The sequence below is a fragment of the Halioglobus sp. D3-4 genome, assembly GCF_055809315.1.
In genome coordinates, this window is record NZ_CM147907.1 from 4204969 (window position 1) to 4319999 (window position 115031).

General features: G+C 56.2%; 105 protein-coding genes, 1 other RNA gene and 1 pseudogene (2 of these 107 only partly in view). 54 read left to right on the forward strand and 53 right to left on the reverse strand.

All coding sequences use genetic code 11. The features are described 5' to 3' along the window. From AC0L6S_RS18565 to AC0L6S_RS18595, 7 genes are all read left to right on the forward strand, one after another. A protein-coding gene (locus AC0L6S_RS18565; protein ID WP_473425604.1) for an NAD-dependent epimerase/dehydratase family protein crosses the window boundary here: on the forward strand, window positions 1-151 show its 3' portion. It extends 911 nt beyond the left edge of the window; 151 of the gene's 1062 nt are visible here — the last part of the coding sequence; the start codon falls outside the window, past its left edge; its stop codon occupies window positions 149-151. A gap of 102 nt (window positions 152-253) precedes the next feature. Further along, complete coding sequence (locus AC0L6S_RS18570) at window positions 254-3061, forward strand: hypothetical protein (protein WP_473425605.1); 2808 nt, start codon at window positions 254-256, stop codon at window positions 3059-3061. Between the two features lie 79 nt (window positions 3062-3140). Then, window positions 3141-4871, forward strand: a complete 1731-nt coding sequence (locus AC0L6S_RS18575) for a PQQ-dependent sugar dehydrogenase (protein WP_473425606.1) — start codon at window positions 3141-3143, stop codon at window positions 4869-4871. Between the two features lie 63 nt (window positions 4872-4934). Then, window positions 4935-6263 (forward strand): serine hydrolase domain-containing protein, encoded by a 1329-nt coding sequence (locus tag AC0L6S_RS18580; protein WP_473425607.1) that lies wholly within the window; start codon window positions 4935-4937, stop codon window positions 6261-6263. A 14-nt stretch (window positions 6264-6277) separates the two neighbouring features. Continuing rightward, window positions 6278-6682: a YchJ family protein gene (locus AC0L6S_RS18585; RefSeq protein ID WP_473425608.1), complete on the forward strand. Its 405-nt coding sequence runs from the start codon at window positions 6278-6280 to the stop codon at window positions 6680-6682. Between the two features lie 14 nt (window positions 6683-6696). Then, window positions 6697-7761: a CE1 family esterase gene (locus tag AC0L6S_RS18590; RefSeq protein ID WP_473425609.1), complete on the forward strand. Its 1065-nt coding sequence runs from the start codon at window positions 6697-6699 to the stop codon at window positions 7759-7761. Window positions 7762-7932: 171 nt separating this feature from the next. Continuing rightward, window positions 7933-8997 carry a hypothetical protein gene (locus AC0L6S_RS18595; protein ID WP_473425610.1) on the forward strand — a complete coding sequence of 355 codons (1065 nt, stop codon included), beginning with the start codon at window positions 7933-7935 and terminating at the stop codon, window positions 8995-8997. A 34-nt stretch (window positions 8998-9031) separates the two neighbouring features. Here AC0L6S_RS18595 and AC0L6S_RS18600 read toward each other — a convergent pair whose 3' ends face one another. Further along, window positions 9032-10675, reverse strand: coding sequence for a sulfatase-like hydrolase/transferase (locus AC0L6S_RS18600; RefSeq protein ID WP_473425611.1), 1644 nt, complete (start codon window positions 10673-10675; stop codon window positions 9032-9034). 203 nt (window positions 10676-10878) lie between these two features. On the opposite strand from AC0L6S_RS18600, the gene AC0L6S_RS18605 reads away from it, so the two are divergent. The 6 genes from AC0L6S_RS18605 (at window position 10879) to AC0L6S_RS18630 (ending at window position 15744) form a co-directional block, all read left to right on the forward strand. Beyond that, complete coding sequence (locus AC0L6S_RS18605) at window positions 10879-11898, forward strand: YHYH protein (protein ID WP_473425612.1); 1020 nt, start codon at window positions 10879-10881, stop codon at window positions 11896-11898. A gap of 60 nt (window positions 11899-11958) precedes the next feature. Next, window positions 11959-12501, forward strand: coding sequence for a hypothetical protein (locus AC0L6S_RS18610; RefSeq protein WP_473425613.1), 543 nt, complete (start codon window positions 11959-11961; stop codon window positions 12499-12501). 60 nt (window positions 12502-12561) lie between these two features. Further along, entirely contained in the window at window positions 12562-14034 is a 1473-nt protein-coding gene (locus tag AC0L6S_RS18615; protein WP_473425614.1) for an ATP-binding protein, read from the forward strand. Further along, entirely contained in the window at window positions 14031-14717 is a 687-nt protein-coding gene (locus AC0L6S_RS18620) for a response regulator (RefSeq protein ID WP_473425615.1), read from the forward strand. The genes AC0L6S_RS18615 and AC0L6S_RS18620 overlap by 4 nt, the downstream gene beginning before the upstream one ends. A 111-nt stretch (window positions 14718-14828) precedes the next feature. Next, entirely contained in the window at window positions 14829-15113 is a 285-nt protein-coding gene (locus AC0L6S_RS18625) for a hypothetical protein (protein ID WP_473425616.1), read from the forward strand. Next, the gene (locus AC0L6S_RS18630) at window positions 15103-15744 is read left to right on the forward strand and encodes a DUF6515 family protein (protein WP_473425617.1); all 642 of its coding nucleotides are present in this window, start codon (window positions 15103-15105) and stop codon (window positions 15742-15744) included. The genes AC0L6S_RS18625 and AC0L6S_RS18630 overlap by 11 nt, the downstream gene beginning before the upstream one ends. Window positions 15745-15762: 18 nt before the next feature. On the opposite strand, the gene AC0L6S_RS18635 is transcribed toward AC0L6S_RS18630, so the two are convergent. Continuing rightward, on the reverse strand, window positions 15763-17424 hold the full coding sequence (locus AC0L6S_RS18635) for a L,D-transpeptidase family protein (RefSeq protein WP_473425618.1): 1662 nt from the start codon (window positions 17422-17424) through the stop codon (window positions 15763-15765). Window positions 17425-17652: 228 nt separating this feature from the next. Between AC0L6S_RS18635 and AC0L6S_RS18640 the strand changes: the two genes are divergently transcribed. Continuing rightward, on the forward strand, window positions 17653-19260 hold the full coding sequence (locus AC0L6S_RS18640) for a Na/Pi cotransporter family protein (RefSeq protein ID WP_473425619.1): 1608 nt from the start codon (window positions 17653-17655) through the stop codon (window positions 19258-19260). 8 nt (window positions 19261-19268) lie between these two features. Here the strand turns inward: AC0L6S_RS18640 and AC0L6S_RS18645 are convergent, their stop codons facing one another. The 5 genes from AC0L6S_RS18645 to AC0L6S_RS18665 all read right to left on the reverse strand — a co-directional run bounded on the left by AC0L6S_RS18645 (window position 19269) and on the right by AC0L6S_RS18665 (window position 24415). Next, window positions 19269-20747, reverse strand: a complete 1479-nt coding sequence (locus tag AC0L6S_RS18645) for a carotenoid oxygenase family protein (RefSeq protein ID WP_473425620.1) — start codon at window positions 20745-20747, stop codon at window positions 19269-19271. Between the two features lie 115 nt (window positions 20748-20862). Beyond that, window positions 20863-21219 carry a DUF3127 domain-containing protein gene (locus AC0L6S_RS18650; protein ID WP_473425621.1) on the reverse strand — a complete coding sequence of 119 codons (357 nt, stop codon included), beginning with the start codon at window positions 21217-21219 and terminating at the stop codon, window positions 20863-20865. 126 nt (window positions 21220-21345) lie between these two features. After that, window positions 21346-21873: a hypothetical protein gene (locus AC0L6S_RS18655; RefSeq protein WP_473425622.1), complete on the reverse strand. Its 528-nt coding sequence runs from the start codon at window positions 21871-21873 to the stop codon at window positions 21346-21348. Between the two features lie 36 nt (window positions 21874-21909). Then, window positions 21910-22878: a DUF2950 domain-containing protein gene (locus AC0L6S_RS18660; protein ID WP_473425623.1), complete on the reverse strand. Its 969-nt coding sequence runs from the start codon at window positions 22876-22878 to the stop codon at window positions 21910-21912. Window positions 22879-22897: 19 nt separating this feature from the next. Continuing rightward, complete coding sequence (locus tag AC0L6S_RS18665; RefSeq protein WP_473425624.1) at window positions 22898-24415, reverse strand: DUF3300 domain-containing protein; 1518 nt, start codon at window positions 24413-24415, stop codon at window positions 22898-22900. 255 nt (window positions 24416-24670) lie between these two features. Here AC0L6S_RS18665 and AC0L6S_RS18670 point away from each other — a divergent pair, with 255 nt between their 5' ends. Then, complete coding sequence (locus AC0L6S_RS18670; protein ID WP_473425625.1) at window positions 24671-25099, forward strand: DUF6491 family protein; 429 nt, start codon at window positions 24671-24673, stop codon at window positions 25097-25099. Between the two features lie 364 nt (window positions 25100-25463). Here the strand turns inward: AC0L6S_RS18670 and AC0L6S_RS18675 are convergent, their stop codons facing one another. Together AC0L6S_RS18675 and AC0L6S_RS18680 are read right to left on the reverse strand one after the other, a co-directional pair. Beyond that, window positions 25464-25826, reverse strand: coding sequence for a hypothetical protein (locus AC0L6S_RS18675; RefSeq protein ID WP_473425626.1), 363 nt, complete (start codon window positions 25824-25826; stop codon window positions 25464-25466). A gap of 48 nt (window positions 25827-25874) precedes the next feature. Next, on the reverse strand, window positions 25875-26840 hold the full coding sequence (locus AC0L6S_RS18680; RefSeq protein WP_473425627.1) for a CE1 family esterase: 966 nt from the start codon (window positions 26838-26840) through the stop codon (window positions 25875-25877). Between the two features lie 188 nt (window positions 26841-27028). Here AC0L6S_RS18680 and AC0L6S_RS18685 point away from each other — a divergent pair, with 188 nt between their 5' ends. Further along, window positions 27029-28390 carry an oxygenase MpaB family protein gene (locus tag AC0L6S_RS18685; protein ID WP_473425628.1) on the forward strand — a complete coding sequence of 454 codons (1362 nt, stop codon included), beginning with the start codon at window positions 27029-27031 and terminating at the stop codon, window positions 28388-28390. 74 nt (window positions 28391-28464) lie between these two features. After that, window positions 28465-29466, forward strand: a complete 1002-nt coding sequence (locus AC0L6S_RS18690; RefSeq protein ID WP_473425629.1) for an LLM class flavin-dependent oxidoreductase — start codon at window positions 28465-28467, stop codon at window positions 29464-29466. Window positions 29467-29478: 12 nt separating this feature from the next. Here the strand turns inward: AC0L6S_RS18690 and AC0L6S_RS18695 are convergent, their stop codons facing one another. Next, a complete protein-coding gene (locus AC0L6S_RS18695; protein WP_473425630.1) occupies window positions 29479-30957 on the reverse strand; it encodes a cellulase family glycosylhydrolase in 1479 nt (492 codons plus the stop codon). A 250-nt stretch (window positions 30958-31207) separates the two neighbouring features. On the opposite strand from AC0L6S_RS18695, the gene AC0L6S_RS18700 reads away from it, so the two are divergent. Next, the gene (locus AC0L6S_RS18700) at window positions 31208-31849 is read left to right on the forward strand and encodes a hypothetical protein (RefSeq protein ID WP_473425631.1); all 642 of its coding nucleotides are present in this window, start codon (window positions 31208-31210) and stop codon (window positions 31847-31849) included. Between the two features lie 8 nt (window positions 31850-31857). Here AC0L6S_RS18700 and AC0L6S_RS18705 read toward each other — a convergent pair whose 3' ends face one another. The 4 genes from AC0L6S_RS18705 to araC form a co-directional block, all read right to left on the reverse strand. After that, window positions 31858-32796 (reverse strand): cation diffusion facilitator family transporter, encoded by a 939-nt coding sequence (locus tag AC0L6S_RS18705; RefSeq protein WP_473425632.1) that lies wholly within the window; start codon window positions 32794-32796, stop codon window positions 31858-31860. Window positions 32797-32856: 60 nt separating this feature from the next. Next, window positions 32857-33363 (reverse strand): ferritin, encoded by a 507-nt coding sequence (locus AC0L6S_RS18710; RefSeq protein WP_473425633.1) that lies wholly within the window; start codon window positions 33361-33363, stop codon window positions 32857-32859. Window positions 33364-33473: 110 nt separating this feature from the next. After that, window positions 33474-35774 carry a TonB-dependent receptor gene (locus AC0L6S_RS18715; protein ID WP_473425634.1) on the reverse strand — a complete coding sequence of 767 codons (2301 nt, stop codon included), beginning with the start codon at window positions 35772-35774 and terminating at the stop codon, window positions 33474-33476. 173 nt (window positions 35775-35947) lie between these two features. After that, window positions 35948-37039 carry an arabinose operon transcriptional regulator AraC gene (gene araC / locus AC0L6S_RS18720; protein ID WP_473425635.1) on the reverse strand — a complete coding sequence of 364 codons (1092 nt, stop codon included), beginning with the start codon at window positions 37037-37039 and terminating at the stop codon, window positions 35948-35950. Window positions 37040-37146: 107 nt separating this feature from the next. Here araC and AC0L6S_RS18725 point away from each other — a divergent pair, with 107 nt between their 5' ends. Then, entirely contained in the window at window positions 37147-38856 is a 1710-nt protein-coding gene (locus AC0L6S_RS18725; RefSeq protein WP_473425636.1) for an N-acyl-D-amino-acid deacylase family protein, read from the forward strand. 78 nt (window positions 38857-38934) lie between these two features. Here AC0L6S_RS18725 and AC0L6S_RS18730 read toward each other — a convergent pair whose 3' ends face one another. Continuing rightward, window positions 38935-39441, reverse strand: a complete 507-nt coding sequence (locus AC0L6S_RS18730; RefSeq protein WP_473425637.1) for a hypothetical protein — start codon at window positions 39439-39441, stop codon at window positions 38935-38937. Between the two features lie 320 nt (window positions 39442-39761). Between AC0L6S_RS18730 and AC0L6S_RS18735 the strand changes: the two genes are divergently transcribed. Further along, window positions 39762-40907, forward strand: a complete 1146-nt coding sequence (locus AC0L6S_RS18735; protein WP_473425638.1) for an alpha/beta hydrolase family protein — start codon at window positions 39762-39764, stop codon at window positions 40905-40907. Between the two features lie 99 nt (window positions 40908-41006). Further along, window positions 41007-41363 (forward strand): phage holin family protein, encoded by a 357-nt coding sequence (locus AC0L6S_RS18740; RefSeq protein ID WP_473428642.1) that lies wholly within the window; start codon window positions 41007-41009, stop codon window positions 41361-41363. Between the two features lie 15 nt (window positions 41364-41378). Here AC0L6S_RS18740 and AC0L6S_RS18745 read toward each other — a convergent pair whose 3' ends face one another. Together AC0L6S_RS18745 and AC0L6S_RS18750 are read right to left on the reverse strand one after the other, a co-directional pair. Continuing rightward, window positions 41379-42002 carry a DsbA family protein gene (locus AC0L6S_RS18745; RefSeq protein ID WP_473425639.1) on the reverse strand — a complete coding sequence of 208 codons (624 nt, stop codon included), beginning with the start codon at window positions 42000-42002 and terminating at the stop codon, window positions 41379-41381. 144 nt (window positions 42003-42146) lie between these two features. After that, entirely contained in the window at window positions 42147-44726 is a 2580-nt protein-coding gene (locus AC0L6S_RS18750) for a TonB-dependent receptor (RefSeq protein ID WP_473425640.1), read from the reverse strand. Window positions 44727-44913: 187 nt separating this feature from the next. Between AC0L6S_RS18750 and AC0L6S_RS18755 the strand changes: the two genes are divergently transcribed. After that, entirely contained in the window at window positions 44914-46077 is a 1164-nt protein-coding gene (locus tag AC0L6S_RS18755; protein WP_473425641.1) for an aromatic ring-hydroxylating dioxygenase subunit alpha, read from the forward strand. On the opposite strand, the gene AC0L6S_RS18760 is transcribed toward AC0L6S_RS18755, so the two are convergent. Next, the gene (locus AC0L6S_RS18760; protein ID WP_473425642.1) at window positions 46078-47490 is read right to left on the reverse strand and encodes a sodium/proline symporter; all 1413 of its coding nucleotides are present in this window, start codon (window positions 47488-47490) and stop codon (window positions 46078-46080) included. A gap of 115 nt (window positions 47491-47605) precedes the next feature. Here AC0L6S_RS18760 and AC0L6S_RS18765 point away from each other — a divergent pair, with 115 nt between their 5' ends. The 3 genes from AC0L6S_RS18765 (at window position 47606) to AC0L6S_RS18775 (ending at window position 50124) form a co-directional block, all read left to right on the forward strand. Then, a complete protein-coding gene (locus AC0L6S_RS18765; RefSeq protein WP_473425643.1) occupies window positions 47606-48031 on the forward strand; it encodes a hypothetical protein in 426 nt (141 codons plus the stop codon). Window positions 48032-48173: 142 nt separating this feature from the next. Then, window positions 48174-49100: an IS1595 family transposase gene (locus AC0L6S_RS18770; RefSeq protein WP_473425644.1), complete on the forward strand. Its 927-nt coding sequence runs from the start codon at window positions 48174-48176 to the stop codon at window positions 49098-49100. Then, window positions 49093-50124, forward strand: coding sequence for a BstA C-terminal domain-containing protein (locus AC0L6S_RS18775; protein ID WP_473425645.1), 1032 nt, complete (start codon window positions 49093-49095; stop codon window positions 50122-50124). Before AC0L6S_RS18770 ends, AC0L6S_RS18775 begins: the two co-directional genes overlap by 8 nt. On the opposite strand, the gene AC0L6S_RS18780 is transcribed toward AC0L6S_RS18775, so the two are convergent. The 3 genes and pseudogenes from AC0L6S_RS18780 to AC0L6S_RS18790 all read right to left on the reverse strand — a co-directional run. After that, complete coding sequence (locus AC0L6S_RS18780) at window positions 50121-50318, reverse strand: hypothetical protein (protein ID WP_473425646.1); 198 nt, start codon at window positions 50316-50318, stop codon at window positions 50121-50123. The genes AC0L6S_RS18775 and AC0L6S_RS18780 overlap by 4 nt on opposite strands. Beyond that, a complete protein-coding gene (locus AC0L6S_RS18785; RefSeq protein ID WP_473425647.1) occupies window positions 50315-51319 on the reverse strand; it encodes an SDH family Clp fold serine proteinase in 1005 nt (334 codons plus the stop codon). Before AC0L6S_RS18785 ends, AC0L6S_RS18780 begins: the two co-directional genes overlap by 4 nt. A 363-nt stretch (window positions 51320-51682) precedes the next feature. Continuing rightward, window positions 51683-52176 (reverse strand): annotated as a pseudogene (locus AC0L6S_RS18790) (transposase); the annotation flags it as partial. Between the two features lie 133 nt (window positions 52177-52309). On the opposite strand from AC0L6S_RS18790, the gene AC0L6S_RS18795 reads away from it, so the two are divergent. The 3 genes from AC0L6S_RS18795 to AC0L6S_RS18805 all read left to right on the forward strand — a co-directional run bounded on the left by AC0L6S_RS18795 (window position 52310) and on the right by AC0L6S_RS18805 (window position 55355). After that, on the forward strand, window positions 52310-53653 hold the full coding sequence (locus tag AC0L6S_RS18795) for a hypothetical protein (RefSeq protein WP_473425648.1): 1344 nt from the start codon (window positions 52310-52312) through the stop codon (window positions 53651-53653). A 201-nt stretch (window positions 53654-53854) separates the two neighbouring features. Further along, the gene (locus AC0L6S_RS18800) at window positions 53855-54085 is read left to right on the forward strand and encodes a hypothetical protein (protein WP_473425649.1); all 231 of its coding nucleotides are present in this window, start codon (window positions 53855-53857) and stop codon (window positions 54083-54085) included. Between the two features lie 55 nt (window positions 54086-54140). Continuing rightward, entirely contained in the window at window positions 54141-55355 is a 1215-nt protein-coding gene (locus AC0L6S_RS18805; protein WP_473425650.1) for a CaiB/BaiF CoA transferase family protein, read from the forward strand. Between the two features lie 4 nt (window positions 55356-55359). Here the strand turns inward: AC0L6S_RS18805 and AC0L6S_RS18810 are convergent, their stop codons facing one another. Next, on the reverse strand, window positions 55360-56277 hold the full coding sequence (locus AC0L6S_RS18810) for a hydroxymethylglutaryl-CoA lyase (RefSeq protein ID WP_473425651.1): 918 nt from the start codon (window positions 56275-56277) through the stop codon (window positions 55360-55362). Between the two features lie 8 nt (window positions 56278-56285). Then, on the reverse strand, window positions 56286-57185 hold the full coding sequence (locus AC0L6S_RS18815) for a DUF4437 domain-containing protein (RefSeq protein ID WP_473425652.1): 900 nt from the start codon (window positions 57183-57185) through the stop codon (window positions 56286-56288). A gap of 124 nt (window positions 57186-57309) precedes the next feature. Here AC0L6S_RS18815 and AC0L6S_RS18820 point away from each other — a divergent pair, with 124 nt between their 5' ends. From AC0L6S_RS18820 to leuD, 3 genes are all read left to right on the forward strand, one after another. Beyond that, a complete protein-coding gene (locus AC0L6S_RS18820; protein ID WP_473425653.1) occupies window positions 57310-58299 on the forward strand; it encodes a LysR family transcriptional regulator in 990 nt (329 codons plus the stop codon). 85 nt (window positions 58300-58384) lie between these two features. Further along, window positions 58385-59818 (forward strand): 3-isopropylmalate dehydratase large subunit, encoded by a 1434-nt coding sequence (locus AC0L6S_RS18825; RefSeq protein WP_473425654.1) that lies wholly within the window; start codon window positions 58385-58387, stop codon window positions 59816-59818. Next, window positions 59818-60432 carry a 3-isopropylmalate dehydratase small subunit gene (gene leuD, locus AC0L6S_RS18830; RefSeq protein WP_473425655.1) on the forward strand — a complete coding sequence of 205 codons (615 nt, stop codon included), beginning with the start codon at window positions 59818-59820 and terminating at the stop codon, window positions 60430-60432. The genes AC0L6S_RS18825 and leuD overlap by 1 nt, the downstream gene beginning before the upstream one ends. A gap of 10 nt (window positions 60433-60442) precedes the next feature. On the opposite strand, the gene AC0L6S_RS18835 is transcribed toward leuD, so the two are convergent. Then, window positions 60443-61636 (reverse strand): CaiB/BaiF CoA transferase family protein, encoded by a 1194-nt coding sequence (locus tag AC0L6S_RS18835; protein ID WP_473425656.1) that lies wholly within the window; start codon window positions 61634-61636, stop codon window positions 60443-60445. Between the two features lie 115 nt (window positions 61637-61751). Here AC0L6S_RS18835 and AC0L6S_RS18840 point away from each other — a divergent pair, with 115 nt between their 5' ends. Continuing rightward, the gene (locus AC0L6S_RS18840; protein ID WP_473425657.1) at window positions 61752-62699 is read left to right on the forward strand and encodes a hydroxymethylglutaryl-CoA lyase; all 948 of its coding nucleotides are present in this window, start codon (window positions 61752-61754) and stop codon (window positions 62697-62699) included. Window positions 62700-62754: 55 nt separating this feature from the next. Here AC0L6S_RS18840 and AC0L6S_RS18845 read toward each other — a convergent pair whose 3' ends face one another. The 7 genes from AC0L6S_RS18845 to AC0L6S_RS18875 are packed head-to-tail and all read right to left on the reverse strand — an operon-like array spanning window position 62755 to window position 68958. Further along, window positions 62755-63777 (reverse strand): alpha/beta hydrolase family protein, encoded by a 1023-nt coding sequence (locus AC0L6S_RS18845; RefSeq protein WP_473425658.1) that lies wholly within the window; start codon window positions 63775-63777, stop codon window positions 62755-62757. Beyond that, window positions 63774-64724 carry an alpha/beta fold hydrolase gene (locus tag AC0L6S_RS18850; protein ID WP_473425659.1) on the reverse strand — a complete coding sequence of 317 codons (951 nt, stop codon included), beginning with the start codon at window positions 64722-64724 and terminating at the stop codon, window positions 63774-63776. The genes AC0L6S_RS18845 and AC0L6S_RS18850 overlap by 4 nt, the downstream gene beginning before the upstream one ends. Then, a complete protein-coding gene (locus AC0L6S_RS18855; RefSeq protein ID WP_473425660.1) occupies window positions 64724-65611 on the reverse strand; it encodes an isocitrate lyase/PEP mutase family protein in 888 nt (295 codons plus the stop codon). Before AC0L6S_RS18855 ends, AC0L6S_RS18850 begins: the two co-directional genes overlap by 1 nt. Beyond that, a complete protein-coding gene (locus tag AC0L6S_RS18860; protein ID WP_473425661.1) occupies window positions 65604-66383 on the reverse strand; it encodes a GntR family transcriptional regulator in 780 nt (259 codons plus the stop codon). The genes AC0L6S_RS18855 and AC0L6S_RS18860 overlap by 8 nt, the downstream gene beginning before the upstream one ends. Window positions 66384-66392: 9 nt before the next feature. Then, the gene (locus tag AC0L6S_RS18865; protein WP_473425662.1) at window positions 66393-67322 is read right to left on the reverse strand and encodes a polysaccharide deacetylase family protein; all 930 of its coding nucleotides are present in this window, start codon (window positions 67320-67322) and stop codon (window positions 66393-66395) included. Then, the gene (locus tag AC0L6S_RS18870) at window positions 67319-68260 is read right to left on the reverse strand and encodes a polysaccharide deacetylase family protein (RefSeq protein ID WP_473425663.1); all 942 of its coding nucleotides are present in this window, start codon (window positions 68258-68260) and stop codon (window positions 67319-67321) included. Before AC0L6S_RS18870 ends, AC0L6S_RS18865 begins: the two co-directional genes overlap by 4 nt. Beyond that, window positions 68260-68958 (reverse strand): isochorismatase family protein, encoded by a 699-nt coding sequence (locus tag AC0L6S_RS18875; RefSeq protein WP_473425664.1) that lies wholly within the window; start codon window positions 68956-68958, stop codon window positions 68260-68262. Before AC0L6S_RS18875 ends, AC0L6S_RS18870 begins: the two co-directional genes overlap by 1 nt. Before the next feature lie 93 nt (window positions 68959-69051). Here AC0L6S_RS18875 and AC0L6S_RS18880 point away from each other — a divergent pair, with 93 nt between their 5' ends. After that, the gene (locus tag AC0L6S_RS18880) at window positions 69052-69687 is read left to right on the forward strand and encodes a glutathione S-transferase family protein (protein WP_473425665.1); all 636 of its coding nucleotides are present in this window, start codon (window positions 69052-69054) and stop codon (window positions 69685-69687) included. A gap of 31 nt (window positions 69688-69718) precedes the next feature. Here the strand turns inward: AC0L6S_RS18880 and AC0L6S_RS18885 are convergent, their stop codons facing one another. The 3 genes from AC0L6S_RS18885 to AC0L6S_RS18895 form a co-directional block, all read right to left on the reverse strand. Further along, window positions 69719-70402, reverse strand: a complete 684-nt coding sequence (locus AC0L6S_RS18885; protein ID WP_473425666.1) for a Crp/Fnr family transcriptional regulator — start codon at window positions 70400-70402, stop codon at window positions 69719-69721. Between the two features lie 61 nt (window positions 70403-70463). After that, a complete protein-coding gene (locus AC0L6S_RS18890; protein ID WP_473425667.1) occupies window positions 70464-71435 on the reverse strand; it encodes a hypothetical protein in 972 nt (323 codons plus the stop codon). Window positions 71436-71506: 71 nt separating this feature from the next. Next, window positions 71507-72505 carry an alpha/beta hydrolase gene (locus AC0L6S_RS18895; RefSeq protein WP_473425668.1) on the reverse strand — a complete coding sequence of 333 codons (999 nt, stop codon included), beginning with the start codon at window positions 72503-72505 and terminating at the stop codon, window positions 71507-71509. Window positions 72506-72678: 173 nt separating this feature from the next. On the opposite strand from AC0L6S_RS18895, the gene AC0L6S_RS18900 reads away from it, so the two are divergent. Further along, window positions 72679-73836 (forward strand): aromatic ring-hydroxylating dioxygenase subunit alpha, encoded by a 1158-nt coding sequence (locus tag AC0L6S_RS18900; RefSeq protein ID WP_473425669.1) that lies wholly within the window; start codon window positions 72679-72681, stop codon window positions 73834-73836. Between the two features lie 50 nt (window positions 73837-73886). Here AC0L6S_RS18900 and AC0L6S_RS18905 read toward each other — a convergent pair whose 3' ends face one another. Together AC0L6S_RS18905 and AC0L6S_RS18910 are read right to left on the reverse strand one after the other, a co-directional pair. Then, window positions 73887-74708, reverse strand: a complete 822-nt coding sequence (locus AC0L6S_RS18905; protein ID WP_473425670.1) for a hypothetical protein — start codon at window positions 74706-74708, stop codon at window positions 73887-73889. A gap of 126 nt (window positions 74709-74834) precedes the next feature. Then, window positions 74835-75443, reverse strand: a complete 609-nt coding sequence (locus AC0L6S_RS18910; RefSeq protein WP_473425671.1) for a hypothetical protein — start codon at window positions 75441-75443, stop codon at window positions 74835-74837. Between the two features lie 91 nt (window positions 75444-75534). Here AC0L6S_RS18910 and AC0L6S_RS18915 point away from each other — a divergent pair, with 91 nt between their 5' ends. Then, window positions 75535-76329, forward strand: a complete 795-nt coding sequence (locus AC0L6S_RS18915; RefSeq protein WP_473425672.1) for an SDR family oxidoreductase — start codon at window positions 75535-75537, stop codon at window positions 76327-76329. A gap of 224 nt (window positions 76330-76553) precedes the next feature. Here the strand turns inward: AC0L6S_RS18915 and AC0L6S_RS18920 are convergent, their stop codons facing one another. From AC0L6S_RS18920 to AC0L6S_RS18950, 7 genes are all read right to left on the reverse strand, one after another. After that, window positions 76554-77993, reverse strand: a complete 1440-nt coding sequence (locus AC0L6S_RS18920) for a coniferyl aldehyde dehydrogenase (RefSeq protein WP_473425673.1) — start codon at window positions 77991-77993, stop codon at window positions 76554-76556. Between the two features lie 275 nt (window positions 77994-78268). Next, window positions 78269-78988 (reverse strand): pseudouridine synthase, encoded by a 720-nt coding sequence (locus AC0L6S_RS18925; RefSeq protein WP_473425674.1) that lies wholly within the window; start codon window positions 78986-78988, stop codon window positions 78269-78271. A gap of 168 nt (window positions 78989-79156) precedes the next feature. After that, the gene (gene prsT, locus AC0L6S_RS18930; protein WP_473425675.1) at window positions 79157-81979 is read right to left on the reverse strand and encodes an XrtA/PEP-CTERM system TPR-repeat protein PrsT; all 2823 of its coding nucleotides are present in this window, start codon (window positions 81977-81979) and stop codon (window positions 79157-79159) included. Between the two features lie 195 nt (window positions 81980-82174). Next, the gene (locus tag AC0L6S_RS18935; protein ID WP_473425676.1) at window positions 82175-83158 is read right to left on the reverse strand and encodes a PEP-CTERM sorting domain-containing protein; all 984 of its coding nucleotides are present in this window, start codon (window positions 83156-83158) and stop codon (window positions 82175-82177) included. Window positions 83159-83449: 291 nt separating this feature from the next. Then, window positions 83450-84766 carry an MFS transporter gene (locus AC0L6S_RS18940; RefSeq protein WP_473425677.1) on the reverse strand — a complete coding sequence of 439 codons (1317 nt, stop codon included), beginning with the start codon at window positions 84764-84766 and terminating at the stop codon, window positions 83450-83452. Between the two features lie 70 nt (window positions 84767-84836). Further along, entirely contained in the window at window positions 84837-85511 is a 675-nt protein-coding gene (locus tag AC0L6S_RS18945; RefSeq protein WP_473425678.1) for a hypothetical protein, read from the reverse strand. A 165-nt stretch (window positions 85512-85676) separates the two neighbouring features. Further along, entirely contained in the window at window positions 85677-86693 is a 1017-nt protein-coding gene (locus AC0L6S_RS18950) for an AraC family transcriptional regulator (protein ID WP_473425679.1), read from the reverse strand. Window positions 86694-86850: 157 nt separating this feature from the next. Here AC0L6S_RS18950 and AC0L6S_RS18955 point away from each other — a divergent pair, with 157 nt between their 5' ends. The 15 genes from AC0L6S_RS18955 (at window position 86851) to AC0L6S_RS19025 (ending at window position 102541) form a co-directional block, all read left to right on the forward strand. Continuing rightward, the gene (locus AC0L6S_RS18955) at window positions 86851-87906 is read left to right on the forward strand and encodes a hypothetical protein (RefSeq protein WP_473425680.1); all 1056 of its coding nucleotides are present in this window, start codon (window positions 86851-86853) and stop codon (window positions 87904-87906) included. A 94-nt stretch (window positions 87907-88000) separates the two neighbouring features. After that, window positions 88001-89008, forward strand: a complete 1008-nt coding sequence (locus AC0L6S_RS18960) for a hypothetical protein (RefSeq protein ID WP_473425681.1) — start codon at window positions 88001-88003, stop codon at window positions 89006-89008. A 371-nt stretch (window positions 89009-89379) separates the two neighbouring features. Further along, window positions 89380-91083, forward strand: coding sequence for a nitrilase-related carbon-nitrogen hydrolase (locus AC0L6S_RS18965; RefSeq protein ID WP_473425682.1), 1704 nt, complete (start codon window positions 89380-89382; stop codon window positions 91081-91083). 74 nt (window positions 91084-91157) lie between these two features. Continuing rightward, entirely contained in the window at window positions 91158-91916 is a 759-nt protein-coding gene (locus AC0L6S_RS18970; RefSeq protein WP_473425683.1) for a hypothetical protein, read from the forward strand. A gap of 36 nt (window positions 91917-91952) precedes the next feature. After that, window positions 91953-93221, forward strand: a complete 1269-nt coding sequence (locus AC0L6S_RS18975) for an acyl-CoA dehydrogenase family protein (protein ID WP_473425684.1) — start codon at window positions 91953-91955, stop codon at window positions 93219-93221. 31 nt (window positions 93222-93252) lie between these two features. After that, window positions 93253-94692 (forward strand): aldehyde dehydrogenase family protein, encoded by a 1440-nt coding sequence (locus AC0L6S_RS18980; protein ID WP_473425685.1) that lies wholly within the window; start codon window positions 93253-93255, stop codon window positions 94690-94692. After that, window positions 94689-95528: an alpha/beta fold hydrolase gene (locus AC0L6S_RS18985; RefSeq protein WP_473425686.1), complete on the forward strand. Its 840-nt coding sequence runs from the start codon at window positions 94689-94691 to the stop codon at window positions 95526-95528. Before AC0L6S_RS18980 ends, AC0L6S_RS18985 begins: the two co-directional genes overlap by 4 nt. Further along, window positions 95525-96112 (forward strand): isochorismatase family protein, encoded by a 588-nt coding sequence (locus tag AC0L6S_RS18990; RefSeq protein WP_473425687.1) that lies wholly within the window; start codon window positions 95525-95527, stop codon window positions 96110-96112. The genes AC0L6S_RS18985 and AC0L6S_RS18990 overlap by 4 nt, the downstream gene beginning before the upstream one ends. Then, window positions 96113-97327, forward strand: coding sequence for an FAD-dependent oxidoreductase (locus tag AC0L6S_RS18995; protein ID WP_473425688.1), 1215 nt, complete (start codon window positions 96113-96115; stop codon window positions 97325-97327). It abuts the gene before it with no gap. A gap of 22 nt (window positions 97328-97349) precedes the next feature. Next, window positions 97350-98186, forward strand: a complete 837-nt coding sequence (locus AC0L6S_RS19000) for a maleate cis-trans isomerase family protein (RefSeq protein ID WP_473425689.1) — start codon at window positions 97350-97352, stop codon at window positions 98184-98186. Continuing rightward, window positions 98173-98847: a hypothetical protein gene (locus tag AC0L6S_RS19005; protein ID WP_473425690.1), complete on the forward strand. Its 675-nt coding sequence runs from the start codon at window positions 98173-98175 to the stop codon at window positions 98845-98847. Before AC0L6S_RS19000 ends, AC0L6S_RS19005 begins: the two co-directional genes overlap by 14 nt. Before the next feature lie 26 nt (window positions 98848-98873). Continuing rightward, entirely contained in the window at window positions 98874-99650 is a 777-nt protein-coding gene (locus AC0L6S_RS19010; RefSeq protein WP_473425691.1) for a maleate cis-trans isomerase family protein, read from the forward strand. Window positions 99651-99665: 15 nt separating this feature from the next. Further along, complete coding sequence (locus AC0L6S_RS19015; protein WP_473425692.1) at window positions 99666-101378, forward strand: nitrilase-related carbon-nitrogen hydrolase; 1713 nt, start codon at window positions 99666-99668, stop codon at window positions 101376-101378. Then, window positions 101375-101833, forward strand: a complete 459-nt coding sequence (locus AC0L6S_RS19020) for a VOC family protein (RefSeq protein ID WP_473425693.1) — start codon at window positions 101375-101377, stop codon at window positions 101831-101833. The genes AC0L6S_RS19015 and AC0L6S_RS19020 overlap by 4 nt, the downstream gene beginning before the upstream one ends. A 39-nt stretch (window positions 101834-101872) precedes the next feature. After that, window positions 101873-102541, forward strand: a complete 669-nt coding sequence (locus AC0L6S_RS19025) for a hypothetical protein (RefSeq protein WP_473425694.1) — start codon at window positions 101873-101875, stop codon at window positions 102539-102541. Between the two features lie 201 nt (window positions 102542-102742). Here the strand turns inward: AC0L6S_RS19025 and AC0L6S_RS19030 are convergent, their stop codons facing one another. From AC0L6S_RS19030 to AC0L6S_RS19055, 6 genes are all read right to left on the reverse strand, one after another. After that, a complete protein-coding gene (locus tag AC0L6S_RS19030) occupies window positions 102743-103426 on the reverse strand; it encodes a hypothetical protein (protein ID WP_473425695.1) in 684 nt (227 codons plus the stop codon). 505 nt (window positions 103427-103931) lie between these two features. Then, an RNA gene (locus AC0L6S_RS19035) (hammerhead ribozyme type II) lies at window positions 103932-103997 on the reverse strand. A gap of 604 nt (window positions 103998-104601) precedes the next feature. Beyond that, entirely contained in the window at window positions 104602-104895 is a 294-nt protein-coding gene (locus AC0L6S_RS19040; RefSeq protein ID WP_473425696.1) for a HigA family addiction module antitoxin, read from the reverse strand. After that, window positions 104895-104987, reverse strand: a complete 93-nt coding sequence (locus AC0L6S_RS19045) for a type II toxin-antitoxin system RelE/ParE family toxin (protein ID WP_473428644.1) — start codon at window positions 104985-104987, stop codon at window positions 104895-104897. The genes AC0L6S_RS19040 and AC0L6S_RS19045 overlap by 1 nt, the downstream gene beginning before the upstream one ends. Beyond that, window positions 104962-105180 (reverse strand): type II toxin-antitoxin system RelE/ParE family toxin, encoded by a 219-nt coding sequence (locus tag AC0L6S_RS19050; protein WP_473425697.1) that lies wholly within the window; start codon window positions 105178-105180, stop codon window positions 104962-104964. Before AC0L6S_RS19050 ends, AC0L6S_RS19045 begins: the two co-directional genes overlap by 26 nt. A 516-nt stretch (window positions 105181-105696) precedes the next feature. After that, window positions 105697-106263 carry a P-loop nucleotide/nucleoside kinase family protein gene (locus tag AC0L6S_RS19055; RefSeq protein WP_473425698.1) on the reverse strand — a complete coding sequence of 189 codons (567 nt, stop codon included), beginning with the start codon at window positions 106261-106263 and terminating at the stop codon, window positions 105697-105699. Window positions 106264-106894: 631 nt separating this feature from the next. Between AC0L6S_RS19055 and AC0L6S_RS19060 the strand changes: the two genes are divergently transcribed. Both AC0L6S_RS19060 and AC0L6S_RS19065 read left to right on the forward strand, forming a co-directional pair. Further along, window positions 106895-107167, forward strand: coding sequence for a BrnA antitoxin family protein (locus AC0L6S_RS19060; protein WP_473425699.1), 273 nt, complete (start codon window positions 106895-106897; stop codon window positions 107165-107167). A 479-nt stretch (window positions 107168-107646) separates the two neighbouring features. Continuing rightward, window positions 107647-108761 (forward strand): IS3 family transposase gene (locus AC0L6S_RS19065; RefSeq protein ID WP_473425700.1). Its coding sequence is split into 2 segments (ribosomal slippage): window positions 107647-107899 and window positions 107899-108761, totalling 1116 coding nucleotides; the frame shifts between segments, so codons are not numbered across the junction. Between the two features lie 129 nt (window positions 108762-108890). Here the strand turns inward: AC0L6S_RS19065 and AC0L6S_RS19070 are convergent. The 4 genes from AC0L6S_RS19070 to AC0L6S_RS19085 form a co-directional block, all read right to left on the reverse strand. Further along, window positions 108891-109118, reverse strand: a complete 228-nt coding sequence (locus tag AC0L6S_RS19070; RefSeq protein WP_473425701.1) for a hypothetical protein — start codon at window positions 109116-109118, stop codon at window positions 108891-108893. Window positions 109119-109921: 803 nt separating this feature from the next. Beyond that, window positions 109922-110428: a hypothetical protein gene (locus tag AC0L6S_RS19075; RefSeq protein WP_473425702.1), complete on the reverse strand. Its 507-nt coding sequence runs from the start codon at window positions 110426-110428 to the stop codon at window positions 109922-109924. A 188-nt stretch (window positions 110429-110616) separates the two neighbouring features. Further along, the gene (locus AC0L6S_RS19080; protein ID WP_473425703.1) at window positions 110617-111633 is read right to left on the reverse strand and encodes a DUF169 domain-containing protein; all 1017 of its coding nucleotides are present in this window, start codon (window positions 111631-111633) and stop codon (window positions 110617-110619) included. 90 nt (window positions 111634-111723) lie between these two features. Then, complete coding sequence (locus tag AC0L6S_RS19085; protein WP_473425704.1) at window positions 111724-113220, reverse strand: aldehyde dehydrogenase family protein; 1497 nt, start codon at window positions 113218-113220, stop codon at window positions 111724-111726. 195 nt (window positions 113221-113415) lie between these two features. On the opposite strand from AC0L6S_RS19085, the gene AC0L6S_RS19090 reads away from it, so the two are divergent. Continuing rightward, window positions 113416-114207 (forward strand): hypothetical protein, encoded by a 792-nt coding sequence (locus AC0L6S_RS19090; protein ID WP_473425705.1) that lies wholly within the window; start codon window positions 113416-113418, stop codon window positions 114205-114207. Continuing rightward, a protein-coding gene (gene aceE, locus AC0L6S_RS19095) for a pyruvate dehydrogenase (acetyl-transferring), homodimeric type (RefSeq protein ID WP_473425706.1) crosses the window boundary here: on the forward strand, window positions 114207-115031 show its beginning. The gene runs 1830 nt beyond the window's last position; 825 of the gene's 2655 nt are visible here — the first part of the coding sequence; it begins with the start codon at window positions 114207-114209; the stop codon falls past the right edge of the window. The genes AC0L6S_RS19090 and aceE overlap by 1 nt, the downstream gene beginning before the upstream one ends.

Consider the following 115031-nt stretch of genomic DNA (forward strand, 5'->3'; position numbering starts at 1 on the left):
GTTCACGCCACACGAGTTGAGCAAGCTTTCTGTCTCTACTGTGGTATCCAGCGCAGCCGCTGCTCGGGATTTCGGTTACAGGCCGGTGAAAACAGTCGCGGAGGGTATGCGAGAGGCGGTAGCGTATTATCGCGAATTGGAAGTGAGTTAACACTCCTGCGAGGAAGCGCTGACCTCTACTGCCTTAAAAGTGCATAATCTGAACTATTTGACCCAATTCCGGATAAAAACCGACAGTGATGGCGATTGTATTATGAAATTTAGTTTACTTATAGCTGCTACCTTGCTGGGTACACTCTCAGCCTGTAGCGGCGGCGGCAATGGCGACTCTGGTGTAAATGATGATGCCATTGCAACGCCCACTCCCACCCCGCCGAATGCGCCCACCGCAACGATAGAACCGGATAATTATGTGCTGTTTGAAAGCGGCCAGGTAAGGCCGCTGGCATTCTCCAGCGATGGCACACAGATTTTCGTCGCCAATACACCGGCCGGCCAACTGGACATCGTCGGCCTAGAGGGCGATCAACTGCAACTCACCAACAGCGTCAGCGTGGGGCTGGAGCCGGTTGCGGTCGCTGCCAGGGATGACAGTGAGGTGTGGGTGGTCAACCACCTGTCGGATTCCGTGAGTATTGTCGATATCGGCGCCCGGCCACATGTGCGCCAGACGCTGCTGGTTGGCGATGAACCCAGGGACATTGTGTTTGCCGGTGAAGAGCACAACCTGGCGTTTATTACTGCCGCTTATCGAGGTCAGAACCACCCGGAGTTTGATCCTGAAGACCTGACCCAGCCCGGGCTGGGCAGGGCAGATGTGTGGATTTACGATAGCAACAACATCGACAATTCCGATGTGAACGGCGGCCCACTGGAGATATTGAACCTGTTTACGGACTCGCTGCGGGCGCTCACCGCGCTGCCAGATGGTTCGCGGGTTTACGCGGCGTCGTTTATGTCCGGCAACCGGACTACCACACTGGATGCGTCTGTCGTCACCGGTAACAAGCCCGAACCGCATACCAATATGGACGGTATCCGGGCACCCAATACCGGGCTGATTGTCAGGCAGACTGACGGCCGGTGGCTGGATGAAGAGGGTGTGGACTGGAGTGCGCAGGTTAACTTCGACCTACCTGACTACGACCTGTTCGAAATTGACGCCAGTACTGCAGTGCCGGAACTGCGACGCCGGGTAGCGGGTGTGGGCACCGGGCTGTTCAATATGGCGGTGAATCCCGCTCGTGCCGAACTGTATGTCAGCAACCTTGAATCGCGCAATGAAGTGCGCTTTGAGGGCCCGGGCACGAATGCCACCACTGTTCGCGGCCATATCGCCGATACACGTATCAGTGTGGTGACCAACAGCGGCGTAAGTCATGTCGATATGAACCCGCATGTCGACTTCAGTCGCCCCGAGGGCGCCGCAGTACCCGCAGCCGAGGCGCAAAAAAGCCTGAGCCAGATCACGGCTATGGCACTGAGCGCTGACGGTAGTATCCTGTATGCTGCCGCATTTGGCTCTAACAAAATAGCGTTTATCGATACGGCCGAGCTGAATCAGGCCAGTTTCACACCGGATGCGGCAGATCACCTGCTGCTGCCCGGCGGTGGTCCCAGTGGGCTGGCCCTCTCGCCTGATGGCAAGTGGCTTGTGGTTTATACCCGTTTTGATAATTCACTCGTGGTGATAGACACGCTAGAGCGGCGCATTGTCAGCACGTTGGCACTGTACAATCCGGAGCCGGAGGAGATCGTCAACGGGCGGAAGTTTCTCTACGATGCTTCGCTCACCTCTGCCAATGGCGTCAACGCTTGTTCCAGTTGTCACTGGTTTGCCGACAACGATGCGCTGGCCTGGGATCTCGGTAACCCCGATGCCAGTATGCAGCGCAATACCAATCCGTTTGTCGACAACAGCCCGATAATGACCTCGCAGTTTCATCCGATGAAGGGGCCGATGACCACGCAAACACTGCGCGGTATCGCCGATAGCGGTCCGCAACACTGGCGCGGTGACCGCACTGGAGAGAACCCCGCCAGTGTCAACGGATCGACAGAGAGTGTCGCTGCCGCTGCATTCAAGGAGTTTAACCCGGCGTTTGTCGGCCTGGTGGGCAGGGAGGAGGAGCTGTCTGAAGAGCAGATGCAGGAGTTCACCGATTTTGCGCTGGCGCTGACACCGCCGCCCAATCCGATCCGAAGTCTCGACAATAGCCTGACACCTGAGCAACAGGCAGGGCGAGACATCTACTTCGATGTGAATAATATAACCGGTATCGGCAGTTGTAATCACTGCCACGAACTGGACCCTGCGGCGAAAAAATTCGGCAGTGGCGGGAAAATGTCATTTGAGGGCGGGCGCATCGCCGAGGACTTCAAGGTGCCGCATCTGCGCAACGCCTACGCCAAAGTGGGCATGTTTGGCGGGTCGAGTCCCAACCGGGATACACCCACAAATCCGTCGAACCCAATAGACCCGCCGATTGATGAACCCTGTGAGATAGTCTGTATCGCCTCCCTGGAGTGCGAACTCCAGCCCGTGCCACTCAGCGTGACGCCGGGCCCCTGTGGTCCGTGTGAGGAGTTGCTGCAGTGCCTTGATGCGGAAGCAGACGAACGCTTTATGGGGGATCAGGTGCGCGGGTTCGGGTTCCTGCACGATGGCGCTATCGATACGCTGGATACCTTCTTCAAGGACCCTGTCTTTAATTTCCCCCTGCCGGTCGAGGAGAATCGCGCCAATGTCATTCGCTTTACAATGGTCATGGACAGTAACCTACTGCCTATCGTCGGCCAGCAGGTAACGCTGCGTGGCGACAGCCCATGGACGTTTGAGCGGTTGACGTTGCTGGAGGAAAGCGCACTGGCGAATTCACCGCGTCCGCAGTGCCAACTGTTGGGTGCCGGTATTGTGGACGGTGAACGCCGGGTCCTGCGCCTGACCGGTGCCAACAGCTATGAGGATGCCGAGGGTATTGCCTACACGGGTACAGAACTGCGCGAATCCGCCAGAACGGCCGGTCAGGAATTGACGTTTACCTGTTATCCACCGGGTTGAGTCGCAGAGCCCGACCCGCGCTGCTACACTGGGTTGAGCTTTTACAATTATAAACAGCCTGTCAGCAGTGAGGTGAGCTATGCCGAGTCAGCGTTGGATTGAAGCGCGCGTTCTTCAGGTCACCCGTTTTTCAGCGCATATTGTGCTGTCCCTGTCGTTTCTAGTCGGTGCCAGTCACGCGCAGGCCAGTGCAGGAGGGCGCAGCGGCTTCTCCGGTGATCCATCGACCAATGGCGGTGCCACCTGCAGCGTCTGTCACGCCCCCGATGGCGCTACCCCTCCCGACATCGGTATTGCAGGTCCTGATACGATCAACGCCGGCCAGACCCTGTTTTACTATGTGGTGATGCTTGGGGGGGCGGCGCAGACCGGTGGCGTCGATATCTCTGTAGAGGATGGCGTCGGCGAACTGACACCCTTGTCCGGTGATCTGCAATTGATGAATGGCGACCTGACCCATACCGGGCCCAAGGGCTTCAGTGCGGGTGCAGTGATATTCCGCTTCCTCTACACCGCGCCAAATTACGACACCGAAGTCACTCTGCATGTGGCGGGCAACGCTACTGACGGTAATCTGGATTTACTCGGGGATGCGATAGCAACGACCTTCTGGGATATCACCGTTGAGAATGGCTTCGAGGAGCCTCCGCCTCCGGCGAACCCACCCCCGAGCAATTTGACCGCGACAGAATTCGCCAGCGGGCTTACCAATCCGATAGCGATTGAAAATGCCGGCGATGCGCGGCTGTTCGTGGCAGAGCGTGCCGGCACCATCCGGGTTCTCGAAAGTGACGGCACCCTTGTCCCAACTCCTTTTCTCGACATCTCAGCGCAGGTTGATGATGTGGGCAGCGAGATGGGCCTGCTGGGCCTGGCGTTTCACCCCGATTATGCCAACAACGGTTACTTCTATGTCTACTACACGCGCGATCCCGGGGAGGGACTCGACCGGTCCAGAGTGTCCCGTTTTACCGTCAGCAGCAGTGACCCTGATGTCGCCGACCCGAACAGCGAACTGGTCCTGATGGAATTTGAGCAGCCTTACGCCAACCACAACGGTGGTGACCTGCACTTTGGTCCATCGGGTTATCTCCATATTGCCGTGGGCGATGGCGGCAGCGGTGGCGACCCGCACAACAACGGTCAAACCTCCACAACACTGCTGGGCAAAATGCTGCGAATAGATGTCGACACCCCGCCTGCTGCGGGTACTGGGCCGGACTGCGATATTTCGCAGCACACGAATTACAGCATTCCCGTAGGGAATGCGTTTAATGACGGTGCAGGCGGCATTGGCTGCGACGAAATATTTGTGCTCGGTGTGCGCAATCCATGGCGGTTTGCGTTTGACAGCCTCACCGGCGGTATGTGGATAGCGGACGTTGGGCAGCGCGATTTTGAGGAGATAAACTACCTGCCGCCGGGTGATAGCGGAGGAATCAATCTCGGCTGGCGCTGCTATGAGGGAGCGGAATCTTACAAACCCAGCGGTTGTGACAAGGTTTACCTGCCGCCGGTGTACGCTTATTCGCATGCGACGTCCGGCTGTTCAGTCACCGGCGGGCGAGTGTATCGCGGCGCGCGATCCCCGCATTTGCAGGGGCAGTATTTCTTTACGGATTTCTGCCAGAGCAGCATTCAGTCACTGAGCGGCCCGCCCGATGACCCCGTACTGGGTGTTGCTTTGCCTCTGGGGGAGTTAGCGGCCATTTCAACCTTCGGTGAGGATATCGATGGCGAGATGTACGTAGCGGAACTGCGCACCGGTACTATTTATCGGCTGACGTCGATATACCCACCGGGGTGCTGACAGGACGCTTTGTAGGATGCGCTCCTCAGGTATACTGATCGGCCATTTTACAGGAGCAAGCGCATGAGCCGCAGTGAACAGCAGCACTGTCGAATCGAGGGGACAGTTGCCCCGGGGTTTGAATCCGTCAGGGAACTTTACGAACACAAAATGCGTACACTGGCCGAAAAGTGCACGCAGCTTTGTGTGTACTATGCCGGCGAAAAAGTTGTCGACCTGTGGGGCACGGTTACAGATGAACCTGATTTTTCAGGTGACTCGCTGATCAATGTTTTCAGCAGCGGTAAGAGTCTGGAGGCCATCGCGATTGCGTCATTGGTTGGCCGGGGGTTGATAGACTACAGCGCCAGAATCTCGGACTACTGGCCCGAGTTCAGTGGCAATGGCAAGGGCGAACTCACTGTTGCCGAACTCATGCGCCACGAAGCGGGGCTGCCGGCGTTCAATCGGTCGTTGGACCCCGCTGACCTGCTTACCGAAAACATCAAGCAGAACCGGGTGGGCGAACTCATCGAGTCGCATATACAGACATTCCGCAAGGGCGCCGCTAATCGACGGGAATACCACGCCGTCACACGGGGCTGGATAGTGAATGAGCTGTTCCGTCGGGTCGATCCTGCCGGTCGCACCATCGGCGAGTATCTACGTGAAGATATCAGTGGGCCGCTGGAGGCCGATGCCATTATTGGCGTTAAACGCGAGGAGCTTCCCCGCGTTAAAAAGGTGGCACCGCTCGGGTTCTGGTTCCAGGTGAGGGAAAGCCTCAAGCCAAAATTCCTGAAACGTAAAATGGAGCTCAATATTTTTCAGCTTATCGCCAAAATCATTCGACTGATTCCCGGAGTGAGAAATGCCACCGTGCGCAAGGCCCCGCCGCCCTACAAGGGCATGAAAAAAATCGCGTTTTTCAGTGATCCTGCCGTCGCTATGGGGGAAACACCTTCAGCAAACACCAACTCCAATGCCAGAGGTCTGGCCAAAATAGCTGCTGTGATGGCAGCGGGTGGCAAGTGGCAGGGAAAGGAGTACCTGAGCGATGATGCCTGGAAGGCCATGCATGCTCATCCTCTGGAGAGTGATATGGGGTTTGTCAGTACCAGCTTTACGCAGGGTGGTGTGGCACTGTTTTCCACCACCGGGAGCAAGCGTGGAAAGTCCGAGAAAGCACTTAACGATGGCCGCGAAGGTTTCTACGGCTGGATGGGTTTGGGGGGGTCGCTGTTCCAGTGGCATCCCGAACAACAGGTCGGTTTTGGCTATGTGCCCACCTCGCTCAATGTAATGGATCTGGTGAATGAGAGGGGAAAATCCTATCAGGTGGAAGTCATGCGCTGTGTGGCGAAATTGCGGGCTGGTTCTGCGACGCCCCGCGATGGCGAGCGCGCAGCCTGAGCGGGCTTCATACAGTGGTCAACAGGCATATTGTAACAGGCGAAACACCCTGTCCCTGCGGCAGTGAAATCGAATATGCCCGCTGCTGTGGCCGTTTTTTGGAAGGCGGCGATAGACCGCAGAGCGCGGAGCAATTGATGCGCTCGCGCTACAGTGGTTTCGTACTGTGTAATGAACCCTACCTGCTGCGCACCTGGCATCCACAGACGCGGCCCAAACAAGTGCGGCTGGACAGTAACGCGCGGTGGCTGGGCCTGAGCATACGCCATACCGAAGCCGGCGGTGCGGATGAGGTCAGTGGCGCAGTGGAGTTTGTGGCCCGCTATAAAATTGATGGCAGGGGCCACCGCCTTCACGAGATCAGCGAGTTTGAGAAGATTGAAGGCCAGTGGTTTTACCACAGTGGACAACATCTTTAGCGCGGTGCCCCGACATGAGCAACCCCGAACTCAATCGCGCATCTTTCGTGGCCACTGGCAAGTGGTCCCGTCATTGTAACCGTGCCGCGCAACGGGTCATGCACCGCGCCCGTAGTTTGTGTCTGATGTTGTTATGCGGTGTTGTTGGGATAGGGTGCTCGGATACCTCATCACCCGTATCCCGCGATGTGCACACCACGCGATGTATCGGTGACGTCTCGGCACACAACAGGCACGACTTTCGATGTGACGGCGTTTCCTTCAAGGTGATGTTAACGCAGGCGTGCATTGAGCGGCCCTGTGGCCTGATCGTAGACGTACACGGTTGGCTGAGTAATCCGGATATGCAGGAGAGCCGATCCAACCTGGCCCGGCTCGCTGCGCAGCGCGGTGGCTACATCGTCGTCCAGCCCGGTGAACTCAGCACACCCAGTAGCTGGGACCCCGCTATTCACTACGACATTGTGTTTGATTTCATGCAGCAGGCTATCGATGCGTTTGACGTAGACCGGAACCGGGTTCACTTCACCGGCTTCTCTCAAGGCGGGCAGATGACCTGGAAGTTTATCTGTGATCACTCTGACATCATTGCCAGCGCCGTTCCGATATCTTCTCCAGAGCTGTACTGCTTTCTCAACGGTAGCGGGCCATCGAGAAAAGTGCCCATACTCTATATCAGTGGTACTACGGATATACAGGTAGGCTATTACCATACCGACCACCCCTTTTCTGTTGTCGATTCGCTGTTGCGTGTGCTTTACGACTATGGGATGAGCCGTGTTGACAGCGCAAGCTATACGCACACTGAATCGGGTGATTTCTCGGTGGACGAGTTTGGAAAGCTGGATGTCGCTGTCGATGAGATCGGCTTCGATGTTTTGGGTGGCAGTATGGAGGGCAGTTATTTCTGGAGTCGCTATACGGGAGCGGATGGCATCCCGTTTGAACATCTGCGGCACAGCAATGGGCATGTGTATCCGGATAATCCGGACAGCTTGATATTTCCGGAGGATCCTGCCGTATGGTTTTCTGTGGGCGAGGCGATTCTGCAGTTTTTCATCGATAATCCCAAAGCATGATTCACTGTCCAGACGGCGATATCAGACCTGTTTCCAGTAAGTACAGCGGCGCAGAATACCATCACAACAGGTTTTGCTTGCGTCGCGCGAACCCGCAAATATTCTGCTGCTGCACGCAAAGAATGATACGCTGTAACGCAGCTCGATAAATCTACAAGGACATCTCCCTTTATGTCGCTCTACCCCCGGTTTTTAGTGCTGGCACTCTTCTGTTTACTTGCGATGGCGACGCAGGCGAAGACCAACGTCGCCGGTCCGCCACTTGGCGATGCGCCTGTTGTGGTGGAAATCGGGTTTCTGCTGAGCAACATAAACGCCATCTATGAGGAGGACGAAACGTTCGACTTTGAAGGGGTGCTCAGCATGCACTGGAAAGACCCGAGGTTGGCGTTTGATCCGGCGGAAACGGGCTACGATGAGCGCTATTATCAAGGTGATTTCCAGTTTAACGAGGTTTTCAACGGCTGGTGGCCACAGATCATTCTGGCCAATGAAGCGGGGCGTTTTGACCGCGAGGGAGTAATGCTGCGGATAACCCCTGAGGGTGAGGTGTTCTATACCGAAGAGATCGACGCTATCGCCAAGTCCTATCTGAAGCTGGCGCGCTACCCCTTTGACAGACAGGAGCTGGTGGCCATTTTCGAAGTGTTGGGGCTGAACAACAGCCAGCTTCGCATGAAGGCCGATACGACGACCAGCGGTATCTGGATGGACGATCACCACGAAGTTCGTGTACCGCAGTGGCGGCAGCCAGAACTATCAACCTCCATTATAGAGTATACGCCGATATACCTGGACGGTAGTGATATTCATCTGGAGGCCTTCAAGGTTCAGATCGATATCGAGCGCGACTACTGGTATACGCTGCGACTCGTCGCGATGCCCGTGATGGTGTTCGTAATGATGTCGTGGTCGGTGTTCTGGATGGAGAGGTCGTCCCTGGGTGACCGCATGGATATCTCCTTTATCGGTATCCTGACGGTGGTCGCGTATCAAATCATGTCCAGCGAGAGCCTGCCCAAAATCTCCTATATCACCGTGCTGATGTCGTTCATGATTATCAGCTTCCTGATGATGTGTGCCAGTATCATAATCAACCTCAGGGTTGCAGCGCTGGATAACAGCAGTCGTCAGATGCAGGGCGATCGCGTCGATAAGCTCTGCCGCGTGTGGTTCCCGGTAAGCTATGTTGTGCTGAACCTGCTTGTTGGCAGTTATATCTACATGATGCGCTAGCCGCAACTGGCCGACACTGGCATCGTGCCGACCCTTAGTGTGTTGTACTGATTTCCTGCAAGCACAGTCCAGCGAGCCACCACTTAGGTACGCAGTCATAGGTAAGACGCCCGCGGTCGCCATGCTGAAAATCCAGAATCCTCTCAATCTGTTTATCCGGGGGCATGCCCGGCGCTGGCTCGTCCTGCAGCTCTGCCAGCGGAATCGGATAGCTCGCCCAGTCTTTGGGGGCACGCCAGCCCGGGGGTGGCACCAGCTGACTGCGAGTGCCGTTTATCGGGTAGAGCGCGCGCCACTCGTGGATCATGCGCGATAGTTTTTGTACGACATTCGGGTACGTCTGGGCGAGATTGTTGTACTCGTTGGGATCATCCTGAATCCTGAACAGGTAGTTGGTAATCGTCGTTTCCAGCTGGTCCTGTTCTATTTCCTGCACCAGCTTCCACTCATCGTTAAATGCTGTGAGGTTGAAGTGCCCATAGATGGGTGTTTCCGATGCGAAAAAGACCAGCTCGTCACGTGGTGCTGCTGCGCCTTCGGCAATCGCTGGCCACAGGCTGGCGCCGTCGAATTTGCGCACATTCTGCGCCGGGATATCCGTAGCTTCGGCCAGTGTTGGAAAGACATCCATCGCGGTCATAATTTCTGTCATTTTCTGCCCGGCGGGGATGCGCCCGGGCCAGCGCATAACCGATACCACGCGAATACCGCCTTCAAAGGTCTCGCCCTTGCCGCCGCGAAGCGGTGCGTTATCTGCACCACCGACCGAGTAAGCAGCGCCGCCGTTGTCGCTAAAAAACAGGACAATGGTGTCGTCGGTCAGCGCCTCCTCGTCCAGTGTGTCGAGGACTTGGCCAATAGCCTGATCCATTCCGTCTACCACTGCTGCGTACATTGGCCTGGCACTGTCCTGTAGCAGGAGTTTGGATAGACGCCGGGTGTCATCTGTCTGTTTGGCGCGAGCGGGTGTCAGGTCGGTATTGATGTCTCGGTACTTGTCCTGAAGTTCCTTTGGTGCATCCAGTGGTGTGTGAGGTGCAATGAATGGCATATAGATAAAGAACGGCTTGTCTTTCTCCCGCTCGCGAATATAACGTGAAACCTCCGCGGCCAGTAAAAACGATTCATAACCTTCGTCGTCAATAGAAACACCGTTGCGCTGAAAATCCTTGCCGCCCTGATTCGCAAATGGCGGGTAGAAACCTACCTCCGTATGCAGGTGACCATAAAAATGCTCAAATCCCCTGTTGTTGGGGTGGTACGTCATCTGCGCGTGCCCCAGATGCCACTTGCCAACCATTGCTGTCTGGTAGCCTGCCGCCAGAAACGACTCTGGTAAAAAGTGTTCATCGGGGTGAATTCCATTGGTGTCCCAGGGAAAGATGACGCCGTAGGCCACGCCCAGACGTATAGGGTCACGACCGGTCATCAGAGCGGCGCGAGTGGGTGAGCAGATAGGTGTCGTATAGAAGCGATTCAGTTCCATCCCCTCCTCTGCAAGGCGGTCCAGCGAGGGCGTATCGATATCACCGCCGTGAAACCCGACATCATTCCACCCGAGGTCGTCTGCCACAATGACGATGACGTTGGGGCGCTGCGTGGCGGCACTAACTGATAGCGCGACAAACAGCAGCAGAAGTGGCAGAAGTGATCGCACAGGTCGTTGGTAAGCTACCATGAAAAACTCCGCTTTATTGTTTTCTTTGACGACAGGCAGAGCGTTAACGGACTCGCAGGTGATGAGAGGGAGTGAATCCACTTGCCGTTGGCGCAATGTGTAATGGAGTACTGCGCCAAGATTACATATCCCACCACAATTACTCCACATTTTCTGCACATTCTCCGTGTTCAATAACTACCAGATCATCGAGGAGAGTGTTGATGAAAAATGTAATGAAGAGTATTGGTTTACTGATAATGGCGCTGCTGAGTGCGTGCGGTGGCGGTGGAGGATCAAGTTCGGACACTCAATCGGACACCTCCTCCGATGACACAAGCGACAGCGCCGATCAATCCAGTGTCACTGTCGGTACATCCGGTACATCCGGTACATCCGGTACATCCGGTTCAACCGGTTCAACCGATGGTGTGTTGTGTGAATACAATGATGTCACCTACAACATTCAGGAATCACTTACCTACACCAGCGAGTCGCAGTGGAGTTGCACAGACACCACGCGCGACCTTGCCGCCAACGGCATCCCGGATCACGAGGTGGGCACATTTCCAAACCCGGCCAACCCCAACGTCATAACGGAGCAAGCCATATCGGCCAGCTACACGCTGGAGCCGGTAGCAAGTACCACAGCGACGCAGCTCGGTGGGCCGCGCGGTGTTACCGGATATGTACTCAACGGCATCAAAATTGATGCGGGTACTGCCGGCAGCTGTGACGATTCTGGGACCGTGTGCAGTTTGATTGGCAACACAGGGAACTGGAGTATCGAGGCACTGGGGCAAACGGCTTTCGACTTCGGTACGGATGCGAACAATGCGCATGTTCAACCTGATGGGGTCTACCACTACCACGGTATGCCCGAGGGGTTTATCGAAAAACGTGGCGGTAACAGTTCGAAGATGACATTGATTGGCTGGGCTGCAGACGGCTTCCCAATCTATGCACGGTATGGCTACAGTATCGCCGACGATGCCAGTTCCGAGATCAGGCTGATGACCGGCAGCTACCAGTTTGTCACCGAGGTGAGTGACAGCCGACCCTCTACCGACACCTACCCACTCGGCACGTTTGCGCAGGATTACGAATACGTGGAAGGCTCGGGTGACCTGGATGAATGCAACGGCCGCACTGGTGTCACCCCGGAGTTTCCGGATGGTATTTATCACTACTATGCCACTGACAGCTATCCCTTCTTTCAACGCTGCGTGAAAGGTGTGTTGTAGTGGCCGCCCGGAAGGCTGCTGCCACTGAAATGGAGCAATTCCTGATCTGGAGTGTTTACTATGCGATGTTTACCCAAGGGCCTGCCCTTTATCCTGAGTCTGACTATTGTTTACCTGTGTTGCACTGCGCCAGCTTATGCGCATCTGATGGTGGCGCAGCACGGCACTATCAACATTGTTGATGACGACGCGTTCATGGTGTTGTCGCTGCCGGTGTCAGCGTTTGCGAGCATTGACGATGACGACGATGGTAAGGTAACGATGATAGAATTCAATGACCATCGCGTCGATATTGTCGCATCGATCCAAGACCATGTAACACTGAGCACTATGGATAGGCGTGTGATATTGAAGGAAATCATACTCTCCCCTGTGACGGAGCACGGCACCAGTGCAGAATCGATATCACAACTCGTTGTCATGGGGAGGTTTTATCTCGGCGGTAGCGACAGCTCTCTGCGCTTTGAGGTGGGTCTTTATGGTGCCGGTGAGGAGGGAAAGATTTTCGAGATTACGGCGACTCGCGTGCGCGATCACCGCAGGGATATATTTGAGCTTACCCCTGCAGCACCTGCTTCATTGTTGTTTGCCAGCAGTCTGTAGTTGTGTCGCCCGGCTTCGCGGCGAGGCCAGCGACATTTCCAATTGCACTGGATCAGCACTATGACATTCTCGATCGCACAAAAACTGTTCGCCGCATTTGTCGGTCTGACTTTGCTGGTGCTGGTTGCCACACTGGGTCTGGCGCGCTGGAGTTTCGAGCAGGGCTTTCTCGATTACGTCAATGCGCTGGAGCAGACCCGACTCGAACAGCTGCAACCTGTTCTGGCTGAAGAGTATGCCCGTGCCGGCGACAGCTGGAGCGCTATGACCGAGCAACGGTTCGCTCGACTCCTGCGCCGCTCTGTGTCGCGAGAACTGCAGGAAGGGCCTCCGCCTGAAGATCGTCGCGCCAGAGATCATCCGCCACCGGGCGGAGCCCCCGGGCGTCAACATCCGGGCGCCCCGGCACCGGGAGCCCTGGGCGTTCCACCTACCACGCTTTATGATGCATCGGGCAATCTGGTCGTAGGTGTCGGTGGTGGCGTGGAAGGCATGCGGGAAATACAGATCCCGATAATGAGTGATGGCGCGGTGGTAGGTGAACTGCGCAGTGCGCCGCGCCGTCGGCTGGTGTCGCCCCAGGAAACAGAGTTTTCGCGGCAGCAGATGCAAACGAGTTGGCTGATTGGCATCGCCAGCCTTGTACTTGCGATCGGCCTTTCTCTGCTTCTTTCCCGCGGTTTGCTGGCCCCTGTCAGGCGTATGATTGACAGTGTTGCACAATTGTCCAATGGCAATTATAGCCACCGGATGAACGAGGACAGGCAAGACGAACTCGGTCAATTGACCAAGGACCTGGATAGACTCGGTTCAACGCTGGAGGCCAACCAGTCATCGCGCAAGCGACTGTTGGCGGATATTTCTCACGAGTTACGCACGCCACTCACTGTTCTGACCGGAGAAATAGAAGCTTTGAAAGATGGAGTGCGCAAATTTGATGAGAAGCAGTTAGTGTCTCTGGAACAGGAGGTGCTGCGGTTGAGCCGCTTGGTCGAAGACCTGTATCAGCTGTCGATATCTGATGTGGGAGGGCTCAGGTATCAGTTCACCATTGTCGATCTCGCTGAGCTGTTGCAGCACGTAACGGGCAGGATGCGAGAACGTGCTGTAGAGCGGGGCATAGAACTCTCACCGGTAAGATTGGAGAACAGTGCTATATCATCAGGGCTGGCGGTGACAGCCGATTCCCAGCGTCTGGAGCAACTGATACTGAACCTGCTGGAAAATTCGCTGGCCTATACCGACGCGCCCGGAAAAATTGCTGTAAATCTGTCGCGAGCGGCCACTATGGCGATTATCACCATTGACGATACAGCGCCAGGGGTGGATGAGGGCGATTGCGAACAGCTGTTTGACCCCCTGTTCCGAGCTGAGGTATCCCGCAGTCGTCGCACTGGCGGGGCGGGTCTCGGCCTCGCTATCTGCAGAAACATCGCTTCAGCCCACGGTGGCAGTATCACTGCCCTGCCCTCGGCACTGGGTGGCCTGAGTGTTAGGGTTGAACTGCCGCTGGCAGACGGAGGTGCTACGTGAGTTATCAGAACATTATGGTGGTGGAGGATGAACCCAAGATCGCCCAGTTGCTAGTTGACTATCTGGAACGTGACGGCTTTTCCGTGACAGTGTTGAATGACGGCAAGCACGTAGTGGAGATGATACGAGAGGCCGCTCCTGGCTTTGTTATCCTCGACCTGATGCTACCCAACAAGGACGGGTTAACAATCTGTAAAGAGGTGAGGCAATTCTCCAGTGTGCCGATTATGATGCTGACCGCTAAAATCGATGAAATAGATCGTCTGGTGGGCCTGGAGCTCGGGGCCGATGACTATGTCTGCAAACCCTTCAGTCCGCGCGAGGTTGTGGCCCGTGTGCGCACCATACAGCGACGTTTGCAACAACAGCCAGCCGTGGCAACAGATAGTGAATTGAGCTATCGCGATATCACTATAAACCTCGAGAAGTATGAGTGCAGCGTGCGCGGGCAGCGTATTGAGTTTACGCCTGTCGAGTTCCAGTTGCTGCGTGGCTTTGTGTCGCAGCCAGGACGGGTTTTTTCGCGCGATCAGCTTATGGACCTGGCCTATTCCGATGAGCGCGTCGTCAGCGATCGTACAATGGATACTCATGTGAAGAATATCCGTCGTAAGCTGTCTCAAGCCGGCGATGATGGTGGGCAGGTCCATTCCATCTACGGTGTAGGCTACAAGCTTGAGTAGTCGCTTTTCCAATAGCTGATTAATGCTTACAATTCTTCACATTCCCTTCTCACCCTCTCCTTGCTCTGTACCTAGAATTTAATCGTTCCACCTACAGACAAGGAGATTGCCATGAACAGCAGAAAATTGATCCGCGGGATCACGCAAACATTCGTTATTGCGAGTTACCTTTCCTACACCGTTGCCAATGCCCAGCCCGGGCAGCAATCTGGTGAACGACGCGGGCCACCGCCAGAGGCACTGGAGGCCTGTGCTGACCAGACTGAGGGTGCAGTCTGCTCGTTTACCGGCAGGCGGGGCGAGATATCAGGCTCCTGTATCGTGTTGCCATCAGATGATGGGACGCTGGCTTGCGCTCCTGAAGGGGGGGCTCGCGGTGGTGAAAATGCAAACTAAACCTGTTTGCAGCGGGGATGCGGCTGCAACGTCGGTGGCACTGGCAATAGTTCTCTTGCTATTGCTGGTCGCGCCATCTGCGATTGCTGCTGGCCCGCCCAGATCGCCCGCGCACTATCCGGCGATTGGTGAGAAGGTGAAGGCTGTGCCACCGGGGGCTCGGGCGATCAAAGTCAATCGGCAGAGTTACCGCTATCACAATGGCAGTTTCTATCGACCGGGACCGTCGGGAGCCTATTTCGTCGTGCAGGCGCCTATCGGCGCGAGTGTGGATGTGCTCGCGCCGGGTTATATCAGCTTCAGTATTGGCCCCTCACGCTATTTCTTTGCCAACTTTACCTACTACATGTGGAACAAAGACAGAAGTGCCTATGTTGTTGTTGAGAAGCCGGAAGGTGCTGAGACCGCAATGGCAACCCCGGAGGTGTCATCGTCCGCAGATATTTTTGTATACCCCAACAAGGCACAGAGCACGGAGCAGCAGGGCCGTGATCGCTACGAGTGTTACCTTTGGGCGGTCGACCAATCGTCCTATGACCCGGTTGCTGGCGAAGTTGATGCTGCAATGGCCAGTGATTACCAGCGCGCACTGGCCGCCTGTCTTGAAGGGCGTGGTTACACAGTGAGGTAGCGAGCGTCACTCGCGGCCTCAGGGCGCCGGTTTGTGCTGTTCAATCCGGGCGGAGTCCGGTTTGAGTGGTCGCTCCAGCGCTGCGAGCAGAGGGCCGTCGCGTTGATAGGGGTCGCTTTTAAATTCCACAGATCCGTCGTCCTGAACTTCCACTGTCCAGTACACAAGATAGATTGGCATGGACTCACGCAGGGATACCCGTTTCGTTTTTTTCGCTTCAATGACCCTGGCTATTGCCACCTGATCCCACTCGGGGTCGTCCAGCATTAGCTCTGCGAGCTCCATGATCTCCTCCACTCTTATGCAACCGGAGCTGAAAGTGCGCTCACTGCGGCTGAACAAATCCCGGCTGGGCGTGTCGTGCAGGTATACCATATGCTCATTGGGGAACATCACCTTCAGTCGTCCCAGTGAATTGTTGGGCCCCGGTTGCTGGCGCAGGATATAGGGGAAGCCTCTCTGTGGATAAAGCTGCCAGTTCACCGTTGCCGGATCGATCACCTGCCCATCCCTGGTCAACACCTGCATGTTCTTGCTCTGCAGGTAACCGGGATCGCGTTTGATGGCGGGCAAGGTATCCTTTTTGAGGATGGTCGGTGGAACGGTCCAGGTAGGGTTAAATTCGATGTAGGTAATACGGTCGCGAAACGTCGGTGTGCTGCGGTAGGGCCGACCGACCTGCGCCCGGCTGCGGAGCAGGCGCTCTCCATTGCGGAAAAATGACACCTCAAAACCGGCGATGTCGACGATCACAGCCGTGTCTGGTATGTCCTGCAATACCCGGGAGCGTTCCAGGTTGACGCGAATCTGGCCGATCCGCTGTGCCACCGGCACGTTCAGGGCCGCCAGTGTCTTTTTACCGACGATACCGTCAGAATCCAGGTGATGACGGCGCTGAAAGCGCACGGTTGCCCGTTTCAGGTTGTCATCAAACAGGCTTGTTTCGAGGGTTTCATTGCCAGTGAGGTCGCCTTCAACCAACAGCCGGCGACGCAGTTGAAAGACTCTTGGCCCGCTTTCGCCCGGGCGCAGAGTGGGGCCAGGGTCAACTGTCGGCCATCCACCGGCAGCGGCGATGCCGCGGTACTTCGCCAGTGCGCTCACCAGTTGTTTATACAGGGGGCTGGTGGGTTTCAACTGTTCCAGGCCCGCGAGGATACCACCGTCCTTAACGACTCTCTGTGACCATTCCAGCGGATCAACCTGCGGTAGTTTCCGGTCAAAATTCCATGATGAGACATAATCTCTGGGGTCGACCTTGCCAAACGCATAGTGATAGGTAAGCCGCACAAGGGCATCGGTCAGAAGCAGGTCCCGGGCGGCGTCATCGAGTGCCAGCGATCCGTCGAGCAGTTCCTGTACCTGACGCTGATGATAGTCGTCCGGGTTCATACCCTCGCGCTCGGCCTCGTAAATGGCAGCTGAGAGTTCGTTCAGGGCAATGGGGTTGGTCCAGGCCGCGGCGTAACCCTGTCCGGCGTAAAAATTTTGCGTAATTGACAGGTCGTAGATGGTTTCACCGGCAATTTCTAGCTGGCCCTGATCTGCGAGCTGAGTAAGCAGGGGTTGCAGTGACTGCTGGGCAAGCCCAGGCAGAGGCAGCAGCAACGCAGTGCAGAGGCACAGGACGTGGATCAGCCGGATATCATGTGAATATCGGCGGTATACAGAATTAGTCACTGTGCCCCTTCCAAATTTAAATTTTTCGAATGGTACTTTCCCTGTGCGGAGGATTGTATCTGTCCGCGGCGAAAACCGCATCGCTGTAAAAATTATTGCCAAAGATTGGTCCTGGCTGCACTTTGACGCTGTACACAGGGAGGTTCTACACTGCGCCGAGTCAGTGACGTCCTGTGCTGCCTTTGTCCCGGTAGCGATGGTCAGATATTCAATCAGGATCCAAGAGCTATGGAACACCTCCACATCTTTATAGCGGGTTTGACTGCGGTGATCCTGTTCATTTTTGGGCTGCAGAATTTTTCCAGGGAAGTTGAAACCCTCGCCGGTGAAAAGTTCAGGAAGACTCTGGCGAAAGCGACCAATATCCCGGTCGTTGGACTCCTTATCGGGGCCGTGGTGACTGCCATCATTCAATCGAGTTCAGCCACTTCCGTGATAGCCATTGGGCTGGTTAATGCCGGTGTATTGTCATTCAAGAACAGTATCGGAATTGTGTTCGGGTCCAATATAGGCACTACTGTCACCGCGCAGCTCGTTGCCTTTAAGCTGACATCTTTTGCGCCGGTGCTGATCGTTGCCGGATTTTTTCTCTCTCTGTTGCACTCGCGCTATTCAATATTTGGCAAGTCGATCTTCTATTTCGGTTTTGTGTTCTTTTCGCTGAACCTGATATCGTCTTCGCTGCAACCTTTGCAAAATGATCCCGTGCTCATCGGGTATCTCACGCAACCGCAGAACCCCTTGTACGCGATACTGCTGGGCTGCATTTTTACCGCTCTGGTGCAGTCGAGCTCCGTGACGACCGGCCTGGCCATTATTTTCACCCAGCAGGGTTTAATGGGGGTTGAGAATGCCATTCCGCTTGTTATGGGAGCCAATATCGGAACGTCTGCCACAGCATTGATCGCTATTTTCAATATGGATGTTGCGGCCAAGAAAACGGCACTCAGTCATCTGTTGTTCAATATTGGCGGCGTTCTGGTGTTTCTGCCCTTGTTCCTGCTGTTTGGCGACCATCTGGACATACTGGGCACAAGTCCTGCGATTGTGCTGGCTAACTTCCATATGGCGTTCAATGTATTGACCGGTTTGCTTTTCATCGTCTTTATCAATCCCTTTGCCCGATTTATCGATTTCTTGCTCGGGCAGGGAAAGATGGATTTTGAACGCCTTGTGATTCCTGTCGTATCGCGTGAGGACCGCTACGAAAATACCAAGAAGACCATGGATGGGAATATTGTGCCGCTGTTGGGTTTCCTGCAGGAAAACTACGGCCTCGTCACCCTGTCTATTGAATCAAACTACCGCAATGTGTTCGAAGCATCATCGAAACGTATCGACTATCTCAACTTTATCCAGGGCGAGTATCTTGGCTATTTCTCCAGTGTGGTGACAACCGTGACCGACGAGCGCGAGTCCAGGGAAATGCTGAAAACCATCACGCTGTACGACTATCTTTTCCAGATTCACGATTCGATAGAGGATTTGTTCGCGACAAAAAGAGTGATAGACAAGCAGTACATTGAATTGGGGAGTGATCTTATTCTGATCGTAAGGAAGATCTCCAGTGAAACACTGGCGTTGTTCGACGATATCAACAAGGCGTTATTGGAGAACCGCCCGCCTAAGCTGTCCGGGCGTGTTCGAGACCTGCGCGAGGCGATGGATGATGCCAATCGGGATCTGTTGAAACTGCTGGCGAATTCAGAGCGGGAGGACGCCGGAATCCTGTCAAATTTTGTCACCTTCTCCCGACGATTGACGGATAAACTCGTCAACTTCGCAGCTCTGGCAGTAACGGACAATCTCGCCAAAGAGCAGATAGTTTCGCAGTGAACGGGCCGCTATATGAATGTCTCCTGGTAGAAATGCCCATGGAAACCAAAAGGTACATGGTGTTCCAGGGGAATTACAGCTAACTCCCGCTGCATATCCCCGGCATCGACGATAACAATCTCGCTCTTGCCGCGCGCGTGGTTGTACACCATAGCTACCAGATAGCCCTCGTCTTCTGCGCCGCCTTCCCCTGCCGGTATGAAATTGGGTTCTGAGCAAAAACGGCCCTCGCCAAAATCGTGAAGTTTGAGTTCACCACTGAGATGATCGATTTTCTGGAATGCATTGAAGCCGTAGGGGGTCCCGTTTTCAACGATGGTGGCCAGCCAGGTATAGCGGTTGTCACGCCCCGTGTGGCGAGGGTTCCAGGCCGGAAACTCACCGGCGATGGCGCCTCTGATCTCATCTTTGCTGGCGGTCCCTGTGGTCAGGTTCAGAGTGATGCGGTTGAAGCGAGCGCCATTGGCGAGAAACTGGAAGTCATCGCCACGTTCCATAAAGACATCTGAAAGCCCGCCCATCACATCCATGTTATCGACGCACAGTGCATCGACCGAGATTCCGTCCGGGTGCTCGCGGGCATTGCCGAGATGGAAGCCGAAGAAACAGTCGAACCGGTATTCCCTGACAACCTGCGCGGTGGCCAGATCGAGTACGATCACCTTGGTATGTTCACTGTTGTCGAACTCAATCGATTCGAACACACTGCGCAGCCCCAGCAGAAACTTGAACGGTGTGCGCATAAACGCGGGACACAGGATGAACACCGCATAGCGCTCGGTAATCGCAAAGTCGTGGCACATCGCGTAATCACCAACGTACTGCGATGTATTGGCAACCATAACGCCGTTCGGGTCAATTTTATAAAAGTGCAATTTCGGTTTGGGAATACCGAAGACACCGAAGTTGTAAAGCTCCCCGGTGTTCGGGTCGACCCGTGGGTGGGCGCTGAACGGTTGCATCGATGCAAAGCCGTTGTCGTAATCGTATTCGCCGACGGTGTCCAGTGTGGCGGGGTCCAACTCCCAGGGTTTGCCGCCTTCCCACAGTGCCAGCAGCCTGCCCCCGTGCAATATCACACTGGTATTGGCTGCATTACCCGGTGCACGAAACATGTTTCTCAATGGGCCGCCGGGAATCTGCGTACCGACGCCTCGATAAAGAATTTTCCGCGCGGCGGTTTCGTTGACATATTTTGGCGTGCGCACATAACGATTCTTGTAGTGGGCGCGACCATTCCTGATCGTGACCGCACTGACCATCCCATCGCCATCAAACCAGTGGCCGTACTGTTGGTCGCCGATCTTGTTCCGCCCCGGGCCGTTCAGGAACAGCGTTCCTGTAAGGCACGCCGGTATCTCGCCGCGAATTGTATCCGGCTCTATCCAGTATGAGTGTTCCTCGAACAGGGTCTCGTAGCCCTGTCGTTCGCATCCGGGAAGGATGCGGGTCTTGTGCGGTAGCACCTGGTTCAGTGCGATATTCATAGTCCGCCCTCTGGAATGCACAGCAGGTAGCCGTTAGTGTGCCAGCGTGTCCTGTCGACGTTACCGCTTCGGATGCTTTATCACAAGTGCCGGTGAGCGGCGCGCCCGCCTGTTTTTAGAAAGGGATATCGGTATCATCGAAACCCGAGGGAGGCTCATTGGGTGGCGCGGGTGAATGCCCGCCCTGCGCGAAATCAGTGTCGGCCCCGGGGGAACTGATCTTCCAGCCCTGCAGATTGTTGAAGTACCTGCCGTTGTACTCGCGGCCGCGTATATCGAACGTGACAGTCACTTCCTGGCCTACCTGTAGATCGTCGAGCAGACTGACCTTGTCCTGCACAAATTCCAGATTGATCTCCTGTGGATACCTGCCATCTTCGACGATAACCACCATCTCCCGTTTGGTGAATCCGCTGTCAAAGGTTTTGGCTTGCTGGATCAGTTTGATCTTTCCAGTTAAATCGTAGGCCACTCAATTCTCCCGCTGTCATCGGTGGAGGTCACTGTTAAATGACAGTCTATCCCCGCTGTCCCCGCTTGTGTAGTTTTCGTTAATCTGGGCAATCAGGCAGTTGTCGCAAATACCGGGCGCGGTGTTTCATTTCTTTCCGAGTTTCGCGCCGAGAAATAGCACAAAAATTGCAATTACGGCAACGATAAAAAGAAACCATATGAACTCTTCTATGATTGCCACACCGGCGGTAGCGATCGCCAGTGCGATGCCGATGGTCGCCATACGCCAGTTGCTATAGACACCGAACAGGTACGTGCCCAGCGCCAGCACCAGCCCGTTTGTCAGGCCAATATTGGCATTGGCCATACGGCCGGTAGTGACGAAATAGTGCACAATCTGGATCGCAAAGAAAACGCCCAGCCAGTGCAGGGCGATCGTCAAGGCACTTGGCATATGAGCGAAGCCGTGATCTGTGTGCATGCGATCCGAGACAAAGGCAGTAATCGCAAAAACGAGAATCAACAACGTCCAGTAGGTTCGCGTCCCCGTCGCTGAAACATCGGAGGACGCGATCGCAAAGAATGCCAGCACCAGCAGCGCAAGGCCAATGACTGCCTCTATCAGGTTCTGCCTTGAGGCAGAGCGATCCGGTATGGCGTCATGAGTGTCCATTGGGCATGTCTCCTGGGTGGGTTGGTGCTTGCACGACTAGTTTTCCCCGGAAGCCTGCGCTCCCTCTCCCGCGTCAGTCACTGCCGTCCATGAGGCATCGGGTTCGAAGGTATTAATGCTGTTGGCGACGGCCTCTGTTTCCTCACCGAGGTCCTGTTGGAATACCACGCCATCCTGGTTGACGATAAACGTCATTATACCGCTCACTCCATACTCTGCAGGCCAGGCAATTACGGCAAATCCTTCAGTCAGAAGGCCGTCAGAGAAATACTCGAGAGCACCGCCTTCCGCGTTGTCGCCCTGACGGTAGAGCATGCGATACAGGTAGCCGTGATAGGGTACACGGGCATCGCCCCGCCGATAGCCCTCGGTGGCAGCTCTGGCAACAAATTGCCCGGCCGGGCTTTGCGGTTCGTCAGCGGTGGTGGGCCAGTACAAACCGTTGTGCATGCCCTCATCACTGATCAGCTTCATGGCATAGATACCCGCGGGGTCGCCGTCATGGCCCTGTGCTGCGTATTCAAGTTGCGCGTCGACCAGGCCGTGACACACCGCAATTGCGCCGAGCTCGTTGGCACCCAAGCGCCGATAGACAACCTCTTGTGCACCTTCGGCGCCATCGAGGTACCAGCGCTCGCCGCGCTCTGCCACGGGAATGGCGAACGGCCAGTCCTGATCGCCGATAACCAGAATGCGTTGATCACCCTCACCAACAAGACGATGTTGCTGCTTGAATCGGGCGAGGAAGGTGGCACGGTCAGACCGATCCTGCACCGCATCCCCGGAAGAGAGTACGTCATCCGCACCGGGCCCCAGCAGTGCGGGGAGTGCCTGGTCGTCGCCTGACTCAAGTGCGCTGACGAGTGCACCCACCGCCTCCTCCGGTGTTGTAAAAGACAGATGTGTGTCGCTGCTCGCGGCTGTTTCCGCAATCGCCAGTGGAGCGAGAAAGAATAAAAATACGGCGATGTATCCGGATACCGAAAATTTGCTTAACGTTTTCATGGCAGATCTCCTGGCCTGGCTACTTTCTGAGTTTGCGCTGGGGTTTGGCATGCGACCTGGACGAGGCGCGATTCTGCATGCTCTGTCGTCCACGAAGGCTGGCCGCCCGGTCGTGACTGCCCCTGTTTGAGCCGGAGAATGCGCTCGACTTCAATTGGCTTCCGTTCTGACTGGCACGCGGTTTCTGTTGTAATGTCTCTCTAGAAAATGTGTGCCCCCGGTCTGCCAATGTGGTTGTTGGCCGTTTAGCCTGTGGCTTGGCGCCGGCGTATGAGCCCTGGATTATTGGTTTGTCACGCTTCGCATCAACGCCTACGGACTGAGCCGCAGCAAGCCTGGCCTTGTCATGGTCGGTACCGGCTCTTGCCCCGGCATAGGAGCCCTGTATTTTTGGCAGTACGCGCTCGTTGCCGTCCTGCTGTCTGGTGAGTCCTTTATTGCGGGGCGCTGTTCGATCGGAACCTGTCGCAGCACGGGAACTCAGATCCGCCAGTTCAGGTCTGTTCTTGCGCGCCTCAGTGATCGGGCTGTTATCGATCCCTTTACGACGGTTTTTCCAGTAGTTGTTGTCCTGGTTGACGATGACAGTGTTGTTGTTGAAATTGCCATTGCCACGGTTGTAGCCATGAGCGGGGTAGAAACCGTCGCCATAGCGCGGACGGTACGGGTAGGGCGGATAGTAGGGGGGCGGTCTGCCCCAATACCCCCCGTGGTAGTAATAGTCATCGCTGTCATCATCGAAGATTTCGTTTATCAACATGCCGGCGCCAAAGGCCAACAAGCCTGTGGTTACCAGATCTCCGGTGCTGTAGCCATCGTCCTGTACCACGGTTGTGGTTGTCGTGGTAACGGGTTGGGGTGCGTAGACGGCCACCGGGTCGTACTGTGGTACATAGACGACCTCAGTATCGGGTGGCGAGATCGTCACGACCTGCTGATTGTCCTGCGTGATCGTTTCCACCTCAATCTGCTCGGAACTGGCGAGGTTGCCGACGTCCTGGGCCTGCACTCGCAGGCGCTGCGCCGCATCCAACACACCGGCCTGATCATCGACGTAGGCCTGCCCGAGATCAGCGGTCCAGTCCAGGTCCTGGCACATCATGTCGACAACCAGGGGGAACTGCAGCAGTGCCCGTATCGGCGGTGTAAATCCCGCTTGCTGTGCGGCCTCGTCGAGTGCCTCGCCCTCAAGAGAGTTGTTCTCCAGTAGCCAGTTGCCTGCGTCCAGTACTTCCTGCGGATTCGTGGATGCCACCAGTACCTGGGCGAGGATGACATCCGGGTAGAGCGCGACAGGTGCCAGCAGGTTTTCCAGTGCTTCCGGCGTCCAGCGGGTATCTGACGGTGGTAGCGTGGGAACCGGTTCCGGCGCAGTGGTATTGACCTCGTCGGCTAGGATTGCAGCTTCGCCGGTTCCGGCAGATGTGGTGGTCGCGTCTTCGTCGCTGCAGCCCGCAAGGGTCACACAAATGGCTGTCGCCAGTGCTATTCTGCGCAGTGGTGAACCGCAGTGTGTTATCAGGAAAGTGTGTTGCATGGCGTGCTCCCTGTAATCGTTGGACTTCACATCCAGTTGATGCCCGGCGCTACTCTACAGCTATGCCGGATTGTTCCAGCCTGATGATAGCGACAACTCTAACATGAATCATATTGCTGGCAATGTACCGCGGCGATTGCAGGCAAGGGTTAGAGGGTAGTTAAGCTAGGTGTGTGGTGCGTTTGAGAAGCGCAGATTGTGCATCCTTAAGCGGTCTGACTATACTTACGCCTGCCACCGAACAGGAGAAAACTGATGAAATACCACTCTTTGATTGCGCTGGCTTTAAGCGTGAGCATGCTGGCCGGATGCGCCTCTATGGAAAAGGCTTCCGCAGAACGCGAAAAACTGGCGAAGGAACCCTTGCCGGAGGCGGTCGCCAGCCTTGGTTATGAAATAGGGACACCAGTGGAGCAGGTTACAGATTGGAGCCTGTATAACTGGCAGTCCATCAATGAAACATCACTGATTATTTGGGTCGACGCTTTCCACCCCTATCTGTTCACTCTGCGAGAGCTCTGCCCGGAACTGGCTTTTGCTGAAACGATCGGTGTGTCCAATACCGGCCCGGTGATCGATGCAAATTTTGATGCCATCGTGGTGCCTAATCCGCCCGGTGGCGGAGAGCGATGCTTTATCGACAAGATCTACCCCCTCACAAAGATCGAGAAAAGCGGAAGCTGAGGGGGCGACGCAATAGTCGTAACGCCAGGTAGCTCAGGGCAGGGGGTCGTGCGTTTTTTCCGCACGGAGTTCCTGCTGCTCGGGGGGTAACTTACTGATCGGTTTACCTGCCGCATTTATCGCGACAGCCGACAAAACTGTAAGTACTGTAAACAGAATGATATGGGAAATCATGATCAAACCTCCTCTAATGTTGGGTTTGAACTGACATTGAACGCTTTGCAATTAGAGTGCGCATACTAATGTTGGAGCATAATGCAAAGCCAGATTTCTTAATAAAAATAAATCTTATTAAATATCAATGGCTTGTGAGAATTCACAGTGCTTGCGCCAGTGTGAATAATGGCGGATTAAGTGGCTGTGATCAGCCGAACATAATCCCGCTGAGGAACAGGAATGCCATGCCGGCATCGATGACAATGCCCGGCAGGGAGTGTTGCAGGCTGGTTTTGTCTGCCGCCATCGAGTAGAAGCGCGCCAGCAAGCCGAAGCTCCAGGCCACACCCAGTGTCATATAAATGAGCGGCTCCTGCAGAACCAGTGCCATGCTGCCACCGCCGAGGTGGAGCCCTCCAAATACCACTCTGGCTTCCGAAAGCGCCATTGGGCTCCCCAGTTCGATCTGCTGTTTGCCCGTGATCAGGCGAGGGTTGAAAAAGCCGATAAGCCCAAACAGCACTGTCAGTAATGCTCCGGTGCGTGGCAGCCATTCTGCGAGTATTTCCATTGATCCAGTCTCTTGTCTATGTGCCCAGATGTTGTCGTCTGGCAACAGTCATCGGTTCCGCGGGTGTTCCAGTAGCCAGTCGACAAATGCGTCGAGGCCCTCGGGAACCCAGATCCCCGGAATGTGCGGCCCGCCGTTCATCGTCCAGAACTCAACTTCGGTACCCTGCAGGCAATTTGACCAGGAGAGTATCGACGTCTCGGCACCATCAATATTCCCGACAAGGTCGAAGTCGGGCTTCGCGACGGGATTGTTCACATCGCAGCCGGCCAGCATTGCATAGCGTTCTGCGACCTCAGGTGCACTGAGATAACCCCCCTCGTTGCCCTCGTAGTAGACCGTGTCGTCGAGGTCTCCGTGTACGGTCAACACACTGACTTTCTCACTGGCTGGTTGGCAGCGCTGCAGGTCCTCGAATGTGGAACCGGCCAGGTTTACCAGTGAAGTCACCAGGTGTGACGCTTCACAAGCCATAGTAAACGACATGAACCCACCGCTGGAGTGACCGATAAGGCCAATGCGACTGGTATCGATGCTGTAGGTGGCGGCTGCTTCTTCGATCAGGCCGCTGAGGTAACTGACATCACTGATCTCGGCGGGGTCATCCCCGTCCTCTTCCGGTTGTGTGTCACAGCAGGCAGGGGTGAATCGCCACTGCATTTGTCCGCGCAGAGTAAGGCCGTCTGGATAAATCAGGATGAACTGGCGGCTGTCTACTCGCGGGAGAAGCCCCATATAGGCCGCCTGTATAAGGCCGTCGACGCCGCGTCCGTGGAGCACCATCACCAGTGGATAGCGGGTATTGTAGTCGTAATTGGAGGGAATCTGCACCATGGCGGGCCGCTCACCACCCAGTGTCAATGGTGGGTTGGAGGCGCAGGTTCCGGTGTCAGCGCACCCTTGAAGTTGAAAGCCGGTGTCGATAGCTGTGGGGATGCTGTCACTACCATCACTGCAGGCGGCGAGCACACATCCGGTGGTCAGTGCGAAGAGCAGGGTGCGCAGGTGAATCATTACGACAGTTCCCGGTGCATTAAAGACGAGAAGGCATTTTGCCCCCCAATGGTGCGCATAGGCAAGCGGCTACAGTCGCTCACCACCTGGGAACTGCATCTCGTTGTGTGGTTAAGCGCCTGCAGATAGGCCGCACCCAGTGCCCTTTGTTGTTGACAAATACCCCCATTTGCATACTTTGGTGCCTGATGTTTGTTGATCTTGAGGTTGTGCGTATGGCGGGCCGGGAGAAAGTGATCTACGCGGATAGTGTGTTGGAGCAGAAAACGGCAATTCCTGCTATCTACGGTGATGTTGATTTTTCTATCCTGCCGGAGCGATATGTCAGCGATGACAGTATCATCGATAGTCTGCCGGCGCGCTACAAGCGTTATGCCGAGCGCGCGCTGTCCGACCCCGCGCGGGTCAAAAAAATCCGCAACTACACCATGACGGGTGACCGCGTAGCGGATGCCTATGCCGCACTGATCCCGCAATACGGATTCCGCACGCTGATAACCATGCTGGACGATGCCTGCGACAAGGGCATTGAAGCCGTTGCCGGTGCACCACAGGAGTTAGTGGCTTTTATCCACGCGATGGAGGCGACGCCGGACTGGGTCGATATGAAGCTGGTTGACGCCGGTGCGCGGCAGGAACGTATTCCACTGGCGACAATCTCTCCGTTTGTCATTCGAGGCGCATTCATCGCTACTTTCATGAATAAGTATACGGCGCTGCCGATGACCATGACGGGTACATTGTCGGATGATAAATCCGCCAGGCGCGTCTTTGAAACGGCGAGTTTTTTCACCGCGACCGCAATGCCCGGCGCACTGGGCCGCTTTGGCAGCGGTTTCAAGGCCGCCGCCAAAGTGCGCCTGATGCACTCCATGGTGCGCTACAACATCATGCGTACCGGCAAGTGGGATGTTGCCACCTATGGCATTCCCATCCCCCAGGTGGATCAAATTCCCGCGGGCCTGATCGGCATTTTTCTGCTCTCGTTCAAATTGCTGGCCAAGGGGCGCACCAGCTTCACCGCCGCCGAGCGCGAGCGGGTGGAAATGGCGCGCTACCGCTGCTTCCTGTTGGGTTTGCCTCAGGACCTGCTGGGCGAGACACCAGAGGAGATCGTCGACCTGATGATGGCGCGCACGGTATCGCTGAAAGATGAGTTTGATGATGAGACCTGCGGTGTGCTGATACGCGGCACCATGGAGGCGGAACTGTTCAGCGAGCCCTCGCTACGCGGGCGCCTGCATCGCTGGATGGAACGCGGTTTTTCAAAATATTTCCTTATTCAGAATTTTTGTCGGGGAAGGCCCGAGCGGGCCGAGAAGCTGGGCGTGCGCTATCAGCTTGAAGACAGACTAGCCACCGGCGTGGCGATAATGGTGCTACTGGCCAGCTCAAACATTTATGAATTGGGCATGCGCATTCCCGGTGTACGTGATGTGGTAGACAAACACCTGGTGAAAAAGCTCGCCGCGCTGCTGGACAGCTACGGACACGCTGATTTTATTACCGATGCCAAACAGTACAAAATGGCGCCAGCGGAATCATCGTGACGATCTGTCATTTTTAGCGGCATTGTTGCCAAGTCAGCCTCCGCTCGCAAGAGCCCTGCGTTACTGGAACCGCTATGCAATTAACTGTTACTTACGATCTGCGCGCACCTGATTTTGGCACCCGTCGCAGCGAACTCTATGCCGCTGCGCTGGATCAGGTCGGCTGGGCCGATGACCTGGGTTTTGATGTGGTCGGGCTAGGTGAACACCACAGCGCTGACGATGGCTACAACCCTTCGTCGCTGGTCGTTGCCAGCGCGATGGCGGCGCGAACGAAGTCCATAAAATTGCGCACCTCCGTGTTGCTGGCCCCGCTGTATGACCCGGTGAAGCTGGCAGAGGATGCGGCTGTCACGCAGATACTTTCCGGCGGCCGGCTATTGCTCGGTATCGGCGCGGGCTATCGCCCCAGCGAATTCGAAACGTTCGGGCGTCAGCTGCAGGACCGCTGGCGAGTGATGGGAGAAACCTGTGAGTTTCTGCGTCTTGCCTGGCAAGGCAAAGAGTTTGAATGGCAGGGTAGGCGCTGCCTTGTAACGCCGGCACCGGAACCGTTTGCCCCGCCGATCATTCTCGGAGGCAGCTCGGCGGCCGCTGCGCGACGTGCAGCCCATATTGCCGATGGCTGGTTTCCACCGCTGGACGCGGCGCTGTGGCAGCCCTATCGGGATGAATGTATTGCGCTGGGGAAAGGCGACCCCGGTGCCTACCCTGCTCACGGTCCCATCTTCCTGTGGGTAACGCGCGATCCGGAGAAGTCCTGGCAGCAACTCATGCCGCATATTTTACATCAGTTGCAGTCTTACAGTGAGTGGACGATCGAGGCTTTCGGTCGCCCGGCAGGTCCGTACGCCGGCAAGATTAGCAGTGAGACCGTGCGTAAAAGCGCCGCCTATACCGTGTTGACGCCAGAACAGGCACTGCAAATGGTCAGCACCCTTGGCGAGCACAGTGTGTTCTATCTCAACCCACTGCTGGCGGGTATCGATCCGGCGTTATCATGGGAGATGTTGAAGCTTTATGAGCGAGAGGTTCATCCCTATATTCGCACGGTTGCGCAGGCGGGCCAGGGGTAGACAACATTCCTGTCAGTGCACTTCAACGCGGTACGTTCCAGGCTGAATATCCAGCGCCACTAGCGCCCGCTGTGATGCGCTGTCCCGCTCATAGCCGACGCTGCTGCCATTTACCAATACTGTCGGTAAACCGTCAAACCAGCGCTCGGGTAAATAGAGCAGCATACCGCCGCGTTCGCTGCCCGTGGCTTCAAATGAAAATGTGAGGTTCCCTGTTTCGGGGTCAAAAGCGTGTGAGAGCAGTTTACCGGGAACAGCTTGTGCATAGGGCTTGGAAAATAATCGCGCGGCGCTGTCGCGCAGTACCCAACTCTGGGTAGCGGTGTCGAAATCGTAGAACCCCCAGGACCCCTGGCTGTCTTCCTTCCACAACCACAGCATCTGCCCCGAGCTGAATTCGTCTGCCGTGTCCTGCATCGCCTGAATGTAAGCCTCCGACTCCGGCGAGTCCGGGTGGGTGCCCCACTCCCCGACGACCAGCGCGGCTCCCCAGGAATTGGCCTCCGCGCGCATATTGCTGAAATTTGCCGTCAGCCATGTGCGCCAATCCTCATAGGTGGTGGCATCAATGCCCAGCGGGTAGATGTGCGGGCAGTACACGATGTTGCTATCGGGGAAGGGCTCGCCCAGCAGCGGGGCACTTATGCCATAGTTGCGGATCACACCCGGTTCCATCCACAGCATATGTCGGTCGTCCAGTGCGCGCATTGCGGGTAGCAGCTTGTGGTAAAAATCGTACAGCGACTGCTGTGACGGGTCGAAATGCGACACAAAGGGCTCGTTCATTGGCTCAAACCCGATAACCTCGGGGTGCTCCGCATAACGCTCAATAAGGCGTTTCCAGACAGGGAGAAACCTGTCCTGTATTCCTTCCCGGTTTTCAAAAAATCCCTGAAAGGCCGCCAGCACCTGAGCTGACAGGCGGCGTTCGCCCAGGTCTTCCAGTGGGCCCTCAAGCAGTTCCTCAGGCGGCGGGACAATCGCCCACAGCGGAGCGCCATCTTCCCCGATCTCCTTTGACCATGCATCCTGATGAAAATCCAGCAGCACGTACAGGCCGGCTTCGCGGGACAGCGCAATAACCTCGTCCAGCTTGTCAAAGTACGCCTGCGAGAACTGGCCTTCATAGGGCTCCAGGCCACTCCAGTTGATGGGCAGACGCAAAACATTGAAGCCCTGGTAGACCATCGCCTGTGCATCTTCCCGGGTAAATGCCGGGATGGGTTCCAGTGCGATTCGGCCATCGTCAAAGGTCACATCAAACAGGCCTTCGATACGGGCATTGATGCCTCGAAGGGAGACCTCCCGGCCCAGTTCATCCACCAGGCGAAAATCCCGGGCGCTGACCCAGGGCAGCGAGCGAACGCTGATCTCATCCTGGACGTTGTCGTCATTACCATTGTTGTTGGAGGTGTCACTGCAGGCGGCAATACCCAGCGTAAGACCGGCAAGCAAAAAAGTGCGAAGAAAACTGTTTGGACTGAGTTTCATTGTAGTTATGTGTTCCAGGTTTAGACGTAGGTGCTGTGGTGCAGCGAATGTCTCGCGAGAATGTGCAGGTCATCGTAACGACTTCACGGTGAATCGACAATCTGTCGCGCGGATATTCTAACGTCGCTACCGCCGAAACAATCCGATCAGACGCCTAGCGTGCGCCACCAACAGTCCGCGTGCAGAGTTGGTGTATGCCGCGAAAACGCGTTAGATTCACACCTGTCGGCAAAAAAATAACGGACAGCTCATGCAACAAAAACTCAAGCGCGCGAAAGAACTGCTACCCGCTATCATCATCACCGTGTTGAGCATGATTCAAGCTTTGGCGCTTGAACTGTACTGGAGTAAAATGCAGGACTCTGAATTCCTCTGGCAGGGCGGTTGGGACGCGGTGGTTGGCTGGTTGCAACTCGGCGTGATGCTGCTGGGCATTATCCAGATTTGGCTGACCTATGTCAGTATCGTACTGCGTTTCAGCTGGTTTCCCTCCATGCAGGATACGGTCACGCCGTTTGCAATTGGCTTGCTTGAATTCGGCATGATCGACCAGATGGGGCTGGACTCTCTGGGGGTGTGGTTTCTGCTGCTGGCGATTATATTCGGTGTCTCGACCTGGGCAGTTCATATGATCCACCGGCAGGCGCGTAATGACCCGGAGAACCACTATTTTTTTCACAACATGCAAGCGGCGGGTTGGCGCGACTTCATAGGGTCCTATGTCGTCATCGGGATGCTGGCGATACTGGGCGCGGTGCTATGGGTCAGCGGGAATGTGGGAATTCTGGCTACTGCGGGTCTGTTTTTTGCCGCCGCTGCAATCATTCGCCAGCTATACCTCTGCCACAAGTACTGGATGCATTCGCTGATGCTTGAAGAGAGTGGCGAGTAGCGATTGCGTTATTGCGGGAGTGCTTGTTCTGCGCAGCGCTTCTTTTCAATTTGTATCGTCACGTGGTCGACATCAAAGTGTTCGACCAGCCTCTTATTCAAGGCCTGCAGTTGCTCGTCCGCATCAGCCGAGGCATGAATACGGGCATGTAGCGTGACCAGGTGACGCTCCTGCGTTAACGACCAGACATGGATGTGATGCACATCTTCCAGAGCCGGTATGTGCTGCATCAGATCTGACCTGATGTCAGCCGGTTGCAGCCCCGCTGGCGCACCTTCCATCAGGATGTGGGCGGATTGTCGGGTAATCATCCAGGCAGAGCGCATAATCAATAGCGCCACAGCGATGGACAGCAGGGGATCTACCGGGGTCCACCCCGTCCAGATAATGACCACGGCGGCGACTATTGCGGCAATAGAGCCCAGCAGGTCGCCAGCTACATGGACCGCTGCTCCCCGAACATTCAGGTTTTCTCTGGAACCACTATGGAGCAGCCAGAATGCCACGCAGTTGATCAGTAAACCGCCCGCGGCGATCCAGAGCATGACGCCACCCAACACCTCAACAGGCGCGTTCAGGCGCTGGATAGCTTCCACCATAATCCAGATGACAAGCGCTATCATCGCCATACCATTGACGAATGCCGCGAGCACTTCCCCGCGGTGATAGCCGTAGGAGCGGCTGGCGTCAGCGGGACGCCGCGATAATCGAAATGCCAGCCAGGCGAGTGCCAGAGCGGCAGTGTCCGTGGCCATGTGTCCCGCGTCGGCAATTAGGGCGAGAGAACCTGAAACCAGCCCGCCGACAATCTCCACCACCATGAAGCCGCCGGTGAGCAGCATCGCGAGAAAAATTCGCCGCTCGTTGTCGTCGCTGACCTGCGGCGCGTGACTGTGTCCAGCGTGATCGTGATCAGACAGATGGTTGTGGTGGTGGGGCTGAGTCATACACTACCAGTCCTCGGGCGATGAGATCAGTGCGGGTTCTGTGCGGGCCTGCGATGCAGGTCAGGCGGCGGTAGAGGCAGTCTGGCGTGCACCGAGTTCATTGTCGATCATCAGCAGGCCATAGCCGTCTTCTTTCACCAGTTTCAATTTGGAGATGATGCCACCGAGGGTCGCCTCTTCCTCCACCTGCTCATTCACAAACCACTGCAGGAGGTTGTAGGTAGCGTGATCCTTTTCTTTCAGGGCGTGGTCGCTGAGGTCGTTGAGCAGGGATGTCATTGATTGCTCGTGAGTCAAAGCAGCGTTGAACACGTCCAAAAGATTGCCGAAATCGCTGGGAGGACAGGCCACTTCGCCGAGCACGACGTGTACACCCTGTTCAACCAGGTAGTTGTAGATTCGTGTAGCGTGAAGGTGTTCCTCTTCATACTGCAGCTTGAACCAGCTGGCGGCGCCGTTGAATTCGAGGTGACTGCAATAGGCCGACATTGCGAGATAAATATAGGCAGAAGAAAATTCACGGTTAAGCTGAGTGAGGAGCGCCTGCTCCATGGGTTTGGAAATCATAGTTTTGTCCGGGAATTGCGTGAGCGTGCATTCTAACGGTTTCCACGAAGATGTCATTATCGGCAGTCTGTGTTGCAACTGTGCGGCGACTGAAAGTCGCTGCAGGACGGTTAGAAACTGTAGCTGACTGTTAGTCCGTACTCTCGTCCCGGGTAATACCTGCCGCTGTATGGCTGCGGCAGGCCGGGGTCGCCGTCAGTCCGCAGATCGGGGTCGACATTCAGGTCTTCATTTGTCAGGTTTTTGCCCCACAGGCGGATATCCAGCCCGTTCGTTGAGTGAAGGCCAAAATTCAAGCCGAGCAGACTCTTTGTGTCAGAGAAAGCGTCGGTTTCCCTGGTGTAGTTTGGTACAGACTGCCAGGACCAGTTGAGCCGGCTGGAGAATCCCCAGGTAGTTGACAACGGGCGGCTATAGCCGATCTGAAAATTTGAATTCCACTGGGGCAGTGTGTTCAGTGGCTCATTGTTTGCCGGGCACAGTAATTGGTCGGGAGACAACTCTTCACCTGGCTGACAAAAGCGAAATTGCCATTCGTCTATCGTAGGGTCGAAATAGGCGGCGCGAAAGCCGAGGTCCCAGTTCTCGGCAAGCAGGTATTGCACGTCAAACTCAATACCCTTGGTGTTGACGTTATCGGCGTTCGCGAGTTGGGCAGAGAACAGCGCATTCAGGTCGCCAATCGGGGTTTTCAGTGCGGTGGTATTGACCGGCTGGTATATCTGGTGGTTTTTGAATTCCTGATAGAAAATGTCGACGCTGTAACTCATACGTCCTTCCAGCGCAGAACCCTTGAGGCCAATCTCGAACGCTGTGGAGGTCTCGTCATCGAAGGCGAGCATTTCGCTACCCGCTTCGGCGATCTCCGGGAAAATTGGTGCCAGTGCAAGAAGGCCGGGTACCAGATTATTGAACCCACCCTGTTTGTAGGCGTTGTCGATCGCCAGATAGGCCGTCATATGTTCGTTGAAATAGTGTTGCAACTTAAAACTCCAGGATAGGTGGTCATAGCTGACATCGTCATCCACGATGGAATTAAAGGCCAGAAAAGCAAAATTACTTTTGGTCCAGATATCGTTCTTGTCGTAGCGCGCGCCCAGGGTCAGGTCCCACTCCGGAGACAGGTGAAAGGTAAAATTGGCGTAGGCAGCTTTCACATCTCCCGCACCCTCGGCCGGACCGACCAGGTTAACGCCAGTGAGGGTGACATCAAAATCACCGTCGAGCTCGCGCTTGGCATAGTACAGCCCGGTGATGTAATCGAAGCGCTCTCCGGCGCCGGACGCCCGCAATTCCGCTGACGTGGTTTTCCAGTCTAGCTGAATCTCGAGGCTGCTGTCTCTGCCGGGGTAGGGCTCCCGATTCTCCAGCTGATAGGTGTCCAGCTTCTGGTAGGAGGTAAGAAACTCGACATTTACGGCATCGTGAGCCCAGATCCAGTGCAGGGTGGTTTCCTGGATTTTTGAATGCGCGTCGGAGATAAAATCGCCGTAGTAGTAGCGGTCTCTAAATGTGTTTCGTGTTGCCGGTATAGCGTTGGCACCACCAGTACCTGGCACTATACCCTCGATGTTAAAGTCTACCGGTTGATCTTTCAGGTTCTGGTAGCCAATCTTCCAGTGCAGCTCCATGTCCTCGCTGATTATCCATACCAGTCTCGACCTAAGGGCTTTGTGTTCCTTGCCGCCAGTGCTGCTTTCGCCCGATACCGGGTTTTTGACGTCAACATAGCCATCCGAATCGGCGTAGGCACCGGCGAGCCTGAGGCCCAGCTTTTCTGATATGAGTGGCATGTTGACCGCGCCACGGACATCCACGGTATCTCTGCTGGTGGAATTTTGTAAACCGTAGGAGCCCTCGATATAGCCTTCAAGGACTTCGGTATTAGGCGCTTTCGTGGTGATATTGTAAGCGCCGCTGGGCGCGTTCTGCCCGTAAAGCGTACCCTGCGGGCCGCGCAGCAGTTCGATACGTTCAATGTCCACCAGGGTAGAAAACACCGCGCCGATCGAACCCTGTGCGAAATCATCGACGAAAACGGCGACACTTTGCGGCGAAGTCAGCGCAAAAGACGCTGGCCCCACGCCCCTCAGTCTAATGGCCGCCGACTGCACACCGGGAAAGAAGTTTACGCCGGGGGTGAGTTGCGCGGTCTCGGTGAAGTCAAAAATACTCAGATCCTGTATTTCTTGCCCGCTGACAACGGCGATGGAGATGGGTACATCCTGTAGTGACTCAGTGCGCTTCTGCGCGGTGACTACGACTTCTTCCAGTTGTCTTGCGATGGCAGGCGTAGTCGCACAGCAGTAAAGCAGTACGGCCAGTACTGTGTCTGAGAGTGCAAATTTGCCTGTGTTGTTTGCCAGCCTGCAACTACTTGGTCGCGCTGTTTGCGATAATGTATTCAGCAACTTTCCTGCACCTGTTATTTTTGTTGGCGCTATCGCGTTTGCGGCTGTCATTACAGCACGGCGGACGCAGTTTGGTGTAGTCGTTACCTTAGCGCATTATTCCTGAGACTGAACAGCCCCCTAAATGTGTCAGGGGATTGCGGCAGGACGCGTCTACTAGCACTCTCGCATCACTATCGTCGGCTGCGATACTGTCGTGGCGTGCAGCCTATCAGGCGTCTAAATGTTCTACTGAAGTAGGGTGCATCGACATAACCGACATGGTCGGCAATCGTTGAAATCGGCGTGCTGGTAGCGCGCAGCAGCTGCGCGGCGGTCATCATCCGTTTTTCATCGCGCCATTCCAGCACTGTCAGCCCTGTCTGATCTTTGAACTTATGCGCTAGCCGCGATGCTGAGATATTTGCCGCAGCGGCCACTTCCTCGATCGAGAAGACGCGATCATAGTTGTCCTCGATAAACGCCTGTGCCTTGGCAATGCGGGGGTCCAGTCCGACCTGGGATTCGGACGGCAACAAATTGCGAGCCCTGAGTATCAGTTGCTCCAGCAGGTTGTGCTCGAGTTCGAGCTTCATCGGTGATGCACTGAGAAAGCTCTGATACAAAATCGCGAGGTTCTGTTCGATATCTGCCTTGCCTGTATCAGTGCACGCCAGGTGCCCGATATGTGGGCCTACCCGGGGCCATGCCATCCACTCCCGCCATGCGGCTTCAGCCTGAAAGGAGATCCAGTAGTGCCCCCAGTTACCTGAGTGGGATGCGCGGTAATAGCTGAACACGGCCCCCGGCTCAAATGCTGCCATATGTCCGACCTGAAGCGGCAGTTTACGCACGCCAGTATCGAGTACGCCTTCCCCCTCCAGTGTGTAGAGAATGAGCCAGCCCGGAATGCCCTCGGTCTGGTCGGAGGTGATGTCAAAGGGGCTGCCCTGCATGCGCCGTGCGTAGCCCATGGTAATCGGCTGAGTCCACAGCAGCAGCGGCCCCAGGTTCTCGACAAAGCGATCGATAAACGCCTGCGCTGCGGTGTCGCTGTCAAAACCGGGTGGATCCAGATAGGGTAAATAATCCTCCACCAGGGATTTCGAGCCCGGCTGGCGGTGCAGGTTTGCCTGTACCTGTTTGACCAGTTCAATGAAGCCGTCGGTCTCAAGGTCGGACCGGCTGCCGGAGAAGTAGTGTGCCAGCTGGCGCAGGCTTCGCTGGCTGAGCTGGCGTCCGCTAGCGATCAATAGCAGGCATTGGGCGACCTCGGTGATTTTCATAAGAATTGACAATATTGTTCAAATTAAAAGCAGTATATTGCTAATAATCTGACAGTAACAACTGAATAATTCAATCTACTAACGTTAATGCAGATGGGGAGTGTGTGATGCTGATAAAAGGTGGAACGCTGATCGATGGCACCGGCGCCGACAGTTACGTGGCCGATGTGCGGGTGCAGGAAGGAATGATCGCGGCTATCGGGAACCTCGAGCCTGAAGCGGGAGAGGAGGTCGTGGACGCCAGTGGCTGCTATGTAACTCCCGGGCTGATAGAGAGCCACACACATTTTGACGGGGTAATGTGGTGGCAGCCCGACCTGGACCCACTGCCCGGCTGCGGTGTGACAACCGTTGTGATGGGCAATTGTGGTTTCGCCCTTGCGCCGACGCATGAGGACGCCGACGTTCGCGCCGAGGTGGTAAAAATCTTTTCCTTCTTTGAAGACATACCCGAGCCACCCTTCTTCAGCAACCTGCCTTGGGATTGGCGCAAGTGGTCTGAGTACAAAAACTCGATGGTAGAAAACTGCAGCGTGGCGGCGAATTACTGCACATTTGTCGGGCATATCGCGCTGCGCCTGGCTGTTATGGGGTTGGAGGCCTGGGAGCGCGCAGCCACCGCAGAGGAAATAGAGCAGATTGCAGAGTTGCTGGACGACGCGCTGGCCGCCGGTGCATTGGGGCTATCCACGAACTTCCTTGATCACGATGGCGAGGACCGCCCCATCCCCTCAATGTTGGCTGACGATGCCGAAATGATGGCACTGTTCAAAGTGATGGAGCGCTACCCCGGTGCAACGGTGCAGGTGGTGATAGACACGCTGATGCGCTTTACCGGTGGCGACACCATGGAGCGTATTGCGCGCTTAACGGACGGCTTGAATGTGCGGGTGCAGTGGGCCGGTGTGCCCACGCTGAAATGGCAAAAAGACTACGGTTTGCAGCAACCTTTTGTTGAGTTGCACGAGCGCTTTGCCAAAGAAGGCCGCGACTTCTGGACGGGATTTGCACATGTGCCGATTACCGTCACCGCTAGCATCCGCCAGTCCCTGTTGTTCGCGCAGTCGAATGAATACGTCTGGCATGAAGTGGTAACGGCAGAGACTGACGAGGAAAAACTGGCGCTGTTAGCCGACCCCCAGTGGCGCGAACGCGCCAGGCATTCCTGGGATAACGAGTCTCTTGAAACGTCTTTCTTTCGCAACCCGGCACCGATGATGCTGGACAACTCCGACAATGGGGCTGGGCCTGAGGGCATTACACTCGGAGAGTATTCCAACGAACTGGGAGTACATCCCTCTGATGCGTTGGCAGAATGGTTTATCCACAACGGTCTGTCGTCCACCGTCACCATGCCGCCCTGGGACAAGGATGATGATATGGTTGTTCGGTTGATCCGTGACCCTCTTACCGTGGGCAACATTAACGACAGCGGCGCACACGGGCAGTTGTTTTGCGGCAGCGGCGATAACCTGCTTCTGTATACCGACTATGTCCGCGAGGGCAAGCTGTCAATGGAAGAGGCCGTGCACTGCCAGACTGGAAAATTGGCGGGGCATTTCGGTTTTCATGACCGCGGTGTGCTGGCGGTGGGCAAGCGAGCGGATATCACCGTGTTCTCTCTGGACGAAATTGAACGGCGCGAGAAGTACAAGGTCAGTGATGTCCCCGACGGTAATGGCGGTTACACCTGGCGCTGGACGCGCGATGCGGCGCCGATGCGTCTGACGCTGGTGAATGGCGTGTCGACTTTTGCCAATGGTGCCGCTACCGGCGCGATGCCGGGTGAGTTTATTGCGCCGCAGCGTGTGGATTAGCCCGGAGCGCTGAATGCAGCAATCCCTTCAGCTATCCGGAATGCAGTGGAGTCGGAGCTGCATGTCGCACATACCCGATTAATTTGTGGCTGGGGCGGTATTTCGAATCTCGTAGATGGCATCCTCGCCGTCTACCGGCTGCAGATTGATAATGTACTTGGCGCCCAACTGATCAAGCGGCATGTCGTCTAAATCATATTCCACCTGCAGTTTCATAAATACTTGCTTGCCCTGATCCATGGGGATGCTGCGCTCGATATCGCGTTCCGCCCATCCTTTGGATGCGGTAGTCAAACCGGTGACAGTGACTGTATGTGGGCCGGGTGTCAGTTCTGAGACCAGGTACTCATTGTATTTGAGGACGCCGATACTTTTTCCGTCGACCAACACATCGGGATAATCGAACCTCAACGGCTTCATCAGACCAGGGTTGGAAGCCGCAGGGCGGTAAATGTAAAACATCGTGTTGTTCGGGTCTTGTGCCACTGTTGGGGTAAAGTGACCCACCGTTGGTGTGCATGCGCTCAACAGCAAAACGAGAATGCCATTGAGAAAGAGTGCAGGTAGGTTTATCAAGGTTTTCATGCAAGAGCTCCAATTCTTTACGGTGGAATATTCTGGTGGGCAATACACTGGATCGAGCGTCTGTCATGTGATCCGGGGTTTCGTATTGACGGGAAAGTATAGGCCAATTGATGCTGCAAACAAGCCGCTTCCAATCAACTTTTAGTCTCGGTCCCTTTTGCAGGCTGGCTTGTTCTGCCGAATCAGTGCCGCGGAAAGTTGACAACGTGGCATATTGGCGCTGATAGTCAACACTATCGACCTCTGCTTTTTCCTCAACCAAGCGCATCTGGCCCGGCGAGGTAGTGCCACCAATAATAATTCTGCAGGAGTGATGTTCTATGTTCCATTTGCGATGGTGTTTTTCCCTGGCGGCCCTGCTGTTGCCAGTACTCTCTGGATGCTCAGATGGCAGCGACGGTGCGGCAGGTAGTGATGTAAGCGGCGCAGCGCAATCCTACAGCTATGATGAGATGGGACCCTATCCGGTCGGCAATCAGACCATAAGCGTAATGAATACCCGTGAAGGCAGGGTGCTCAATGTCGAGCTTTGGTACCCGGCCGAAAACACACTGGCTGCACAGTCCATTGAAGATTTCGCCATCGATGCGGGCGAGCGGGAGGAAATTCTCACGCTGCTGGAAACTGCGCCACAGCAGTGTACGCGGCGCGAAACTTTCTCAGCGCGGGACTCACAACCCGCTACCAGTCCGGCGGTGTTGCCGCTGGTGATCTTTTCTCACTGTTTCGAATGCACGCGATATTCCTCTTTTTCTCTTGCGGAGCGTCTGGCCAGTCACGGTATAGCGGTCGCAGCACCGGATCACGCGCGCAACACTTTGTTCGACTCTGGCGCAATGCTGAACGTGAAGTTCCTGGCGACGCGCACAAGTGATGTCTCCGCCATTCTGGATGAACTGCTGATTGGTAATTCCCAGGTGCTGCCAGAGGCTCTGCAGGGTCGGTTCGACGAGAACCGGGTAGCCATAGCGGGCCACAGCTATGGCGCGGTCACCGCCGGCAAAATCCTGCAGGACGATGAACGTTTTAAAGCCGGGATGATTATTGCCGCACCGATTGAGAACCCTTTGTTCCCCGGAGTCAGCGTCGCGAATATCGAGGAGCCTATGTTGTTTATGGTTGCCGGTGAGGACAACAGTATCGGAAGCATCGGCAACACCGTGTTGCGGGCAAACTATGAGGCAGCGGTTGGTCCGGCCTGGAAAATTGAAATCGCTGATGCGGGGCACTGGTCGTTTTCGGATATCGCGGGAATCGTACCGGAGTTCAATGCCGGTTGCGGTGACGGCGTGCGCCAGACGGTGCCGGGCGAACCGTTCACCTACATCGATAATGTGCTGGCACGGGATATCACTGCCACCTACGGCATGCTGTTCTTTGCGGCCCATCTGCTCGACGATGAAGAGGCCCGCGAAACACTCGGTGTGTCGACTCTAGAGGGCGTTGTGGATGTACAGATGAAGTGACGCTGACGGAGGGGTTATCCGCAGGCTGTATACGGTTGTACGGGTTGTGCTACGCTGCCTGTACCAGCCCTTAATAATCGGGAGATAGTTATCAATATAATTCTTGGTATTCTTGTGACTGCAGCAGCGCTCTGGGTGACCACGGTGATCGTACCGGGGATTCATATAGAGTCTTCTGTCTCCAGCTTTCTGCTTGTGGCCGTGATCTTCGGCCTGGTGAATGTCTTTGTGAAGCCGCTGGTCAGCCTGTTGTCCCTTCCTGTTACCATCATCACTCTGGGTCTGTTCATGTTTATCATTAACGCCCTGATGCTGATGCTGACCGCATGGCTTGCCGGAAACGCGATGTCGATAGAGGGAAGTGGGTTGTCGCAACTGGGTTGGGCGCTCCTGGGTAGTATTGTCGTCAGTATTGCAGCTGTCTTTATTGGATGGATTTTACCCAGTAAAGGTTAACGGGAACTTCTGAGCCTAATTGGGTAGAGAGTCTCCAATAGCCCGAAGCATGGGCAGGTGCGATGCGTAATCGATTGCGATATGTGTTGTTGCGTCCCCGTTCTTCAGAACCAGTGAAGGAAACGATCTGACACCGAGATCTCGTCGCAGGGTAAACTGCCGCTGCAGTTCATTCTCAGTGTCGCTATTCACGAGGTCTTCTGAGAATTGCTGTGAGTCCAGCCCCAACTCACCGGCGAGCGTGATCAAGGTGCTGTTGTCCGAGGGGTTCATTGCGCGCAGATAGTAGGCGTGCGCAATGGCGTCGATCATCGCCTGTTCTGCATTTTGTTTGCATGCTGCCAATACTGCACGGCAGGCCGGGTAAGTGGAGCGCCTGGGTTTGCACTGCTGCCAGAAATCATAATTGAACTGTGCCCCTGTCCGTCTGCTCACCTCTTCCCAATAGCCGGAAATGGTTTTCTGCTGCTCCAGAGGCATTGGTTGGTCGCTGTCAGGTGCCAACCCGCCTACCACATTTACGACGCCAACATCTTCCGGTAGAGCCTGTCGCAGGCTTTGCCACGATCGTTGAAAACCCCAGCACCAACTGCACATGGGGTCGTGAACGTAATACAGTGTCGCTTTCGGGAAGCTCATTCTGCAAGTATGCCATTGGAGCACAAGCAGGAGTCAAGCAGACCGAGTGAATTAGGTGGCGGTGAATTGAACTGTCTGGGGTGGTATCGATAGGACGAGGAAAAGGCCCTGGTGTGGACCTTCTCCTGTATTTGAACCCTTCCCTTAGAAGCGATATTTGGCGCGGATACCGCCATTGCGCTTGTTTGCCAGGGTAACGGTGTATAAGTTCTGGAACTGCTGCTGGAAGTTCACAAAGCCGACGCCGCTAACCAGTTCATCCTCATCTGTGACGTTATTGACGTAACCGATGACTTCCCATTTTTCGGTGATCCAGCCGATTTGCAGATCTACCGTTGTCAGCGAGGGCAAGGTTGCCCAGCCGAGGTCGTCGGCAATCATGTCATCGCGGTAAATCACGTCAGTGCGAGCGTAGAAGTCGGCGTCGCCCACCGGCAAGTTGTACTGCAGCGATACGATTCCGGAATGTTTGGGAGTCCGTGGCAGTGTTTCGCCGCTGAGATCCACCGTGGACGCACCATCGGAACGGGTGCGCACGAAGCCGTCATACTCGGCATCGATGTAGCTATAACTCCAGTCTAGGCGAATGTGATCGGTGATCAGTACGGTGTTGGATAATTCCAGACCGTAGGACTTGGCGTCGCCAATATTGTCGACATACGGTACCGGTGGATTGCCATCTGCGGCTGGCTGGTTGGCGCTGGCTTGCTTGTCCTCGTTCTTGTTGTAATAGATGGCGCCGTTAAACAGGATGCGGTCTTCCCACCACTTACCTTTCCAGCCGAGTTCGTACGTGGTCAATTTCTCCTGATCGTAAACGACGTTTTCCGATTCCAGCAGGGATTCGAAGTTGAAACCTCCGGGCTTGGTGCCACGGGCAATGGAGCCATAGAACATATGATCGTCATTGTAGTGCCAGGTTAGCGAGGCCCTTGGGTTGAACGCGTCAAAGTTCTCGCTGCCAGTGACCTTGTTCGGGCCGCTGTAGTTAGGTACACCGGTAGCCGAATTGGCACATAGGGTACCGTTGGGCGAGATTGGTCCCGGGCAGGAGCCGCCGGTGTAGGGAGTCGAGGGATAGGTTACCCCGGGTTTGTCGTCCTCGAACATCGGCGTGACATAGGTCGGGTCAATTGTGCCGTACTCAATACTAATATCCTCCTGCTGGTAGCGTGCGGAGAGATTGAGTTGCCAGTCATCGGCAAACAGCCAGTTCATCGCTGCGTATATTCCAAAGGCCTTGGTCTCCCGCTCTGCGTCGCGCGGCAGCGTCCCAGTCAGTGCCAGTGTCTCGACGATGCTGTCGGTTTTCGCAAGAAAGGGGTTGGAAGCCGTACTGTCTACCCAGGTAGCCGTAGTCACTGTTGTTGTTGCGGTCAGGTTGTCGCGGTTGATGGCTTCGTTTGCCCGCTGGTAGTCTTTCTGCTTGTAGTCCTCGTAATAGTATTCGCCACCGATCATCCAGTCGATATTATCGCCGGTCTTGAAGGTGAGGCGCAGATCCTGGAAGTAGACGTCGCGTTGGTTTTCGGCGTCATATACATAGTTGAACGGGTTGTTCTCGTCGACCCACGGAAAGCTCAGCGCGGCCAGGGATGGAATCGGCGTATCGGCGGCGGGTTCTGCCGGCAGGCTGGTCACGGTAGGCTGGGCATCCAGATCGTACTCGTTGTCAGCATCGTGGTGGGTATAGGCGGTATTGGCAAAAATAGTGTAGTTGTCGGTGTCGTATTCAGTCTGAACATTGATTGTGAAGATCTTGTTCTTCACGCCATCCGTGCCTTGCGTGGAAAGGCGAATGTCATCCTCGTCGCCCTTGAGTTCACCTATAGACGTGGGCGATTCAACGAACGGGATCAGGTCACACACGCCCTCGGTGCGTACTTCGTCGCCATTGGCATCGATGCTGGTACAGGCATTGAAGGGGCTTATTGCCACTGGGCTTTCGCCAATTTTCTGATTGGCGTAATCAACACGTGTGAGGAAGTTGAGAGAGTCGGTTGCACTCCACTCCAGCGAGAGCGAGGCGGCGTGACTTTTTTCATCGCCGAGATTCTTGTTAGTGATTGGGTGGTCGTATTGTCCATCCACTTTTTTGTGTGCCAGATTCAAGCGGTATCGCAAGTCGTCGGTAATTGGCCCTGTAACTGATACATTTTCCTTGAGCAGATCATAGTTGCCAGCTTCCAGCCCTACTTCGGCCTCGAACACGTCGGAAGGTCGGCGGGTGATGTAGTTGATCGCGCCGGCAAATGCGTTGCGGCCAAACAATGCACTCTGCGGACCGCGTACGATTTCAACCTGCTCGAGGTCATACAGGTCAAGGGAGACGAGTTGTCCGGCGCCTGTGCCGATCAGTGCGTCACTGGTCTGGTCGACACCGTCCACCAGAATGGCCACGTTGGAGCGTCCGGACAGTGTGGTTACACCGCGCAGGTCAGGGCGTACATCATCACCGCCGATGCCCTGTGTAAGTGTCATGCCCGGGTTATACTTGATCACATCCTCGGTGTTGGTGATGCCCAATCGGTCGATTTCAGTTTTGCTGAATACGTTAATGGACATGGGAATATCCTGCACGTTCTCCTGCAGTTTTCGCGCGACCACCACGACTTCTTCCAGTTTTGCGTCCTGGGCTACGGCAAGGCCCGTATGCGCTGCACAGGCAGCAGTGATAGCAGCGACCAGGCGCGTTTGGCGCAGGCGCAGTTTAGTGTTGACCATCGTTCAGTCTCTCCCCAGAGGAATCTTTGTAAAGAATTCTAGTTGTAGGCATATGTAGACCTGATATTAAGCCTCGAAACCAGAGAAATAATGACATTTATCAAATTCGGACTGATCGGTTTGGTGGCAGGCTACGTATACATTACGTTAAACTACAAAATGGGCAATAACAGGCGAGGTAACGGTTATGCTGACTAATCTTTGGTATGTGGCCGAGTGGTCAAACAAGGTCAAAGATAAACCAGTGAGAGCGAAACTGCTCGGACAGAACTTCGTGCTGTTTCGCGGCAGTGACGGGAAGATCAATTGTCTCAGTGACATTTGCATTCATCGTGGCGGGGCGCTGTCCAACGGCTGGACGACCGAGCGCGATTGTGTCGCCTGTCCCTATCATGGCTGGGAGTTTGACCCCGAGGGGAAGGTGCAGTTTATTCCCAGTCGCGGTGAGGGTGTTGAGGCGCCCGAGCGCGCCCGCATCGATGCCTATCCCGCCCAGGAACGGTACGGCATGATCTGGGTGTTTATGGGCGACCTGCCTGAATCCGAGCGCTATCCTATTCCGCCATTTCCAGAGTACGACGACAGGGACAACTGGCGGCCTGTGTATACCGAGTTCACCTGGAACGCCGATGTCAGCCGTGTGGTGGAGAACGGTATCGATATAGCGCATACCTCTTTTGTGCACCCGGGTTTTGGTCACCGCGATATGGCGGATAAGAACCACGTGGTGAAAATCGAACGCTCGGAATACTCTGGTACCTCATCCTGCATCCTCTATCCACCACCCATGCAGGGCAATGCGGGCCTGATGCGTTTCGCGCGGCGCGACAAGGCTGAAACGCATGTGCATCCTTCATTCTATCTTCCGGGTCACTGTGTGCGATTGCATATACAGGTGAACTCCTGGATGGAGATGATTATTTTTGACGCCAACACTCCGGTGGATGAACACACCACCCGTTCCTTCGTCGTACAAGTGCGTAACTTTTTCAAGTTCGGCATGTTCGACAAGGGCTCGGTGAAACGCACGCAGAAAGTGTTCCGGGAAGACGCTGAGATTGTTGAGGCACTCTCCCCCCACTATCTGCCGCAGACACTGGAGGCTGAGGTCTCGGTGGAGCAGGACAAGTTCATGGGGGCCTGGCGCAAAGTGTTGCGTACGCACATAGAAGAGAAAGGTTGGAAGATCGATACCGATGCGATGAAAGCCGCAGAAGGTAAAAAAGTGTTCACCATTCCCTCGCCAGCGCGTAAATCCAATCCCGACCTACGTTGGGCCCTGGAGACGGTGCCGTTAATACCCGCGGTACGCCAACCCCTGAAGAGCGTGTCTGAAGAGGAAAGCGCCTAGTTAGATCGCTTTGCGGTTCGGTCTGCGCACAGTGAGTACTGCAACCCCCAGCAAAAAGGGCAGCGTGCGTTCGGCGACATCGCCGGGCGCGTTCGGCAGGCTGTAGAGCACCAGTGCAGCGACGAAGCCCGCCAGCATCGATGGCAGTATGCGATTGGCGGGAATGCGAATATTCAGCGCCCGAGACAACACATTCGGCCCCAGTGCGGAGCCTATTGCCACCCAGGCAAACAGCACCCGTTCAAATATAGTCGCTGGAACAGCGATAGCTACTGCGATGGCCGCCAGTGAGATGACGGCAATCACCAGGCGTGAAATTGCCAGCGCAGACCAGCGCCTGCCGCGGTTGAGCCCTAAGTCGTGTGCCACGGTAGTGCCTGTTACCAGCAGCATACTGTCGGCGGTGGACATGATGGCGGACAGCACGGCGGCCAGCAAAATCGCGCCCAGGACCGTGGGGAACAGCGCTTCGTTCACCGCGAAGAAGACTTGCTCGCTATTGCCGAGGTCGCCTACCAGCAGTCGTCCGCACATGCCCAGAATCCACATCCCGATGAACATGATCGCGTACCAGAATGTGGCAATGTATTGCGCCTGTCTCAGTGCCCGCGCATCTTTCAGCGCCATAAACCTTGCCACCAGATGTGGCTGGCCGATGGATGATATACCGATGGACAGTGAGCCCACTAAAAACCCCAGTAGAGCGAGGCCTGCGTTGTTGCCGGTAAATTGTGTATAAGCCGTATCGGTAACGTCTGCCAGCGCGGCGACAAACGCGCTGATGCCCCCGAGTTCGATGATTGCGGCGGTGGGCAACAGCAGTGCTGTGGCGACCATCAACAGACCCTGCAGGGTGTCCGTTACGCTCACTGCCCAGAACCCGCCCAGCAGCGTGTACACCAGAATAACAATTCCGCCCAGCGCAATGCTCTCCGCGTTGTTAAGCCCGAAGGTTGAAGAGAATGTGTTGCCCGCCCCCTGAAATTGCGAGGCGATGTAAATGACGAAGCAAAACAGAATAATCACAGAAGCCGCGACAATGATTCTGGTGCGCTGGCCGCCGCTGCTACCCATTGCCACCAACTCCGTCGCAGACAGCAGCTCCTTTTCACCCGCCAGTGACATCACGCGCGGTGCCACTACAAACCAGGATACCGCGCAGCCGACAATGGCGCCCAGCGCCACCCAGAGGCTCGAGTACCCCACCGTATAGGCCAGACCGCTCATTCCCAGCAGGGTCCAGGCAGAGGCCGCGCTGGCGGCATAGCTCACCGCGCCGACCCAGGGCCCCAGCTGGCGCCCGGCGAGGAAAAAGTCCTGTTCAGAGTTCACGCGGCGCTGTGCCCAGAAGCCGATAAGTACCAGCAGCACCTTATAGAGTACGAGGGTGGTGAGAACGACAGTGGTATTCAAATGACAGCCCTACTTACTGAAAAAACCGATGGTCCCAATTTTTTTTCAATCCGGGTGAACCGATTGCAAAAATGCACCGTATACAAGGTGTAATCAAACAAAACAGGAGCTCAACATGTCAGCAATTCGCATTCTTATCGTCGCCCCGGTTATTTCCGCCATGCTGGCTTTGTTCAGCCTTAACGCCAATGCCGCAGACCAGACGGAGGCCGCTGCGGCGGGTGAAGCCTCGCTGGTAGTATACCGCGCCGATGAATCTGTCCGCACCCAGCGCCTGCGTATTGCTGTGCGTGTGGATGGTGAGCAAATGGGCCGCCTGATGAGCGATGACGCTATCGCTACGAGCCATCCCGCTGGCACTTACGAGATTTCGACGGGCATTCACGGTGCCGAGACGCTTGAGATTGATCTCAAACCCGGAATGGTGCACTACGTTCGCATCGACCCCCGAGAGCGCACGCAACGCCTGAGCGTTTCGGTCGCCGAGGTTGAGGCGCAGGTTGCCCAGGTCGAGCGGCCGGAGTTGGACTCGGCTATCTAACACCCTGCAGGTCCATTGCCCCCTGTGCCCGGTTTTGTGCCGGGCTTTTTTTTGGGACCTATATACATAGCTAGCCATAAAAACATTGACTAGCCGGTACTTCTTGGCTAATTTACTTCCTAAAGCGATAGGGAGTAAGCCAGTGAGCAAGCCAGAAACAACCAGCCTATACGAGTTCTTCAAACAGATTCCTGATGAAGAATCAGCGCGCCTCTACTTCGAGGGTAAACGCTGGGGTGACACTCCATACTGTGCGCACTGCGGAAGCGTGAATGCCTCGGAGTGCAAAGATCACAAGCCCATGCCATATCGTTGCAAAGATTGCCGTAAGCATTTCAGCGTTCGCACTGGCACCGTTCTGGCCGAATCCAAAATAGCCTTGCACAAATGGCTGATGGCTATCTACATGATGACCACAGCCCGCAAAGGCATTCCCTCTACCCAGATGGCCAAAGAGCTTGGCATTACCCAAAAGTCCGCATGGTTCCTCGCTCAACGCATCCGCGAAACATGGATGAACAACAAGCCCACTGACGGCGGTTCACTTGGCGGCGAAGTCGAAGTAGACGAAACCTATATCGGCGGCAAAGAAACCAACAAGCACGCAAGCAAGAAGCTGCACGCTGGCCGTGGCACAGTCGGTAAGATCGTTGTCGCTGGCATCAAAGAGCGATCAGGTAACGTTGTCGCCTCGGTAATTCCAGGCACTAGCAAACGCGTCCTGCATTCTTTCATAAGCACTCACGTCCGCGCCGGTTCAACGGTGTACACAGACGACCATAGTTCATACTTGGGGATGCCCTATAATCACATGAGCGTTAATCACTCTGCCCGCGAGTACGTTAACGGCATGGCACACACAAACGGCATAGAGAGCTTCTGGGCGCTCCTGAAGCGCGGATACTACGGCGTATACCACTACATGAGTGAAAAGCACCTGCACCGCTACATCAATGAATTTTCAAACCGCCACAACACCGCTGACCTGAGCACTATGGACTTCATCGCCATGACCGCTGAGCGGGTTTCCGGCAAGCGTCTAACCTACAAGGAGCTGATCAATGCCTAAAAACAAAGATATAATTGAGCCCATCAACGCCAAGTTCGACGATGTAGTTGATTCTGTATTAGCCAATTCTAGGCCCACCCCTAAACCTAAAAAAATCAATAACATGGAGCCGAAAACACCGGTTTTAGTCCCAACCATCCAAGAGCAACTTTTCCACGTCGAAAAGCAGATCGAAATTGACGGTGTAGAAATGGGTGTGCTGGACAACGGCATCCCTTATCTAACCGAAAGCGGCCTAGCCCGTATGTGTGGAATAGACCGTAAAGTTTTAAACAGGCTCGCTATCAATTGGGGTGAAGAAAGGCATAAGCCAAGAGGCAAGCAAATCTCCCAGCTGCTTGAGCAAGGAGGATACTTAGAGGACATGCTTTACCTCAAGTCGGAGCATAGTGGATCACCAGTAAATGCGTACACCGAGCCTGTCTGTCTTGCGATACTTGAGTACTACGCATTTGTTGCAGATGAGACACGGCCTGAAGCCATTAGAGCGTTTCGCTCATTGGCGCGTATCACGTTCCGCAGTTTTATCTATGACGCTGTGGGCTATTCGCCCGAACAGAAAATACTCGATAGCTGGCGGCACTTCCATGATCGGGTGGACATAACGGCCACGTCGGTCCCGCTCAATTACTTTAGCGTTTTTCGAGAGATCGCTGGGATGATTGTCCCGATGATACGGGCGGGCATTCTGATCAATGACCGAGTGGTTCCCGATATCTCAGTGGGCAAGGCATGGAGCGCCTATTGGGTCAAAAACAACCTCTCTGAAAAATTTGGCGAGCGTACTAAATATGACCACGAGTATCCACTGTATTACCCGCAAGCCAAAAGCAATCCGCAGCCTTCATACGCGTACCCAAATGAAGCCCTGGGAGAGTTTCGCAGTTGGCTGATCCGTACCTATCTTACAACTAAATTCCCCGCCTATCTGTTGGGGCAAACCAAGAAAGGCACGGTTCCGGAGGCTATTGCGAATAAAGCTATAGAGGCGTTCTCCGGGAACCTTCTTTCCAAAAAGGATTAGCCTTTGATCATCTCTTTTTCTGCGGGCGAAGAGTGTTTAATCGCGCTTCGTTGACCGCGTAAAACGATAGTGGCGTTCCTGTGTATATTTGACTCTGCTGTAGGAAGCACGGTGTCAGAATTGGACAGGCCACTACTATTGGCTGATTCGCGATAGATCTTGCTTGCATCCGTTCCAAAGCTGATATCAATCATTTTGCTTTCCTCCACCCTTCAAATGTTCTGTTGTCACTGATGGATTCTGTATCAACGCCATTCTGGTCAGTAACTTTAGTTTTTCTAACTATGCCCTTGGTCGTAAATCTATGACTTCCACCGGAAACACTTTCTATCAAACATCTGTGCAGTTCATACTTCTTTGAACTCCCTCTCCCTGCCAATTCTGAAAGATCGAATGGTTCCAGCAGTTTTAATTCATCCCTGTAACTATCATTGACCGCTTTCAACTCTTTGTAGAAGGGATCGCTTGGTTTTTCGATATTAAGCCCCAAGTCCACGCCCTCCCTTCTGTTGATAGTATAGTCATGGCTTCCTGATTCGCTGCATAAAAAGTCTATTACTTTTGCCACTTTATCATCATCACTTATTTGATGAACGAGCAGCTTTTTTGCCAAATCTCGTATCTGCTGCCTAGTTCTAAAAATTTGCCCCAGAACTAATGGGTGCACTTTGTCACTCAAATGCATGTAAATGTTTGCCAAGTCAGAAGATTCTGTTACCCCTAAATCTTGTTTTGCTGCCTCAAAGTAGCCTCTTACAGCTTCAACACTAACAGGGACGGTAACGCCTGGCCCTGCCGCCGGAATTTGAGGGTTAAGAGGGCCGTTGGAACTGGGGTCAATCGGTCCCAACGTTGCTTGCTTCGTCATCACAATAGTATTAGAGCCTAGGGAAATTAGCGTCCCGGCACTCAAGGCCTTTAGTGGTATAAGTACCTCCAGCTCATCGCAAAAGGTGCGAAGCAAGTTTACGAGCCGCCATGCGGCGGCAGTCTGCCCGCCATTAGTGTGAAGTATTAAAGATATTTTCTTTGTTGGTCCTATCAGGTCTAGATGCTCTACAAAAAGGTCTATGATCTCTTGTGATATCTGTGTTTCAAGACCTCTTCTATCGCCAGTGACGTAAAGCAGCACCTTAGATTTTCTTCGCTTCTCAATTTCTTGGAATATCTTTTTACGCGCTTCATAATTTGCCATTGCACACTCCATTGCTGAGCCATTTATTATGGTTTGCGCATGATAATGGATATCTTCTGGCTCGCAAAGGCAGGATTTATTGGCTAGCTATGTATATAGGTCCCTTTTTTTTGTCCCGACTTTGGTGGTGGCGTTGGACGATCTTGGGGCTTCGTGAGCAGGTCCCGGTTGGCGCACGGCTTTTCAGTCGCTCCTCGGGAATCGCTTGGTGAAAAGCCGTGCGCCAACCGGGACCTGCGATCGTAGTGAGTCCAGCGTTGTGTGATTTTTTTGCCTTGGGATTCGAGGGCTACTCTTTTCCATAAGAATTGTGTCCGTAGCTCAGAAAAGAAACTGAGGCGAAATTACGCTCACTGAGACTGCACGGCTGTTATACAGCCGGAAGTAGCGATCCAGCCCGGCCTTTGCCGCCGAAACCGTGTCGTAAGCATGCGGGTAAGCTTCCTCGTGTTGCACGAATCGCCAGAGCCGTTCCACCCGCCATGCGCCTTTGCCATCCATGCTGATCCGGATGCGCTGTCTTTTAGCAGGCTCGAAAACGCTAGGCTGGTGAACTGGCCGTCCTGGTCGGTATTGAAAATATCCGGTTTTCCGAACCTTTACATGGCCTCCGCAACCGCCTCCAGGCAGCAGTGGGTATCCATGGTGGTAGAGATTTTCCAGAACAACACGCGCCGTGAATACCACTCCAACACGGCGGCAACATAGACAAAGCCCCTGGCCAGCGGAATGTACGTGATATACATCGTCCAGACCTGATTGGACCGGTTAATGGCCAGGTTGCGAAACAGGTAGGGATAGACCTTGTGTTGTGGGTTCGGCTTGGTTGTATTGGACATGGGTTTGAGACACTGAATTTTCGGATCTACGCTCAGCGCTGTATTTTCAGATGCAGATCTAGCATTGGCATCGGGGTATATGTAGGCTAGACCTAATAACTATATTCGGTAAGAACACGAATCGTTAGCTCGCAGTAAACAGCTCGCTGCAATGAAAAAGGATTTTGAGTATATGCGTACATTATTGTTTTTCTCCCTACTTGTCATCACGCAGCTTGCAAGTGCTGTCGAGCGCAGCAACGACGGACATGGTCAGGTTTTGCTGGTCCCCTTTTTTACTACCACCAATGGCTGGGATACCTATCTGGATGTCACCAGAAAACCGTCGACAATACAGACTGTATTAAAGATCAGGGTGCTCGACGGCGAAACCGGTTTGCTGGTTAACAGTTTCAACGCGTACGTCGGCGCGGCCGAAAACTGGCGCGCTGCATTTACTCAGGTTGAGCCTAACCTGTCGATCTTGAGGATCACGGAGGGCTCGTGCACCGTATCGGGTGATGGCAGGTTCGGTGGTGCCGGCACAGATTTTGAGATTGCTACAGATACAGGGATGGTGGAAGTGTACGTTGTTGGCGTCAGTGATAGTGCGTCCGAGGATGTCCTGGAGTCGTCATGCCAAGAGTTTGCAGAGCGCTGGCAACCCGGAGGCGCGTGGACACGTGATCCTGTAGCCGATTTGTATGTTTCTGCTGTCACTGCGGATGTCACGGGTTATTTTAGCCTGGTCAATGTCTCGTTGGGACTATCGTCGGCGCTACCCGCCATAGGATTGCTCGACTTCATGGAAGCTATTCCCCACACAGCTCCTGGGGACGAGCATCCCAATCTTTTTGATGCTGATCCGATAGCCCATCTGTCCGATGGAACGATTGTCACTCCCGACTCAGGGGAAGGCATAGATGCGGTAGCGCTTTTGTTGTCTACCCATGAGGGCACCATATCAAACGATGTAGTGTTATCGGCCGGTGTTGCCGCCAGAACCGATTGGATAATCTCTTTCCCGTTGCGCGGCTATAGAGAATACGGGAGCTTTGCGGTTGACCTTGGCGATGAAGTCAAATTTTGTAATGAGAAAGACCTTGGTAGCGGTGGTCGCGGTAGCATAATGGCGCGGCTCGAGACACCATGGTCGTACTTGGGCAGTGGTTTAATTTTTGGCCGATTCCTCGATATCGATCCTTTGCCGACAGTCAGCTTTTCGGCGTTTCTCTGTGATGCCGTCAATGTGCTGAGTTTCGGTGACAACGCGCCTATTCTCCTGGAAGCAGATTCAGCATTACAAGAAAATATCGCTACGGGCAGTGGTTATCTCGATTTTGACAAGGATTCTGTCAATCTTGGGTATTACTTCAGGGATGGCATTTCGGAATCTCACAAGAATGACGGCAGGCCTGTCGTAGGCTACGGCGTGACCCTCTTCGAAAATGGTAGGCTTGAGAATGGAAATGTCCTTGCAAACTATTTGTTTGTCAGGCCACACCTTGTGGAATAATTTGAGGTAATTGATCAAGAGAAACTGCAAGCGCCAGTCCCTGTTGTCGATCATCGGCGCAGTAATTATTGTCATTGGCTTACCTGCTTCTACACCCTCGTTTGCACTTGGGAGGTGGTCTTGGTGGCGGTGCCAGAGGTGCTGACAAGAGCCCTGAGACCCACATTCCGCTTAATAGATTCATTTATGGGAAGTAGCGCCATGCTTGACCTGAAAACACTACCGGAGAGCTTGCGAGAACTTTCAAATGCAGATTTTCAGAAGACGTTATGGCTACAGGAAAATGATGACCAAATGTCTTCCTATGCGGCGGCGACTTGTGGTGTATTTGATGATGCTGGACTACCGAGCGCTGTTGGTACTGGATGTGGTGCATGGCAGCGGCATTCGCATATTCTGTGTTTCAGCACAAAAGACATAATGTTATTATAATATAACAATTGCCTGACACTACCTTGTCGGGCGTCCAGTTTTCGGAGGAATACACATGAGTAACTTGCCACGGCCGTTAGAAGGTTTGCGAGTGGTGGAGCTGGGTCAGCTTCTGGCGGGGCCGTTCACCGGTACGCTGTTATCCTACTTTGGTGCCGAAGTGATCAAGGTCGAGCCACCTGGCGGCGACCCGATTCGTAAGTGGCGAGTTGTGCGCGGTGACACGTCGCTGTGGTATTACAGCCTGGGTCGCAACAAGAAAAGTGTCACTATGGATCTCCGGTCCGAAAAGGGTCGCGACCTGGCGCGGCAGTTGCTCGATACGGCTGATGTGGTGGTGGAGAATTTTCGTCCGGGTCTGATGGAGAGCTGGGGGCTGGGCCCCGAGGACATGAAGAAAACCAATCCGGGCCTGATCTACACGCGCATTTCCGGCTACGGTCAAACGGGGCCCTATGCCAACAAGCCGGGTTATGCCTCGGTCACAGAGGGTTTTGGCGGGTTTCGCTATATCAACGGTGAGCCCGGCCAACCGCCGGTGCGCCCCAATATCAGTATGGGCGATACGCTGGCGGCCATTCACGCGGCGCTGGGTATTGTGCTGGCGATTGTGCAGCGCGCGCGGCCCCAGGCGCAGGGTGGCGGAGTCGGCCAGGTTGTCGATGTCGCGCTGTACGAGTCGGTGTTCAGTCTGATGGAAGGTATGGTTCCCGAGTTCGATGGCGCGGGCGTGGTTCGCGAGCCCTCCGGTACGACGGTTACGGGTATCGTTCCGACCAATACTTACGCCTGCAGTGACGGCAAGCATGTCATCATTGGCGGCAATGGCGATTCTATCTTCAAGCGTCTTATGGTGGCGGCCGGCCATCCGCAGATGGCGGAGAACCCGGAGATGGCTGACAACGAAGGGCGGGTAAGGCATGAGCCCGAAATCGATAAAGCCCTGGCCGATTGGTGTGCGGCCAACACCTCGGCTTATATCATCGAGACGCTAGAAGAGGCGCGGGTACCCGTTGGCCCGATCTACAGTGTTGAGGATATGCTCGGCGATGAGCACTATCAGGCGCGCGGTATGTTCGAGTCAGTGGAGATCGATGGCGAGCCGTTGAAAATACCGGCCATATTGCCGAAGTTGTCCAGCACGCCGGGGCGCACGGATTTCCCCGGTCAGCCTGTGGGCAGTCACAATGAGGAAGTCCTGAAAGGGATTCTCGGTCTCGGGGATGAAGAGATCGCGGCACTGGCCGGTGAGGGTGTGATCACCGGCTAGTGGGTCAGGCCAGGGATCGGCCCTTTTCCAGTTGCAGGCGGCGCCAGCGGTCTGCGCGTCCGCCGGTGCAGGTGCCGGTGAGTTCGCCAGCCAACTCGCCAGCGGCCATTAATTTCGGCAGGTCTATGCCGGTTTCATAACCCATCTGGTGCAGCATCATCACCAGGTCTTCTGTGGCGACATTGCCGGTGGCACCCGGTGCAAAAGGGCAGCCGCCTAAACCGCCAACCGAGGCGTCGAAGTGACGGATGCCTGTCTGTAATGCGGCGAAGGCATTGGCTACGCCCATGGCGCGTGTGTCGTGGAAGTGGCAGGCGAGTTTGTCGGCGCCGTGTTCCGCTACCAGATCTGACATCAGCTCTGAGACAGCCAGCGGGTTGGCCGCGCCGATCGTGTCGGCGATCAGCAACTGGCTGGCACCCATGTCGAGGAACTGCCGCGCCATCTGTTTAACCTGTGCCGGGTCGGTTTTCCCCTCAAACGGACATTCCCAGGCGACGGCAATGCAGGCGATAACCTCAGTGCTTTCTTCGTTGGCGCGTTTGATCACGTCCCCGGCCGCCGCCATGGAATCGGCGATCGATGAGCGAATGTTCTTCTGATTCATGGTTTCGGTGGCGCAGACAAAGACTTCCAGTACCCGGGCACCGGCGTCACGGGCCAGTTCGTAATACTTCCTGGTCGGCACCAGAGCCGAGTACCTGATGGTGTCCTGTGCCGGGAGCTGTTTGAATATGTCGCCGGTACCGGCCATTGCCGGGACAGCCTTCTCTGACACGAAGCTACCTACCTCAATGGCTGAGACGCCGGCGTCGACCAGCGCCCCAATCAGTTGTAGGCGCTGCGCCGGGGTTAGGACGGTGGCCTGATTCTGCAGGCCATCCCGCGGGCCGACATCGTTAACATATACCTTGTTGTCCATACTGTCCCTTACATGTAATCCGGCCGTTTCATCGGGCCCACCGATTTCGAGCGCACCGGTAATACAAACTCGGGTGGCTCGGTATTGGGATATCCATCGCCCCAGTTTACCGGATCTCCCTTGAGTTCCACGCTGGCGTTATCTGTGTACCAGTCAACCAGTTGTCCATCGCAGCGCAGCAGCCAGACTGTACCATCCTCGCCAGCGGAGAAATCGCCGTGCCGGACGCCCTTGGGTCTGAAGAAATACTGCCCTTTAACCATCTCGCCAAAGTTGTAATCAAAGGTGCCGTCGAGGCAGTAGGCTTCCTCAAAGCAGGGGTGGTGCGCAAGAGGGTGCTCGCGCCAGCCCGGCTTGGCCTTGATCAGGCGTGTATAGAAACCGGTTTCGACATCGTGGTACAGCATCTTGATGAACAGCCCCGGTACCGGTGTGCCGCCGCGCTCGAAATCCATCGGGCTGCCGTGCTCGGGGTCGGTCACATCATACCAGTCCTGGCCACCGGCGCTGCACACGGTGAGCTCGTCAAAATCCCTGGCTTCGGGGCCGTTGCTATCGGCCGGGCTGAAAGTCCAGTCACCGTATTCCCGGAACAGCAGGATGATGGTGCCAGCTTTGACGTTAATCGCGGGGGTGAGTATGCCCTTGGGAGCACACCAGTAGTCGTTGGCAGTCAGGGACGTGTCGCCAAGCTGGACCTCGCCTTCGATGATGTACCACTCGGTAAAGGCAGCGTGTAGTCCTGCGGGCCGGGACCAGTCCGTCACAAATTCAACGCGCAGCGATGCTGAGCCATCCTCTTCATCGTAGCTCAGGTTTTGTTGCCTGGCATCACCGGTGGCATGGCTGAATTCGGCAACGTGCCAGATCAGGTCTTTTTCGTCGACCAGTTCTACGTGGGGTCTCATGGCGTGGGCTCCTCAATTGTCGGATTGAACATTAACTCTCCACATCCTACAAAAACCAAACCATAAATAAAAATTGAATTTATGATATATATAAATAGATTAATATCTATACATTGAGGTGGCTATGAGTCGTGTAAAAGAAACGCCTGAAGCGCTAGATGCCCGGCGGCTGGCGCAGCTTGGAACCCTGCGCCAGCTGGAGATATTCCTGAAGGTGGCGGAGGTGGGGGGCATCGCGCAGGCTGCGCAGCAGTTGCATCTCTCCCAACCCAGTGTCTCTATTCAGGTACGCAAGCTGACTGAGGCGGTGGGACTACCCCTGTATGAGGTAATCGGGCGACAGCTTTCCCTGACAGAGGCGGGACGTCGTGTGCAGGCGGCGGGGCGAGAGTTGGTCGAACTGCTGGATCGGCTGGACGCCAGTCTGGGCGACCTACGGGGGGTAACTGCAGGTCGCCTGCGTCTGGCGGTGGACTCCAGTGCCAAGTACTTCCTGCCGCAGTTGCTGGGGCCGTTCCTGCAACGCTATCCCGGCATTGAGCTCAACTTTGTGGAGGGCAAGCGCAGTGAGCTACTGGAGCGTATCAAGGATAACCGGGACGATCTGTATATCTTCAATCACGTTCCCGGGCGCCTCGATATCACCCACTACCCCTTTTTACCGAACCCGCTAGTCGTGGTAGCGCGAAAAGATCACCCGCTGGCGCTGCGCAAGCGGCTTACGTGGGAGGATCTGGCAGGCGAGCGTATCATTCTGCGCGATGTCGGTTCCGGTTCACGCCTGGCGGTGGATGAGCACCTGGTCAGCAACGGGTTGGTGGTAGAGCGGCCGCTGGTAATGGCCAGTTCCGAAGCAATTAAACTGTCGGTGATGTCGAATATGGGTGTCGGCATCCTGTCCGCCTATGCACTGGTGTATGCCGATGCGGATGGCCTTGTTCAGCTGCCGGTCAGCGGCTTCCCTGTCACCACGCAGTGGCATGTTATCCATCTAAGGCAGAAACAGTTGTCGCCGGTGGCGGAGAGCTTTTTGCAGTTCATGCTGGAGGAGGGTAGACAGCATCTGCCGATGAAACGGATTGAAGCCAGACTGCGACAGGCGCAGGGCGATTAAGCTATAATGCTATGTGAATATAACATTTAGTCTGTCAGGTCCGGCAGACGGTACGCGTGTAACGAAGGAGCGGCGACAAGAAGTTATGGCACTAAGCCTGTTTGAAAAACTGTGGCGAGAACATCTGGTGGAGCACTCGCCTGACGGGGACGACCTGATATACATCGACCGAATTTTCCTGCATGAGCGCACTGGCTCAATCGCTTTGTCCAGCTTGCAGGCGGATGGCCGCAAGGTGTTCTGTCCCGAACACGTCTTCTGCGTGATGGACCACATTGTCGACACTTACCCCGATCGTACCGATGACACCACCATGCCCAGTGGCCGCGATTTTATCGTCGCCACGCGCGAGGGCGCGCGGGATGCCGGCCTTACCCTGTTTGATCTCGATGATCCGCGCCAGGGTATTGTGCACGTGGTGTCTCCGGAACAGGGTATCGCGCAGCCAGGATTGACTCTGGTATGCCCGGACAGCCACACCTGCACCCAGGGAGCGCTGGGTGCGCTGGCCTGGGGTATTGGCTCCAGTGAGGCGGAACACGCGCTGGTCACCAAAACCTTGCGGGTAAAGCGCCCCGGTACCATGCGGGTGCGATTCGAGGGTGAGCTCGCGCGCGGTGTCAGCGCGAAGGACATGATCCTGTACCTTATCGGTCGTTACGGGGCGGGCGGCGGAGCCGGTTACGCGGTAGAGTTTGCTGGCTCTGCCGTGGAGGCTCTGGATATCGAAGGGCGTATGACCCTGTGCAATATGGCCGTGGAGTTTTCCGCTTTTACCGGGCTCGTGGCACCGGACAGCAAAACGATTCAGTACCTCAGGGGCCGCCCCTACGCCCCGACCGGCGAGCAGTGGGATATGGCTGAGTCCCACTGGCGCGAGCTTGCCAGCGACCCGGATGCGATCTTCGATAGGGAGTTAGTGATAGATTGCGAGATACTGGAGCCGCAGGTTACCTGGGGCACGAGCCCGCAGCACACCATCGCCATCAGCGGCAGCGTTCCCGCGGCGCGCGATGCCGACAATGCAGACGATAAAAGCACCGCGTCCCGACAGGAACTGGAGCGGGCACTCGAGTACATTGGTCTGGAAGAAGGCGCATTACTCCAGGGTAATACGATCGACTGCGCGTTCATCGGCTCCTGCACCAACGCGCGAATCTCTGATCTTCGTCTGGCTGCATCAATACTGCGTGGAAGAAAAGTAAAAGAGGGGGTGCGGGCGATTTGTGTTCCGGGCTCAATGACGGTGAAAGCTCAGGCCGAGGCAGAGGGCCTGCACCGTATTTTCACAGATGCCGGGTTTGAATGGCGCGCTTCAGGTTGCTCGATGTGTTTCTACGCCGGCGGTGAGCACTTCGGTGAACGCGAGCGGGTGATCAGCACAACCAACCGCAACTTTGAATCGCGGCAGGGTCCGCAGACACGCACTCATCTGGCGAGCCCGGCCACGGTCGCGGCGTCGGCCATCGCCGGTGCTATCGCTGACCCGCGCGCTTACCTGCCCGAGGAGTACCGTTAGTGGAAAAGTTTGAACAGCACCAGGGCGTGGTAGCGCCGCTACTGCGCGCCAATGTCGATACCGATGCGATAATCCCGTCGCGCGAAATGAAGCGTGTGTCCAAATTGGGTCTGGGTGATGGGCTGTTTGCCGGTTGGCGCTACCGCGAGATTGGCGGGCGCGATGAGAACCCTGAGTTTGTCCTCAATCAGCCGGAGTATAGCGACGCCAGTATCCTGTTATCCGGCCCGAACTTCGGCTGTGGCTCGTCGCGCGAGCACGCCGTGTGGGCGCTGAAAGAGTATGGAATTCGCGCTGTGATCGCGCCGGGCTTCGGCGCGATCTTTGCGAACAACTGCATTCGCAACGGCCTGCTGCCACTGGCGCTGGCTGAGGAAGAGATCGCCGCGATAGCCACCTGGGGGGCCAAAGCGCCGCAGAGCAACAAGCCGCTAATAGATCTGCCCGGGCAGACGGTCGCAGCCGATGGAACTCACTACGCCTTTGATATTGAGGCCGGCGCCAAGCGTATGCTGGTGGAGGGCCTCGATGCGATTGCGCTGACGCAGACGCACTGGGACGTGATTGAGCAGTTTCACGAGCAGCGCAAGAATCAATACCCCTGGGTCTACTGAAGCGGTTGCTTCACTCGGGGGTGATGATGCCCGCTGTCAGTAATTCCTCCACGCGCGCGCCGTCGATACCCAGCCGCTGCAGGTAGTCAATCCCGCCCTGTCCCGGCTTCGGCAACTGCCGGTACACACGGGTCTTTTCGCCGTCGAATTCCACCGGCAGTGCGGGAAGCCTGATACTTTCGCCGTTGCTGAGTTCGATATCCAGCAAGCCACCGGCCTGCATATGTGGGTCGTCGACCAGATCGATGGGCTTGTTAATCGGTGCGAAAGGGAGGCCAGCACGGTCGAGGCGGGTGCTCAGTTCGTCCATGTCCAGTGTGTCAAAAAGCGCCTGAATTGTCGGTATTATCGTGGCTCGACGCTGCACGCGCGCGTTGTTCGTGGCCAGCGATTCATCCGCCGCCCACTCGTCAAAACCGAACTCCTCGCAAAAGCGTTGCCACAGGCTGTCGCTGACCACGCCCACGAATAGACGATTGCCTTCTTTGCAGGTGAATATGTCGTACACCGACCACGCACTGCGCCTCACGCTCATCGGCGGTGGTTCATCACCCAATACGCCCTGTTGCGCAATGTGTTGTCCCACCATGAACGCCGTTGTTTCGAACAGGGAGCTGGTAACGTGACGCCCGGTGCCTGTGCGGTGGCGCTCCTGCAGCGCCGACAGAATGCCGATAACCCCGAACATGCCGCCAGTAATGTCGATCACTGAGCTGCCGGCGCGCATGGGTTTGTCGGGCAGGCCGGTCATGTAGGCAAGGCCACCCATCATCTGGGCGACCTCGTCCAGTGCGGTGCGGTGTTCGTAGGGGCCGCTGAGAAAACCCTTGAGTGAACAGTAGATCAGCCCGGGGTTATTGCCTTTTAGCGTCTCGTAGCCGAGGCCGAGTTTGTCCATCGCGCCGGGGCGAAAGTTCTCCACCATAATATCGCTGCGGCTGACGATATCCTGCGCCAGCGCCAATCCCTCACTGGATTTCAGGTCGAGACACAGGCTGGACTTGTTGCGGTTGTACATCGCAAAATAGCCGCCCCCGGAACCCTGCAGGCGCCGGGTGTTGTCGCCTTTGGGCGGCTCTACCTTGATCACATCCGCACCCAGATCCGCGAGGATCAAGCCCACCGTGGGGCCCATAACCATGTGGGTGAATTCAACAACTTTGATGCCGTCCAGTGGTCGGACCTGTCCTGCTGTTTCTGCCATAGTGCCTCCGGATTTCATAGAGCGGGCTTAAATGATAGTATGTTATAACATTATATCTTATTGCCTGCCCGGGCGTCTGCAACGCCTCAATATCCATTTACGGGAGTGACAAGCAGTGTCTTCAATCGACATCGAAATTAGCGAAGTGGGGCCGCGAGATGGCCTGCAAAGCATCGATACCATCATGCCGACCGCGGAAAAGAAGCGCTGGATTACTGCGCTCGCTGCAGCGGGTATCCCCGAGGTTGAGGTGGGCTCTTTTGTGCCTGCCAAGGTATTGCCGCAACTGGCGGATACGGCAGAGCTGGTACAACACGCGCGGCAGATCGAAGGCCTTGCCGTGGCGGTGCTGGTGCCCAACCTGCGCGGTGCCGAGAATGCCCTGGCCGTTCGACCCCACAAGATGACGGTACCGTTGTCGGTCAGCGAGACTCACAGCCTGAAGAACCTGAAGCGCACCCACGCACAGGTGCTGGAGGAAGTGCGGGCCATTCGAGCGGCCATCGATGAGCTGCCGGCGGTTGAGCGGCCGAAACTGGAGGGCTCGCTGTCCACTGCCTTCGGTTGCACACTGGAGGGCGAGGTGCCGCTGGCCAAGGTGCTGGAGATGGCGGAAAAGCTGGCCGAGGCCGGCTGTGATGAGGTGGGCTTGTCTGATACCACCGGCTTCGCGAGCCCGTTGCAGGTGCGCGAGTATACGCGCCGTATTCACGAGCTGCTCGGGCCCGATATGCTCAGTGGCATCCATTTGCACAACACGCGTGGGCAGGGGTTGGCCAATGTTATGGCGGCACTTGATGCCGGTCTGACCACGGTTGATGCCTCCATGGGAGGTATCGGTGGCTGTCCGTTCGCGCCCGGTGCCAGCGGTAATATCGTCACTGAGGACCTGGTGTTTCTACTCGAAAGTATGGGGCTGAAGACGGGGGTGAACTTTAAACGTCTGATGGCTGCGCGCAGGGTGCTGGCGGACGCGCTGCCGCAGGTGGAACTGTATGGTTTCACACCCGAGGCGGGATTGCCCAAGGGCTTTCACCCGGCGACGGATCAGTCCGGGGGCTGATGCTGTCCGCTGGCGCGGATAGCGGGGAATCAGGCAGTCAACCCGGCGCCACGGGTTAGCGGCGCTCGAGTCGGGCGAATTCACCCGTTGTTTCGGTCATTGTGTCGCTGGTCAGCAGCGCCTGTGCATCAGCGTTGTTTTTCAGGTAGTTATCGAGGAAGGCGGTGGTCGCAATGTGCACCATGGTCAGTGCGTCCTCCTGTGGTGGCTGCTCCCGATCGGTCCTGCAGATCAGGTTTCCCAGATAGTGGTCCGCGCCTTCCACCACCAGCGCATACTTGTCGCCGGGCTTCGCACTCTCAAACGACATCAGATGCTCGCGCCAGTCGGGCCAGAAGGTTGGCTCGCTGTCCCAGGTGCCGGTTGTCATCAGTGTCGGGGTTGTGAGCTCGCGCCAGCTGTCTGCGGTGATTTCGTCGAACATGGGGCCGGGTGGCGAAAGCGCTACAATGGCACTCACCCTGTTATCAAGAGCACTGTGGTACTGGCCGCTGTCGGGGTCCAGTGCAGCGGCTCCACCGAACTGTTGCGCGCTGAACGCGCCGAAGGAGTGGCCCGCGAGGGCGATACGTTCGGGATCGATCTTTGCGTTGAGCCCCGGTACCGCCTCTTCGAGTTGGGGTAGATCGTTCAGCAGCCGTGTCAGGTCGTCTATACGGGCCTGAATCAATCCGAGATTGCCGTAGCGCAGACTATTGAAAATCCCCCTCGCCATGCCGCAGCAATCGAGGTGATCGGGCGCGATCACGACATAGCCGTGTGATACCCAGTGCTCGATCAGGCGATCATAGCTGTGGCGGTCTGACCAGTTGCCGTGGGAGAAAAGGATGAGCGGGAAGGGGCCGCTGGCATCCGGATAATAGACATTCAATGGCAGTGCGCGTTGCTCTCCCTTTTCCGGCAACTCGACGTTTTCAATGGCCGTGACCCGATAGGGTCCCGTCTCCGCAGCGTAAAGCGCTGCTACCGCGGCCGGATCGGCCTGCAGCGGGGTCGCCGCTGGCAGCTCAACCTCTTTGGTGCAGGCGCTCAGCAGTGTCAACACGGCCACTAGCGGTACTGCCAGGCGGTACATCATGGCAGTTGCTCCAGAAACTCGATGGTATCGGCTGCAGATTGCTGTGGCTCTTCCAGTGGTATCACGTGGCCTACACCGGGGTAGATCACGGTGGTGATAGAAACCGCATTGGTCAATTGCTCCCGGTACAGGTCGGCGTGGGCAGCAGGCAGCTGCGGGTTGTTTTCTCCCCACAGTATCAGGGTCGGCGCGCTGATGAGTTGTAATTCCGCGCTGATGTCTGAGGGGTGCCAACTGCTCATGCGTTCAAATTCCGCCCAGCGGTTGCCTTCCCCGCGGTACATGCGGTGTGTCTCGTGGGCCAGTTCGTCAGTAATGGTGTCGGGGTCTGCGACAGCCGAGGCGAGAAACGGCTTGAACACGCGTTCCGGCAGCAGGTAAAACAGGTAGCCGAACCAATCGGGCATGCCCTTTTCCATATACGGGTTGGCTGGCCTTGGCATACCGGGCGTATTGATCAGCACAAGCGCACTGACCCGGTCGCGGTGGGTGGCGGCGAAGCGTCGCGCGATAGCGCCGCCCGTGGAGGAGCCCACCAGAGCCGTCGTTTCGATGCCGAGGTGATCCAGTAGTCCTGTGAGTAGTTCGACGCCGCGATCGTAGGAGTAGTCCCCGGAGGGGTCTGGGCCGGTGAGTCCGTGGCTGGTCAGATCGTAGCGGATGACCGTGAAGTGTTTTGACAGCTGTTCCGTCCACGCCTGCCACTGGCGCATGGTGTAGAAATGGGAGTGGATCAGTACCACGGGTGGCCCCTCGCCGCTGACCCGGTAGGCCAGATTGACGCCGTCGACCTCAAGTCGTTGCAGACCGTCACCGCCGTACTCCCGCTCCAGTTGGGCCATCGGTATGTCGCGGTTGCTGAACCACAAATAGGCGATTCCCAGTACGACCAGCAGGACAATCGCCAGCAGTCCTCGTGCAATCCAGCGCAGCGCAATCCGTATCATCAGTCGCCCTTGTAGCGTTCGGCACCCGCGAGTAACTCCGCTGCGCCCAACAGTTGATTAATACGCGAGATATCCAGCATATCGCTGTGTTGGGCAACTGTGCTGCCGTCGTTGGCGATGGTTTGCAGTAGCCCCTGCATCGCGGGAATGGCGCGGTGTAGCAGTGCAACGGGAAACAGGGCGATGCGAAAGCCGGCCGCCTCAACCTCCGCCGCTGTGGAGATGGGGCTGTTGCCGCCCTCCAGCAGGTTGTACACCAGTGGGGTGCGGTGGCCGAAGTGCTCGCCGATACGCCTGATCTGTTCTATGTCCCCCGGCGCTTCAATAAACAGCGCATCGGCGCCCGCTTCCAGATAGCGTTCGCCGCGCGACATCGCATCGTCGAAGCCATTGACGGCCAGGGCATCGGTACGGGCAATCACCAGCGTGTCCCCGTACTCGCGCGCGTCCACTACGGCGCGTATTTTTCCTACCATCTCGCCGCTGGAAATGACGCTTTTACCGGCCATATGTCCGCAGCGCTTGGGAAAGGTCTGGTCTTCCATCTGCACAGCGGATGCACCGGCCCGTTCGAACTCGCGCACGGTGCGCTGGGCATTCAGCGCGTTGCCAAAGCCGGTATCCATATCCACGATAAGTGGAATGCTGGTGCGCTCGCGCATCGCGGCCACGGTTGCCGCCACTTCACTGGACGTCACCAGCCCGATGTCCGGCCTGCCGTAGCGTGCAAAAGAGATCCCCGCGCCGGAAACGAAGCCGCAGTCAAACCCCGCCTGCTCAACGAGCAGTGCTGTCAGTGCATCGTACACGCCCGGCGCCTTGACTGCGGTGGACTCTGTGAGGCGCTGCCGCAGTCGGCTGCGGTGTGTATCGCGTGAGTCAGGCATCGAGCGTCAGATCCATCTGGTACTGAAATCTGTCGGGGTGGTAGAACACCTGCAGGTAGTCGGCCAGTTGTTCCTGCCCCCGCACCGTTTTGAAAGAGTGGCGGACCAGACTCAGCAGAGGCGCGCCAACGTCGGTATCGAGTGCCTCGGCGAGTTCTGGTGTGGCGGCGGTGGCGCTGATGGTCTGCGTGACATGGGTGATTTTAAGACCCTGTTTGCGGAAGATGGCCAGCCGCGGTGATTTCTGGAAATCCTTTTTGCTCACCGTTTTTTTCAGCCCATTGGTCCAGCTTATGTAGTATCCGAAGGGCTGCCCCTCGCGGTAGCGCACACGCTCCAGTTGCAGCACCTTGGCGCTGCTGTCGAGGCCGAGCGCCTCGCGGATGGCGGCGGGCGGGAGTTGCATACGGCATTTTAGCACTTTGACATCAGAGTGACGCGCCATGCTCTCGATTTCCTCCAGCATGCCGATCAGCGGTGCCTGTACCGGTTTCGGGGAGTACTCGTAGGTGACGTGTGTGCCCTTGCCGCGACGTCGCTCTACCAGCTCCTCGGCCGCGAGCTCATCCATCGCGCGCTTGGCGGTAATGCGTGAGACATTGAACGTCTCCGCTAATTGCTGCTCTGTGGGCATCTGCGAACCGTTGTCGATGGAGCCGTCCAGAATCGCGCCTTTGAGCAGGCTGTAGAGTTTGTAGTAGAGCGGTGTCGGCGTATCCCGTTCCAGCGTGTGTAGCTGAGTGTTCTTGAACAGATTGGATATCGCGTTCATTAGAGCTCCTCAATCCTGCTGTGATTTCCAGCGTTGATAAATATCCCCAGCGTGGGCTGACCAGACGCCGTCAAGCGCGCTCAGATAGGCCAAAGCCTTCTCCAGTGTGCCAATCCGGTGTGGCTGGCCCATGAGCCAGGGGTGAATACTGAGCGCCAGTATACGCGCGCTGCCCCCGCTGTTCGCCTCTGCGAGCAGAAAATCCGCCGCGTCGCAGACCTGCTCCAGCCACGACTGCTCTGAATGAAAGTTGTTCATCAGTATGAACCGGTCTTCCAGCTCATTGGACAGGGGCATCGCGACCAGCGGCCCGTTGTCCGTGCGAAACTCAAAGGGCATGTCATCGTTCACCCAATCGCAGAAATATTCCACATCATTGGCCGCCAGCAGTTCCGGTGTCTGCTCGCTTTCGTTGCGTGCCGGACTGAGCCAGCCGCGTACGGACTGGCCGCTGAGTTCGCGCAGGCGCGTGACAGAGCGCTCTACCAGCTCGCTTTCTTGAGCCGGGTCCATGCCGCCGTAGTGCAGGCTGTCCATATTCCAGCCGTGGCACAGGATTTCGTCGCCGCGTGTGGCAATTTTGTCGAGCAGGTAAGGGGCGCGCTCAGCCAGTTCCGTATTGAAGGCGAAGCTGGCACGGATGTTGTGCGCATCAAAAGCTTTCAGCAGACGGTAGATCCCCACCCGGTTGCCGTAGTCACGCAATGAGTAATGCCTGAAATCCGGGTAGGGCATGGTCATGCCGCCGGGTACCGCAAAGGGCTCGCCTTTCTGGTTCAGTGGGAAAAACTGCAGGCCGACGTTGATCCACAGGGCCAGTTTTTTCCCGCCCGGCCAACTGACCGGCTTGCGCTCTGACAGCAGACTCCAGTCATAGCGCGCGTGGTCCATGCCGTAGTGGCGCTCGGGGTATTCGAGGTGTTCTTTATCCAGTGTCATGCCCGAGCCCCTCGTGTTGCGATGTCCTGCAGGCTCTCGTCGTAGTAATTGTCGATAAAGTACTGGGCGATTTCGCGTCCGGTGGTCACCCACACATCCGGGTGCCCGGTGATGTACTCAAGCGCCTCTTCGAATGCCTTCAACCGGTGGGGGCAGCTCACCTGGTAGTTGTGCGTGGGAATGCACATGACGGTACCGGATTGCTCCCCCTCTGCGTAAAGGCGATCGAAATTGTCTTTCAGCATCTGTCCATAGCGCCGTGGCTCCACCCGGTTGACCACATAGGCGATGGTGTCGTTCATTTCCAGTGAGTAGGGAATAGACACGAAGCGCTTGTCGCTGCGCAGCCTGATGGGGGTGGGCTGGTCGTCGTGAAACAGATCGCAGGTGTAGAAACCGCCGGCGTCGCCGAACAGTTCCGTGCCGACCTCGGCGAACAGATCCATCGTCAGTTCCGAATGTGACAGCGCCGGTGCCAGATAGCCCGCGCACTGCTGGCCGGTGTGTTTGTGAATGCTCTCCATCGCATCGCGAATCATATCGCGTTCCTGCGCCTCGGACATACCGTAGGTGTAGCGCGTGTTGTAGATACCGTGGCTGAAAAACTCCCAGTCGCGTTCGGCACACATCGCGATGAGCTCCGGATGGTGGTCGCACAGTGCAGTGGACAGCGACACAGAGCCGCGCACCCCATAGCGCTCCAGCACGTCCATTTGCCTGATGTGACCCACGCGGTTGCCGTAATCGCGGATGCTGTAACCCTGGGTTGCTGGATAGGGTTGCGGCCAGGCCTTGCGATGGGGATTGGTCGGCGGATTCAGCTCGTAAAACTCGATATTCGGTGCTACCCAGAACGCGATTCGGGCGCCGCCCGGCCATTCGATCCGGGGGCGCCCCTCGTAGGGCCAGTAGTCATAGAATCCGGGGTCCGCTTTCATTATTTTCCATCCACCTGTGTGCCAGCCTGTTCACTCTTTTGGTTGCTCAGCCAGTCGAGTACCTCGTCCACCTCCACCACATCGGCGTATTTCAGCGACAGATCGGTGAGGTTGGCGAAATGGTAGCTCTCGTGCTTGTCTGCCACGCACTGCTCGGGAACGATTGTGCGGTAGCCCCGCGACAGGCTGTCTACGGCGGTGGCGCGAATGCATCCCGACGTGGAGCCACCGGTCAGGATCACGGTGTCGACCTTGTGCCAGACCAACAGCGACTGCAGCTGTGTCTCGAAAAAAGCAGAGGGCATTTTTTTCAGGTAGATGACATCGCGATCCGGCTGGATGTCGAGCCGGTCGTCAAACTCGGAGCGCTCGGAGTCGAACTTGATATTCTGCAGGGAGTCCGGGGTGTCGGTGCGCGTGCCCCAGATGCCGGCATCTTCACCGGAATCCATATAGGCGACATGTGTCCACACGACCGGCCAGTTGAGGGCGCGAAAATGGCTGGCGAGCTCATTGACATAATCCAGCTGCTTCGGGTCTGTCTCATAGGCTGTGGCAAACAGATCGGTGCGGGTATAGGCTTTCTGCGGGTCGATGTTGACCAGCACCGCTTTACTGCCGAATCCGAAGCGCTTGCGCGCCGGATTATTCTTTATTTCCTGATAGATTTCGCGTGCGGTTTTGTTGCTGGTTTCCATTCACTGTTCTCCTGCTGTGTATCCTTGAAAAGATATAATATTATGTCTTTAAGGTATATAGTCGAAACGCTGTAACATCAATCGGAGGTTACCTTGAAGCTGTTCAATCTCGATCATTCGCCCTACGCTACACGTGTGCGTATACAGATAAAACACGGTCAGCTGCCAGTATCGGTGGAACCTCCGCCAGCGCAGCTGCGTACGCCGGAATTTATGTCCCGGTTTCCGTACGGGAAAATCCCGATACTGCAACTGGACGACGGCTCCCACCTCGCTGATTCCTGGGTCATTATGGAATATCTCGAAAGCTGTTTTCCACAGAGCGGCTTGCTGCCAGCTGATGCACTGGAACGAGCGAAAATGCAGACACTGGCCCGCTGTGCCGATACCTGTCTCGGGCCCGGCGGGGTGTTTCCGATGTTTGCAGCAGTCGCCAAGCGCGAGAACGCGGACACCCTGGTCGAAAACATGGACGCCGAACTGCGGCGCCTCAACGGTGTGCTCGCAGCACAGGGTGATGTGGCTGCGCGTTCGTTACACCTTGGCGATGTGGCGCTGGCGCCGCACCTGTCCTACCTGTTATTACTGGCACCGCTGTTTGGCGCGCAGGATGCGCTGGGCGGGCACAGTGCAGTATCCGCCTGGTGGGAGTGGGTAAATGCGGATGCGGCGGTGTCCGAAGAACTGGCTGCGATGCAAAAGGCGGCAGCGGCTTTTTTCAAAAACTGAGGTTTGCTTTATATCGAGAGCTGGAGGGGCCTCAGTCCGCCAGTGCCAGCTCCTCTATTTTTTCCATGTCGCGAATTTCAATAGTGTGTGCAGAGTACACGTCGATCAGGCCCTCGCGTTTCAGCTTGGAAAATGCCCGACTGACCGTTTCAATCGTCAGCCCCAGATAGTCGGCGATATCCTGTCGCGTCATTATCAGCTCAATTGAGTGACAGCGCTCTGAGGGCAGCCTGTCTGACAGCTGCTTCAGCAAAAAACATACCCGTTCGTGGGCTTTTTTCTGGCCCAGTGCAAATACCTGGTCCAGCGTGTGTGCGAGGATGTTGCCGCTTATGCGCTGGACGTTTTCCTTGAGTTGTGGCACCTCATCCTGCAATTTCCCGAACGCTTTCAGCGGTATCTCACAGACCGTGGATTTCGTCAGTGCCGATACGGTGAAGTCGTAGTGTTCATTGTGGGTAATGCCGATGTAGTTGCCCGGATGCATAAACGCCATGACCTGCCGCCGCCCGGTGGAGGAAGAGCGCTCCATCATCAGCATGCCCGATTCCAGCACGTATACGGATTTTGCGGGTGTGTGCTGCAGAAAAAGGTACTCGCTCGGCGTCAGCGTGCGCTGCCCGGTGAGGTTTTGCAGGGTGGCTACCGCTGCGGCGTCGAGGCCGTTGTAAATGGTCAGTAGCGGTTGCCGTATTTGTAGGGGTTGTGTTGCCAAAGTCTTTACCAGCAGGTTGGGCTACCTGCATGGTAAAGATTTCAGGGGATGCTGACCAGCTTTAGTCGACGTAACTGGCCGCGAGTACGTTTTCGCCAGGTTCGAAGCGGAGCACGCCGAACGTGGTGTACTCCTCCTTGGAGGAGCGAATGAACTGCCAGGCGCAGACCATGGTGTAGTCGGTATCCACTATCGTCTCGCGGGACCACAGCTTGTGCGCTTTGCCGTATTCATGGCGGGTGCTGTACAGGTAGCGGCCATAGGACTTACCGTTGCCGTACAAATCGGGGCCGTGGAACTGGTGGCTGCCGCCATTGCGGGTGCGCATCGCCGTCCACTTGGCATTGATCACGCCCTCCAGCTCGATGGTCTGTTCTGAGTGAAGAAGGTTTATCGGGCGGTGGTGAATGGTCACTTTGTTGTGGCCGACCAGTTCCTGGTTGGCATCGTAAACCTCGAATTCGCCGCGGAATACGCCGGCGTGTTTAACCGGCAGATTAAACGGCATGCGGCCCAGGCGCTTCTCGCTTTCAATCCAGTCGTCGACACGTTTCTGCGTGTCGGGGTTGGTCTCGTGATCCTGGGTGACGATATACAGGCCGTTGAAAACACCCACCAGGGTGTCGGCTTCAAACAGTTGCGAGGAGTAGACCTGCATGCCCAGTTCGGGCACCACGTGATTGACCGTGCGCAGATCCACATTCCAGCCCGGAGAGTAGTAGCGTGAGTCAACCAATAGTCCGAACGGACGGCCTGAGCCGATAAAATCGGGCCCGGTGTAGATGCGATCCTGATCGGAGTCTATGACACCAAATTCCATCCGTGAGCCGATCTCGAATCGATCCATCAGCGGGCCTATGGCATCAAACCTTGTATCCATCCAGTAGGTGGTGCGGCCGTCCTTGAATTCGCTGGCGCGGCTGACCTTGTTGGTGCCCACATGGGTGCCGTCGTGTTCGAACAGCGAGGGGCAGCCGTGCCACTCACCTTCGATTGCCTGCTGCCAGTTACTGGGTTTTTTGTCGTCGGACATCGGGGCTTCCTTCTACAGTCAATTATCAGTATCGCGTCGTATGGTGGCGACACGGCGGTGGATACGCTTTGCTAATTATCAATTCCCGGGCGCAGTTCGCCCCTTGCGATCAGTGGGTGTCCGCTGCGGAGTACTTGTTGCAACCGGCCCCGCGCGGCAGCGTCAGCGCGGGCATAGCCGTTGATGAAGTCGCTAACCAGAGACAGCAACAGCTCGCGTATGTCGCCGTCGGGTTGCGTGGTCGCCATATCAATGAATGGCCTGCCGGTACTTTCGTCGGCGGGATAGGCCATGGAAAAATGATTGGCGCCCTCGATCAGGGCGAGGGCGCAATCGGCGCGATTGTTTGCCATCGCCTCATCGAATGTGCGCTCCACACGCTCGGTGGGGGATGCCTGCTCATCCCCGTAGCGCCCCGCGCTGCCTGCAATGCAGCCGTCCCGGGTGCCGCCCATCAGCAGTGTGGGGAGCTCTGTGGGCGTGCCGAAGAAGCTGTCCTGAGGATAGCCCATGGCCGCGGCTGCCGCGGTGTGGGCGCCGTAACTGAAGGCGGCGCAGACACCGGGGAACCAATCTGGCCTGGCGTTGAGCAGGGTCACGGTACCGCCGGCGGAGTGGCCGCCGAGTACCACGCGTTTAAGGTCGAGGCAGCCTGCCAGTACGCCGCTGGTGTTCATCTGTGCGAGGTCCTCGAGGATAGGCCCGATGGCGGTTGCGCTGGGTGATTTCGCGTAGTTGTCCGGCAGCAGTGCCGGTATCGCAAGCCCCGGGGTAAGGCTGATATACCCCGGCATCTCTTCTGCCACCAGCGTGAAGGTTACGACAGCCACACCCTGTTCGGCGAGTCCTTTGGCGAGCCACACATAGCTTTCCGGCCCCACGTTAATACCGGGCAGCAGAATCACAACGGGAAAAGGCGCGCTCTCATTTGCCGCAGGAATAACCCCGGTGTTGCGCTCTTCCTCGGTATCACCGTAGCGGGCGGGGTAGAACACCTTGAGCGATGCGCGATCGTATGGCGGCTCTGCGCCAGCAATGGCGATCGCCCGGTAAACAGCCCTGATAGTCATTCCCGAATAGTTTTCCAGTTGGTTGGTCGTGCTTGTGGGTTGGCATCATGCTGCCACGGCGAAGCGCAAAAAAATTGATAAAAATCAGTTTGGTCTTTCCTTCATAGGAGAATAATAAAATATCGTAAGCGTGTCTTGAAACTTTGCGTTCGTAAACTGACTGGGGAAGACTGTTGCTGATTAATCTGTGGTATGTGGCCGAGTGGTCCGACAAAGTGGGCGTTGACCCTGTGCGGGTCAAAATGCTCGGTCAACAGCTGGTACTGTTCCGTGACGAGGCCGGCAAGGTCCATTGTCTGGCGGATACCTGCCTGCATCGCGGTGGCTCTCTCAGCAAGGGCTGGGTGACGCAGGGCAATGTCACCTGCCCTTACCACGGCTGGCAGTACAACGGTGAAGGGCGCTGCGTAGTAATACCTTCGGAGATGGACGAGGGGACGAAAATTCCCGACAAGGCCCGGGTCGACAGTTACCCCACCGAAGAGCGCTACGGCATGATCTGGGTGTTTATGGGTGATCTGCCGGAAGAGGAGCGCTATCCCATTCCGCCGTTCCCCGAGTACGGCGATCCGGACTGGCGCGACGTGCGCTCCGAGTGGGTGTGGCAGGCCGATTCTGCCAGGGTGCTGGAAAATGGCATCGACATCGCCCACGCCTCCTGGGTACACCCGATGTTTGGGCACAATCACACTGCGCAGCGCAACAAGATCATCAAGCTGGATCGCCACGATGGCTGGGCGACATCGACCAATGAGATGTACCCGCCAGCGCTTAAAGGCGGTCTGCGCCGTTTTATCCGTAAGGATCAGGCCAAGACCTATGTGCACCCGACCTTCTATATGGCCGGCAATACCATTCGGATGCATATTGAGGCCAACGCCAAAATGCACATCATTATGTTCGACGCCAATACGCCGGTCGATGAACACACCACCAAGACGTTTGCGATACAGGTGCGCAACTTCTTCCGCTCCAAATTGTTCGACAAGGGCTCTTTGAAACGTCTGGAAAAAGTGTTGCGTGAAGACACAGCCATCGTTGAGGAGACGAGGCCGTTCTACCTGGCTGAGAACCTCCATGGCGAGGTATCTGTCAAATCAGATCGCTTCATGAGCACCTACCGCAAAATGCGCCGTGACCTGATTGAGCAACGCGGTTGGCAGATCGACACGGATGCAGTGGAGCAATACCGCGGTAAGCGGCTGTTTGCGATCCCTTCGGTTTCGCGGCAGAAATCCCGTGACGAGAGTGTTGATCTGCTGCTGGAGGAGATACCGCTGAAGCCAGCCGTGCGCCCGCTGGACGTTGCTCCTGAAGTGGAAGCAAGCTGAGCGCGCCGCTCCCTGTAGCGAGGGGGCGGTGTGCGGGGTCGCTGTGGAACCTAGGTGCCGTCGGGTCGCGGTAGAGTGCGGGTGCCACCCCACAGTGTTGCGACCATGGCCTGTGCATTGTCCTTGCCGAACAGTCGGTCGCCGAGGCTGTTGGCCGGGTCGCGCTCACAGATAGTGCGGCGGATATGCTCATCGCGCGCGGCGATGGCAGGGCGGTCCTCTACCGGGGTTGCCTCGGCTTCATCCACCCATTTGAGCCAGCGGTCGAGGCGGCTCATCGCGATATCCTTGACCTTTTCAAGTACGTCATCCGTTGAGGATGCGGTATAGCACACCGCCGTAGGTGTCAGGGCGATGCGGGTGTAGAGATCGCGGCTGATGAAGGGGTTGAAGCGCTCGTCTGCCTGCAGCTCCAGAAACTCCTCATTGACCTCGGTGTGATAGCGATCTGCATATTCCGGGTTGGCGACCAGGTCTACCCTTGGCAGGTAGTCCATGTACATGAACAGATCCGGTACGGTGCCCAGGGCGAAGCCGAAGTGTGGTACCAGCGATTGCGGCCCCAGACTCACGGTGATGTGCATATTGGTGAAAGTGGATTCGGGTGAGCCAATGTAGGAGTGTACATACCAGTCAACTTCCGGGCCGGCGTAGGTCTTGAGGGAGCCCTCGGAGCTCTGCTCGGCCACACTGATGTCGCGGTAATCTGCGAAGCGCTCGCTGCAGGGATCCAGGGTCAGGTCAAAGCGCGCCTGTATCTTGGCGTCCATTTCCGCGAGGATCGCCCACAGCTTGTTGAAGACTTCGCGATTATCGACGTCCGGCGTCTGCTCAACCAGATCGATGATGGGAGTGAGAATACGTTCGCTCATTGTTATTACCTTGCTGGGTGGCTGTCTGTCGGCCCGCCATGGGTGAGTCCATAGGAGTGTATCTTAGGACGAGACCTGCGTGCCACGATTGACTAATGTCAATCGCAGGCGATTGTGTTCAGCGCCCTATTCGTCTTCCGTCAGATGCTGCCAGATGGGTGAGCTGAAGGCGGGTTCGTGCACCGGGCCATCCGGGCCGCGCGGGTCCAGCGAGTGGCGGCTGTCGCAGGTGGGCAGCAAGCGGGTGCCGCGGGCCGTCAGGGTGCGGTTGGCTTCGCCGTGCCGGTACAGCACCGTGTGCCGTACACGCTCGCCGGGCGCGGTCAGCATGATGAAATCCGGTTCCATGTAGACGTCGGTTGCCGCACCGAGTTTGCGCGCATTGAAGGTGAGAATGCCGGGGCCGCCGGACATGCCAATATTCTCGTAGGCGCCTGGCCCCAGCTGATCGAACACCAGCAGATTGTCCTGCAGGCTGCCGGTGAAGGTCTTGGCGGAGGCTTCGCGGCCGCGAATATGCACATTGGTCAGCGCAAAGCGTTCACCGTCAAAATCGATGTACACCAGATTGTCGAAGGGTCCCGGCCCCGGACTTCCGCTACCAGCGGCGGAATCGTCATCCAGCGGCGTCCCGTCGAGATTGTAGAGCTCAATATGATCGTGCCAGGTGCCGCGCAATTGCAGCAGATTGTGCCCGACGGAGCCGATAGGAAATGTGGGATAAGGTCTGGTCATACGACTAATGTTATATCAATATATCAAATTGTGTAAGATGCAATTACAGCAGAACAGCAGTTTGTTATAGCGGCGATTTACGGAGAGCGCAATGAAGACAGTAGTAATAACCGGTAGTACACGCGGTATTGGGCGAGGGCTGGCCGAGAATTTCCTCGCTCGGGGTTGTCAGGTGGTCATCAGCGGACGCAGCCAGAAGGCGGTCGATAGCGTGCTGGCGGAGCTGAACGCCGGCGACAAGGCCGCTGGCTTCGCCTGTGAGATCACCAGCCCCGAGCAGGTACAGGCGCTCTGGGACGGTGCTGTAGCGCGATTTTCCCGCGTGGATGTGTGGATTAACAATGCTGGTATCAGCGCGCCGCGCCAGAACCTGGCCGATACCGATATTTCTGCGATTGAGCAGGTGGTGCAGGTCAATCTGTGCGGGTTGCTGCTGGCCAACCGGGTCGCGCTGCGGGGTATGACAGCGCAGCGCGGTGGGCAGATCTGGAATATGGAAGGCTTCGGCAGCGGCGGCCAGACTCAGCCGGGCATGGCGGTATACGGGGCTACCAAGCGGGCCGTCAACTACCTGAACAAGGCCCTGCAGAAAGAGCTGGGCGATACCGGTGTACAGGTGTGCACTCTGAGCCCGGGTATAGTGGTGACAGACCTGCTGGTCGGTGACTACGACACCAGCTCACCTGAATGGCAGAAGAGCAAGAAAATCTTCAACATCCTCGGCGACAAGGTCGAGACGGTAACCCCATTTCTGGTCGACGGTATTCTCAAGGCTAACAAGAGCGGCGCAAAAGTCGCGTGGTTGACCGGCGGTAAGGCATTCGGCCGCTTTATGACGGCGGCGTTCAAAAAGCGGGATCTATTTTCCGATGCCGAGGGGGCATAGCCCACTTATCAAAAAAATGGGTTCAGGTCGGTGTCCCAGGCCTGACTTAGGTTCTGTGGTATGAAATTGCGGTGCTTAGGGCCAGGGCTGTGCGAGGCAGAAGGAGCTGCTCTTCCTTTATAGGGCCATGCAGCCCTTCATGGCGGGGCTGCATAGTAACTATCATCCGACTAACGCGGACCCCGGAACTGCCCTGCGTTCGTCTCCGACAATTGCAGAGCGCTCTACAACTTCAGCTTGATCATCAGCGTGTATAGAGTTCTGAATACCTTTCCGTAGGGAGGGTATAGCAGCGGCAATGCTGAATAACGGAACTGGGAAAAAATCGGCCGCATCTTGCTGAACTCTATAAAGCCCTCATGCCCGTGGTAGTGCCCCATACCTGAGGCGCCTACTCCACCGAAGGGAATGTCGTGCTGTGCGACGTGGAAGGAGCAGTCATTGATACTGACGCCACCGGAAATCGTGTTCTTGATGACCCTGTCCTGCAATTGCTTGTCATCGCTGAACAGGTAGAGCCCCAGCGGGCGGTCGCGGTGGTTGATGTAATTCAGTACCTGGTCGATATCGGTATAGGTTCTTACCGGGAACAGCGGGCCGAAAATTTCCTCCTGCATGATCGTTGCGTCATCGGGGGCATCCAGCACCAGATGGGGAGGAAGCAGCCGTGTCTCTTCGTTGGGCTCGAAACCGGGTGTGAGATTGACCAGCGTTGCACCTTTTCCCTGAGCATCATTCATGGTGGCGGTCAGGCGAGCGTAGGAGCTGTCATCGATCACCGTGGTGAACTGCCCGTTGTCCAGTTGTGGATAGCGCTGCGCGACAATTTTCTTCGCAGCGGCGACGAAAGCCTCTTTCTTTGCTGCGGGCACGTACACGTAATCCGGCGCGACACAGGTCTGGCCTGCATTCATGAATTTGGTGAACAGTATCCTGCTGGCGGCCAGTTCCACATCGAAATCTTCGGCGATAATGGTGGGCGACTTGCCGCCGAGTTCCAGAGTGACCGGTGTCAGGTTCTCTGCGGCGGCTTTCATCACGGTGCGCCCGGTTTCTGCCGAGCCGGTAAAAATGACGTGATCAAAGGGCAGCGTGGTGAACTCCGAGCCCCGCACGCCGGGCAGCAGCGCCAGCGTACTCTCGTCAAACTTTTCGCTGATCAATTTGTGCATCAACTCACAGAGGTTGGCCGAGTTGGCCGCCATTTTGACCATGCAGCGATTGCCCGCCGCCAAAGCGCTGGCCAATGGCCCCATCACCAGGAACAATGGATAGTTCCAGGGCGCGACAACACCCACCACACCCTTGGGCTGGGCCAGTACCTTGTTACTGGCACCGGCGAACCAGATGGATACGCCGCGCCGCTGCGGTTTCATCCACTTCTTTAGCCGCTTGCGACAGTAGCGAAAGCCGTCGATAGAGAGGAAGAGCTCCAGCATCTTACTTTCCTCAACTGCGCGGTTGCCAAAGTCCCTGCTGATGGCCTGGGCGATGGCGTCCTGGTTGTCGACCAGAATCTGCTCCAGCTTCAGCAGGTTATCGCGACGCTCTTCGTAGGAGGGGTAGGGGTTGTCCAGATAGGCCTGCCGCTGCAACTGTAGGATACGCTGTGCCTCGTTGCGGGGTTCGGTTGGAAATTGGGTGATCTGCGCTGTTTGTGCCATGGTTGGACCTCCTCGCACCTGATTGCCGGGTAGAGGTGAAAGGTAGCATATTATCGGGAGTTTGGGGCCAGGCCTCCCAATCCCATGATCGCGCTTCGGGGTCGCTGCGGTTTAATCGGAATTCACTTTTAGCCAGGGCAATAAAACCTGGTTTTTGATGAGGCCGCAGGCGTCAGCGTGTGCTGCGAGGTAGCGCTGTTGTCATTGCTTGGGTGAATAAGGCAATGCAAGTCGCATGAGGAGAGGCGGCACAGCAGTCTACATGGCTGCGCTGTTCAAAACAGGCTATCGAGTTCAACTTGAGTCAATGGCCTGTACTCGCCCTGTCCGAGTTCTGCATCCAGTGTCACGTTACCAATGGCAATACGGTGCAGTGTTTGCACTTTGTTGTTGAAACGGCCGAACATACGTTTTATCTGGTGATAGCGTCCCTCAGTAAGGCGCAGTTCCGCGCTGCAATCGGACAGTATCTTAAGTGAGACAGGGCGGGTTGTGATGTCCTCAAAGGGGAAATACATGCCCTGCGCGAACGCATCAACGTACTGCTCAGTCAGTGGCTGTTCCAGCGTGACGTGATACACTTTTTGCACCGGATTGTGGGTGCAGGCCAGCCGTCGTGACCAGCGTCCGTCATTGGTCAGTAGCAGCAACCCCGTGGAGTTGTAATCGAGCCGGCCGGCAATGTGCAGGCCGCTGGCCATGCTCTGATCGAGCAGGTCGATAACGGTGCGGTGTTTATCGTCTCTGGTTGCACTCACCACCCCGCGCGGTTTATTCAGCATGAGGTAGGTTGCCGCATAGTCCTGCAGAACCTCACCGTCCAGTGTGATATGGCTGAACTGGTCGATCACCTGATTGATCTTACGGGCCGTCTGGCCATTCAAACAGACACGACCACTGGCCAGCAACGCTCTCACATCGCGACGATTCACACCGACGCGGCTGCTGATAAAGCGATCCAGGCGAAAACGCCTGGGCTGGCCTGCTGCTGTCACTCAGTCGGCTCCGGAATGTGTGCCAGTCGGTTGGGTTAATAGAACTGGATGTCGAGGCAGCATATCAAACGCCTTGGTGTTAAACCATTTTGGCTTCGTGGAAGTCGAGAGATCAGTCTGTGGCACGCTCTACCGAGTTCTTATTAGCCAATCGGTGTCCGCCACCGGTTATTGTAACGACAACAACAACTGCTCTGCTTCCTTCTGATCTGCGAATGGCGCCCTGTCAATGCTCAGTAGGTTTTTCAAAATCTTGATTGCAGTGGCTTTGTTGCCCGACTGTGCTTCAATTCTGGCCTGGTGATACTGCAACTCGGGGTTGTCCGGTGACGCTGAAACAGCGCGTTTAATGTTCTCGAGCGCGTCGCTATAGTGTCCGGCATCGGCTTGTATAAGAGCCAGTGTATCCAGCCTGTTCGCGCTGCCCGGATCGAGAGAAACGGACAATCGAGCGAGTTCAAAGGCTTCCTGAGGCTGATCTGCACGTAAGTGCCAAGCGAGATTGTTGAGCGCGGCGCCGTTCTTTGGTTGTTGCTTTACTACCTCCCGATACTGTTCAATCGCTTCGTCAACTTGATCGGAGCGCGATAACAAGCCGGCCAAAGCCATGCGAGCCTGAACATCGATGGGTTTGTTGGACACCCAGCCCCGAAGTACTTGTATCGCTTCCTTGTCGCCTTCGGTTTGGTTCAACAGGCGCACCAGTTCCTGCACGGCCGCTGCCTCCTCACCTGTTGGCAGTGTCTGATTGGGCTGTTCGCTGGCCCGTGAGGTATTCGGGGTACCCTGTGCGGCTGTCTTCAGCGCCAGTACCTCTGGCGAACTGGGAGCAAGCACGTCCAGGCGTTTCATATGCTGTTCAAACTGCACGGTATCGCCATCGCTTCTGGCAATCCTTGCCATCGATAAGAGCGCCGGGACGAAGTTCTTATCAAGCTCGTGGGCGCGCTGCAGCTCAACTCGGGCTTTTCGTTCGTCGCCAGCACCTGCGGCTGCTGTGGCCAGTAAATAGTGAGTCAGTGCGGTGCTCTCGGCCTGCGCCTCAATCAACTGTTCCAGATCGTAGGTCGCTCTGCTGTACTGTTTTTGTGCCAGACGGGACATAGCGATTATGCCCAGCACTTTGGGGGATTGCTGCTGTGACTCAGGCAGTGCGGCAAACAGCGGTGGAATCTTCTCCGGTGTATCTGTTCCGAGATAGTGCCGGGCCAGCATCATTCTCGGTTCCAGGGCGTTTGGGTGCACCTCGCTGGCGTGCTTCAGCTGGGCAATGGCGTCGGCCACGTGTCCCGCCTGGGCCGTCAGGGCTGCCAACTCCAGTAGGGCGGGCAGGTAGTTCGGCCTTTCTGCCAGCACAGCCTGATATCGACTGCGGCTGGCATCGATGTCACCCGCGTGTTGGTCTATTTTTGCTAGCGCGTGATTGGCGTCGGGGTCACCCGGGTCGATGGACAGCACTTTGTTAAAAGCAATCTTCGCCTCGTCAACTTGTTGGTTTGCCAGGTATTTCAGTCCCAATAGTTTGTGCGCTCGTGAATCTTCGGGGTGGCGCGCTGCATAGTCTTGTGCGGCCGCTATCGCATCGCCGATATCCGTTGCGCTCATCACTCTCAGAATATGTGTCTTTTCCAGCGTAGGATCCAGTGCCAAAGCGGCTTCAAACTCGCGTTGGGCCTCATCAGTCTGGCCATCGATCAGTAGACCCGCGCCTAATTCATACTTGGCGACAGCCGAGTCCGGTGCCATTTGCTGCAATGTTCCAAGTATCCTCAGTGCTTGATCGGTCTTCCCTTGCAACAGCAGGGCCTTCGCCATGAGGTTCAGCGCCAGTGGATCCGTCGGGTTCGCGTCCAGTGCAGGGCGCAGCGTATTCAGCGTATCCTGTGGCTGGGTGTTTTTGAGATACACGCTGGCCAACAGCATACGGCCCGGCACAAACCCGGGGTTCAGGTCTACTTGCCGCTGCGCCTGTCTCAAGGCCCCAACATCGTCACCCTCCGCCAGATTGGCTCCCGCCAGGTAGAACAGAGTGAGAGGGTATTGTTCTGCGGCAGGTTCCGCTAGGGTCAGTGCGGCAATACTGTCTGCGTAGTTGCCATTGTGAAAATCGAGAGCCCCCTGTAGAAAATTGCTCATAGCGTGTTTCGGTGCGACTTCCATCAGGAATTCGACATCGGTCACCACAGCGTCGAAATTGCGCAGGCTCAAATTGATCTGTGCGCGTTTGAATCGGTCTTGCAGTGTGTCTGCCGACAGGCCGGTGGCGAACTCGACATTGTCTGGCGCCAGCGCGATGGCGGTTTCAAAGGCCGCCAGAGCCTCGGGCAGTTTTTGTTGGCTACTCAGCAGCTCACCCTTGAGGCTCCAGGCATCGAGTTTGTCAGGCCGCAACAGCAGGACACGGTCAATCACAACAAGCGCCCCGTCAATATCACCAGACACGCCCAGCATTCGCGCCTCGGCGATTTGTACTTCAACGTCGTCGGGGTGGGACTCCACCGCCTTTGCGATATACGTGTCCGCTGTCCAGGTGTCGCCCTGTACGACTTGTGCCAGCGCTTGTTGCGCCCGTAGTTGTGCCGCCGCCTGTGGTTCCAGGCCTGCACTGGAGAGTTCCATAACCCGCGATAGCTCGCCCTCACTGAGCAGGGCTTTTGCCAGTGCCGGCAAAACATCGTTGGGGTTCCAGCCCAGCTCCCTGGCGCGCTCAAGTTCCTTGGCGGCGGCCTTCATATTGCGGTTTTCAAGGTAGGATTTGCCGAGCATCCACCGTGCGCGAGCCATTGTTTCCGGCTGGCTATCGGCAGCATCCAGTGCGCTCTTCAATTCCAGAATGGCTTCAGTGTAGTTCTGCGCGTCGAATTGCTGCTTCGCCTGGCGCATGTACTGTGTACTGTTAGTGCCATCGCTACAGGCAGGCAGCGCCAGAATACACGCCGCCAAAGCGAACGTTTGCGTGTATCTCATCAGGGACGATCTTATTTCATGCATAGCGTTTTCCAGGGGCAGTCAGCACAGCAAAGCCCGCGCCATGGACGCGTTGACAGATATCCCGAGCCAGGTTGCATAGTCACAACGAGGTCGCTCCGGATCTGGAGCGGCCGTGTCAGAGGAGAGGCAAGTGAGCCCATAAGAGACAAATACTATGGACCCTCAAGCCCGCAGTGGCGGGCTTGAGGGTTGGCATCAGGCTTTGCGGCGCCTTGTAAAAACCATGCCCGCGAGCCCCAGACCAAGCAGCGTGAGGCTCGCGGGTGCTGGCACGTCAACGACCAGCATGGCATTGCTGACCTCTACGTTGTCGAAGTACAGGCCCTCACCAGCGGTGCCAGGTGCGGCGGTACCGCGCATGGCGAACACCAGCGAATCAACTGCACGCGGTGTGCCAACGGGCCCGGAATCCGGCAGATTGTAAAAATACGATTCCCAGCTTGTTCCGGTGTGAATCAGTGAGCCGTCCAGTAGTATGTTAACAATGTCGTTACCCATTTCGCTGCCAGGGGCACCAGTGCCAAGGCCATCGACAAATTCAATATACATCTCGACCTTGTGGAAGTCGGTGTAATTCAGCCCGGTAGCGATGGTCGTGGCATTGAATCCGGTGCCCGTTGTATCGTAGAACCCCAGGTCGAAGCCACTGCCTGTATCCTCAATCGAGATATAGGAATTTCTCAAGGTACTCTGCTTGGCGCCAGCATTGATCGACGCAAAGAGATCGGTCTGAGCGGCGCCGGTTGCGGATTTGAATTCGAAAGCGCCATAGAAATAGGAGTCAGTCGCTGTGCCCGAGGACAGTGGCGGGTTATTCGGCATCGTGTGGTCACCGCCGTAGTCATTGTAGAGACCGGCACCGGTCTCGCCAGCGATCTGGGGCGCTGTCTGAGACCATGATTGGTTGCTGATGCTGCCCGAGGTTGTCGAGTTTGATATCCGCCAGACGTTATTGCCGCCATCGTCAACAATGTTTTCATCAAACAGTTCGGCACTATTTCCGAACGAGTCTTCAACCGTCCATCCACCCTGGCCATTGACGGACTGGTTTACGGTGAATGTCTCGAAGTCTTCTGGTGCTGCGAAGGCGCTTTGTGAGCTGATGATCGATGCTAGGAGGGTTGGTAACAAGAGATGTGAGAAGTGTGTTGGGTAGTTCCCTCTATTATTGAATTCCATGGTTGAGCTCCTTGATGTTATTACAAATAGCTTCATGCTATTCGGGGTTTGATTAGGCAAATACCGTGCCGGTGGAATGTAACCTTCTTGGTTTCAATCAGTTACATGTATTTGGAAAGGTCGGGCTTGTCCGGGATGTAAAAAATCCTGACAAATTTCACCGTAGAAAACTGAAACTTGGGGTCATAAAACGGCAGGCTTGGGCGCTGGCGCCACGGGTTCAAGTCTCCCATATTCCAACGAGGCTTGAGCTTGATCGGTGGCCTGCCGTCGACGGCTATCGGGGTGGGTTCAGGCCGTGCGAGGCCCGGCAGCATCCCTGCGCAACACTACCAGCGCCCACATCAGCACCACGAATGAGATCAGCCCGAAGAACACAAACGGCCCGGATTTCAGCCAGTGGTCGAACAGGTAACCGCCCACTACGCTGGCAATCAGTATTCCTATCGCTCCGGTGAGTGTGAACACCCCCACAACCGAGCCGCGCAGTCGGTCGGGTGCGTGCTCGGCAATGAGCACGCCGCTGGTAATTATGCAGCCGACTTCTGCCATGCCGATGAAGATGAGCGAGATGATGGACCCCACCGAGAAAGGGTCTTCAATGAAATAGGTGCTGCTGTACCCAACAGCGCTGATGGTCAACGTGATTGCCAGCGCAGCAATACGGTTGATGCGATCTGCCAGGATGCCGAAGATGGGGGCGCTCAGCAGTGAGGCCCCGTAGGATATCGCGACTACGCTGCCGCCCTTGGCCAGCGCATCTGCGGCTGTCATATCCAGTACTGTCGTACCGTAGATTGTCGCCCACAGGGTAAAAAACGTACCGACCACAGCGAGGTTACCGCGGGCGACGAAGGATGCCGCATAAGCCAGTGCGATCACCGGTCGACGCGCCTCCTGCATGCCCTCCTGCAGTTGTCGCAAAATGGGGACACGCGTCGCGTCCTTGTTCGTTACGCCCTTGCGTAAACCAATGAACATCAATACTGCGATCGTGGCAGTCACGGCACCCATGGTGGTGTAGGTGGCGAACGCTGCGCTTTCGGCATCCATGCCGCCGTCTTTGAACATCGCCGGCAATTTCAACAGGAACAGGGCCGCTGTCATCGCGCCCAGACCGTTCATTATGCCCAGTAAACCCGTGGCCTTGCCGCGACTGGCATTGGCTACGTAGTCCGCCATCAGGGTGATCATCATGGTGCTTATCGATGCGATCCCGGCGGAGTACACCACGCGTGCGAGCAACAGGTCATTGACGTCTCGTGCCACGCCATACAGCACGATACCGGATGCGGTGAGGATAAAGCCGACTGCTGTCACCAATCGTCGCCCGACACGGTCGGACATGGAACCCCAGAATCCCACCGTGAGGATGATAACGATCTCACCCCAGAAGTTGAGGTTGCCGCTGACAACCCCCTGGCTGGACGGGTCGAGTTTTAATACCTCTCCCAACAGGAAAGGTTGGGTTTGTGGCACGAAGGTGGCCAGCATGATGGCGGCGTAGCAGCACAGGTAGAACGTCAGCATGTTGCGTGTGAGCGTGCCCTGGTTGAGGCTGATGCCGATGAAGCTGCCCTGGCCGGGTATGGATTGTTGGTCGCTCATAGTCTGTCCAGTTTTATGTAGTTTTCACTGGATACGAGACCCAGCCCTAGGTGGATCACAATGACGTTGCTCACCCCAGCAGGTGAATACCCAGTGCTGCACTGGTAAACAGGCCGGCCCATATCAGCCACACGAAGGGGCGGCAGCGGTCGATACAGCGCGCCATGGTGGCATTGGCTGTCGACAGCGCGTCGCCCGTTTGATCGCCGCCGCTCATCATCTGAACAAAGGCCGGAACGAAGGGCTTCAGGTTGATTCTGATTGCAATGCCGCAGCAGACCATCAGTGCGAAAATGACTACCTTGGCCTGAGCCCAGCTCGCGCCCTGGCCCGATAACGCCAGCGATGCCGCCCAGCCAAGCAGTACCAGTACCACCGCTATGCGAAAGTACAGGTCTATCTGCGACAGTTTCTGTGTGAACGGCTTGCCCTCATTCAGGTACAGAACCAGTACGACGGTAAACCAGTAGGCGCCCACCAACCATGCTGCGGCGATCATCGCCGGTGAGACAGGCAGCGCCCCGGACAGGCTTGCCAGATGAATGCCCAGAGGGAGTATTGCAGGCATCGCCAGTTTTGGCCCCATATCGCAGGCCAGCATGATTTTCAGGGCCACCTGGCGAGATTGTGCTGACAGCTTATCGTTAACGACCTGTCGGCTGGCGATGAACGTCCCCAGGTCGCCGCCCAGCCAGTAGACGAAGGCGATCAGGTGGGCATATTTCAGTAGCAGGTAGCTGCTCATCGTGGTCTGCGTCCAGGGCCGGGGAATAGATGATCGTCGGTCATTATAGCCCGGCTGCTCGTGCTCCTTTTGATAATTATCATGCTGGCGGGCCTGCTTGTGATTACTATTATGGCAATTGCTCTGGGTGTGGCGAGGGTGGAAGTCCCGTCACAGAGGATCCGCTCATTTCAGGGTTGCAGCCTGGGACCTCGCTTGCCCGGGAGTCGTCCCCATCCACCTTTTGTAGGCGGCGTTGAAGGCTGTCAGGTGCTGATAACCCAGCAGTGAGGCAATCTCCTGTATTGGCAACGACGTTTGCGCCAGATAGTGGGTGGCGCGCTCCTGTCTGACGCGATCAAGAATCACCTGATAGGAAACATTTTCCTGCTGTAACCGCCGTCGCAACGTGCGCTCATTCATGTTCAGGTGGCAGGCCAGGCTCTTCTGGTCCGGCTCCCCCTGCGGTAGCTGCTCTGTGAGCCAGGTAGCCACTCTGGTCACCAGGCTGGGGCCATTGATGGCGGCTTTTAAACACTCAGCTTCTTTGGTCATCACCTGATAGATAAAGGGGTCGGACCGCGATATCGGCAGCGCCAGCGTGCTGCGGCTGTAGATAACTTTGGCTACTGGCTGGTCAAACCGGATGCTTGTGCCGAAAGTATCGTGCCAGATATCGAGATTTTCCGGGGCATCGTGGGTGAAATGAACTGCGATGTTCAGCAGGCTCTTGTTTGCCAGCAGTTCCCCAAGGGTGACCCAGGAGGCAAAGAAGAGACCTTCCAGCAGGGCGAAATAGTGGCCGCCGGTCATCGACCAGTGCACCTCCACGCTGGAGTCGTGCTCAACCACCTCGGTACTAGCCAGCGACACCACTAGGGCCTCGTACTCGGGCAGTAGCCGTAAAGCATCGAACAACGTTTCTCCATTGGCAGCGGCATAGCCCAGCGCATTGTAGCTTGAGAGCGCCAACTCACGACCAATACGCAAGCCAATGCCATCATCGCCCGTATGATTCTGGAGCAGCAGCAGTAGCTTGGTGAAGCACAAAAAGCCGACGCGTGAAGTTGGGTTGTGCAGGGCTTCCTCGTCAATGGCAGCGGTCTTCAAACAGGTAGCGGCGTTGAGGTCGAGCCCCAGGGACTCGACAGCAGCCAGCACGCCTGTGACAAGCGATGCTGCGACGGTGTTGTCGGATTTCATTGTCTCATTATTTTTGGCCAGCATTCATAACTAAATGGCCTGCTCTCGTTCGTGTTTTTGCTTATTAAGGCGGTATCTTACGCATCGATCATTCAATTACAAGACAGGGGTCACTGATGCGGTAGCCGCCGTATCGCGACAGGTGAATCCCTGCTGCATGGCCCAAATCACCCCAACCGTGTGTGCTGCGGTGAAAGAAATGGAGGTAATCAGTTTGCGTGTACGGATGCGTGGTCCGCTTTTCGCTTTGTTGTTCGCCGGTCTGCTGGCGGGCTGTAGCGATAGCAATAATAGCGATGGCAATGTCGTTGACGTTGCCGATATAGCACTGGCGGACAATGTGCTCGTGATGACTGAGCAGGCGATTCCCAACCTCTATCTGCAGCAGGCGCTGAACGACGGTGAAACAGATCCGGCAGCCCGCTTGAGCGGCGATATCATGGGCCGCACTATCACCATCGTAAAATTGCGCGGCAAAGCGAGTCATGTCGGCGTTGATATCACCCAGTCGCCACCGGAGTACATCGATTACGATGCCACCGTGCCAGAAACGCAAATCTGGATCGCCGAATACCCTGAAACAAGAGAACTCGATCTGCGCACAGATGAAACAGGTTGGTGGACACTCTATGTCGTCAAGGATACCGGCATCGATCTGGAATTCTCTTTCGTGTTTGAAAAAGACGGCTGGGCGACAACCAAAACCAATATTCATACGATCAATGACGAGGACAATACCGATTTCGGTATCCAGCTTATTGATGGCGACTACTACCACTTCAGTATGGTGCCCTATATCGAGGCGATCATGCGCGGTAGCGGCCACCCCAATTTCTTTTTTGAATCCGCGCTGGTGGTTACGGTCGGTAAATCCTGGAGCAGCCTGCACGACGACCGTTTGCCGCACGGCGACCCGGGCGCTGTCGCCACCATAAGTCCCGGCCCGGAAAACTACATCGGCCCGATTTACTTCAACAAGGATGTGATCCCCGATCTTACACAGCCCGATGTGTCGGTCGACGGCGGTGTCGCATGGCTGAGCCTCTCGCGCGACAAAATCTACTCTGTCAGCGCAGAGAAAGAAGGTGTGAACTACGCCACAGCCAGGTTCAACGTATCCAAAGCCGATGAGGAATACGGTGTAACGCTCTATATAGCGTCTCCACCGGACTCAGTGGAAGGTGACAATGACTCCGGACCAGGTGATCCCTGAGAGAGCGGCATTGAATATTACATCGGCCTCCAGAGCGTCTTTTGTCCGGATTGCGTCTGGAGGCCTCCAAACAACCATTAAAAAAGAGGTGAACATGTTAAAGCGATATTCCGGCTGGTTAATGATTCTATTGGCTGTCAGTCTCATACAGGCCTGCAGCAACGGGAACAACAACAATAATAGCGGCACAGTGACTGAGGAGCCGGTAACGGAGGAGCCAGTCATCCTGCCCGATAATGTCCTGCTCTTTACTGAGCGCGATGTTTCCAATGCCACGTTGCAGCAGCTTATTGAGGATGGTGAGGAAGACCCCAGCGTGCGCCTCGCTGGTGATATCGACGGTCAGTCGGTCACTATCGTAAAGCTGCGCGGCAAGACCAACCATTTTGGCCGTGATAAAGATCTGCAATACATTGACTACCACGCCACGGTACCCGACACCCTTATCTGGATTGCCGAATACCCCGAGACCCGCGATCTGGATATTCGCACAGACGATACCGGCTGGTGGACCCTGTACATCGTCAAGGACGCAGGCGTCGATCTGGAGTTCTCCTTCATATTCGAAAAGACTGACTGGATAACCACCAAGACCAACGTCAATACGATTGTGGATGAGGACGATGTCGATTTCGCCATCCAGTATATTGACCCCTACTTCTTTGAGTTCGCCATGCTGCCACTGGTAGAGAGCATGATGAGGGGCAACGGCTACCCCAATTTCTTCTTTGAGAATGCCATGGTTGTCACCGTGGGCAAGTCCTGGGGCAGTATGCACGACGACAGACTCCCCCATGGCGACCCCGGCGCGACGGTCTCTCTCACGCCCATGTCAGATGATTTAATCCCCCCGATTTATTTCAATAAGGACGTGATACCCGATCTCACGCAGGAGGATGTGTCGGTCGATGGCGGTGTCACCTGGCTGAATATGCCGCAGGAAGGCACTTACTATGCCACCGCGCATAAACCCGGCGTGAACTACCCGACGGTCAAGTTCACTTTCACCCAGGCTGACAAAGACGCCGGTGTGCAACTGTATATCGCATCGCCCCCGGATTCGCTGGAGGGCGACAACGATTCCCCTCCCGGTGAGTACTAGCGCGGTTGCGGTGGGCGAGGCTGTCGGCCCTGCTCCCTGGCAATAATCGTACGGCGGGTCCGCATTGGCCCCGCCGCATTTCCCCCTGCAACACCCTATAGCCGGGCCATCGCCCCGTCCTCCGCAGCGGCCCCACGCTGTCGGTGCCCGATGGTCAGCTGTATCTGCTCCCGGCTAACTGCTAACCGCTAACGGCTTCCCGCTAATGGCTTCCCGCAAATGGCCTCGCGCCTTGCGCGGCAGGGACTGGGAAATCCATTCGCATGGGCTATTATTGCCCCGGCGTCCGGCCTGCTTTTGATAATTATCATGCCGCCTGCCGGGTGCGCTGTTTAAGCTGATGATTGATTACAGTGGGAAGATAGAGCTTTATGACCAGCGTTCATTCCATTCGCGTTGCCGTTGCGCAGTTCCATGTCGGTGCCGACATCGATACCAATCTCGAGCGCTGCCTGTTCTGGCTCGATCAGGCGGCCTCCTGCAAGCCGGATCTGGTGGTCCTGCCCGAGTTCTGCAACCACCTGTCCTGGTACGATGACAAACAGCACTGTTTCGATGTCTCGGTAGCGCTGGACGGCCCCTTTCTCGCCACCATTGCCGCCAGGGCGAAAGCGCTGGGCTGTCATGTGGTCGTCAATTGCACCGTGCAGCGAGCCGGTGGCAAAGCGACCGGCTCCAGCCTGTTATATGGGCCCGATGGCACGCTGCTGGCAGACAACACCAAGCAGATCTACATCGGCCACGAGAATGACTTTCTGGAAAAGGCCGATTCCGAGGGCCCGGTGGTTGCGACCGCACTCGGGCATCTCGGGCTTTACGCCTGCATGGACGGCGTCATCAACGAAACACCGCGCTGCCTTGCATTGAGCGGCGCAGAGTTGATGCTCAACAGCCTGAATTCTTTCGCCACGGATGAGGCATCCCTGCATATTCCTGTGCGTGCCGCGGAAAACAAGGTATTCGTTGTCGCCGCGAACAAGGTTGGGCCGCTGGTCCCGGAGGCGATGATCGATGCGATTAGCGCCGGCACTGGCATCCCGCCGCGATTTCTCAACGGCGCCGGTGAAAGCCAGGTAGTCGCACCCGACGGTACCGTGCTGGCCAAGGCGTCGCCCGACAGGGAAGAGTTCGTATACGCCGATATCGAGGTAGCCGCAGCGCAGAACAAACGCCGTCCCGATGGCACAGATATCTTTGCCTGTCGCCGCCCTGAGCTGTACGGCCCGATTGCCGCCGACCCGGCGGGGCAGGCCATGCCGGAGATGAGTGATATCCCCGCTGTAGCGTCAGCGGTGGTTTGTGCCGACCCGGGCGAACTGGAGGTGGTGCTGGAACATCTGCGCAGCGCTGTCAGTGCCGGTGCCCGGCTGGTTACCCTGCCGCCGCTGGCCGGTGATATTGCCGATCTGCCCGCCGCAGTGCGCCGGGGAGAGGACATTGTCGCGCGCATTGCGGCCGACTGTGGCGAGGCCTGGGTTGCGACTGCCCTCGTACGCGAAATTGACGGAAAGCCAGCCTATTGCGCTGTACTGATAAACGCCGGCGGCATCGTCTGTGAGCAGCCCCAGGTCCACCGCAGCGAGCGCTTTGCATTCAGCCCTGCCGCCGATGCCTTCACTACGGCGTCCACGCCGTGGGGCCGCGTTGCGGTCGTGCCTTCTGACGACAGTATATATCCGGAGACGTTTCGACTGCTGGCCATGCAGGGCGTGCAGGTGGCGATGGTGCCGCTGTCGCCGCTGGAAGACTGGGAGCTGGACACCGGCCTGCTGGAGCGCTCGGCCGAGAACCGCATCAACCTGCTGGTGGCCACCGATACCCGCGAGCACGGCCCGGCCTTTATCACGTCGCTGCAGACAGATTTCACGGTGATGACACAGTGGCAGGAGCGCCCGTTTGACGGTCTGCTAAGCCAGCCGCAGTGGCACCGCCTCGGGGAGAGTGAGGCTGTTCTGGTGCGCGATGTGTACCCGCACAATGCGTCCAACAAGGTGGTGTCTGCGAACACCGATTTGCTGTCGGATCGGCCGTGGCACGTTAGCGGCGCGATTGTCCGCCCCGTCGCCGATATTTGAGATTTATCAAGGTGTCGGGGCGCCTCGCTCTGCACACTGCCTGACACAAACACTATAAAGCACTGGAGAAAACCATGTCTGAACCCGCACCTGAATCTCTCCCTGGCACGCTGTTCTCCACGACGCTCGATCGGCTGGTCGATCGGCTCGGTCTGAAGGAGCAGTCCGGGGACAATGGTACGCCCTTCATGACACTGCAGAGTCAGTTGCCGATGGTGGAGGGCGAAGTCGGAAACGTTCGCGTATTCACCGGCGGGCCGTTGTTCCGCGTGGTGACCTGTTCGCTCGCGGCGGCACCGATGCAACTGGATTCACATATGCTGTTCGCGTTTACACCCGGTACCAGTGCTGTGCCGCATTTCACGCTCGATTCGGTAAAAGCCGGTGACCATTTCGCCTTCCACCTCGACCTGATCCCCAGAGTGGATCTCGGTTGTAACCTGCCCTACATCGACGAGGTGTTCGGGCCGCTGACCGAGTTATTGGAGGCCGGGAATGCGATCGAAGGCCTCAGCCAGGCGCATCTGTCGCCACGGCAGAATGCCATCATGTCGCCATGGATGCTGGCCAAGCGTGCCACTGAGGAGGCGTTTTCCGACATCGATGACACCGTCAAGGCGTATCAGGAACACTGGTTCAGCCTGCTGGACAAGGGCGTGTCCAAAACGGCGCTGGAAGGTATTGCACCGGCCGATCTGGTGCAGCGCAATCTGCGCAACAAACGCATTATTTTTGATCCGGAAGTGGATCATGTGTGGCCGCGAATCACCGGCATGGTGGGACAGGATGCGGTGGATATTATGCGCTCTCTGCTGATCGGTGAAGACGAATAGCTGCGCGACGAAGGGTTTGGGAATAGAGGAGTTGGGATGAATAAATTAACCGGTGAAGCCCTGATAGAGGATATGAGCGCCGCTGAGAAGTTGCGCGCGGAAAAGGTCGAGAGCGTGCTGCCGGCGCTGGCCGAAGCGGCGGCGGAGGTAGACGGCAGGGGCGAGTTCCATGTGCCGCATGTGAAGACCATCAGCGATGCCGGCTTGCTCGGCCTTATTGTGCCCGAGCAGTACGGCGGCATGGGTGGTTCGCTGCGCGATCTGTGCGCCGCCACATTTTCACTGGCCACCGCATGCCCCTCCACCGCACTCGCGTTTTTCTTTCACTGCAGCTCCGCATCCCGCGGCCTGCTGGCGCTGGAGGCACTGGATGCCGGCTTGTTCGACGAAGAGGAAGCCCCGGCCGTGCGCGCGTTTGCGGAACAGGTGTTGTACACCATGGGGCGCGATGGCAAGTGGCTGGCAAACTTCGCCAGTGAATCCGAGAAATCCGAGAAAGCGGCAATCACCATCAGCACTGTAGCGACGCCGGTGGACGGCGGTTATCGATTGAGTGGCGTAAAAGCCTTCGGCTGTGCAACGGGTGTGGCAAACCGCTATCTGGTGACCGCCAGCCTCGAGGGTCACGACACCGCTGCAGGGCTGTGTACCTTTTTTGTCGATCGGGATGCCGAGGGTGTCAGCGAGCGCGAGCATTGGGATGCCATCGGGATGCGCGGTACTGCCACCCACGGTATTGTCCTGAAGGATGTGTTTGTCGCCACTGAAGACGCACTGGCCATCCCCGCAGCCTTTACGCGTTGCATGCAGATGAGTCGCGGCAGTTTTGTCGGCAATCAGGTGGCGGGGATCGCCTGTTATCTCGGCGCGGCACACAGCCTGTATCGCTACACCATCAATCACCTGCGCAACAAGAAATTCGCCGATACCGGCAAGTCGGTGGGTACCGATGCCTACCAGCAGGAACTGATCGGCCATATGATGGTGGAACTGGAAACGGCAACCATCTGGCTGCGCAGGCAGGTTGAGCTGGAGAGCAGCGAAACCCCGATCCTGTCCAAGGACGAAGTGGTGAAACGCTGGCGCCTGTGTAAAGGTGTGGTGGCCGAGGCCGCGTTTAATCTCGGCGCCTACTGTCTCAAGGCCTGTGGCACCTCAGGTACCACCAATCACGGCGTGCCGGCACGCGCGATGCGCGATCTGTGTATGGGTCTGGTACAGGCGTTTCCCGCCGAGCGCGGTCGCCTGATGGCGGCGCAGATGGAAATTGAGGGCGTTGAGCAAGTACAGTTCGGTACGCGCTGACTCGGGGCGCGCTGGCAGAGGAGAGATACGTTTGCAACGAGACCTGATCATCGGGGGCGAGGACGCTCCGCCGCACAGCGGCGAGTATTTTGATGTCGTGGCACCCGAAAGCGGGCGCGTGATTGGCAGCGTTGGCCGGGCCGGGCCGCGCGATGTCGATGCCGCCGTCGCGAAAGCGCGCCAGGGTGCCGATGCCTGGGCCTCACTGGCGCCTGCCGCGCGTGAAAAAGTTTTGCTGGCCGCTGCCGATCTCGTCGCTGAACAGGGCGAGGCACTGTTTCTCGATACGCTCATCGATGAGAGTGGCAGTGCCATTACCAAGGCGCGCTTTGAAATCGCCTACACCGTCGACTTGCTGCGCACCGCCGCCGGTGAAGCGCGGCGCCTGTACGGCGAGACCTTTCCCAACGATAACCCCGAGCGCTTGTCGATGGTGTTCCGTGAGCCCATCGGAGTGGTTGCCGTTATCTCACCCTATAACGCGCCGCTGTCGCTGCTCACCAAGATGGCGGCATTTCCGCTGGCGGCGGGGAACAGCATTGTTATAAAACCCTCAGAGGAGACCCCGATTACCGCGCTGGCATTTGCCGGTCTGCTGCTGGAGGCCGGTCTGCCACCGGCAGCGATCAGTGTAGTCACGGGTTTCGGCGCTGAGTGTGGCGGACCGCTGAGCGCGCACCCGGGCGTCGATTGCGTGGCGTTCACCGGTTCTACGCAAACCGGTATTGCGGTTGGCATTGAGTCGGTCAAGCAGTTGCGCCCGGCGCAACTGGAACTCGGTGGCAAGAGTGCGGTACTGGTGCTGCGCGATGCCGACCCGGAGGCCGCTGCAGCGATAGTCGCGCAGGGGGTGTTCACGCACGGCGGGCAGATCTGTATGGCGAATTCGCGCATCGTGGTGGAGCGCTGCCTGTTTGATTCGTTCAGCGCCGCGCTCAAATCGGCGTGTGAGCGTATCTATCTGGGTGATCTGCGCGATGAGCGCACCCAGTACGGGCCGCTGATCAATCAGCGCGCTGTCGATAAGGTGCTGGCGCAGGTGGACGAAGCGACCGCCGCCGGCGCAGCGCTGCTCACCGGCGGCAAGGTGCTGCGCGGCCTCACCATTGAACCGACGATTGTCGTCGAGCCGGATCGCAGCCTGCCGCTGTGGCGTGAAGAGAGTTTTGGTCCGGTGGCCTCGCTGGTGGCGGCGGATGACCTGGACGACGCCATCGCGATTGCCAACGACAGTGACTACGGCCTGTCTGCGGCAGTGCTAACGCAGAATATTCAGTGGGGCATGCGCGCGGCCCGCGAGATTAAATCCGGCAGCGTGCATATCGGTATGCATGCCTTCCAGAGCAATGCACTGGCCCCTATCGGCGGGTTCAAGCGCTCGGGCCTGGGTCGCAGTGGCGGCCGCTACAGCACGGAAGAGTTTACCGAGGTGAAATGGGTGAGCGTGTCGCTGGAGGCAGGTGACAAGTGAGCGCTCGCACTACGCGTCGTGCCTACGTCGATGTCGGTGATCTGCAGATACATTACCGCTATACCCCTCCCGCGTTGGGCAGTACGGGCGATGCGCCTGACAGGCCGGTACTGTTAATGCTGCACCAGAGCCCCAGCCACTCGGCGATGTATGAGCCGCTGATGGCGCTGCTGGCAGACCGCTTCCATATTATCGCGCCGGACAATCCGGGTTTTGGCGGCAGTGATCCGCTACCCGGCCAAGAACCACAGGTACAGGATTACACTGCGGCAATCAGTGGTCTGGTGCAGGCGCTGGATCTCGCACCCTGTTTCGTGTTCGGGCATCACGCGGGCGCGGCCATTGCGGTGCAACTGGAACACGATTATCCGGGCACGGCGCGGGCGATGGCGTTGTCCGGCCCACCGCTGCTCGATGACGCGGCCCGTGCCGCATTACCGGGTATGGCCACGCCGTTTCCTGTCGCGGAGGATGGCAGCCACCTGTTGCAGATGTGGCAGCGTATCCGCAACAAGGATGCGCAGGCACCGCTGTCGATCACCCAGCGCGAGACCCTCAGTGCACTGGTCAGCGACGCGGGCTATTACACCTCTTACAGTGCGGTGGCTGCGCAGGATTTCGCCGCGCTATTGCCCGCTATTGCATGCCCCGTGCTGGCGCTCGCGGCGGGCAACGATCCGTTGTTGTCGGGTGTCGCACCCACGCTGGCGCTGCTGTCTGATGGGCACGAGGGGACGCTCGGCGGCAATGAACGCACCTATGTATGTGAAAAACAGGCGCAGGACGTCGCTGTGCTATTGGCTGAATTCTTTCTCAAGCAGGAGCGGGCACAGTGACTGATCTGGAACGCGCAAACCTCGGTCTCGGTGAGCGGCCGGCGCTGTTGGTAGTAGATATGATCAAGGGCTTCACCGACGCCAGCTGCCCGCTGGGCTGTGATTGCCCGCAAGTGGTTGCCGCCAATGCGCAACTGATCGATGCCTTTCACGCCGCCGGACGGCCAGTGGTCTTTACCACGGTGGTTTACCACAACGAGGGCCAGGCGCGCGTGTTCCGCGATCGCATCAATGCCCTGAACGTACTGACGCCGGAGTCTGACTGGGTGCAGGTGGATGCCCGGCTGGATATGCGCGAGGGCGATATCCTGCTGGAAAAGCAGTGGGCCAGCGCCTTCCACAAGACAGACCTCGACGATCAACTGCGCACCCTCGGCGTCGACTCGCTGGTCGTTACCGGGCTCACTACCAGCGGTTGTGTGCGCGCCACGGCGGTCGATGGTTTGCAGTACGACTACCGCGTGGTGGTGCCGCGCGAGGCGGTCGGTGATCGCAACCCCGATGCCCACGAGGCGAACCTGTTTGATCTGCATGCCAAGTACGCCGATGTCGTAACTGTGGCTGATGTGTTGGAGAATTTGTAAGTGGCTGAGTCTAATCCTGTCATTATCGCGGGGGCCGGCCCCGTGGGTTGTCATCTGGCGCTCTACCTCGCCAGTCGCGATGTGCCGGTGCTGTTGTTGGAAAAAGAACCCGAGTTGCCGGTCGACCTGCGCGCTTCCACGTTTCACCCGCCCAGCCTGGAGATGATCGCCGATCTCGGCTTCGGCATTATCGAGGATATGCTCGCGCAGGGACTGGTGGCGGATCGTTACCAATACCGTGATCGCCGCACCAATGAGGTGGCGAACTTTGATATGAGCCTGATTGCAGACGACACCCGCTACCCGTTTCGCCTGCAGCTCGAACAGTATGAATTCACCCGCCTGGTGGTCGACCGACTGTCCAGGCTGCCCTGCGCCGATGTACGGTTCGACAGTGAGGTGACGGGCTTTGAACAGTCAGGGGAGGGCGTCACGGTAGACGTGCGCTCACCGGCGGGGATGCAGCGTATCAGCGGCGCGTTTCTGGTCAGTGCCGAGGGCGCTCGCAGCAATATACGCAAGCAGGCAAACATCGACTACCTGGGCTTTACCTACGATGAGAAATTCCTCGTCGTCAGTACCAGCTTTGCGTTTGAGGATGTGTTCGACGATCTCTCCTGGGTGAACTATGTGTCCGACCCCGATGAGTGGTGCGTCATCCTGCGTACCGAAAAACTGTGGCGCGTGCTGATTCCGACCACGCCGGAAACGGTGGATGACGAGGCCAGGCTGCTGTCCGACGCGTTCATACAGGAGCGCCTGCACCATCTGTGGAACAAGGATGGCGACTACGACATTGGCCATCGCACCTTATACAATGTCAACCAGCGCGTGGCGGAAACGTATTTTACTGGCAGGGTGATTCTCGCCGGGGATGCCTGTCACATCAACAACCCGCTGGGTGGCATGGGGATGAATGGCGGCATGCACGATGCCAATAATCTCGGCGCCAAACTGGCCAGCATCGTCAATGAGGGTGAGCCGCATCAGCCGCTGTTGGAACTGTACAATCGCCAGCGCCGCGACCTCGCCGTGCAGTTTGTGCAGGAGCATACGATAGCCAACAAGAAACTGATGGAAGCGCGCGACATTAACGAGCAGCGCTCGCGACAGAAAATGCTAATGGACACCGCGTCCGACCCGGTAAAGGCGCGGGCGTTTCTACTTGAACGGGCGATGATCAACTGCGTGCGCGACAGCGAAGCAGTGGTTTAGGCAAACAATACTGGGAGTGGTTATGAGTACAGAATTTGGCACCATTGATTTGTCGCGCACCCGGGAGAGGGATCAGCGCACAGACGGTCACCTCGACAATTACATCGGGCACCGCGCAAAGATCGGGGTCATTATTCCCTCGACTAACACCGCTGTGGAGTACGATTGCCAGCGCCTGATTCCGCGCGGGGTCACCTGGCACTTCAGCCGCTTTATGATCGAGCATGCCGATTTGTCCGACGACGACAACTTCATGCGCTTTCTGGAGATGCTGCGCGAAACCATCGGCGCCTCTATCGCCAGCCTGATGACCTGCAAACCCGACCATGTGATGATGGGGATGTCGGCGGAAACCTTCTGGGGCGGCATCAAGGGCAACGACGGTTTTGTCGATCGCATCCAGGAAGCGGTGGGGTTTGATACCGGGCTCACCACCGGCGCGAATGCGGTCATTGCCGCGCTCGAGGCCCTGGGGGTGGCGGGGAATACAGGCAAGAATATTGCGGTGATTACGCCCTATCAGCCTGTCGGCGACAAGAATGTACACCTGTTCTTTGATGATTCGGGCTACAACGTGAAGCAAGTCGTGGGCATGCGCTGCGAGAACGCCCACGATGCTATTGCACTGCTGCCGGATCACCAGGTGATGGATGTGGTGAAACAGGTCGATGGCGACGACGTCGACGCGATTATCCAGGTGGGCACCAATCTTTCCACATCGACCATTTTCCCAACGATCGAGAAGTGGCTGGGCAAACCGGTGTTGCCGATCAATGTCGCCACTGCCTGGCATGCGCTGCGCAGTTGCGGCGTGAATGATCAGTACGACCATCTTGGACGGTTGTTTGAAGAACATTAATCGATGGCTCAGGCGATACGCTCTGCTGTCTGGTTTCGCAGCCTGCCTGCTATCGTCTCCGGGATACAGTGATGAGCGTTGGCAGGACAGCTACTGTGTCGAAGCGCAGCAGGTCCTCGCGGGCACAGAGCTGGTTGCCGAACTCGAAGTGCACGAGAACTGGGATACGTTTGTTGAGTCAAAGGCCAGCGATTCGCCGCTCACGGTACACGAGTACCTGAGTAACCCGTCCGCTGAAGGTATACCGCGTACACTGTCGTGCAAGATGCGCACAGCAGAGCGAATCAACGCCACGGAAACCGTGGACCCGGCTAATCCCGCCGCCACTGGCGATACAGACTGTGTGGCGGTACACCGCGACATGGTGGCAAAATTGCTTGTCAGTCTGGCCGGCCAGCGGCTTGCAGTCGAGCGCGATGACATCGTTTTAGATGAGGATGAAACAACCTATATCGGCCCCCGCTGGCTAAAACCCTGGCCTTATGATGCCGTCACGGCGCAGGATGGTGTGCTGCATTTGCGCGCCAGAGCGCTGTACGCGCCGCATGCCTGGTGGATTCCGATGCCGGACAGATTCAAGGGAAACTACTACTGCCACCTCGTGGCGCCGGACTACCTTGAGGCCATTCTGACCGGTAAGGTGACACCTCCACTGAACTAACGCTTAGCATTCCCGAGGATACGGATATGGACAACTACCAGATAGCGCGACGTGCACAGATCGGCGTGATTATTCCCTCCACCAATACCGGTGTGGAGTACGATTTACAGAAATTCAACCTGGACGGTGTGACCTGGCATCCCTCGCGCTTCTGGATAGAACTGCGCAACTGGGCCGACGAGGTGGAAGCCACGGGTGATGACAACGATACCGTGTTCGAGCGCTTTCTTGAGATCATGCGCGGCGAGATCCCGATTTCACTGCGCAATGTGATATCCGCCAAGGTGACGCACATCATGCTGGGTATGTCGGCGGAAACCTTCTGGGGTGGCGTGGAAGGCAGCATCGAGTTTGAGAAGAACGTGCGCGCGCACATTGGTGATCTCGGCCTGACAACAGGCGCCGAAGCCACCCGCAAGGCGCTGGAGTGTTTTGAAGCCAAAACCATCTCGGTGATTACACCTTACCCGCCCGTGGGTGATGCCAATGTCCGGCAGTACTTTGAAGAGATCGGTTACAAGGTGAAGGCGGTGAAAGGCCTGGACCGCCCCTCGGCCACGGCGATTGCGGAAACCTCGATTCAGGATGTGCTGCAGGCGGTGCGCGAGGTCGATGGCGATGACGTGGATGCCATCGTGCAGTGCGGTACCAACCTGTCCACGGTGGATCTGTTTCCGACGCTGGAGCACCAATTGCAGAAGCCACTAATTCCAATCAACATTGCGACTGTCTGGCACGCACTGCGCGCCTGTGGCATCGAGGATAAAGTCATCGGTCGCGGCCGCCTGATGGAAGAGTTCTAGGTAAGAGGGCGACATATGTTGCGCGCGGCGGCACTGCAGTTTGCCAGTGGTACGGATGTAGAGGAAAACCTCGCTACCTGTCTGCGGGTGATTGATAGAGCCGCTGCAGAGGGTGCTGAGCTGATGGTGCTGCCAGAGTTCAGCAATCACATCTCCTGGTACGACGATGCGGCCCATGCGCGGGCGGTGTCGGTGGAACTGGATGGCCCGTTTCTGCAGGCGATTGCCGCGCGCGCCAAAACCCACCACAGTTACATTGTTATCAACGTCAGCCTGCGCGGCGCCGCCGATACCCTCACCGTGACCTCGCTGTGTTTCGACCCCAATGGCCAGCTCTGTGGCAGAGCGGACAAGCAGACGCTGATGGGGCACGAGAATACCTGGTTCGAACGCGCCACAGTGCACGGCGATCTGGTGGACGCGCCGTTTGGCCGTTTCGGTATGTTTCCCTGCCGTGACGGCGTCACCTGCGAAACACCGCGCGGTCTCACCCTGCGCGGTGCTCAACTATTCTGTGACTCACTGAACTCCTTTGCGCTGGACGAGGAGAGCCTGCATGTGCCTGCGCGCGCGCCGGAAAATCGCGTGTTCCTGGTCGCCGCTAACAAAGTGGGGCCGCTGATACCGGAACACCTGTTGCAGGCCGTGAGTGAACAGACCCATATTCCCGTGCGCTTCCTCAACGGTGCGGGCGGCAGCCAGATTGTCGACCCGTGGGGTAATGTGCTGGCGCGGGCACAGGGCGATGGCGAAGAAGTGGTTGTCGCAGACATTGATCTGGCATTGTCGGACGATAAATGCATGCCCGACGGTACCGATATCCTGGCAGCGCGCCGCCCCGCGCTGTATCGGGACATTGCCGCAGAGCCGCAACCGCCTGTGCAGGCATCGGCCGCTGAGGAGCTGGACGTGGCGTGCATCGCGCCGCTTTCAAGCGGGGAGCAGGCGTTGCGGGAACTGCCCGCACTGCTAGCGGCTTTGCCCACGGATACCGGTCTGGCGGTATTGCCTGAACTGTTCTGCTACGAGCAGGGCAGTGCCATGACGCCCCAGGAGCAGTGCGAACTCGGTGACAGGGCGATCGCCAGCATCACAGACAGCCTGCGTGATTTCCCCTGTCTCAGTATCTGTACCAGCCTGATACGCCCGTTGATAGCAGATGGCGTACAAGGTGCCGCCGTCACCGCCGTGTTAATCAATCGCGACGGCATTCTCGCCGAACAGCCGCGCCTGCATCACACCGGTGCCGCATCCGATCTGCAACTGGCAGATGACCTGCAGCTGGTGGATATGCCCTGGGGCAGGCTGGCGATACTGTCCGGACACGACCTGCTGTTTCCCGAAGTGGTGAAGCTCGCGGCGATTCGTGGCGCGCAGGTACTCGCAGTGCCCTGTGCCTTCCAGCAGGAATGGGAGCGACATTACGGCCTGCTGAGCCGCGCAGCGGAGAACCGCCTGTGCATTGTAGCCAGTGCCGCAGGAAAGTTCCCCGGCGCCATTCTCGACCTGCAGCGAGATTTCACCTTGATGACGCCCTGGCAGGAGCGCAAGTTCGACGGCTACATCAACGCGCCATTGGTCACCGAGCAGATACCCGGAGAACCGTTGACGACGGCCCGTATACATCCACAGGCCTCGAACAATAAACTGATGTCGCAGCAGACGGATCTGATACTCGACCGCCCGTGGCAATTGAGTGCAGACCTGTTGTTGGAGGCCGAAACATGAACGACATAGCAGCTACACTCGCCGATCACATCCTCGGGCCAGCGCATATCGGCTTTATCGTGCCCGACCTGGAACAGGCCATCGCCAATGCCTGTGCGGTCTACGGGATAGCGCCGGAATCCGTACAGTATCAGCCAGAGCGCAGCGTGGAAGCACCCACCCTGTTTGCCTTCTTCAGCGTGGGCGGGTTGGCGTTTGAGTACATCGAGCCGCGCGACGAACACTTTCGCAAACTGTTGTTTGAGATGCCATCAGGCAGTGCCGGCATCAATCATGTGGCCTGGCGTGTGCGGGACATTGAAGGTGCGCTGCAGCGATTGCATGAGCACGGCATTGAGCCGGGGCATGTAACGCCAGACGGCGTGGTCAGTTTTGGCGGGAAGAAAATGGTGTACCTCGATCCCGCCACCACGGGCGGCCTGGTGATTGAGCTGATCGAATATGCTGAACCATAGCGAGGCTGACGGGCAGGTGTCCGCTGGTGGCGCGATCTCATGGTGACCAGCGTAACCAAGCAGACAGGCCGCTATATCTACCATCTCAACGGCGAGCCCGCACCAGTGCAAGAGTTCTGGAGCCGCCAGCGGCAGGCCGACGGTAGTGTCTGTGTGACCTCAAGCCGCAGAGCCGGAGCGATCGCTATCGATACTGAAGCGCGTGAAGTTGCGCACCGCATCGAGTCGTTTTCCGCCCAATGGCGGGAGGAGGGCGGTCGTGAACTGTCCGTGGATTACGAGCTGCAGGGGCAGGTGCTGCATGTCACACGTCGTGAAGGCGGAACTGTTCAGACAAGAGAGATAGATTGCAGTGCTGGACACACGTTGCTTTTCCCCCTGATGCGAATCTACGTGGGAACAGTGCTTGAGAGTTTACTTGCTGCTGGCGGTCACGGTTGTGTGATACTTCCCGAGATCGGTGTTGCCGCCGACTCGGAGCAGCTGTTCGAACCACGGTTCAGCGAACGGCGAGCGGAAGTGGTGGCGTCTGAAGTGCAGAAGGATGCGTCAGGTGTATGGCGTAGTTGCAGGCGCTGTCTGTACCTCGGGGATCAATATGATCAGGAGGCCAGTTTCTGGTTGGGTGAAGATCATCTGCTGGAGCGATATCAGTGGCGACAGGATGGTTCGCGGCTTTGGGATGTGTCGCTACGTCGTGATGACTAATGCAGCTGTTTTTGATGCGCTACATACAACAACCAGCAGGCCGTAGATGATGCGGCGCGTTTCCGCGGAAACGCTTTTTGGTTCTACGCAGGGTCCTGATGGGTGCATGCTTTAGGGGGCATTAGCGCTCACAGCTGGGGCGGCGAAATCGCGCAGCGGTTTTGGCATCCCAGCAGCCTGTGCTTGTTATACGATTTTAGGTTATTCAGGCTCAAATACAGCTCTCAATTTGGCATGAGCAGTAGGTGCAAAACGTATGCTGTCCTCAGCTAGAAGCGCGAGACTCAGTAATGAAGCTTTGAAAGAACGCAGAGTCTCTATGCCAGAAGAAATTTGACTTTCCGTTACTCGATTTTTATATGCGCCAACAATCTCTTCAAACGCATCTTCATGTGTGTTTGTCAGATCTACAAGTAGCATTTGTTTCTCATTATTGATTTCTGAGGATATTGGCTCATAGAGTGTAACGATGAAAGGACCAGGGCGCTGAAACTTTTCATCTGATGCTTCAAGCGCTGATACATATGATTTTGCCAGAGCTGCATCTGGAACATCGCCACTCTTCGCTGCAGGAATGAGGAACAAATTCACTACGTTTCTGGGGGTGTCATCGAGGATTTCGTTTGTGCTACTTGTACTGCCTTGAATTGCCCCTATTAAACTGTGGAACTTTTCCACAGCCATTGAATCAGCGTCAGTCCTTCCAACGAGTATGTACGAATATGTAGCGTAGTGTTCAGGTTCGTGACCATAGCCCCTTAGATATGACCACGCGTGAACTGTAGGTAATTCCACATTGGAGCTAGACGTTTGGACTGTAGCACACCCTGATAAAACAGATAGAATTGAAAGCACTCCTAATATTCTGGAGTTAGAATACTTCATTTGCCCTCCTTTGGGATTATGATCCCCAACTTTTTTAGAATGGCGATTGTTATCCAGCCAAGGGCTGTTCCAATCATTGCAATAACTAATGGTATCTGTGACGCGGTATTATTCTCGAAGTACAGATTGAAGCAGAATGCTACGATTGCAATCCAAGATATAGTTGCTACATAAAGGTATCTATTCTTCAACATGTCCAGATCCTTTTTCTCGTATAACGCTCACAGCAGGGGCGCGCGGTACGCGCGTCCCTGCTGCCTGTGCTTGTTATATTCTTCTCAGCCCTTTTCACTGGAATTTCACCAGATCTTCAGTAGGTTGAACCTATAAGGGAGGCAGCACTCCCAAGAAGTGATGACACTTCGTAGTTGTAGTTTTGCATATGACTTAACTTCTCTTAAGACCTTAATGACCATAAGCATATCCTCCTTAGATCGAGTTGATAAATGACCGATTATTTCTGAGATTAAAAATTGCGCCCAAAAATTGAGCGGATTTAACACAAAAAAGCCTGCCATCATCAGTCTCAGGAGGCCACCTCTGAGAGACACGCTCGATGCGTGTTTCGGCAAAAATATAACAGCTATGTATATGTTGTAGCCAAATGAAGCCATACTGTCTACATCTAGCCATGTGTAGGTACATGTAGCCACAGGTGACTACTAGCCATGTCCATATCTGTACATTACTCATAGAATATCCCCACAACGACACGCTTCTCTGCCAACTCCTCTACTACTCTGTTGTGCGCGCTCTGGGAACTGCTGTACGTTTGGGTATTCCCCGAACTGTACTTTGAAATCACCTCTTTGCGCTGCAGGGTTTCTCAGCCGCACGCAATACGGCTTCTTTGAACGCGATGGCCGGGGCGACAAGGCTGTCGCCCAAGAGTTTTCGAAACTGCCAGCTGCCGAGGGGTGTTTGGCTTTATTGTTGGAATGACTTCCATGTTGGCACTCCAGTCCTTTGGAATGCCCAGGCTAACACAGTCTTCTGCCTTTGTTATGTAGGGGATGAGGTCTACCTTCTACCGCTACGGAAGAATAGCGGACTATCCAATATAGGTGATGCATCTGTTTTTGATACTCTTCTAGGCACAGTGAGGCTCGGAAAATAGATCTGTCCCTATTTCCACAGGGAACTGATCATCCCAGACTGTTGAATTGCCGAACCCATCACGCGGCATCCAGGGTAACCCTTTGAACCCGATTAAGTTTCACACCATTCTTCGCCTGGAAGAGATCATATGCGCCCTGCATGGTTAGCCAGCTCTCAGGACTGCGACCCAAGGCCTTAGAAAGACGCAGCGCCATCTCTGGACTAATGCCACTTTGCTTCTTCAGGACTCGATTGAGCGTAGATGCAGCTACATCGAGCTGCTCCGCCAAAAAACGGCAGCTTAGTCCGTAAGGCTCCATATAGGTTGCCTGAATAAATTCACCTGGATGCGGAGGGTTGTGCATAGCCATTAGTGATAATCCTCATAGTTGACGATATAGACGTTGCCGTCGATAAACTCAAACGTAATTCGCCAGTTACCGCTTACGGAAATTGACCAAATGCCTTTTCGGTCCCCCTTTAGTTGATGTAACCGGTAACCGGTAACCGGGAATATCAAGGTCTTCGATGCAATGGGCTGAATCCAAGGCGGCTAGCTGCATACGAAGCTTGGGTACATGCTGGGCCTGTACGCCCTGCTTGCTGCCTACCTCGTAGAATTTTCTGAGCCCTTTGTGCTTGAAGGTCTTGATCATGCAAATAGCGTAGCGCGTTGCGCAACACTCGTCAAGGCGCTGGTCCTACCCACCAAAAGTAGCTTCTCTCGCCACGGGCAAAAAGGCAGCACATCTGACATAAGTGATGTATCAATTTTGAAAGATTCTTAGATACAGGATAGCTTGGTAAATAGATCCGTCCCTTTTCCCCGAGGTGCTGCAGGATGCCTCAGGTGCATCGCGCAATTGCAGGCGCTGTCAGTACCTCGGGGATTAGTACGATCAGGAGGCCAGTTTCTGGCTGGGTGAAGATCATCTGCTGGAGCGATATCAATGGCGACAGGATGCTACGCGGCTTTGGGATGTGTCGCTTTCTCGTTATGGTTGAGGCAGCCGTTTGTAATGTCGTGCACCAAAAACGAGATGGCCAGAAATTATGAGGCGCGTTTCCGCGGAAACGTGTTTTGGTTATAAGCGGGGTCCTGATGGGTGCATATTTTAGTGAGCATTAACGCTCACGGCTGGGGCGGCAGTTAGATGCACCGCTCGCACTTGTTATGCGTCGATACGAACATGCTTAGCCAACCTTTCTAGCACTGTGTCCAATTTTACATCGGCACTAGTTTCAATGCTTTCGAGAATACCAATAGATAGTGGTAAAGCTTGTTGATAATTAGTCATCCATTCCAATATTTCCTCTCTAGATCTATGGCTATCCAGATGTCCTGGATGACGATTTCGATCTATGAATCGTTTTGTGGCTTCTTCAACAGAACAAATGCAATAAACCTCAACTACTTTAGAAAAATTCTCACTAATCCAATCAGTTGGGGTTCCTGAATTGGAACTATCATTAGTGGGCCTCCAATGAGAAACTAGTACTGCTGATTTTAGTGTGCCAGCATCACGGAGAAACTGTGCATCGCTTTCCCTGCTTAGTTTCTGTCTCCAGTTAGAATCTCCGCAGCCCCTTTCCCGAAACAATTTCTCCAAGAAGTTATCTTTATCTAGGAAATCGAACTTTAAAGCATCTGCTATCTGTTTGCCTATTGTCGATTTACCGCTTCCAGGTAGGCCGGTAACTACTATGCATTGATTCTCTACGGTGTTACGGAGTCGCATAACGCATCAAACTCCGGCGTCAAAACCGCGCAGCCGTTCTGACGTCCGCGTGGCTTGATTTGCTAGGTGCTTATACACGCTCATATGGCTTGCCAGTAAAAAAGTACCTAATCAGCTGCCACCAAACTCTCCAGAAAAAGACGAACATATACAGAAAAGGCGGGACTGAGATTAACATCAGGGCCGTGGATTCTAGCCAGATTGAAAGCCTAAATAGTCCGAATACTAGAAAAAACATGATAAAGCATTTAACCATATCGATTACATAAGGATCTTGCACCTTCTTACGATACTGGGAGAGAAGATATGCTTTGACATTTGGCGCGCCGGATCGACGCGCCTCAATCTCTAAACCGGTCAAGTTTGGCAGTGAGTTACATCCGGAGCAAATAGTCTCGCTTGAACTATTGGATCTTCCGCAAACGCTACACTCCCAATTGTATTCAGGCATAGCCACTGGTCCTACCCACCAAAAGTAGACAATCTTCTGCGCACACAGTGCAGAGTCTTCCTGCTCGTACCGTTTGCAGCAAACGAATCCGCCCCCCATTATCTTTTACCCTGCGTTCCAATGCTACGTTGATACGTGTAATTTCCGCTCGTGATATGCACCGAAAGGAGAGGAATATTTATGAGCAAAGTTAAAACCATACCCAAATTTAAAACTGAGGCCGAGGAGCGAGCTTTTTGGGAGAAGCATGATTCCAGTGATTATGTCGATTGGAAGCAGGCTCGATCAGTTACAATGCCAAACCTAAAGCCCGCAACTAAAACTATTTCACTGAGGTTACCGGAAGGCTTGCTCGATAGTATTAAGATCGAAGCCAAAAAGCGCGACATGCCTTATCAGTCTCTCATCAAGTCTTGGCTTGCTGATGACGTAAAAGAGAGTCGCAATGCCTGAAGGGGTTGGTGCCCGGGCATGTCGGGCCTTATTGTGCAAATGACTTCCATGTTGGTTCTCCAGTCCTTGGGAACGCTTAGACTAACATAGCCCGCTTCCAGTGGCCGGTTGGGTGCGAGGATTGCCTTCTCTCGCCACGGGCAAAAAGGCAGCACGTCTGACATTAGTGATGTGTCAATTTTTGGAAGTTTCTTAGATACTGGATAGCTTGGTAAATAGATCTGTCCCTTTTCCCCCAGGGGTGTACTGCCGGACTTGTTATGTGGCAGCACCAATTATTAAAACCCAGATCAAGAATGGTTGTAAATCCCCGCTGCATTGGTTCTGTTTTCGTTGAAGGTTGGCACTACATTTAAACTAGTAACTACCGCGTGTTCTCTTGAAGGAAGGTGCCAGATCGCTCTAGTACCGTAAGCTTCCCCAACACGAAGACAGGACAAAAGTAGAGCTTTCTGGCATTTTATAGCTAGGAGGTTCACATGAAGAAATCAAGGTTTACCGAGAGTCAGATCGTCCAGATCCTGAAGGAAGCTGATGCCGGAATGCTGGTAAAAGATGTCTGCCGTAAGCATGGCATCTCGTCACCAACCTACTACTCGTGGAAATCAAAGTACGGCGGCATGGAGGCCTCCGAACTAAAACGGGTTAAGGAAGTCGAGGCAGAGAATGCCAAGCTAAAGCGAATGTACGCAGACCTGGCCCTGGAAAACGCTGCGATGAAGGAGTTGATCACAAAAAAGCTGTAACACCGGCGGACAAGCGCGCGGCCGCTGACTATCTGGTCGATGAACAGAAACTGTCGATCGCCCAATCTTGCCGGTGTGTAGGGCTTTCCAGATCAGCTTACTACAAGGTTCCTGAACACTGGACGGTGCGGGATGCGGAGGTCATCGCAGCATTGGCTAGGCTGGTGGAGGGGCGTCCGAGTCGCGGCTTCTGGAAGTGCCACAAGCAACTGCGCCGACAGGGCTACCTCTGGAATCACAAGCGTACGTACCGGGTATACAAACTGATGCAGCTGAACCTACAACGACGTGCCAAGAAGCGCTTACCCAAACGACACCGGGTAGAGCTTTATGTGCCAGAGCTGCCCGATACGGTTTGGTCAGCGGATTTTATGTCAGACTCACTGCATTCCGGTAAGCGGTACCGCACATTCAACGTGACCGACGATTTCAACCGTGAAGCGCTTCATATTGAGATTGATACCTCGATCACGTCCGCGCGCCTTGTCCGCGTGTTTGAGCAGCTTCAACGAGAGCATGGCTTACCCCAGGTTCTGAGGACGGATAACGGCCCTGAGTTCTTAGGGGAAGTCTTCACCGCATGGGCCAAGGAAGCAGGGATGGCGATTCAGTATATACAGCCAGGAAAGCCGAACCAGAACGCTTACATTGAGCGATTCAATCGGACCTATCGTGAGGAAGTGCTGGACCAGTATCTGTTCACATCGCTCGATCATGTCCGAGAGGCGACGTACTGGTGGATGATCGAATACAACGAGGAGCGGCCTCACGATGCCCTGGGTGATATGACACCGCTTGAAGCAAGACAACAATCCGCTGGAAACTCTATTTATGAACTGTCTACTTGACGGGGAAGCTTACGCATACACTTCTCTGCCAGCCCCTCAATTATCCTGTTGTTTAGGCCCAGAGCAGCTGTAGTACGGTAGGGCATTACCCAAAGTTTTCGTTTAGCGGCTGCGCGCAATACGTCCTCTTCAAATGCGATAGGCAGGGCGATGAGCTGTCGCCGCTTGAAGGAGTGCACCGCATTCAGTGAGACATCGGGTTTGGGTGTGTTCGCGTTCATCAACGACGGTTTCTATCGTGGTGTAGAGCTTGCTTGTGTCGCGTCTGTAGCGAAAGGCGACAAGGTCGTCGCCCCAGTGTTTTTGACCCTGTCGGCTGCCGGGCATGCCAGCCTTTATTGTTCGAATGACTTCCATGTTGGTTCTCCAGTCCTTTGGAGTGTTTAGATTAACACAGTCATCCGCCAGTGGTAGCTTGGCAAATTGCTCTGCCCTCGTTTCCTCTTCCGCGACGGCTACCTATAACGCCCTATATTGAATAGCGAGCTGGCTAAAAATGATGCAGCGCGTTTCAGCGGAAACGCTTTCTGGTTATAAGCTGCGTCCCGATGGTTACATTCTTTACAGACCTCAGGCCGAACTGGCTGTTCAACGGCTACCGTATTGTGACCTCAGCACTCGATGACGATGCTTGAATATGAAGTGGTAAAGAGGCGCTAGAACATATCCCAACATAGGCAGTCTACATTGGAATTCGACAGTGTCGGTGACCCTGCATATATCTCCGTTTCTAACGAATTCCCGCCGATGGGCCCATAGCTTATTGGTGGTAGAACTGGAGGCCTCTGCGAAACCCTGTTGGTCATCTATGCGCTTAAAGAAGAACTTGTGCCGGTCGATCGGAAGGATGCCAAAAAGGAGTATCCAGCTTGAGAAGAGTGCTTCATCGGTTGGCCATTCGATGATTGGCTTCTCTGACCATTCCGGAGGCGCCGTCATGCGGATGAAAGGGCTCAGCTCCCTGTTCACACCCTTCATGGTGAGCAGCCCTTTGACTTCCTCGGGGGTGATGCTGAGATTGCTCGATAGTTCAAACTTCACTGAAGGTTGCCTTAGCATTAAGTGACTTAAGCACGGTGCTGGCATGTGTCGCTGGAGGGTTATCGATCACGATGTAGTCTGCTTTTCATACAGGTCCGATAGTGCGGGTTTCCTGCGGATTACTTCAGCCACTTTTTCATAGTATTTCGAATCCGTGCTTTGACGGACGGTGCCTCATCACGCATCGCCATTTCCAAGTATTGCCTGGTCTCATCCGCATATTTCGAGTGCTGCCTGCTTAGTTCATAAAGCCCGTTGTATGACCAAGCTCGTACGAACTTGTTTTGGTCGGTGATCATCTGCATCAAGAAGTGGTAGACCTTACTGCTCTCAGCATCGGGAACTTGCATAAATGGGATGCTTTGAAGCACATGCAGTCTGGCTTCCCAGTGCTTCAATTGATCGAGTGATCCATATATTTTCTTAATCTGGCGTTGCTCTAACGTATTTCCCGTTTCAAGCCATGCCTTCAACAACCAGGTGGCTCCCTTTTCACAAGGTTCCCTGAATGACAGCGCAATAATTTCGTCAGGGAAGTTGCTGTCCGTATTGTGCGCGTCATATATGGCCTTAATGTCAGCAGCCGATCTACCGTCCCACGAGGCAAGTTCTTGTTCAATGTGCATAGGTCTATCGGTAGTCCTAACCGCTAAAACACTAGATGGATCTATGAAACAACGTGGCCATTCTATTACGGTACAACAGGTAAGCAGAATCCACCATCTACAGCGTTAACCGGGGAAGTTCGCTTGCCAGCAGACGCATTCGGTAGAACAAAGGCTGATTGCGCACCTTGCATCAGGTCAGGCGCAATCTATTTGCTCGCTTTTCTATCCAGCCAGCGCCGCCAGAACGCCTTCTTGCCCACCGCTCTGCGCATGAACTTTCCCATGCCAACGCTTTCGGCTTGCGCTTCAACGACTGCCAGTGTGACTGTGTCGTAATCGTTGTCATCGGCGTAGTCCTCCACGTTGCCGATGGCCATTGCGCGAACAAAACGCGGGGCCCCGGCGATGGCGTCCAGCGCTGCCTTGTCCCACGGCATGCTGATGGTTAGCTCCAGGCTGTCTGCGTGCGCCTGCCCGGCCATTGGGGTTGCCGCGCGGGCGGCTTTTTCCTGCTGGCGCTGCCAGTAGGCGGAATCCTCGGGGCGGGTGGCTTCGTAGATGCCCTTTACGTCGGGGTCCTTGCCAAAAATGTCGAGCAGTCCGGGCAGCCAGCGCACGGGGATGATCACGAACATTTCTGACTCTTTCAGCTTGTTGTTCATGCGCCCGCCCATATCGCCGGTGGTCACCACCACGTTGTCGGTGTAGATCGGCGTGACAAAGAGGTCGCTGCAGAACGAATTCCCGGCTGCGGTATCGGGCCGTGTGCCGTCTTTTACTGCTCGCGCAGCACCGGCCAGTGCGGCGGTGGCTGGCGTGCAGACGAGCACGATCCACTCAGGCTCAAAATTCTCGGGGAGATTGGGCAGGGGCGCTGCGCAGAAGCCTTTGACGGTGCCCTGGGGAAGTATGTATTCGCCGCTGTTGAAGGTGTGGGCTGCGTCGAGGTTGTAGGCGGGGATGTAATCGGTGAGCAGGTGGCCGCTGCGGATCTGCTCGTTGCCGGGGTGTACGCCGGTGATGAAGGCGCCGTGAATGCAATCCTGGTGCTCGTGGTCGAAGTACACGCGGCGGCCATCGTCCATGGCGTGCCGGAGGATTTGGCAGGGGTCGACCTTCAGGCCATCGAAGCCCGCTGGCGGTTGTTCCTCAAAGCGCCGAATCGCGACAGGCTGGCCGCGAACCTTGCCTTCGAGTAACTCGCAAATGCTGTGGTAGTTCACGCGCCACCTCCACCTGATTCATCCCGCCGTTTGCAGTCTTACATTCTGGCACAGGTGTATCGGTTGGGCGCGGTTTTCTGCGCAGCCGGTTCAGCTGACGATAGTGTCCTGTGGCGATACGCCGATCACGCGGGCGCCGGTAAAGAACTCGATGGATTCGGCCGTGCCCTCTTCGCCGAGCCCGGAAAGGCCCCAGGCACCGCGAGGAGCGTCGGGGCTCAGGGAAAGCAGGCTGTAGCCATTGATCTTGACGCCGCCGGTGCGCAGGCGGGTGGCAAAATGGTGGGCTCTGGCTTCATTCTTGCTGTAGACATAGGCGGCCAATCCGAACGGCGTACCATTGGCCAGCGCCAGTGCTTCCGAATCGCTATCGAAGCTGTGTATGCAGGCCACCGGGCCGAACACTTCTTCCATGGTGTGCTCCGGGGTGCAACCATCGATCAATGTGGGTGGTACAAAGTAGCCGGGCAGATCCGGCATTTTGGTGAACTGCAGTACCTTGCCGCCGCTGGCCTGCAATTCGTCGATGGTCGCCAGTATGGAACGGTACTGCTGTTCGTGGATAAGCGGGCCCATCTCGCTGGTCTGATCCAATGAGTTGCCCAGTTTCAGTTTCGCTAGCCGCTGGGCCACGCGCTCCAGCAGCGCTTCTTTTACGCTGCGATGCACCAGCAGTCGTCCCAGCGCCCGGCACCACTGGGCGTTGAGGTTGGAAAGGCCGTAGACAATACCGTCGGCCGCCAGATCCAGATCGGCATCCTCAAACACCACCAGCGGGTTATTGCCGCCCAGTTCCAGTTGGGTCGGGCGGAAGGAGTCTGCACAGGCGTGAGCGATGGAGCGCCCGCCTGCGGTACCGCCGGTGAATGAAATCGCCTTGATGCGCTCATCGGACACCATCTGGCTGCCCAGATCGCGGCTGCCACAGAGTAGCTGAAAGGTTCCCTGCGGCAGGTCGCTGTTTTGTATTGCGTCTGCCATCACCAGTGCCGAGTGCGGTGCCCACTCCGACGGCTTGACGATGCACGGCGCGCCGGCGGCGAGGGCGCTGGCTATTTTGTGTGAACCGATAGCTGTGGGGCCATTCCACGGAACAACCAGTAGCGCCGGCCCCCAGGGGCGGCGCAGGTAACTGACATCACCCAGCTTTCCCGGCAGGACTTTATCCATTGCACCGGTGCGCAGATGGTTTGCCGCCGCGCGATAGGCGAAGGGCGCCAGTTTTGCCATCAGCTGTGTAATCTGGATCACCGCACCTGTTGTCACTGCATCGGCATAGGCCATCTGCGCAGCGATCTCCGGGTTATCCAGTTTATCGGCAATGGTGTCGAGAATGTCGGCGCGCGTCCGCGCAGGGGTGTTTTCCCACTCCCCTTGCTCGTACGCACGGTCCGAGGCTGCAAGCGCGGTTTCCAACTGTTCTTCGGATGCGCTCTGCTGAGCCTGCAGCACCGTCAGGTCATTCGGATTTTTAAGATCGTTGCCGCGATCAACAACGGGCTCAACAATATCCCCGTCAATGTAATTGAACAGGGTCGGAAGCTGCTGCACTGCTGCGTCGTCTCTGGCTGTAGTTGTCTGTTTCACGCTGAATCCGGCTTTTTATGCTGGTGCTAGTGTTCAATAGGCGCAGTAGTGATTCTTTGCGTATTGTCAATTTTCCCCGTGGGTCAGTGGCTAGAATGCAAGGCAACAGGCACAAATGCGCTTTCGTTGATATAAGTCGCATTATTGCAATGCGCAGCGCCGGACGTAAAACAGCGCGGTGCCGGACATAATAAGGTGGAGGTACAGTTGGAAATACTGGCCGTTATTACAGGGTTGGCCATGGTGGTACTGGCTCTGGTCCATGTGCGCCTGAGACAGCATTCACCCGACACATACTCGGCACCCGCAGCGTGGGCAAGGGCTGCCCTGTACTGGTGTTTCTGTATTCTCGTTGCGATTTTCAGCGGTGCGCTCGCGGCTGTGATGGAGAGTCCATTGGTGCAGCCCGGGCAGTTGTCCGATCCCTGGTGGTGGCTGGCGACAGCGCTGATAACGGTGTTTATGCTCGGGGCTTACTGGGGCTACTGGTACCACAATACCTTGCGTTTTGGCCGCCCACTGGCGTTTTTTTCGCAGGGATTTTTTGGCCTCGCGTGGGGCGTCACCACCGGTTTGTTTTTTCTGTCCTTCTGGCAGCTGGCGCTGGCGATAGGGCCGGGCTGGCCGTTGCTCGGTACATGGCTGCTGGCGTATACCCTCACGTCGGTGTGGCAGGCGCTGTGGATGGATATGTTCTGGGATGTCTGGGTATCGCCAGAGCACGATACCCCGGCGTCCATTCGCGCCAAGGTGCCGCGCACCCATATACCTAACCTGACGCTGTGCCTCACGCACTATGCGTTGTTTGACAATGGCTGGTTGTTTATCGCCTGGCAGACAATCGCGCTGTCGGCGGCCAGCTATGGCATGCGTATGCCGCCGCCCTGGTTCAGGGGCAGCACCCCCGCAGCACGACAGGTGCCGGGATTACTCGGCCTGCCCCGTGCAGGCGGTTATATCGCACAGAATGAGAGCGGAGTTAAGTAATGACAGACCAGAGTGCCCCTACACTGATTGATGATATGGCGCTGGATCGGCAGGAGTGGAAGCAGGCGCTGGATGATATCTATCGCCAGTACGACGAGGCGGGTGTCCGGGATATTCTCAGGGCCCTGCAGAACCACGCGCTGGATCGCGGCATTGTGCTCAGTGAGGCAACACTGAACACGCCCTACATCAACACCATTCCGGTGTCTGAACAGGCGGCCTATCCCGGCGATATAGAGATGGAGAAGCGCATCGAGAATATCGTGCGCTGGAACGCTATGGCGATGGTGCTGCGCGGACAGGATGCGGGTGAAGGTGTCGGCGGTCATATCGCCACCTACGCGTCGGCGGCGACCATGCTGGAGGTCGGCTTCAACCATTTCTTCCGCGCCCGCACTGACAGTGCCGATGGCGATGTCGTTATCCCGCAGCCACATGCGGCGCCCGGTATCTATGCACGCGCGTTTCTGGAGGGGCGCTTGAGCGAAGCGCAATTGAAAAACTTCCGGCGCGAGTTGCAGCCCGGCGGCGGACTCAGTTCCTATCCACACCCGCGCTCGATGCCCGATTTCTGGCAGATGCCGAACGCATCCATGGGGCTGTCCACGCCCTCGGCGATCTATCAGGCACGCTTCGCCCGCTACCTCGAGAACCGGGGCCTGAAACCCAAGGGTGGCGGCAAGTTCTGGTGCTTTATCGGAGATGGTGAGTCCGACGAACCGGAAGTGGTAGGCACCATCAACATCGCCGCGCGGGAAAAACTTGATAATCTGGTGCTGGTCGTCAACTGTAACCTGCAGCGGCTGGATGGCCCGGTGCGCGGC

Bases quoted from the DNA above. Each gene is read 5' to 3' on its own strand.
- AC0L6S_RS18875 (WP_473425664.1), bottom strand. From the start codon at position 68,958: ATGGAAACCAGCAACAAAACCGCACGCGAAATCTATCAGGAAATAAAG.
- AC0L6S_RS18685 (WP_473425628.1), top strand. From the start codon at position 27,029: ATGTTTGTTGATCTTGAGGTTGTGCGTATGGCGGGCCGGGAGAAAGTG.
- AC0L6S_RS18595 (WP_473425610.1), top strand. From the start codon at position 7,933: ATGTCGCTCTACCCCCGGTTTTTAGTGCTGGCACTCTTCTGTTTACTT.
- AC0L6S_RS18675 (WP_473425626.1), bottom strand. From the start codon at position 25,826: ATGGAAATACTCGCAGAATGGCTGCCACGCACCGGAGCATTACTGACA.
- AC0L6S_RS18855 (WP_473425660.1), bottom strand. From the start codon at position 65,611: ATGCCTGACTCACGCGATACACACCGCAGCCGACTGCGGCAGCGCCTC.
- AC0L6S_RS18575 (WP_473425606.1), top strand. From the start codon at position 3,141: ATGCCGAGTCAGCGTTGGATTGAAGCGCGCGTTCTTCAGGTCACCCGT.
- AC0L6S_RS18625 (WP_473425616.1), top strand. From the start codon at position 14,829: ATGAACAGCAGAAAATTGATCCGCGGGATCACGCAAACATTCGTTATT.
- AC0L6S_RS18970 (WP_473425683.1), top strand. From the start codon at position 91,158: ATGTCTGAACCCGCACCTGAATCTCTCCCTGGCACGCTGTTCTCCACG.
- AC0L6S_RS18725 (WP_473425636.1), top strand. From the start codon at position 37,147: ATGCTGATAAAAGGTGGAACGCTGATCGATGGCACCGGCGCCGACAGT.
- AC0L6S_RS18800 (WP_473425649.1), top strand. From the start codon at position 53,855: ATGCTTGACCTGAAAACACTACCGGAGAGCTTGCGAGAACTTTCAAAT.
- AC0L6S_RS19070 (WP_473425701.1), bottom strand. From the start codon at position 109,118: ATGGAAGTCATTCGAACAATAAAGGCTGGCATGCCCGGCAGCCGACAG.
- AC0L6S_RS18920 (WP_473425673.1), bottom strand. From the start codon at position 77,993: ATGGCACAAACAGCGCAGATCACCCAATTTCCAACCGAACCCCGCAAC.
- AC0L6S_RS18975 (WP_473425684.1), top strand. From the start codon at position 91,953: ATGAATAAATTAACCGGTGAAGCCCTGATAGAGGATATGAGCGCCGCT.
- AC0L6S_RS18795 (WP_473425648.1), top strand. From the start codon at position 52,310: ATGAAAAAGGATTTTGAGTATATGCGTACATTATTGTTTTTCTCCCTA.
- AC0L6S_RS18870 (WP_473425663.1), bottom strand. From the start codon at position 68,260: ATGAAAGCGGACCCCGGATTCTATGACTACTGGCCCTACGAGGGGCGC.
- AC0L6S_RS19060 (WP_473425699.1), top strand. From the start codon at position 106,895: ATGAGCAAAGTTAAAACCATACCCAAATTTAAAACTGAGGCCGAGGAG.
- AC0L6S_RS18890 (WP_473425667.1), bottom strand. From the start codon at position 71,435: ATGTCCGACGACAAAAAACCCAGTAACTGGCAGCAGGCAATCGAAGGT.
- AC0L6S_RS18680 (WP_473425627.1), bottom strand. From the start codon at position 26,840: ATGATTCACCTGCGCACCCTGCTCTTCGCACTGACCACCGGATGTGTG.
- AC0L6S_RS18630 (WP_473425617.1), top strand. From the start codon at position 15,103: ATGCAAACTAAACCTGTTTGCAGCGGGGATGCGGCTGCAACGTCGGTG.
- AC0L6S_RS18780 (WP_473425646.1), bottom strand. From the start codon at position 50,318: ATGATTGATATCAGCTTTGGAACGGATGCAAGCAAGATCTATCGCGAA.
- AC0L6S_RS18815 (WP_473425652.1), bottom strand. From the start codon at position 57,185: ATGAGACCCCACGTAGAACTGGTCGACGAAAAAGACCTGATCTGGCAC.
- AC0L6S_RS18610 (WP_473425613.1), top strand. From the start codon at position 11,959: ATGCGATGTTTACCCAAGGGCCTGCCCTTTATCCTGAGTCTGACTATT.
- AC0L6S_RS18955 (WP_473425680.1), top strand. From the start codon at position 86,851: ATGGCCCAAATCACCCCAACCGTGTGTGCTGCGGTGAAAGAAATGGAG.
- AC0L6S_RS18735 (WP_473425638.1), top strand. From the start codon at position 39,762: ATGTTCCATTTGCGATGGTGTTTTTCCCTGGCGGCCCTGCTGTTGCCA.
- AC0L6S_RS19015 (WP_473425692.1), top strand. From the start codon at position 99,666: ATGTTGCGCGCGGCGGCACTGCAGTTTGCCAGTGGTACGGATGTAGAG.
- AC0L6S_RS18730 (WP_473425637.1), bottom strand. From the start codon at position 39,441: ATGAAAACCTTGATAAACCTACCTGCACTCTTTCTCAATGGCATTCTC.
- AC0L6S_RS18965 (WP_473425682.1), top strand. From the start codon at position 89,380: ATGACCAGCGTTCATTCCATTCGCGTTGCCGTTGCGCAGTTCCATGTC.
- AC0L6S_RS18745 (WP_473425639.1), bottom strand. From the start codon at position 42,002: ATGAGCTTCCCGAAAGCGACACTGTATTACGTTCACGACCCCATGTGC.
- AC0L6S_RS18750 (WP_473425640.1), bottom strand. From the start codon at position 44,726: ATGGTCAACACTAAACTGCGCCTGCGCCAAACGCGCCTGGTCGCTGCT.
- AC0L6S_RS18905 (WP_473425670.1), bottom strand. From the start codon at position 74,708: ATGAGCGAACGTATTCTCACTCCCATCATCGATCTGGTTGAGCAGACG.
- AC0L6S_RS18950 (WP_473425679.1), bottom strand. From the start codon at position 86,693: ATGAAATCCGACAACACCGTCGCAGCATCGCTTGTCACAGGCGTGCTG.
- AC0L6S_RS18660 (WP_473425623.1), bottom strand. From the start codon at position 22,878: ATGAAAACGTTAAGCAAATTTTCGGTATCCGGATACATCGCCGTATTT.
- AC0L6S_RS19075 (WP_473425702.1), bottom strand. From the start codon at position 110,428: ATGCACATTGAACAAGAACTTGCCTCGTGGGACGGTAGATCGGCTGCT.
- AC0L6S_RS18765 (WP_473425643.1), top strand. From the start codon at position 47,606: ATGTCAGCAATTCGCATTCTTATCGTCGCCCCGGTTATTTCCGCCATG.
- prsT (WP_473425675.1), bottom strand. From the start codon at position 81,979: ATGCATGAAATAAGATCGTCCCTGATGAGATACACGCAAACGTTCGCT.
- AC0L6S_RS18805 (WP_473425650.1), top strand. From the start codon at position 54,141: ATGAGTAACTTGCCACGGCCGTTAGAAGGTTTGCGAGTGGTGGAGCTG.
- AC0L6S_RS18775 (WP_473425645.1), top strand. From the start codon at position 49,093: ATGCCTAAAAACAAAGATATAATTGAGCCCATCAACGCCAAGTTCGAC.
- AC0L6S_RS18910 (WP_473425671.1), bottom strand. From the start codon at position 75,443: ATGACCAGACCTTATCCCACATTTCCTATCGGCTCCGTCGGGCACAAT.
- AC0L6S_RS18695 (WP_473425630.1), bottom strand. From the start codon at position 30,957: ATGAAACTCAGTCCAAACAGTTTTCTTCGCACTTTTTTGCTTGCCGGT.
- araC (WP_473425635.1), bottom strand. From the start codon at position 37,039: ATGAAAATCACCGAGGTCGCCCAATGCCTGCTATTGATCGCTAGCGGA.
- AC0L6S_RS18580 (WP_473425607.1), top strand. From the start codon at position 4,935: ATGAGCCGCAGTGAACAGCAGCACTGTCGAATCGAGGGGACAGTTGCC.
- AC0L6S_RS18655 (WP_473425622.1), bottom strand. From the start codon at position 21,873: ATGGACACTCATGACGCCATACCGGATCGCTCTGCCTCAAGGCAGAAC.
- AC0L6S_RS18670 (WP_473425625.1), top strand. From the start codon at position 24,671: ATGAAATACCACTCTTTGATTGCGCTGGCTTTAAGCGTGAGCATGCTG.
- AC0L6S_RS19040 (WP_473425696.1), bottom strand. From the start codon at position 104,895: ATGGCTATGCACAACCCTCCGCATCCAGGTGAATTTATTCAGGCAACC.
- AC0L6S_RS18755 (WP_473425641.1), top strand. From the start codon at position 44,914: ATGCTGACTAATCTTTGGTATGTGGCCGAGTGGTCAAACAAGGTCAAA.
- AC0L6S_RS18600 (WP_473425611.1), bottom strand. From the start codon at position 10,675: ATGGTAGCTTACCAACGACCTGTGCGATCACTTCTGCCACTTCTGCTG.
- AC0L6S_RS18860 (WP_473425661.1), bottom strand. From the start codon at position 66,383: ATGAACGCGATATCCAATCTGTTCAAGAACACTCAGCTACACACGCTG.
- AC0L6S_RS18710 (WP_473425633.1), bottom strand. From the start codon at position 33,363: ATGATTTCCAAACCCATGGAGCAGGCGCTCCTCACTCAGCTTAACCGT.
- AC0L6S_RS19030 (WP_473425695.1), bottom strand. From the start codon at position 103,426: ATGAAGTATTCTAACTCCAGAATATTAGGAGTGCTTTCAATTCTATCT.
- AC0L6S_RS18945 (WP_473425678.1), bottom strand. From the start codon at position 85,511: ATGAGCAGCTACCTGCTACTGAAATATGCCCACCTGATCGCCTTCGTC.
- AC0L6S_RS18810 (WP_473425651.1), bottom strand. From the start codon at position 56,277: ATGGACAACAAGGTATATGTTAACGATGTCGGCCCGCGGGATGGCCTG.
- AC0L6S_RS19010 (WP_473425691.1), top strand. From the start codon at position 98,874: ATGGACAACTACCAGATAGCGCGACGTGCACAGATCGGCGTGATTATT.
- AC0L6S_RS18785 (WP_473425647.1), bottom strand. From the start codon at position 51,319: ATGGCAAATTATGAAGCGCGTAAAAAGATATTCCAAGAAATTGAGAAG.
- AC0L6S_RS18570 (WP_473425605.1), top strand. From the start codon at position 254: ATGAAATTTAGTTTACTTATAGCTGCTACCTTGCTGGGTACACTCTCA.
- AC0L6S_RS18915 (WP_473425672.1), top strand. From the start codon at position 75,535: ATGAAGACAGTAGTAATAACCGGTAGTACACGCGGTATTGGGCGAGGG.
- AC0L6S_RS18665 (WP_473425624.1), bottom strand. From the start codon at position 24,415: ATGCAACACACTTTCCTGATAACACACTGCGGTTCACCACTGCGCAGA.
- AC0L6S_RS18835 (WP_473425656.1), bottom strand. From the start codon at position 61,636: ATGGCAGAAACAGCAGGACAGGTCCGACCACTGGACGGCATCAAAGTT.
- AC0L6S_RS18845 (WP_473425658.1), bottom strand. From the start codon at position 63,777: ATGATGTACCGCCTGGCAGTACCGCTAGTGGCCGTGTTGACACTGCTG.
- AC0L6S_RS19050 (WP_473425697.1), bottom strand. From the start codon at position 105,180: ATGATCAAGACCTTCAAGCACAAAGGGCTCAGAAAATTCTACGAGGTA.
- AC0L6S_RS18935 (WP_473425676.1), bottom strand. From the start codon at position 83,158: ATGGAATTCAATAATAGAGGGAACTACCCAACACACTTCTCACATCTC.
- AC0L6S_RS18825 (WP_473425654.1), top strand. From the start codon at position 58,385: ATGGCACTAAGCCTGTTTGAAAAACTGTGGCGAGAACATCTGGTGGAG.
- AC0L6S_RS18865 (WP_473425662.1), bottom strand. From the start codon at position 67,322: ATGACACTGGATAAAGAACACCTCGAATACCCCGAGCGCCACTACGGC.
- AC0L6S_RS18605 (WP_473425612.1), top strand. From the start codon at position 10,879: ATGAAAAATGTAATGAAGAGTATTGGTTTACTGATAATGGCGCTGCTG.
- AC0L6S_RS18640 (WP_473425619.1), top strand. From the start codon at position 17,653: ATGGAACACCTCCACATCTTTATAGCGGGTTTGACTGCGGTGATCCTG.
- AC0L6S_RS19000 (WP_473425689.1), top strand. From the start codon at position 97,350: ATGAGTACAGAATTTGGCACCATTGATTTGTCGCGCACCCGGGAGAGG.
- AC0L6S_RS18820 (WP_473425653.1), top strand. From the start codon at position 57,310: ATGAGTCGTGTAAAAGAAACGCCTGAAGCGCTAGATGCCCGGCGGCTG.
- AC0L6S_RS18615 (WP_473425614.1), top strand. From the start codon at position 12,562: ATGACATTCTCGATCGCACAAAAACTGTTCGCCGCATTTGTCGGTCTG.
- AC0L6S_RS19020 (WP_473425693.1), top strand. From the start codon at position 101,375: ATGAACGACATAGCAGCTACACTCGCCGATCACATCCTCGGGCCAGCG.
- AC0L6S_RS18850 (WP_473425659.1), bottom strand. From the start codon at position 64,724: ATGATACGGATTGCGCTGCGCTGGATTGCACGAGGACTGCTGGCGATT.
- AC0L6S_RS18940 (WP_473425677.1), bottom strand. From the start codon at position 84,766: ATGAGCGACCAACAATCCATACCCGGCCAGGGCAGCTTCATCGGCATC.
- AC0L6S_RS18960 (WP_473425681.1), top strand. From the start codon at position 88,001: ATGTTAAAGCGATATTCCGGCTGGTTAATGATTCTATTGGCTGTCAGT.
- AC0L6S_RS18690 (WP_473425629.1), top strand. From the start codon at position 28,465: ATGCAATTAACTGTTACTTACGATCTGCGCGCACCTGATTTTGGCACC.
- AC0L6S_RS19025 (WP_473425694.1), top strand. From the start codon at position 101,873: ATGGTGACCAGCGTAACCAAGCAGACAGGCCGCTATATCTACCATCTC.
- AC0L6S_RS18645 (WP_473425620.1), bottom strand. From the start codon at position 20,747: ATGAATATCGCACTGAACCAGGTGCTACCGCACAAGACCCGCATCCTT.
- AC0L6S_RS19055 (WP_473425698.1), bottom strand. From the start codon at position 106,263: ATGCGACTCCGTAACACCGTAGAGAATCAATGCATAGTAGTTACCGGC.
- AC0L6S_RS18700 (WP_473425631.1), top strand. From the start codon at position 31,208: ATGCAACAAAAACTCAAGCGCGCGAAAGAACTGCTACCCGCTATCATC.
- AC0L6S_RS18590 (WP_473425609.1), top strand. From the start codon at position 6,697: ATGAGCAACCCCGAACTCAATCGCGCATCTTTCGTGGCCACTGGCAAG.
- AC0L6S_RS18705 (WP_473425632.1), bottom strand. From the start codon at position 32,796: ATGACTCAGCCCCACCACCACAACCATCTGTCTGATCACGATCACGCT.
- AC0L6S_RS18895 (WP_473425668.1), bottom strand. From the start codon at position 72,505: ATGACTATCAGGGCTGTTTACCGGGCGATCGCCATTGCTGGCGCAGAG.